This window comes from Denitratimonas tolerans (genome assembly GCF_037203605.1).
Lineage (GTDB): Bacteria > Pseudomonadota > Gammaproteobacteria > Xanthomonadales > Xanthomonadaceae > Denitratimonas > Denitratimonas tolerans.
Window position 1 is genome coordinate 171,351 of the sequence record NZ_JBBDHC010000001.1, and the last position, 114,825, is coordinate 286,175.

95 protein-coding genes and 1 tRNA gene (2 of these 96 running past the window's edge) are annotated in these 114,825 nt (G+C 68.7%); 61 read left to right on the top strand and 35 right to left on the bottom strand.

What is annotated here, in order from left to right:
- Positions 1-679, bottom strand: partial view of a trypsin-like serine peptidase gene (locus WB794_RS00740; RefSeq protein ID WP_337333919.1) — the beginning only. Its footprint begins 2,837 nt before the window's first position; only the first 679 of its 3,516 coding nucleotides appear in the window; it begins with the start codon at positions 677-679; the stop codon falls past the left edge of the window.
- A 113-nt stretch (positions 680-792) separates the two neighbouring features.
- Here WB794_RS00740 and WB794_RS00745 point away from each other — a divergent pair, with 113 nt between their 5' ends.
- The 8 genes from WB794_RS00745 to WB794_RS00780 all read left to right on the top strand — a co-directional run bounded on the left by WB794_RS00745 (position 793) and on the right by WB794_RS00780 (position 7,250).
- Complete coding sequence (locus WB794_RS00745) at positions 793-2,271, top strand: AAA family ATPase (protein ID WP_337333920.1); 1,479 nt, start codon at positions 793-795, stop codon at positions 2,269-2,271.
- Between the two features lie 159 nt (positions 2,272-2,430).
- A tRNA-Ile gene (locus WB794_RS00750) sits at positions 2,431-2,507 on the top strand.
- A gap of 63 nt (positions 2,508-2,570) precedes the next feature.
- Positions 2,571-3,170 carry a hypothetical protein gene (locus WB794_RS13555; protein ID WP_337333921.1) on the top strand — a complete coding sequence of 200 codons (600 nt, stop codon included), beginning with the start codon at positions 2,571-2,573 and terminating at the stop codon, positions 3,168-3,170.
- A 36-nt stretch (positions 3,171-3,206) separates the two neighbouring features.
- Positions 3,207-3,461 carry a type II toxin-antitoxin system Phd/YefM family antitoxin gene (locus tag WB794_RS00760; protein WP_151024704.1) on the top strand — a complete coding sequence of 85 codons (255 nt, stop codon included), beginning with the start codon at positions 3,207-3,209 and terminating at the stop codon, positions 3,459-3,461.
- Positions 3,458-3,886, top strand: coding sequence for a type II toxin-antitoxin system VapC family toxin (locus tag WB794_RS00765; RefSeq protein WP_337333922.1), 429 nt, complete (start codon positions 3,458-3,460; stop codon positions 3,884-3,886). Before WB794_RS00760 ends, WB794_RS00765 begins: the two co-directional genes overlap by 4 nt.
- Positions 3,887-4,114: 228 nt before the next feature.
- A complete protein-coding gene (cutA, locus tag WB794_RS00770) occupies positions 4,115-4,468 on the top strand; it encodes a divalent-cation tolerance protein CutA (RefSeq protein ID WP_337333923.1) in 354 nt (117 codons plus the stop codon).
- On the top strand, positions 4,465-6,657 hold the full coding sequence (locus WB794_RS00775) for a protein-disulfide reductase DsbD family protein (RefSeq protein WP_337333924.1): 2,193 nt from the start codon (positions 4,465-4,467) through the stop codon (positions 6,655-6,657). The genes cutA and WB794_RS00775 overlap by 4 nt, the downstream gene beginning before the upstream one ends.
- Complete coding sequence (locus WB794_RS00780) at positions 6,654-7,250, top strand: TlpA family protein disulfide reductase (RefSeq protein WP_337333925.1); 597 nt, start codon at positions 6,654-6,656, stop codon at positions 7,248-7,250. Before WB794_RS00775 ends, WB794_RS00780 begins: the two co-directional genes overlap by 4 nt.
- A gap of 3 nt (positions 7,251-7,253) precedes the next feature.
- Here the strand turns inward: WB794_RS00780 and WB794_RS00785 are convergent, their stop codons facing one another.
- A complete protein-coding gene (locus tag WB794_RS00785) occupies positions 7,254-8,900 on the bottom strand; it encodes an MFS transporter (RefSeq protein ID WP_337333926.1) in 1,647 nt (548 codons plus the stop codon).
- Between the two features lie 198 nt (positions 8,901-9,098).
- Here WB794_RS00785 and aroQ point away from each other — a divergent pair, with 198 nt between their 5' ends.
- The 18 genes from aroQ to WB794_RS00875 all read left to right on the top strand — a co-directional run bounded on the left by aroQ (position 9,099) and on the right by WB794_RS00875 (position 29,129).
- A complete protein-coding gene (aroQ, locus tag WB794_RS00790) occupies positions 9,099-9,545 on the top strand; it encodes a type II 3-dehydroquinate dehydratase (RefSeq protein WP_337333927.1) in 447 nt (148 codons plus the stop codon).
- Between the two features lie 63 nt (positions 9,546-9,608).
- On the top strand, positions 9,609-10,067 hold the full coding sequence (gene accB / locus WB794_RS00795; RefSeq protein WP_337333928.1) for an acetyl-CoA carboxylase biotin carboxyl carrier protein: 459 nt from the start codon (positions 9,609-9,611) through the stop codon (positions 10,065-10,067).
- A gap of 20 nt (positions 10,068-10,087) precedes the next feature.
- The gene (locus WB794_RS00800; protein WP_337333929.1) at positions 10,088-10,513 is read left to right on the top strand and encodes a four helix bundle protein; all 426 of its coding nucleotides are present in this window, start codon (positions 10,088-10,090) and stop codon (positions 10,511-10,513) included.
- A 4-nt stretch (positions 10,514-10,517) separates the two neighbouring features.
- Positions 10,518-11,885: an acetyl-CoA carboxylase biotin carboxylase subunit gene (accC, locus tag WB794_RS00805; protein ID WP_337333930.1), complete on the top strand. Its 1,368-nt coding sequence runs from the start codon at positions 10,518-10,520 to the stop codon at positions 11,883-11,885.
- Positions 11,886-12,244: 359 nt separating this feature from the next.
- Positions 12,245-13,162, top strand: coding sequence for a 50S ribosomal protein L11 methyltransferase (prmA, locus tag WB794_RS00810; protein ID WP_337333931.1), 918 nt, complete (start codon positions 12,245-12,247; stop codon positions 13,160-13,162).
- A gap of 182 nt (positions 13,163-13,344) precedes the next feature.
- Entirely contained in the window at positions 13,345-14,520 is a 1,176-nt protein-coding gene (locus WB794_RS00815) for a DUF3426 domain-containing protein (protein ID WP_337333932.1), read from the top strand.
- Between the two features lie 109 nt (positions 14,521-14,629).
- Positions 14,630-14,908, top strand: coding sequence for a DNA-binding transcriptional regulator Fis (gene fis / locus WB794_RS00820; RefSeq protein WP_337333933.1), 279 nt, complete (start codon positions 14,630-14,632; stop codon positions 14,906-14,908).
- A gap of 55 nt (positions 14,909-14,963) precedes the next feature.
- Positions 14,964-16,562: a bifunctional phosphoribosylaminoimidazolecarboxamide formyltransferase/IMP cyclohydrolase gene (purH, locus tag WB794_RS00825; protein ID WP_337333934.1), complete on the top strand. Its 1,599-nt coding sequence runs from the start codon at positions 14,964-14,966 to the stop codon at positions 16,560-16,562.
- 92 nt (positions 16,563-16,654) lie between these two features.
- A complete protein-coding gene (locus tag WB794_RS00830) occupies positions 16,655-17,926 on the top strand; it encodes an MFS transporter (RefSeq protein WP_337333935.1) in 1,272 nt (423 codons plus the stop codon).
- A 114-nt stretch (positions 17,927-18,040) separates the two neighbouring features.
- A complete protein-coding gene (locus WB794_RS00835) occupies positions 18,041-19,018 on the top strand; it encodes a PhoH family protein (RefSeq protein WP_337333936.1) in 978 nt (325 codons plus the stop codon).
- The gene (ybeY, locus tag WB794_RS00840; protein ID WP_337333937.1) at positions 19,015-19,497 is read left to right on the top strand and encodes an rRNA maturation RNase YbeY; all 483 of its coding nucleotides are present in this window, start codon (positions 19,015-19,017) and stop codon (positions 19,495-19,497) included. The genes WB794_RS00835 and ybeY overlap by 4 nt, the downstream gene beginning before the upstream one ends.
- A 99-nt stretch (positions 19,498-19,596) precedes the next feature.
- Positions 19,597-20,448: an HlyC/CorC family transporter gene (locus WB794_RS00845; RefSeq protein WP_337333938.1), complete on the top strand. Its 852-nt coding sequence runs from the start codon at positions 19,597-19,599 to the stop codon at positions 20,446-20,448.
- Positions 20,441-21,694, top strand: a complete 1,254-nt coding sequence (locus WB794_RS00850; protein WP_337333939.1) for a lipoprotein N-acyltransferase Lnb domain-containing protein — start codon at positions 20,441-20,443, stop codon at positions 21,692-21,694. Before WB794_RS00845 ends, WB794_RS00850 begins: the two co-directional genes overlap by 8 nt.
- A 228-nt stretch (positions 21,695-21,922) precedes the next feature.
- A complete protein-coding gene (locus tag WB794_RS00855; RefSeq protein WP_337333940.1) occupies positions 21,923-24,760 on the top strand; it encodes a 2-oxoglutarate dehydrogenase E1 component in 2,838 nt (945 codons plus the stop codon).
- 59 nt (positions 24,761-24,819) lie between these two features.
- Positions 24,820-26,007 carry a dihydrolipoyllysine-residue succinyltransferase gene (gene sucB, locus WB794_RS00860; protein WP_337333941.1) on the top strand — a complete coding sequence of 396 codons (1,188 nt, stop codon included), beginning with the start codon at positions 24,820-24,822 and terminating at the stop codon, positions 26,005-26,007.
- 121 nt (positions 26,008-26,128) lie between these two features.
- Positions 26,129-27,553, top strand: coding sequence for a dihydrolipoyl dehydrogenase (gene lpdA, locus WB794_RS00865; protein ID WP_337333942.1), 1,425 nt, complete (start codon positions 26,129-26,131; stop codon positions 27,551-27,553).
- Positions 27,554-27,620: 67 nt separating this feature from the next.
- Positions 27,621-28,628, top strand: coding sequence for an acrylyl-CoA reductase family protein (locus tag WB794_RS00870; RefSeq protein ID WP_337333943.1), 1,008 nt, complete (start codon positions 27,621-27,623; stop codon positions 28,626-28,628).
- Positions 28,629-28,763: 135 nt separating this feature from the next.
- Entirely contained in the window at positions 28,764-29,129 is a 366-nt protein-coding gene (locus tag WB794_RS00875) for a response regulator (RefSeq protein ID WP_337333944.1), read from the top strand.
- Positions 29,130-29,210: 81 nt separating this feature from the next.
- On the opposite strand, the gene mmsB is transcribed toward WB794_RS00875, so the two are convergent.
- The 6 genes from mmsB to purE form a co-directional block, all read right to left on the bottom strand.
- On the bottom strand, positions 29,211-30,113 hold the full coding sequence (mmsB, locus tag WB794_RS00880; protein ID WP_337333945.1) for a 3-hydroxyisobutyrate dehydrogenase: 903 nt from the start codon (positions 30,111-30,113) through the stop codon (positions 29,211-29,213).
- A gap of 134 nt (positions 30,114-30,247) precedes the next feature.
- Positions 30,248-31,411, bottom strand: coding sequence for an enoyl-CoA hydratase/isomerase family protein (locus WB794_RS00885; protein WP_337333946.1), 1,164 nt, complete (start codon positions 31,409-31,411; stop codon positions 30,248-30,250).
- On the bottom strand, positions 31,408-32,562 hold the full coding sequence (locus WB794_RS00890) for an acyl-CoA dehydrogenase family protein (RefSeq protein ID WP_337333947.1): 1,155 nt from the start codon (positions 32,560-32,562) through the stop codon (positions 31,408-31,410). Before WB794_RS00890 ends, WB794_RS00885 begins: the two co-directional genes overlap by 4 nt.
- A 7-nt stretch (positions 32,563-32,569) precedes the next feature.
- Positions 32,570-34,093, bottom strand: a complete 1,524-nt coding sequence (locus WB794_RS00895) for a CoA-acylating methylmalonate-semialdehyde dehydrogenase (protein WP_337333948.1) — start codon at positions 34,091-34,093, stop codon at positions 32,570-32,572.
- A 164-nt stretch (positions 34,094-34,257) separates the two neighbouring features.
- Complete coding sequence (locus tag WB794_RS00900) at positions 34,258-35,424, bottom strand: 5-(carboxyamino)imidazole ribonucleotide synthase (RefSeq protein ID WP_337333949.1); 1,167 nt, start codon at positions 35,422-35,424, stop codon at positions 34,258-34,260.
- Positions 35,421-35,927 carry a 5-(carboxyamino)imidazole ribonucleotide mutase gene (gene purE, locus WB794_RS00905; protein ID WP_337333950.1) on the bottom strand — a complete coding sequence of 169 codons (507 nt, stop codon included), beginning with the start codon at positions 35,925-35,927 and terminating at the stop codon, positions 35,421-35,423. Before purE ends, WB794_RS00900 begins: the two co-directional genes overlap by 4 nt.
- 86 nt (positions 35,928-36,013) lie before the next feature.
- On the opposite strand from purE, the gene WB794_RS00910 reads away from it, so the two are divergent.
- Positions 36,014-36,292, top strand: coding sequence for a Trm112 family protein (locus WB794_RS00910; RefSeq protein ID WP_337333951.1), 279 nt, complete (start codon positions 36,014-36,016; stop codon positions 36,290-36,292).
- Positions 36,289-38,463, top strand: coding sequence for a DUF1631 family protein (locus WB794_RS00915; protein WP_337333952.1), 2,175 nt, complete (start codon positions 36,289-36,291; stop codon positions 38,461-38,463). The genes WB794_RS00910 and WB794_RS00915 overlap by 4 nt, the downstream gene beginning before the upstream one ends.
- 401 nt (positions 38,464-38,864) lie before the next feature.
- Here the strand turns inward: WB794_RS00915 and WB794_RS00920 are convergent, their stop codons facing one another.
- A complete protein-coding gene (locus WB794_RS00920; protein WP_337333953.1) occupies positions 38,865-46,844 on the bottom strand; it encodes a GEVED domain-containing protein in 7,980 nt (2,659 codons plus the stop codon).
- Between the two features lie 677 nt (positions 46,845-47,521).
- Between WB794_RS00920 and purD the strand changes: the two genes are divergently transcribed.
- On the top strand, positions 47,522-48,829 hold the full coding sequence (gene purD, locus WB794_RS00925; protein WP_337333954.1) for a phosphoribosylamine--glycine ligase: 1,308 nt from the start codon (positions 47,522-47,524) through the stop codon (positions 48,827-48,829).
- A 16-nt stretch (positions 48,830-48,845) separates the two neighbouring features.
- Here purD and WB794_RS00930 read toward each other — a convergent pair whose 3' ends face one another.
- From WB794_RS00930 to WB794_RS00940, 3 genes are all read right to left on the bottom strand, one after another.
- Complete coding sequence (locus tag WB794_RS00930) at positions 48,846-49,286, bottom strand: NfeD family protein (RefSeq protein WP_337333955.1); 441 nt, start codon at positions 49,284-49,286, stop codon at positions 48,846-48,848.
- Positions 49,287-49,294: 8 nt separating this feature from the next.
- The gene (locus WB794_RS00935) at positions 49,295-50,311 is read right to left on the bottom strand and encodes an SPFH domain-containing protein (RefSeq protein WP_337333956.1); all 1,017 of its coding nucleotides are present in this window, start codon (positions 50,309-50,311) and stop codon (positions 49,295-49,297) included.
- 94 nt (positions 50,312-50,405) lie between these two features.
- On the bottom strand, positions 50,406-52,187 hold the full coding sequence (locus tag WB794_RS00940) for an ABC transporter ATP-binding protein (protein ID WP_337333957.1): 1,782 nt from the start codon (positions 52,185-52,187) through the stop codon (positions 50,406-50,408).
- A 138-nt stretch (positions 52,188-52,325) separates the two neighbouring features.
- Here WB794_RS00940 and WB794_RS00945 point away from each other — a divergent pair, with 138 nt between their 5' ends.
- Positions 52,326-52,865, top strand: a complete 540-nt coding sequence (locus tag WB794_RS00945; RefSeq protein WP_337334024.1) for a pseudouridine synthase — start codon at positions 52,326-52,328, stop codon at positions 52,863-52,865.
- Between the two features lie 144 nt (positions 52,866-53,009).
- Positions 53,010-54,236 carry an alpha/beta hydrolase family protein gene (locus tag WB794_RS00950; RefSeq protein WP_337333958.1) on the top strand — a complete coding sequence of 409 codons (1,227 nt, stop codon included), beginning with the start codon at positions 53,010-53,012 and terminating at the stop codon, positions 54,234-54,236.
- Positions 54,237-54,256: 20 nt separating this feature from the next.
- Here WB794_RS00950 and WB794_RS00955 read toward each other — a convergent pair whose 3' ends face one another.
- Together WB794_RS00955 and glmS are read right to left on the bottom strand one after the other, a co-directional pair.
- On the bottom strand, positions 54,257-55,675 hold the full coding sequence (locus tag WB794_RS00955) for a DUF3089 domain-containing protein (RefSeq protein ID WP_337333959.1): 1,419 nt from the start codon (positions 55,673-55,675) through the stop codon (positions 54,257-54,259).
- A 191-nt stretch (positions 55,676-55,866) separates the two neighbouring features.
- On the bottom strand, positions 55,867-57,699 hold the full coding sequence (gene glmS / locus WB794_RS00960; protein ID WP_337333960.1) for a glutamine--fructose-6-phosphate transaminase (isomerizing): 1,833 nt from the start codon (positions 57,697-57,699) through the stop codon (positions 55,867-55,869).
- Between the two features lie 193 nt (positions 57,700-57,892).
- On the opposite strand from glmS, the gene WB794_RS00965 reads away from it, so the two are divergent.
- From WB794_RS00965 to WB794_RS01055, 19 genes are all read left to right on the top strand, one after another.
- Positions 57,893-59,173 carry an efflux RND transporter periplasmic adaptor subunit gene (locus WB794_RS00965; RefSeq protein WP_337333961.1) on the top strand — a complete coding sequence of 427 codons (1,281 nt, stop codon included), beginning with the start codon at positions 57,893-57,895 and terminating at the stop codon, positions 59,171-59,173.
- A 3-nt stretch (positions 59,174-59,176) separates the two neighbouring features.
- Positions 59,177-59,869, top strand: a complete 693-nt coding sequence (locus WB794_RS00970; RefSeq protein ID WP_337333962.1) for an ABC transporter ATP-binding protein — start codon at positions 59,177-59,179, stop codon at positions 59,867-59,869.
- Between the two features lie 2 nt (positions 59,870-59,871).
- A complete protein-coding gene (locus WB794_RS00975) occupies positions 59,872-61,194 on the top strand; it encodes an ABC transporter permease (RefSeq protein ID WP_337333963.1) in 1,323 nt (440 codons plus the stop codon).
- A 13-nt stretch (positions 61,195-61,207) separates the two neighbouring features.
- On the top strand, positions 61,208-62,422 hold the full coding sequence (locus tag WB794_RS00980) for an ABC transporter permease (RefSeq protein WP_337333964.1): 1,215 nt from the start codon (positions 61,208-61,210) through the stop codon (positions 62,420-62,422).
- A 17-nt stretch (positions 62,423-62,439) separates the two neighbouring features.
- Entirely contained in the window at positions 62,440-63,738 is a 1,299-nt protein-coding gene (locus WB794_RS00985) for an ABC transporter permease (RefSeq protein ID WP_337333965.1), read from the top strand.
- A gap of 157 nt (positions 63,739-63,895) precedes the next feature.
- Positions 63,896-65,119, top strand: a complete 1,224-nt coding sequence (locus WB794_RS00990; protein WP_337333966.1) for an ABC transporter permease — start codon at positions 63,896-63,898, stop codon at positions 65,117-65,119.
- Between the two features lie 50 nt (positions 65,120-65,169).
- A complete protein-coding gene (locus WB794_RS00995) occupies positions 65,170-65,403 on the top strand; it encodes a type II toxin-antitoxin system Phd/YefM family antitoxin (RefSeq protein WP_337333967.1) in 234 nt (77 codons plus the stop codon).
- A complete protein-coding gene (locus WB794_RS01000) occupies positions 65,400-65,798 on the top strand; it encodes a type II toxin-antitoxin system VapC family toxin (protein WP_337333968.1) in 399 nt (132 codons plus the stop codon). Before WB794_RS00995 ends, WB794_RS01000 begins: the two co-directional genes overlap by 4 nt.
- Positions 65,799-65,800: 2 nt before the next feature.
- Entirely contained in the window at positions 65,801-67,150 is a 1,350-nt protein-coding gene (locus WB794_RS01005; protein ID WP_337333969.1) for a sigma-54-dependent transcriptional regulator, read from the top strand.
- A 20-nt stretch (positions 67,151-67,170) separates the two neighbouring features.
- The gene (locus WB794_RS01010) at positions 67,171-68,469 is read left to right on the top strand and encodes a sensor histidine kinase (protein WP_415926626.1); all 1,299 of its coding nucleotides are present in this window, start codon (positions 67,171-67,173) and stop codon (positions 68,467-68,469) included.
- Positions 68,470-68,631: 162 nt separating this feature from the next.
- Positions 68,632-69,000 carry a hypothetical protein gene (locus WB794_RS01015; RefSeq protein ID WP_337333971.1) on the top strand — a complete coding sequence of 123 codons (369 nt, stop codon included), beginning with the start codon at positions 68,632-68,634 and terminating at the stop codon, positions 68,998-69,000.
- A 43-nt stretch (positions 69,001-69,043) separates the two neighbouring features.
- Positions 69,044-69,841, top strand: a complete 798-nt coding sequence (gene atpB / locus WB794_RS01020; protein WP_337333972.1) for a F0F1 ATP synthase subunit A — start codon at positions 69,044-69,046, stop codon at positions 69,839-69,841.
- Positions 69,842-69,902: 61 nt separating this feature from the next.
- The gene (gene atpE, locus WB794_RS01025; RefSeq protein ID WP_337333973.1) at positions 69,903-70,187 is read left to right on the top strand and encodes a F0F1 ATP synthase subunit C; all 285 of its coding nucleotides are present in this window, start codon (positions 69,903-69,905) and stop codon (positions 70,185-70,187) included.
- Between the two features lie 112 nt (positions 70,188-70,299).
- Positions 70,300-70,770, top strand: a complete 471-nt coding sequence (locus WB794_RS01030) for a F0F1 ATP synthase subunit B (RefSeq protein WP_337333974.1) — start codon at positions 70,300-70,302, stop codon at positions 70,768-70,770.
- A gap of 15 nt (positions 70,771-70,785) precedes the next feature.
- Complete coding sequence (locus WB794_RS01035) at positions 70,786-71,316, top strand: F0F1 ATP synthase subunit delta (protein WP_337333975.1); 531 nt, start codon at positions 70,786-70,788, stop codon at positions 71,314-71,316.
- 54 nt (positions 71,317-71,370) lie between these two features.
- Positions 71,371-72,933 (top strand): F0F1 ATP synthase subunit alpha, encoded by a 1,563-nt coding sequence (gene atpA, locus WB794_RS01040; RefSeq protein WP_337333976.1) that lies wholly within the window; start codon positions 71,371-71,373, stop codon positions 72,931-72,933.
- 131 nt (positions 72,934-73,064) lie between these two features.
- Positions 73,065-73,928: a F0F1 ATP synthase subunit gamma gene (gene atpG, locus WB794_RS01045; protein ID WP_337333977.1), complete on the top strand. Its 864-nt coding sequence runs from the start codon at positions 73,065-73,067 to the stop codon at positions 73,926-73,928.
- Positions 73,929-74,056: 128 nt separating this feature from the next.
- The gene (gene atpD, locus WB794_RS01050; RefSeq protein ID WP_337333978.1) at positions 74,057-75,481 is read left to right on the top strand and encodes a F0F1 ATP synthase subunit beta; all 1,425 of its coding nucleotides are present in this window, start codon (positions 74,057-74,059) and stop codon (positions 75,479-75,481) included.
- Positions 75,482-75,637: 156 nt separating this feature from the next.
- A complete protein-coding gene (locus WB794_RS01055; RefSeq protein WP_337333979.1) occupies positions 75,638-76,060 on the top strand; it encodes a F0F1 ATP synthase subunit epsilon in 423 nt (140 codons plus the stop codon).
- A 101-nt stretch (positions 76,061-76,161) separates the two neighbouring features.
- On the opposite strand, the gene WB794_RS01060 is transcribed toward WB794_RS01055, so the two are convergent.
- Genes WB794_RS01060 through WB794_RS01070 form a run of 3 tightly spaced genes read right to left on the bottom strand, consistent with a single transcriptional unit; the run spans position 76,162 to position 79,549 of the window.
- The gene (locus tag WB794_RS01060) at positions 76,162-77,142 is read right to left on the bottom strand and encodes a glycosyltransferase family 2 protein (protein ID WP_337333980.1); all 981 of its coding nucleotides are present in this window, start codon (positions 77,140-77,142) and stop codon (positions 76,162-76,164) included.
- Positions 77,139-77,525 (bottom strand): GtrA family protein, encoded by a 387-nt coding sequence (locus WB794_RS01065; protein WP_337333981.1) that lies wholly within the window; start codon positions 77,523-77,525, stop codon positions 77,139-77,141. Before WB794_RS01065 ends, WB794_RS01060 begins: the two co-directional genes overlap by 4 nt.
- Positions 77,522-79,549: a hypothetical protein gene (locus WB794_RS01070; protein WP_337333982.1), complete on the bottom strand. Its 2,028-nt coding sequence runs from the start codon at positions 79,547-79,549 to the stop codon at positions 77,522-77,524. Before WB794_RS01070 ends, WB794_RS01065 begins: the two co-directional genes overlap by 4 nt.
- 58 nt (positions 79,550-79,607) lie before the next feature.
- Between WB794_RS01070 and glmU the strand changes: the two genes are divergently transcribed.
- Positions 79,608-80,972, top strand: a complete 1,365-nt coding sequence (gene glmU / locus WB794_RS01075) for a bifunctional UDP-N-acetylglucosamine diphosphorylase/glucosamine-1-phosphate N-acetyltransferase GlmU (protein WP_337333983.1) — start codon at positions 79,608-79,610, stop codon at positions 80,970-80,972.
- Positions 80,973-81,277: 305 nt separating this feature from the next.
- On the opposite strand, the gene WB794_RS01080 is transcribed toward glmU, so the two are convergent.
- The 6 genes from WB794_RS01080 to WB794_RS01105 form a co-directional block, all read right to left on the bottom strand.
- On the bottom strand, positions 81,278-81,664 hold the full coding sequence (locus WB794_RS01080) for a phasin family protein (protein ID WP_337333984.1): 387 nt from the start codon (positions 81,662-81,664) through the stop codon (positions 81,278-81,280).
- A gap of 200 nt (positions 81,665-81,864) precedes the next feature.
- Entirely contained in the window at positions 81,865-82,227 is a 363-nt protein-coding gene (gene queD, locus WB794_RS01085; protein ID WP_337333985.1) for a 6-carboxytetrahydropterin synthase QueD, read from the bottom strand.
- A gap of 6 nt (positions 82,228-82,233) precedes the next feature.
- Positions 82,234-84,561 (bottom strand): S9 family peptidase, encoded by a 2,328-nt coding sequence (locus tag WB794_RS01090; protein WP_415926622.1) that lies wholly within the window; start codon positions 84,559-84,561, stop codon positions 82,234-82,236.
- A 16-nt stretch (positions 84,562-84,577) separates the two neighbouring features.
- Positions 84,578-85,270 (bottom strand): glutathione binding-like protein, encoded by a 693-nt coding sequence (locus tag WB794_RS01095; protein ID WP_337333986.1) that lies wholly within the window; start codon positions 85,268-85,270, stop codon positions 84,578-84,580.
- A 362-nt stretch (positions 85,271-85,632) separates the two neighbouring features.
- On the bottom strand, positions 85,633-87,411 hold the full coding sequence (locus tag WB794_RS01100) for an acyl-CoA dehydrogenase C-terminal domain-containing protein (protein ID WP_337333987.1): 1,779 nt from the start codon (positions 87,409-87,411) through the stop codon (positions 85,633-85,635).
- 283 nt (positions 87,412-87,694) lie between these two features.
- On the bottom strand, positions 87,695-89,470 hold the full coding sequence (locus WB794_RS01105) for a 3-hydroxybutyrate oligomer hydrolase family protein (protein WP_337333988.1): 1,776 nt from the start codon (positions 89,468-89,470) through the stop codon (positions 87,695-87,697).
- Between the two features lie 104 nt (positions 89,471-89,574).
- Here WB794_RS01105 and WB794_RS01110 point away from each other — a divergent pair, with 104 nt between their 5' ends.
- Entirely contained in the window at positions 89,575-90,306 is a 732-nt protein-coding gene (locus tag WB794_RS01110) for a c-type cytochrome (RefSeq protein WP_337333989.1), read from the top strand.
- A complete protein-coding gene (locus WB794_RS01115) occupies positions 90,303-91,607 on the top strand; it encodes a c-type cytochrome (RefSeq protein WP_337333990.1) in 1,305 nt (434 codons plus the stop codon). Before WB794_RS01110 ends, WB794_RS01115 begins: the two co-directional genes overlap by 4 nt.
- Here the strand turns inward: WB794_RS01115 and WB794_RS01120 are convergent, their stop codons facing one another.
- Positions 91,608-92,219 carry a TetR/AcrR family transcriptional regulator gene (locus WB794_RS01120; RefSeq protein WP_337333991.1) on the bottom strand — a complete coding sequence of 204 codons (612 nt, stop codon included), beginning with the start codon at positions 92,217-92,219 and terminating at the stop codon, positions 91,608-91,610. It lies immediately after the preceding gene.
- A gap of 163 nt (positions 92,220-92,382) precedes the next feature.
- Here WB794_RS01120 and WB794_RS01125 point away from each other — a divergent pair, with 163 nt between their 5' ends.
- The 5 genes from WB794_RS01125 to WB794_RS01145 are packed head-to-tail and all read left to right on the top strand — an operon-like array spanning position 92,383 to position 98,845.
- The gene (locus WB794_RS01125; RefSeq protein ID WP_337333992.1) at positions 92,383-93,549 is read left to right on the top strand and encodes an isovaleryl-CoA dehydrogenase; all 1,167 of its coding nucleotides are present in this window, start codon (positions 92,383-92,385) and stop codon (positions 93,547-93,549) included.
- Entirely contained in the window at positions 93,546-95,153 is a 1,608-nt protein-coding gene (locus WB794_RS01130) for a carboxyl transferase domain-containing protein (protein WP_337333993.1), read from the top strand. Before WB794_RS01125 ends, WB794_RS01130 begins: the two co-directional genes overlap by 4 nt.
- A 4-nt stretch (positions 95,154-95,157) precedes the next feature.
- On the top strand, positions 95,158-95,940 hold the full coding sequence (locus tag WB794_RS01135) for an enoyl-CoA hydratase/isomerase family protein (protein WP_337333994.1): 783 nt from the start codon (positions 95,158-95,160) through the stop codon (positions 95,938-95,940).
- Positions 95,937-97,937: an acetyl/propionyl/methylcrotonyl-CoA carboxylase subunit alpha gene (locus tag WB794_RS01140; RefSeq protein ID WP_337333995.1), complete on the top strand. Its 2,001-nt coding sequence runs from the start codon at positions 95,937-95,939 to the stop codon at positions 97,935-97,937. Before WB794_RS01135 ends, WB794_RS01140 begins: the two co-directional genes overlap by 4 nt.
- Positions 97,934-98,845 carry a hydroxymethylglutaryl-CoA lyase gene (locus WB794_RS01145; protein ID WP_337333996.1) on the top strand — a complete coding sequence of 304 codons (912 nt, stop codon included), beginning with the start codon at positions 97,934-97,936 and terminating at the stop codon, positions 98,843-98,845. The genes WB794_RS01140 and WB794_RS01145 overlap by 4 nt, the downstream gene beginning before the upstream one ends.
- A gap of 51 nt (positions 98,846-98,896) precedes the next feature.
- Here the strand turns inward: WB794_RS01145 and WB794_RS01150 are convergent, their stop codons facing one another.
- Entirely contained in the window at positions 98,897-99,178 is a 282-nt protein-coding gene (locus WB794_RS01150) for a hypothetical protein (RefSeq protein ID WP_337333997.1), read from the bottom strand.
- A 262-nt stretch (positions 99,179-99,440) separates the two neighbouring features.
- On the opposite strand from WB794_RS01150, the gene aceF reads away from it, so the two are divergent.
- Positions 99,441-100,760, top strand: a complete 1,320-nt coding sequence (gene aceF / locus WB794_RS01155; protein WP_337333998.1) for a dihydrolipoyllysine-residue acetyltransferase — start codon at positions 99,441-99,443, stop codon at positions 100,758-100,760.
- A 73-nt stretch (positions 100,761-100,833) separates the two neighbouring features.
- Positions 100,834-102,630 carry a dihydrolipoyl dehydrogenase gene (gene lpdA, locus WB794_RS01160; RefSeq protein ID WP_337333999.1) on the top strand — a complete coding sequence of 599 codons (1,797 nt, stop codon included), beginning with the start codon at positions 100,834-100,836 and terminating at the stop codon, positions 102,628-102,630.
- Between the two features lie 75 nt (positions 102,631-102,705).
- Here lpdA (WB794_RS01160) and WB794_RS01165 read toward each other — a convergent pair whose 3' ends face one another.
- Together WB794_RS01165 and WB794_RS01170 are read right to left on the bottom strand one after the other, a co-directional pair.
- Entirely contained in the window at positions 102,706-102,897 is a 192-nt protein-coding gene (locus WB794_RS01165; protein ID WP_337334000.1) for a DUF2061 domain-containing protein, read from the bottom strand.
- 103 nt (positions 102,898-103,000) lie between these two features.
- Positions 103,001-104,386: an FAD-binding oxidoreductase gene (locus WB794_RS01170; protein ID WP_337334026.1), complete on the bottom strand. Its 1,386-nt coding sequence runs from the start codon at positions 104,384-104,386 to the stop codon at positions 103,001-103,003.
- A 91-nt stretch (positions 104,387-104,477) separates the two neighbouring features.
- Between WB794_RS01170 and prpF the strand changes: the two genes are divergently transcribed.
- Positions 104,478-105,683, top strand: coding sequence for a 2-methylaconitate cis-trans isomerase PrpF (gene prpF / locus WB794_RS01175; protein WP_337334001.1), 1,206 nt, complete (start codon positions 104,478-104,480; stop codon positions 105,681-105,683).
- Positions 105,684-105,772: 89 nt separating this feature from the next.
- Here prpF and WB794_RS01180 read toward each other — a convergent pair whose 3' ends face one another.
- The 8 genes from WB794_RS01180 to WB794_RS01215 all read right to left on the bottom strand — a co-directional run.
- Positions 105,773-106,648 (bottom strand): SDR family NAD(P)-dependent oxidoreductase, encoded by an 876-nt coding sequence (locus tag WB794_RS01180; RefSeq protein WP_337334002.1) that lies wholly within the window; start codon positions 106,646-106,648, stop codon positions 105,773-105,775.
- Positions 106,649-106,869: 221 nt separating this feature from the next.
- Positions 106,870-108,288 (bottom strand): tyrosine phenol-lyase, encoded by a 1,419-nt coding sequence (locus WB794_RS01185; RefSeq protein ID WP_337334003.1) that lies wholly within the window; start codon positions 108,286-108,288, stop codon positions 106,870-106,872.
- 190 nt (positions 108,289-108,478) lie between these two features.
- Positions 108,479-109,594, bottom strand: a complete 1,116-nt coding sequence (locus WB794_RS01190) for a TFIIB-type zinc ribbon-containing protein (protein ID WP_337334004.1) — start codon at positions 109,592-109,594, stop codon at positions 108,479-108,481.
- Between the two features lie 231 nt (positions 109,595-109,825).
- Positions 109,826-110,896 carry an SPFH domain-containing protein gene (locus WB794_RS01195; RefSeq protein ID WP_337334005.1) on the bottom strand — a complete coding sequence of 357 codons (1,071 nt, stop codon included), beginning with the start codon at positions 110,894-110,896 and terminating at the stop codon, positions 109,826-109,828.
- Between the two features lie 85 nt (positions 110,897-110,981).
- On the bottom strand, positions 110,982-112,073 hold the full coding sequence (gene zapE, locus WB794_RS01200; protein WP_337334027.1) for a cell division protein ZapE: 1,092 nt from the start codon (positions 112,071-112,073) through the stop codon (positions 110,982-110,984).
- A 23-nt stretch (positions 112,074-112,096) separates the two neighbouring features.
- A complete protein-coding gene (locus WB794_RS01205; RefSeq protein WP_415926623.1) occupies positions 112,097-112,777 on the bottom strand; it encodes an alpha/beta hydrolase in 681 nt (226 codons plus the stop codon).
- 61 nt (positions 112,778-112,838) lie between these two features.
- The gene (locus WB794_RS01210) at positions 112,839-114,629 is read right to left on the bottom strand and encodes an ExeM/NucH family extracellular endonuclease (RefSeq protein ID WP_337334007.1); all 1,791 of its coding nucleotides are present in this window, start codon (positions 114,627-114,629) and stop codon (positions 112,839-112,841) included.
- Between the two features lie 63 nt (positions 114,630-114,692).
- Positions 114,693-114,825, bottom strand: partial view of a c-type cytochrome gene (locus WB794_RS01215; RefSeq protein WP_337334028.1) — the final stretch only. The gene runs 344 nt beyond the window's last position; 133 of the gene's 477 nt are visible here — the last part of the coding sequence; the start codon falls outside the window, past its right edge; its stop codon occupies positions 114,693-114,695.

Consider the following 114,825-nt stretch of genomic DNA (forward strand, 5'->3'; position numbering starts at 1 on the left):
AGGAATAGCCGGCCACCGAGGCGATCTGGTTGCGCCAGGCGTCGCCTTCCGGGCACGCCGTGTCCACGTTGCAGCTGCCCGACTTGGCGCGCGCCGCGGCGAAGGGATCGCGGTAGCCCCAGGACACGCTCCTGAGCGCCAGTTCGAGCGTCGCGCGGCGCGCGGCCGGCAGGGTCAGTTCCAGTACCGCCGCGTCGCTGGCCAGCATGGCGGTATGCAAGACGCCACTGGCCGGGTTGTCGGCATCGGTCAAAAGCGGCAGCGCCACGCTGCCGTCGCGGGCGTGGATCGACAGGCTGGCACCCGGCGGCAGGCGGAAGCGCGAGAAGGCGAACTCCAGGCTGTGCGCGCCCTTGCCGGCCACTTCCAGCCGCCAGGTCAGGCGTCCGTCGGCAGCGCTTTCCCATCGCCCCGGGCCGGTATCGGCGGCCAGATCGAAGCGCGCCGGCAGCACCCGCCCGTAGCGCAGCGGCACGCCGGTCTTGAGATCGTTGACCGCATCCTGGGCCTTGAGCCGCGCCAGGTCGGGCGCGACGAGCAGCAGGCGTTCGCCGCCGGCGTCCAGGTGCGCGGCCTGGGCCGGCGCACGCTGGCCGGATTTTTGCGGCGCGGCGTAAGCGCAGGCCAGCGGCAGGGCCGTGAGCAGCACGGCAGCGAGGGTGGAGCGGAACAGGGACATGCGCGGAATCCAGCCGAGAAGGTCACGACTTGGCAGAATACACCGTCACCGCAGCGTTCTCGCCCCGTGGCGCAGGCGTTCGGCCGTCCCCAACCGATTCCCGTGGAAACCCGATGTTCGATCCCCGCGACCTTGCGGTCCGCATCCGCGCCGGCACCCCGCTGCTCCTGATCGAGACCAACGAGGAGGCGCTGCTGCTGGACGCCTTCCGCCACGTCGTGGCCGAACTGTTCCGGCCGCTGTGGCGCTGGTCGATCACCGAAGGCCTCAAGCGCCTGGACCTGGACGACCCGTTCCTGCCGGCAGCCACCGACTCGAGCGCCGTGCTCGACGTGATGCGGCGCGAGGAAGCGCGCGGCATCTGGCTGCTGCTCGATTTCTCGCCCTACCTGCGCTACGCGATGAGCGTGCGGATGCTGCGCGAGATCGTGCTGGGCCAGGGCGCGTCGAAGCAGACCGTGGTGCTGATCGGCGCGAAGATCGAGCTGCCGCCGGAGCTGGAGCCGCTGGCCACGCGCTTTTCCATGCGCCTGCCCGACGACGCCGCGCTGGCGAAGATGCTGCGCGACGAGGTGTTCGCCTATTCGCGCGAAAACGGCGGGCGGCGGGTGGAAGTGGACGCCGCGGCGCAGCGCGCGGTGCTGCGCCACCTGCGCGGACTGCCGCTGCTCGACGCGCGCCGCATCGCGCGCGACCTGATCTACCACGACGGGCTGATCGGCCCGGGCGACGTCGAGCGCGCGCAGCGCGCACGGTTCGAGCTGCTCGGGCGCGGCGGCGTCATCACGCTGGAGCCGGACGTGGCGCGCATGGACGAAATCGCCGGCCTCGGCCGTCTCAAGCGCTGGGTGGAGCAGCGTCGCCCGGTGTTCGTGGCGGACGTTCCGCCCAAGGGCCTGGACCGCCCGCGCGGCATGCTGCTGCTGGGCGTGCAGGGCGCGGGCAAATCGCTCGCCGCCAAGGCCTGCGCCGGCGGCTTCGGCGTACCCTTGCTGCGGCTGGACTTCGGCGCGCTCTACAACAAGTTCCACGGCGAGACCGAACGCAACCTGCGCCAGGCGCTCGCCACCGCCGAAGCCATGGCGCCGTGCGTACTGTGGTGCGACGAGATCGAGAAGGGCCTGGCCACCTCGGACAGCGACGACGGCGTGTCGCGCCGCGTGCTCGGCACCCTGCTCACCTGGATGAGCGAACGTCGCGCGGCGGTATTCATCGTCGCCACCGCCAACGACGTGCGCCGCCTGCCACCGGAGTTCCTGCGCAAGGGCCGCTTCGACGAAGTGTTCTTCGTCGATCTTCCGGACGATGCCGCACGCCGCGACGCCTTCCGCATCCACCTCGCGCGCCGCGAGCAGGAGATCGGGCGCTTCGATCTGACTGAACTGGCGGCGGCCAGCGACGGGTTTTCCGGGGCCGAGATCGAACAGGCCATCGTCAGCGCGCTCTACGACGCCCACGCCGACGGTGCGAAGCTCACCACCGAACGCATCCACACTGCCCTCGCCCAGACCCGCCCGCTGTCGGTGATCATGGCCGAGCAGGTGCAGTGGCTGCGCGACTGGGCGCGCGAACGCTGCGTCCCGGCGGACTAGCGCACCGGCATCGGCCCGTTCCTGCGACAATGCCCCGTTCACGCGGGCCTATGGCTCAACGGTCAGAGCAGAGGACTCATAATCCACTGATCGAGGTCAGAACGGCGAGACAAAATTGAGCGGGGCGGCCACCCTTCCGCCCCATCAAAAAAGCAAAAAGGGCCTATAGCTCAATTGGTTAGAGCAGCGGACTCATAATCCGTTGGTTGCAGGTTCAAGTCCTGCTGGGCCCACCATCTTTGCTTGCGCTGGCGCGTCGGTACAGTGGCGGTACACGAGCCCTGTTCTGGAGCAACCGAATGGCGACCATCGTCAAGACACCCTCAGGCACGTGGAAAGCGCTCATCCGCAAGACGGGATGGCCGGCCACAGCCAAGACCTTCCGCACCAAACGCGACGCCGAGGATTGGGCGCGGCGCACCGAAGACGAAATGGTGCGCGGCGTCTATATCCAACGTGCGCCGTCCGAGCGCATGACCATCGAGGACGCGCTCAAGCGCTATCTTTCCGAGGTCTCCCCAACCAAGCGCCCGGCATCGGCCGACAGCGACGCGAGACACGCGAAGCCGTTGATGCAGAACCTGGGCAAGTATTCGCTGGCCGCGCTGACACCGGAACTGATCGCCAAGGACACATCTCGAAGGCATCGTCGAGCACTTCCGCTCGGGGCTCAGCAACGGCTTTGCCGAGGCGATGAATGGACGCATCCAGGCGGCCAAGGCGAGAGCGCGAGGCTATGGTACGGACAGGCACCTGCTCACCGTCTCCTACCTGATCTGCTCGAAGCTTCGTCATCTGCCCCGGAACCCATGGCACCACCCGGCTCAGCCGGACCCGGCGTGAAACTCATCCACACGAAACGAGAGAGAGGCCCACTTGCCCTTCGATCAGAATTGTAGTAACGTACCTACTATTATTGATGCTGGAGGTGCTCTATGACCATCACGACCCTATCCAGTCGAGAGTTGAACCAGGACGTGACGCGAGCAAAGAAGGCCACCAAGAGCGGCCCGGTGTTCATCACGGATCGCGGCAAGCCCGCGCACGTGCTGCTCAGCTTCGAGGACTATCAGCGGTTGACAAAGCAGCGGCGCAACATTGCCGACGCGCTGGCGATGCCGGGTGTTGCGGACATCGAGTTCGAGCCACCGCGCGTGACCATTGGAGCCCGGCCGGCTGATCTCTCATGATGTATGTGCTCGATACCAACGTGCTGTCCGAGCTGCGCAAGGTGCGGCTTGGCAAGGCCGATGGGAATGTGGCGGCATGGACGGAAAGCGTCGATGCCGCCGACCTCTTCGTATCGGCCATCACCATCATGGAGTTGGAGCTCGGCGTTCTGTCGATTGAACGCAAAGACACTACCCAGGGGGCCATGCTGCGCGCGTGGCTGGAGCAACACGTACTACCCGAGTTCTCCGGGCGAACGTTGCCTATCGATACCGCTGTGGCGCAGCGCTGCGCTCGACTGCATGTGCCGGACAAGCGCGGCGAGCGTGACGCGCTCATCGCGGCGACGGCGCTGGTGCACGGCATGACGGTGGTAACGCGCAACGTGGCCGATTTCAAGCCTACGGGAGTGACTATCATCAATCCGTGGGAGCCGTCGCCATAACTGCCCACGGGTTCAAGAACGCCTCGGATGGCGGTACTCCAGCGGCACAGAGCTTAGTTTTGCCGACCTTCGCCAAGCTGCGCTAAACTACTGTCGCAGCTTACTTTTTTGTTCTGTAGCTTACGCTCCCCTATGCTTGATTTTCCTAGGCATAGCGCGTTGGCGACGAACTCATAATCCTTTGGTTCCAGGTTCGAGTCCTGGTGGGCCCACCATCCTTCTCACCCCATGACCGCAACCCTCCTGCTTTGCACCTGCCCCGACCTCGCCAGCGCCCGCACGCTGGCGCGATCGCTGGTGGAATCCCGGCTGGCGGCCTGCGTGAGCCTGATTCCGGGCGTGGAATCGATCTATCGCTGGCAGGGGGAGATCGAGTGCTCGGACGAGGTGCAGCTGCTGATCAAGACGCAGGCGGCACGGCTGGACGAGGTGGAACGCCACATCCTTGCGCGCCACCCTTATGAACTCCCGGAGATCCTGGCTGTCCAAGCCGGTTCCGGACTGGACCGCTACCTGGCGTGGATCGACGAGGAAACCTCGCCGCCCGCGGCAGGTGCGGCCGCTGACGACGATTTTCCATGACACGACACCTTCTTCACTTCTGCGCGCTGACGCTGCTGGCGCTCTTCTCCGCCGGCGCGGCGCACGCCTTCGACGAGTCCGACCTGCTGCCGGTCGACGAGGCCTTCGCGCTGGATGCGCGCGCGGGCGATCCGGGCAGCGCGCGCTTCGACTTCACCATCGCCGAGGGCTACTACCTCTACCGGCACCGTTTCTCGGTGCAGGCGCTGGATGACAGCGGTGCCGCCGGCGCACTGGAGGTGCCGCGCGGCACGCCGCATCACGACGAGTTCTTCGGCGATGTGGAAACCTGGCGCAGCGCGGTCAGCGCCACGCTGTCGGGCCTCGATGGCGGCGCACAGCGCTTCCGGGTGAAGTACCAGGGCTGTGCCGATGCCGGCATCTGCTACCCGCCGCAGTCGCGCGAAGTGACGGTGCAGGTTGCCGCGGCGCTGCCCGGGGCCGGCGGTTTCAGCGGCCTGCCGGGCGCGACCGGATCATCGCCGGTGTCTTCCGGGCTTGCCATCGGCGGGCTGGCGAATCCGCTTGCCCCGGCGGCCGATGCGCTGGGTACCGATGCGATGCCGCTGCCGGAGGATCAGGCCTTCCGCTTCGAGGCCATCGCCAACTCGCCGACCGAGCTGCTGCTGCGCTTCACCCCGGCGCCGGGCTACTATCTCTACCGCGACCGCTCCGAATTCCGCCTGCTCGATGCCGATGGCGTGCAGCTTGCCACGCCGCGCTGGCCAACAGGCACGCAGCACCAGGACGAGCACTTCGGCGATGTCATCGTCTACTTCGACCAGATCGAGCTGCCGCTGGGGCTGCGCCGCAGCCGCGCCGACGCCGGCCCGATCACGCTCGAAGCCACCTTCCAGGGCTGCCAGAACGACGGCATCTGCTATCCGCCGATGACGCGGCAGGTGACGCTCGACCTGCCGGCGGCCGCCGCCGACCAACTCGTCTCGCTCGCCGCACCCGATGCAGACGCTTCCGCGCCCTTCGGCGTCGCGCGCTGGCTCAAGGCCCTGCTGTTTGCGCTGGGCGGCGGCCTCATCCTCAACCTGATGCCCTGCGTGCTACCGGTGCTTTCGCTCAAGGCCCTGTCGCTGGCGCAAAGCGGTGAAAGCGCCGGCAAGGCGCGGGCGCATGCGCTCTGGTACACCGCCGGCGTGCTGCTGAGCTTCGCGCTGCTGGGCGCGGCGGCGCTGGCCCTGCGTCATCTCGGGCTGGCGCTGGGCTGGGGCTTCCAGCTGCAGCAGCCGCTGGTCGTGGGTGCGCTGGCCTATCTGATGGCCGCCATCGGCCTGAGCCTTTCGGGCGTGTTCTCGATCGGCTCGGGCTGGGCCGGCCTCGGCCAGAACCTCGCCGGCAAAAGCGGCCCGGCCGGGGATTTCTTCACCGGCGTCCTGGCCGTGGTGGTGGCCAGTCCCTGCACCGCGCCCTTGATGGGCGGCGCGCTGGCGTTCGCCTTCGTGTCGCCCACGGCGGTCGCGATCTCGGTATTCCTGGCGCTGGGTCTGGGACTGGCGCTGCCTTTCCTTGCGATCGGCTTCGTGCCGGCACTGGCGCAGCGCCTGCCCCGCCCCGGCGCGTGGATGGAAACCCTCAAGCAGGTGCTCGCCTTCCCGATGTACCTCACCGCAGTGTGGCTGCTGTGGGTGCTGGGCAAGCAGCACGGCGTGGATGCATCGGCCTACGCGCTGGCCGGCATCGTGGTGCTGGCGCTGGCGCTGTGGCGCTGGGAAAAGTCGCGCTGGGGCGGCAGCGTCGCGGGGCGCGTCGCTGCGGTCGTACTGCTGCTGGTCGCGCTGTGGCCGCTGTGGCGCATCCCGCAGATGGAGCCGCCGGGTGCGGTGGCCGAAACCGGCAATGGCTCGGTGGCCTATTCGGCGCAGACGCTCGATGCCCTGCGCGACGACGGCCGCACCGTTTTCGTCAACATGACCGCCGACTGGTGTGTGACCTGCAAGGCCAATGAAAAGCGCGTTCTGGACAGCGACACCTTCCGCCAGAGCCTTGCGGCGCGCGACGCGGTCTACATGAAGGGCGACTGGACGCGCGTGGATCCGGCCATCACCGCCTTCCTGGAATCCCACGGCGCGGTCGGCGTGCCGCTCTACGTCGTGATCCGTCCGGGGCACGAGGACGTGGTACTGCCGACGGTGCTGACCTTCGACGCGGTGGAAGCCGCCCTGGGCGCACCGTGACGCCCTGGAAACAGGTGCTGCTGGTGGGCGTGCTCGGCCTCGTCGGTGCCATGGCGGGTCTGGGTGCGGCGGCGCTGGCCTTCGGCCCGTCGGTACTGCTGGGCAGCGACGCCGGCCAGTGGGTGGTGCGCCACGTGTTCGGGCAGGGGCCGACGCTGCCGGACGGCCGCGCGGTGATCGGCCCGGGCGAGGCCGTGCCGGCGCTGCCGGTGAGCCGCCTCGATGGCGCGGCGCACAGCCTCGCGGTGCAAGGGCGCCCGATGCTCATCAACTACTGGGCGAGCTGGTGCCCGCCGTGCATCGAGGAAATGCCGCTGCTCGACGCCTTCGCCACCGCGCAGAACCCGGACGGGGTACAGGTGATCGGCATCGCGCTGGACGATCCGGACGCCGCTGCGGATTTCCTCGCCCGCCACCCGGTCGGCTTCCCGGTGTTCCTGGAAGAATCCGGCCCCGGCGACAGCTCGGCGCTGCTGGGCAACGTGCGCGGCGTGCTGCCCTATTCGGTGCTGATCGGTGCCGATGGCCGCCTGCAAAAGCGCAAGATGGGCGCTTTCCGCGAAGGCGATCTGGACAGCTGGGCGGCGGACTGACCCCTACTCGTCGATCGAACGCCCGCGCGTCTCGGGCAGCATGGCGGCACCGACCACGACGGTGAGGATGGCGAAGAACAGCGGGTACCACAGCCCGGCGTCGACGTTCCCGGTAGCCGCAACGAAGGCGAACGCCATGGGCGGCAGCAGGCCGCCGATCCAGCCGTTGGCGGCGTGGTAGGGAATCGACATCGCGGTGTAGCGGATGCGCGCCGGGAACAGTTCGACCATCGCCGCCGCCACCGGCGCGTAGGTCATGGCAGCCAGCAGGCACAGCGTGAACAGCAGGGCGACGATGCCGATGCGGTTCATGGTCGCCGGATCGGCGCGCTCCGGATAGCCGGCGGCGCGAACCGCCTGCATCAGCTGCGCGTCGAAGGCATCGATGCGCCGCGCACGCTCGGCGCGATCCAGCCCGCCGCCCTCGAACGCGTCGATCCGCGTCTCGCCGATCCGCACCTGCCCCAGGCTGCCGGCGGGCATGGCGTGATTTTCGTAGCTGACGTGATGGCGCGCCAGCACGGACTTGGCGATGTCGCAGGAGCTGGTGAAATCCGCCGCCCCCACCGGATTGAACTGGAACGAACAGGTGGCCGGATCGGCGTGCACCTGCACCGGCGTGCTGCGCCGCGCCTGCTCCAGGGCCGGATTGGCGAAGTGCGCCAGGCCGTGGAAGATCGGAAAGTACAGCAGCGCCGCGAGCAGGCAGCCGAGCACGAAAAAGGGCTTGCGCCCGATGCGGTCGGACAGCGCCCCGAACAGCACGTTGAACGGCGTCGCCATCGCCACCGCCAGGCCCAGCATCAGGGTGGCGTCGAGCCCGTCCACCTGCATGGTCTGGGTCAGGAAGTAGAGCGAATAGAAGTGGCTGGTGTACCAGAGCGTGGCCTGACCGGCGATGATGCCGAACATCGCGGCGATGCCGAGCTTCACGTAACGCCACTGGCCGTAAGCCTCGCGCAGCGGTGCCTTGGAGACGCGGCCTTCGGCCCGCATGCGCTGGAACACCGGCGATTCGTCCAGCGACAGCCGCACCCACACCGAAATACCCAGGAGCACGGCCGAGAGCAGGAAGGGCACGCGCCAGCCCCACTGCGCGAAGGCCTCCTCGCCCACCAGCCAGCGCGTTGCGGCAATCACCACCAGCGAGAGCAGCAGGCCGACCCCGGCCATGGTCTGGATCCAGCTGGTGTAGTAGCCGCGCTGTGCGTCCGGCGCATGCTCGGCCACATAGATCGCCGCGCCGCCGTACTCCCCGCCCAGGGCCAGGCCCTGCAGCAGGCGCAGCGCGATCAACAGCACCGGTGCCGCCATGCCGATGCTGTCGTAGGACGGCAGGCAGCCGACCAGCACGGTCGAGGCACCCATCACCACGATGGTGATGAGGAAGGTGCGCTTGCGCCCGCTGCGATCGCCCAGCCGCCCGAACACCACGGCACCGAACGGACGCGCCGCAAAACCGACCGAAAAAGTCAGCAGGGCGAAGATGAAGCCCGCGGTCTCGTTCACCGCCGAGAAGAAGTGGCGGCTGGTGATGGCGGCCAGCGCGCCGTAGAGGAAGAAGTCGTACCACTCGAACAGCGTGCCCAGCGACGAGGCCAGCACCACCTTGCGGTTGCCCGCGTCCATCGCCCAGCCCGACTTCGCCATCCCGGTTTTCCCCTCGGCCGCAACCGTGCAAGGGTACTGCCGTCGCACCGCGCGCGTCAGGGGCGGAGGGGCACGGTTCCGATGGAAATTCAAACAGTCGATTAAATCGCGCAACTTCGTCGATCTTCGGCAAAGTATCTGGACAAGCGCCCGGAGCCTGCACCACACTCGCCGCTTTCCGCCTGCGCCCTACCCTCGATGGCATGTGTCCTGGTCCTGCACGGCCCCAACCTCAACCTGCTCGGCACGCGCGAGCCGGCGGTCTATGGTGCCGCCACGCTGGCGCAGATCGAGGACGATCTGGCGACCCGCGCCGCGGCGCGCGGCCACGCGCTGACGTCCTTCCAGTCCAACGCCGAGCATGAGCTGGTGGATCGCATCCAGGCCGCGCGTGCCGATGGTACCGCGTTCATCCTGATCAACCCCGCCGCCTTCACCCACACCAGCGTGGCGATCCGCGACGCGCTGGCGGCGGTGGCGATCCCGTTCATCGAAGTGCACCTCTCCAATCCGCACCGGCGCGAACCCTTCCGCCACCACAGCTATTTCAGCGATCTGGCGGTGGGCGTGGTGGCCGGATTCGGTGCCGACTCCTACCGCTATGCGCTGGACGCCGCGCTGCAGCGCCTCGCCGTCCCGGCCTGACCGCCGCCGTGCCGCCGGCGGCACCCGGCTTCATCCTTTCCATCTTTCCATTTCGAGCCTCCCATGGACCTGCGAAAAATCAAGAAACTGATCGACCTGCTGGAAGAATCCAACCTCACCGAGATCGAGATTCGCGAGGGCGAGGAGTCGGTCCGGCTGTCGCGCGCCGGCGTTCCTGCCGGCCCGGTGGCCTACGCCGCTCCCGCACTGGCCGCGCCGGCACCGGCGGCTGCCGCGGCCCCGGCAGCCGTGGATGAGCCCGCCGCCAAGGCCAACGCGCTGCCCGAGGGCAACGTGCTGCGATCACCGATGGTCGGCACCTTCTACGCCGCCCCCAGCCCGGACAAGCCGCCCTTCGTCACCGTCGGGCAGGCAGTCAAGCCCGGCGACACCCTGGCCATCATCGAGGCGATGAAGATGTTCAACCCGATCGAAGCCGAAGTCGCCGGCACCATCACCGCCATCCTCGCCAAGGACGGCCAGCCCGTGGAGTTCGACGAGCCGCTGTTTGTGATTGGCTGAGCGGCCGGGATTGGGGATTCGTGATTCGGGATTCGGAACAGCGGCCGCACCAGCGGCTTGATGTCTGGCGCGACGGCATGGCGCTGGTTGAGGCGATCTACCGCCTGTCCGAGGGCTTTCCAGAATCCGAACGCTTCGGCCTGGCGCACCAGATGCGGCGCAGCGCTGTGAGCGTGCCATCCAATATCACCGAGGGCGCGGCGCGACGATCGAGACAGGAATACCTGCGTTTCCTCTCGATTGCGCGAGGCTCCCTGGCCGAGCTGGACACGCAAATGGAGCTGGCGATCCGGCTTGGCTTCCGCCAGCGCAGCGACGCACCGCTCGAGCTGCTGAACCGCTGCTTCGCCCGCCTCAACGCGCTGATCCGCTCCATTGACGCCTCCGCACCCACCCGCACCTCGCCGCGCGCCACCCCGCACGAATCCCTAATCCCGAATCCCTAATCCCATGATCGACAAAATCGTCATCGCCAATCGCGGCGAAATCGCGCTGCGCATCCTGCGCGCGTGCCACTCCCTCGGCATCCGGACCGTGGCGGTGCACTCCACGGTGGACCGCAACCTCAAGCACGTGGCGATGGCCGATGAATCGGTCTGCATCGGCCCGGCGGCCTCGTCCGAGAGCTACCTCAACATCCCGGCGCTGATCGCGGCGGCCGAGGTCACCGACGCGCAGGCCATCCATCCGGGCTACGGCTTCCTGTCGGAGAACGCCGACTTCGCCGAGCGGGTGGAAAGCTCGGGCTTCATCTTCATCGGCCCCAGGGCCGAGACGATCCGCATGATGGGCGACAAGGTCGCCGCGATCCATGCGATGAAGGAGGCCGGCGTGCCCTGCGTGCCGGGCTCGGACGGCCCGCTGGGCGATGACCCGCTCAAGAACACGATGATCGCGCGCGAAATCGGCCTGCCGGTCATCATCAAGGCGGCCGGTGGCGGCGGCGGGCGCGGGATGCGCGTGGTGCACGTGGAAGGCTCGCTGCACAGCGCCATCGCCACCACGAAATCCGAAGCCAAGGCGGCGTTCGGCAACGACATCGTCTACATGGAAAAATTCCTGGAGAACCCGCGCCACATCGAGATCCAGGTGCTGGCCGACGGCCAGGGCAACGCCATCTACCTGGGCGAGCGCGACTGCTCGATGCAGCGTCGCCACCAGAAGGTGGTGGAAGAAGCCCCCGCGCCGGGCATCACGCCCGAGCAGCGCGCGCAGATCGGCGCGGTCTGCGTGGAGGCCTGCAAACGCATCGGCTATCGCGGCGCGGGCACCTTCGAGTTCCTGTTCGAGAACGGGCGCTTCTACTTCATCGAGATGAACACGCGCATCCAGGTCGAGCATCCGGTCACCGAGCGCATCACCGGCATCGACCTGGTCTGCGAGCAGCTGCGGATCGCCGCCGGCCACCCGCTGTCGATCCGCCAGGAAGACATCGAGATCCGCGGCCACGCGATCGAGTGCCGCATCAACGCCGAGGATCCGGACACCTTCATGCCCTGCCCCGGCCTGATCCGCCACTACCACCCACCCGGCGGGCCCGGCGTGCGCGTGGACAGCCACGTCTACGAAGGCTACAGGGTGCCGCCCAACTACGACTCGATGATCGGCAAGCTCATCGTGCACGGTGCCACCCGCGAGCAGGCGATCGCGCGCATGCGCGTGGCGCTCGCGGAAACCGTCATCGACGGCATCAAGACCAACATCCCGCTGCAGCAGCGCATCATGGCCGACCCGGGTTTCCAGCAGGGCGGCATGAACATCCACTACCTGGAAAAGCGCCTGAAAGAGCAGCGCGATGCGGGGATGGGGCTGGGGTGATCCAGGCAACTGCCTGAAGGGCTCCCCGCATCAGCGGCCGTGCCGCGCCCGGAGTCGGGACGGCGTCAGGATGGGATAGCGGCCCGCCAGCACCAGCAGGTCCTTGTCGCCGGTAATCAGATGGTCCGCCGCGCCGGACCGCAGGGCAGCAACACGGACTGGTCGCTCGGGTCGCGCAGCTGATCGTCCCGCACCCCCGATGGCCCCACCACATCGGCCAGGAACATGCATCAGGCGCGGCAGACCACCGCGGCGATCCAAGGCGCGCTTGATCCCCGCCTGGCCGACCAGCAGAATCCCGCGAACCATGCTGCGGTCGCGCAACTCCGGATCATGGGTGATCAACTTCTCGGACTGACATGCCCTGGCTCGAACTCACCCTGCCCTGCACCGAAGCCGAAGAGGCCCGCTACCAGACCGCGCTGGAAGACGTCGGCGCGCTGTCGGTGACGCTGACGGATGCCAACGCCGAGGCCCCCGACGAACAGGCCATCTTCGAACCGGGCGTGGGCGAAACCCCGCTCTGGCGCGAGATGACGCTGACCGCGCTGTTTCCCGTCGATGCCGCGCCCGAGCGCATCCTCGCCGCGCTCGACGCCTTCGATCCCGAACTCGACCTCCACGGCGCCGTCTTCCGCGAGGTGCAGGATCAGGACTGGGAGCGCGCCTGGATGGACCAGTTCCGGCCGATGCGGTTCGGCCGACGCACCTTCATCGTGCCTTGGAACCAGGCGCTGCCGCCCGAGGCGCAGGCGCAAGATGCCGCCGTGGTGCGGCTCGATCCGGGGCTGGCCTTCGGCACCGGCACCCACCCGACCACGGCGCTGTGTCTCGAGTGGCTCGACGGGCTGGAACTAGCCGGCGCGCGCGTGCTGGATTTCGGCTGCGGCTCGGGCATCCTGGCCATTGCCGCGCTCGCGCTGGGTGCGCGCGAGGCGGTGGGCGTGGACAACGACCCGCAGGCCCTCACCGCCACACGCGACAACGCCGAACGCAACGGCGTGGCGCAGCGCCTGGCGGTGCACGCCCCGCAAGACGCCCCGGACGAAACCTACCCGGTCGCGGTGGCCAACATCCTCGCCAGCGCGCTCGACGCGCTCGCGCCGCGGCTGGCCGCGCGGGTGGCTCCGGGCGGACGCATCGCGCTGTCGGGCATCCTCGCCGGGCAGGATGAGGCGCTGCTGGCGCGCTACCGCGAGTGGTTCGACGACCTGCGCGTGGCCACGCGCGAGGACTGGGTGCGGATCGAGGGCGTGCGACGGCAGCCGGGGCGATAACCTCCCGGCGGATCGCTTCATGCCATCGCCTGAATTCCCGAAACCCGCCGCACCCAGGGAGCGCGCCCGCATCCCGCCAGGTTCCGGGATGCCGCCGCCCCGCGCCCTTCTCCGGCCGACGCAATCGCACCCGCACACCGCTTTCGTTGCATCATTGCCCCATGCCTTCGACCGACCACCGCATGTATACCCTTTGCAGCCACTGCCAGACCGCCCAGGAAGTCACCCGCGAAATGCTGGTGCCGACCCGTGGCGAACTGGCGTGCAGCCACTGCGGGCTGTGGTTCGATGCGCTGGAAAGCCTCTCGCGCGATCCCGCGCCCGGGCATCCGATCGCGCGGCGCAAGGCACCGCCGGACGACATCCAGCCCTCGCTCTTCGCCAACCCACCCGAGCAGCCCGCGCCCGCGCAGGAGCGCACCGGGCTTGACGCGCCGCCGCGCCTTCTGATGCCGGCCTCGATTCCGGCTCCGAAGGACCTGCCGATACCGGCTGCGGCACCGCAGCCGCCCGCCGCACCCGGCGACGAACGCAGCGACCCGATCGCCGAGGTGCTGGTGGCCCACGCGGATTTCATCGAACCGGCAGCCGCGCCCGAAGATCCCGTCAGCACGCCGGATGCTGCGCTCGACGAGGTGCCGCAGGCACCGGACGATCCGTTCGCCTGGGCCACCCACGACACCGCGCTGCAGAGTCCCGCATCGGAGAGCGGCACCCCGGACGAGGTCGTCGAAGTCGTCGAGGTGGCCGTGCTCGCGCAGGGCACGCCGTCCGCCGACGTCGCGCGTCACCCGGGCCCGGTGATCGATCTGCGCGACGCGCTGGAAATGACGATCGGCGCGCCTGCGCCCAGCTTCATCCCGAACCTGCCGACGCCGAACACCCGAGCCGGCTCCCGACGCTGGCCGGGGCTCCTTGCCGTGATCGGGCTCCTGCTGCTCCTGGGCATCCAGTCACTGGTGGCGGAACGCGCCGTGCTGGCCGCCGATGCGCGCTGGCGACCGTGGCTCGAGCGCGCCTGCGGCACGCTCGGCTGCACCCTGCCGGCCTGGCGCGAGCCGGCCGCCATGAACATCCTCACCCGCGACGTGCGCCCGCACCCCTCGATGCCCGAGGCGCTCATCATCAGCGCCAGCTTCCGCAACGATGCACGCTGGTCGCAGCCCTGGCCGCGCCTCGACCTGACCCTCTCGGACATCAACGGGCAGCCCATCGCGCGCCGCCGGTTCACGCCGGAGGAATACCTCGGCCACCTGCAGAGCGCGCCGCTGATCCAGCCCGGCCAGAGCGCCAGCATCGCGCTGGAAGTGCGCGATCCCGGCAAGCAGGCGGTGGCATTCGAATTCGGCTTCCTGTGAGGCGGCTCCATCGTCGAACCGGCGCGACCGCCGCCGCGCTCCTGTTACAATGCGTCACTCCCGGCAGGGCGCGCTGATCGCGCCTTGCGCGATATTCCGGAGTCCCTGCGTGAACACCCTCCAGCCCTCGCCCGCGGCCATCGAGCCCGGCAAGGCCGTCTCGGCCACCCTGCGCGACGTCGTTGCGCAATCGGTACGCCGCTACCTGCACGACCTCTGCGACCACCAGGCCGATGACCTGTACGAGGTCGTCCTGCGCGAAATCGAGCCACCGCTGCTGCGCGAGGTGATGCGTCACCACGACGGCAACCAGAGTCGCGCCGCCGCCACGCTCGGCCTCAATCGCGCCACCCTGCGCAAGAAGCTGCGCGCCTACGGCATCGTCTGAACGCCCGCGCCCCGCCGCGGCGGGGCATCCCACGCCCCACGTCGAGACCTGCGACATGACCCTTCCCGATGCCTCGCCCGTCACCGTGCGCCGCGCCCTGCTTTCGGTTTCCGACAAGACCGGCCTGATCGATCTGGCCCGCGCGCTGGCGGCACGCGGCGTCGAACTGCTCTCCACCGGCGGCAGCGCGAAGGCCCTGCGCGACGCCGGCCTGCCGGTGCGCGATGTGGCCGACCTCACCGGCTTCCCGGAGATCATGGACGGGCGGGTCAAGACCCTGCACCCCAAGGTCCACGGCGGCCTGCTCGGCCGGCGCGGCACCGATGATGCGGTGATGGCCGAACACGGCATCGAGGCCATCGACCTGCTGGTGCTCAACCTGTATCCGTTCGAGAGGGTGTCGTCCGATCCGGACGCGCGCTTCGCCGACATCATCGAGAACATCGACATCGGCGGGCCGGCGATGCTGCGCGCCGCCGCCAAGAACTTCGCCCATGTCGCGGTGGCGACCGACCCTGCGCAATACGCCGATCTGCTGGCCGAACTGGACGCCGGCGGCGGCGCGCTCTCGGCGCAGACCCGCTACGCGCTCGCGGTGGCGGCGTTCAACCGCGTGGCGCAGTACGACGCGCGCATCAGCGACGTGCTGTCGGCGATCGCCGCGCCGTCGGACGATGGCGCAAGGCAGCGCGCGCTGTTTCCGGCGCAGGCCAACGGCAGCTTCGTCAAGCTGATGGACCTGCGCTACGGCGAGAACCCGCACCAGCAGGCCGCCTTCTACCGCGACCTGCATCCGGCCCCCGGCAGCCTGGCCACCTTCACCCAGCTGCAGGGAAAGGAACTTTCCTACAACAACATCGCCGACGCGGATGCGGCCTGGGAGTGCGTGCGCCAGTTCGATGCGCCCGCCTGCGTCATCGTCAAGCACGCCAACCCCTGCGGCGTGGCGGTGGCGGCGGATGTTGGTGCGGCCTACGGGCATGCGCATGCCACCGATCCGACCAGCGCCTTCGGCGGCATCCTGGCCTTCAACCGACCGCTCGATGCGACCACGGTGCAGACCATCCTCGATCGCCAGTTTGTCGAGGTGCTGATCGCGCCCGACTACGAACCGGCGGCGCTGGAGGCTTGTGCCAACAAGGCCAACGTGCGCGTGCTGCGCATCCCGCTGGCACCGGCCTCGGCGGGCTTCATCGACTGCAAGCGCGTCGGCTCGGGCCTGCTGATGCAGACCGCCGACGACCGCATCGTCACCCTCGAGGATCTGCGCGTGGTGACCCGGAAGGTGCCCACCGACACGCAGTTCGACGACCTGCTGTTCGCCTGGAAGGTGGCCAGGTTCGTGAAGTCCAACGCCATCGTCTATGCCAGGGACACCCGGACCATCGGCGTGGGCGCGGGCCAGATGAGCCGGGTGTATTCGGCCCGCATCGCCGGCATCAAGGCCATCGACGCGGGGCTGGCTGTGCCCGGCTCGGTGATGGCGTCCGACGCCTTCTTCCCGTTCCGCGACGGGCTGGATTCGGCCGCCGAAGCGGGCATCGCCGCGGTGATCCAGCCCGGCGGCTCGATGCGTGACGCCGAAGTGATCGCCGCCGCCGACGAGCACGGCATCGCGATGGTGTTCACCGGCGTGCGCCACTTCCGCCACTGAACCCGCCGTCGCGCGCGGGCGCCGTCCTCCGGGCACCACCTCGCGCGCGACCGATCTGACAGAATGGCGCTCCTGCCGCATCCACGCCGCCGATGACGCATCCGCCTGCCCGCAATTCCACCCGTCGCGTGCTGATTGCCAGCATGGCGGGCACGACGATCGAGTTCTTCGATTTCTACATCTACGCCACCGCCGCGGTGTTGGTGTTTCCGACGCTGTTCTTTCCGTCCTCCGATCCCACCTCGGCCACGCTGCAGTCGCTGGCGACATTCGCGCTGGCGTTTTTCGCGCGGCCGGTCGGATCGGCGATCTTCGGGCACTTCGGCGACCGCATCGGGCGCAAGGCGACGCTGGTGGCCTCGCTCATGACGATGGGCGTTTCCACCGTTCTCGTCGGGCTGCTGCCAACCTACGCCACGATCGGCGTGGCGGCACCGCTGTTGCTGGCGCTGTGCCGCCTCGGGCAGGGCCTGGGGCTGGGTGGTGAATGGGGCGGCGCGGTGCTGCTGGCCACGGAAAACGCGCCGCCGGGCAAGCGCGCCTGGTACGGCATGTTTCCCCAACTCGGCGCGCCCGTGGGGTTCCTGCTGTCCAGCGGCAGCTTCCTGCTGCTCGCCCATTACCTGACCGAAGCGCAGTTCTTCGCCTGGGGCTGGCGCCTGCCCTTCATCGCCAGCGCGGTGCTGGTCGGCATCGGGCTGTGGGTGCGCCTTCGCATCGAGGAAACCCCGGAGTTCCGCAAGACCCTGGATGCCGATGCGCGCGTGCGCCTGCCGCTCGCCCACGTCGTCACCCGCCACCCGCGCGCGCTGATCACCGGCACCTTCGCGGCGGTGGCGACCTTCGTGCTGTTCTACCTGATGACGGTGTTCACCCTGAGCTGGGGCACGAGCCGGCTCGGCTACTCGCGCGAAGCCTTTCTCGTCATGCAGATGATCGGCGTGCTCTTCTTTGCCTTCACCATCCCCCTCTCGGCGGTCATGGCCGACCGCTGGGGCCGGCGGCGCGTGCTGGTGCTGGCGAGCGCCGCGATCGCGCTGTTCGGCCTCGCCTTCGCGCCGCTGTTTGCCGCCGCCAGCCCGGTGGCGACGGTGGCCTTCCTCGCGCTGGGACTGGCCCTGATGGGCTTCACCTACGGCCCGCTCGGCGCGGCGCTGGCGGAGCTGTTTCCCACGCCGGTGCGCTATACCGGTGCCTCGCTCACCTTCAACCTCGCCGGCATCCTGGGTGCCTCGCTCGCGCCTTACGCCGCCACCTGGCTGGCCTCGCGGTACGGGCTCGGATCGGTGGGCCTGTACCTGGCCGCAGCGGCGGCCGTGTCGCTCGTGGCCTTCCTGGCGACCCGGCGGCTGGCCGCGGAGTGAGCCGGCGCGTCGCGGGAAAGCGGCGGGCGGATTCATCGCGGTGATTGCAGCCGCCGGACGGCGCATCCGGCGCGCCACTGGCCCCCGTCCGCCGCGCGCGGTAGCCTTTCGCGGATGAATACGCCCGCCCAGCGCGATTTCGCACTCCGCCCCGAAGACAACGAGCGTCTGGCCAGCCTGTGCGGCCCGATGGACCAGCATCTGCGCCAGATCGAACTGCGCCTGGGCGTGGAGATCGGCAACCGTGGTTTCGTGTTCCGGGTGATCGGCGGCGAGCGTGCGGTGCAGGTCGCCGAGCAGGCCCTGCATACGCTCTACGAACAGGCCGCGGGCACCTCGCTGCAGTCGCACGATGTCCACCTCGCGCTGCAGGAATCCGGGGCCGAACGCATTGCCCGCGAGGCGTCCGCCGATGCCGCCGACGGCGCACAGGAGGTCGCCATCAAGGTCAAGCGCGGCACCATCCGCGGGCGCGGTGCCAACCAGGTGCGCTATCTCCACGCCATCGCCACCCACGATGTGAACTTCGGCGTCGGCCCGGCCGGCACCGGCAAGACGTTCCTCGCGGTGGCGAGCGCGGTGGATGCGCTCAACCAGTCGCGCGTGCAGCGCCTGATCCTGGTGCGTCCGGCGGTGGAGGCCGGCGAGAAGCTGGGCTTCCTGCCCGGCGACCTGACCCAAAAGGTCGACCCCTACCTGCGCCCGCTGTACGACGCGCTCTACGAGATGCTGGGCGTGGAAAAGGTCGCCCGTCTGATCGAGCGCAACGTGATCGAAGTGGCCCCCTTGGCCTACATGCGCGGACGCACGCTCAACGACGCCTGGGTGATCCTCGACGAAGCCCAGAACACCACGATCGAGCAGATGAAGATGTTCCTGACCCGCATCGGCTTCGGCTCCACCGCGGTCATCACCGGCGACCTGACCCAGACCGATCTTCCGCGCGGGCAGAAGTCCGGCCTGCGCGACGCGGTGGAAGTGCTGCGCGCGGTGGACGGGCTGAGCTTCACCTTCTTCACCTCGCACGATGTGGTGCGCCATCCGCTGGTGGCGCGCATCGTGCGCGCCTACGAGAGCCGGGAGACCGCATGATCCTGCCCGCCGGCGAATCGCTCGAGCTGGAGCTGGGCGTCAGCTACGCCCTGCCGCGCCGCGGCCTGCCGGCGGCGGTGTCGTTCCGGCGCTGGGCCGCAGCGGCCCTGCAGGGCCGCGTCCGGCGCGCGGACCTCGCGCTGCGGCTGGTGGACGAACGCGAAGGCTGCGCGCTGAACCGTCACTACCGCGGCAAGGACTACCCCACCAACGTGCTCAGCTTCCCGGCCGAACTGCCGCCGGGCGTGGCGCTGGAGCTGCCGATCCTGGGCGACCTGGTGCTGTGCGCGCCGGTGGTGGCGCGCGAGGCGCGCGAACAGGGCAAGCCACTGGCCCACCACTACGCCCACCTCACCGTCCACGGCGTGCTGCACCTCCTGGGCTTCGACCACATCGACCCGCGCGAAGCCGAGGCCATGGAGCTGCTGGAGCGCCAGATCCTCGCGCAGCTGGGTATCGCCGATCCGTATCGCGACTAGCCTGTCGCTCCGCGCCGCCCGCGGTGCCACCACCCCGACGCCTTGGCATTTGGGCTAGACTCCCCTTCCCCAGAACTGACGGTCCATACCACCCCCAAGATGCCCGAGGAACCCAGCAGTACCAGCGGCTCGCCGTCGAAATCCTGGCTTGAACGCCTTGGCCAGGCCCTTTCGAGCGAGCCGCGCAACCGCGAAGAGCTGGTCGACGAACTTCGCACCGCCCAGGCCAACGGCCTGCTTTCCGCCGAAACCCTGGCGATGATGGAAGGCGCGATCAGGGTCACCGTGCAGAGCGTGGGGGATGTGATGGTGCCGCGCGCGCAGATGGTGTCGATCGATGTGGAATTGCCGTATCTCGACGTGGTGAAAGTCGCGGTCGAGTCCGGCCATTCGCGCTTTCCCGTGCACGGCGAGGACCGCGACGAGGTGCTGGGCATCCTGCTCGCCAAGGATCTCCTGCGCGCGGTCGCGGAGGGACGCCAGCCCGGAACCCTGCGAGAACTGCTGCGCCCCGCGGTGCTGATCCCCGAGTCCAAGCGCCTGAACGTGCTGCTCAAGGAGTTCCGCCTCACCCGCAACCACATGGCGATCGTGGTCGACGAATACGGCGGCGTGGCCGGGCTGGTGACGATCGAAGACCTGCTCGAACAGATCGTGGGCGAGATCGACGACGAGTACGACGACGAGCCCCATGAGGGCCTGATCGAGGCGCAGGCGGACGGGCGCTATGTGGTCGACGCGCTGACGACGATCGGCGACTTCAACAAGCGCTTCGGTGCCGACTTCGACGACAGCGAATACGACACGCTGGGCGGGATGCTGGCGGCGGCCATCGGCCACCTGCCGGAAACCGGTGAGGAAATCAGCATCGGCCGCTTCGACTTCCGCATCGCGCGCGCCGACGCGCGCCGGGTTCAGGTGCTGCACATGACCGTGCGCGGCGATGCCTGATCGCCTTGTGCCCGGCGCGCCGGGCAGGCGCGCGCCGGCCCTGCCGGGCGTCCTGTTGCTCCTGTGCGGACTCTGGCTGGCCTTCGCTGCCGCCGCGGCTCGCGCGCAGGACGCCGCCGCGCCCCATCTGCCCCGCATCGGCGTGATGACGATGACGCCGGGCACCGAATACTGGGCGCGCTTCGGACACAATGCCGTCGTGGTGGACGATCCCGAACGCGGCCTGCGCATCTCCTACAACTTCGGCTACTTCGACTTCGACCAGCCGGGCTTCTTCACCAACTTCCTGCGCGGAGACATGCGCTACCGGCTGGTGGCGATGACGCTCGAGGACGATCTGCGCGGCTATGCCGCCGAAGGCCGCGGCGCGACGCTGCAGTGGCTCGATCTGGACCCCGACCAGGCCATCGCCGTGCGCGACTACCTGGCCTGGAACGCGCGTCCGGAGAATGCCGAGTATCGCTACGACTACTTTGCCGACAACTGCTCCACGCGCGTGCGCGACGTGCTCGACCGCGCGCTCGGGGGAGAGCTTGCGCGCCAGCTCTCCGGGCGCTCGCACGGGCTGACCTACCGGGTCGAATCGCTGCGCCTGGGGGCCGGCATCCCGTGGATGGCGCTCGGGATGCACGTCGGTCTGGGCCCCTATGCGGACCGGCCGCTGTCGATCTGGGATGAGGCTTTCGTGCCGCGCCGGCTGGCCGATGCGCTGGATCGCGCCACCGGCACCTCCGGCCGGCCGCTGGTGATCGAACGCGTGCCGCTGCTGGAGGATCACCTGGGCCTGGAGCGGCCGGGCGCGCCGGCGCTGCGCACCGCGTTTGCCGCGGCCGGCATCGTGCTGGCGCTGGCGTTCGCCGTCCTGCTGCGCCCCGGCGCGGACCGCGCCGCGCGGCGCGCGGGTGCCGTGCTGGCGGCGGGATTCTGGCTGGCCTGCGGCGTGACCGGGCTGGTGCTGCTCGGGCTGTGGGGCTTCACTGACCACCGCGCGGCGTTCGGCAACGAGAACGTGCTGCTGTTCAACCCGCTGTGCCTGGCGCTGCTGGCCACCGTGCCGACGCTGCTGCGGGGAGAGATGCCGCACCCATGGCTGCGCCGCATCGCCCGCCTCGTGCTGGCCTGCGCGGTGCTGGCACTGTTTCTGCGCTTCCTGCCGTTCCTGGTGCAGAACAACGGCGACTTCATCGCGCTCATCGCACCGATCCACGCGGTGCTGGCGTGGCGGCTGCCGCACGCGCGCGGCTGACATCGCGCGCCGTCCGTACATTCCCCGGGTTTTCCGCAGCGGTGGGAAGGAGCCGGCCCGCGCCGCGCCCGCAACCGCCGGTGAATCTGAACTACGCCTTCAGTCGAATGCTCGATTTCGCGGGGTGGTGGCTATAATCAGCGGCTGCCAGCCTCCCGTTTCACCGGCGGCGCCTTACCTTTCCTCCCCACCAGCAGCGCCGGCATCGCCGGCCCCGGCAAGGCCATCGTGAGCAGTCTCATCCAAGAACTCCAGCAGTCGTCCCAGTTGGCCGGCGGCAACGCCGATTATGTCGAGGGTCTCTACGAGGCCTGGCTTGAAGATCCCGCCTCGGTTTCCGCGCAGTGGCGCCGCTATTTCGAAACCTTCAAGGGCCGCGAGGCCGGTGACGTGCCGCACTCCGAAGTGCTCGCGCGCATCGCGCTGGCCGCGCGCATCGCACCCACGCTCGGCCCCAGTTCGGTGGTGAGCGACACCTATTCCGAAAGCCAGGGCGGCGTGCGCAAGCTCGTCACCGCCTACCGCTCGCGCGGCCACCTGGGTGCCAGCCTCGATCCGCTCGGCATGGCCGAGGAGCCCGGCGCGCCGGACCTCGATCTCCCCTTCCACGGCCTCTCGCCGGCCGATCTCGACGTGGAGTTCACCACCGGCGCGTTCTTCGGTGCCGAGCGCATGCCGCTGCGCGCCCTGCTGTCCGCGCTGCGCGCGACCTACAGCAGCAGCATCGGCGCGGAGTTCATGCACATTTCCGATGCCGTCCAGCGCAACTGGATCTACCGCCGCATGGAGAATGCCGGCGGCAAGTTCGGCTACAGCGCACAGCAGAAGAAGCGCATCCTCGAACGCCTCACCGCGGCCGAGGGGCTGGAGCGCTATCTGCACACCAAGTACGTCGGGCAGAAGCGCTTCTCGCTGGAAGGCGGCGACAGCCTGATCCCGCTGCTGGATGCGGTGGTGGAACGCGCCGGCAGCGCCGGGGTGAAGGAAATGGTCATCGGCATGGCCCACCGCGGCCGCCTCAACGTGCTGGTCAACACCCTCGGCAAGCCGCCGCACAAGCTGTTCGACGAGTTCCTCGGCAAGTTCGACGCGCCCGACTCGCCCGACCACTCGGGCGACGTGAAGTACCACATGGGCTTTTCGTCGGACGTGCAGACCTCGGCCGGCCCGGTCCACCTGGCGCTGGCCTTCAATCCCTCGCACCTTGAAATCGTCAATCCGGTGGTCGCCGGCTCCGTGCGATCGCGCCAGATGCGGCGCGAGGACGCGGCGCGCGAAGAGGCGATGCCGGTGCTCATCCACGGCGAGGCCGCGTTCGCCGGCCAGGGCGTGGTGATGGAAACCCTGCAGATGTCGCAGGCGCGCGGTTTTGCCGTGGGCGGCACCCTGCACGTGGTGATCAACAACCAGGTCGGCTTCACCACCAGCCGCGTGGACGACGCGCGCTCCACCCTGTACAGCACCGACGTGGCGAAGTTCGTCGGCGCGCCGGTGTTCCACGTCAACGGCGACGATCCCGAAGCGGTCGCCTTCGTGGCCCAGCTCGCCTTCGACTACCGCCGTGAATTCAAGCGCGACGTGGTGATCGAACTGGTCTGCTACCGTCGCCACGGCCACAACGAGGCCGACGAGCCGGCCGCGACCCAGCCGCTGATGTACCAGAACATCCGCCAGCGCAAGACCACGCGCGAGCTGTACGCGGAAAAGCTCCAGTCCGCCGGCGTGCTGGCCGCGGGCGAAGCCCAGGCGATGGTCGATGCCTACCGCGACAAGCTCGATCAGGGCGCACTCACCACCGAACTTGCAGCACCCGACGCCAGTATCCACACCGTCGACTGGTCGCCCTTCCTCAAGGGCACGCTGGCCGACGAAACGCCCACCAGCGTGCTGCGCCGCGATCTGGACGAGCTGGCGAAGCGCATCACCACCCTGCCCGCCGACCTCACCCTGCACCCGCGCGTGGCCAAGATCTACCAGGACCGCCAGAAGATGGCCGCCGGCGAGCTGCCGGGCGACTGGGGTTTTGCCGAGAACCTGGCCTATGCCAGCCTGATCCGGGAAGGCTACCGCCTGCGCCTGGTGGGTCAGGACTCCGGGCGCGGCACCTTCTTCCACCGCCACGCCGTGCTGCACGACCAGAACGACGGCCACACCTGGATGCCGCTGGCGCAGCTGGCCGGCAATCCCGAGCACGTCACCATCATCGACTCGCTTTTGAGCGAGGAGGCGGTGATGGCCTACGAGTACGGCTATTCCACTTCCGACCCCAACACGCTCGGCATCTGGGAGGCGCAGTTCGGCGACTTCGCCAACGGTGCCCAGGTGGTGATCGACCAGTTCATCAGTTCGGGCGAGGCCAAGTGGGGCCGCCTGTGCGGCTTGGCGCTGTTCCTGCCGCACGGTTATGAAGGCCAGGGCCCCGAGCACAGCTCGGCGCGCCTGGAGCGCTTCCTGCAGCTGTGCGCGCTCGACAACATGCAGGTCTGCGTGCCCACCACGCCGGCCCAGGCCTTCCACATGATCCGCCGCCAGATGAAGCGCCCCACCCGCAAGCCGCTGGTGGTGATGACGCCCAAGTCGCTGCTGCGCCACAAGCTGGCGGTTTCCTCGCTGGAAGAACTGGCCAACGGCCGCTTCCAGAACCTCATCCCGGACAGCTTCGCCACCGATCGGTCCAAGGTCACGCGCGTCGTCGCCTGCTCGGGCAAGGTCTACTACGACCTGCTGGAAGAAGCCCAGAAGCGCGGCCTGCAGAACGTCGCGCTGGTGCGGGTGGAGCAGCTCTACCCGTTCCCGCGCGAGGCGCTGGTGGCGGAAATCAAGCGCTTCGCCAACGCGACCGACCTGGTCTGGTGCCAGGAAGAGCCGATGAACCAGGGCGCGTGGTACCAGATCCAGCACCACCTGCGCTTCTGCCTGCAGGGCAAGCAGAAGCTCGGCTACGCCGGCCGCGTGCGTTCGCCCGCACCGGCGGCCGGGCAGCACCACACCCACGTGGTCGAGCAGGAGGGCCTGATCGAGGCCGCGCTCGTCGCCCCGCCCAACGGCGATCCCACCCGCGAATGACACCCCGCAGTCTTTCCATCAAACCCACGCCATCCCCGAACACATAAAGGACGTACGCCATGTCCATCGAAGTCAAAGTACCGGTACTGCCGGAATCCGTCTCCGACGCGACCATCGCCAACTGGCGCAAGAAGGTCGGCGAGGCCGTCGCACGCGACGAGAACCTGGTCGATCTGGAAACCGACAAGGTCGTGCTGGAAGTTCCCTCGCCGGTGGATGGCGTGCTCAGGGAAATCCGCTTCGACACCGGCGCAACCGTCACTTCCGAGCAGGTCATCGCGGTGATCGAGCAGGGTGCGGCCGCCCCTGCGCCCGCCAAGGCCGAAGCGCCCGCCGCCGCAGCGCCCGCACCTGCGCCCGCCAAGGCCGCGGCACCGGCCGCCGCCGCTGCGGGCACCGGCACGAGCCAGCTGCCTCCCGGCGCGCGCTTCGCCGCCGAGGTCAATCAGGTCAATCCGGCTGAAGTCGCCGGCACCGGCCGGCGCGGCGCGGTGACCAAGGAAGACATCGTCAACTACGTCAGGAACGCCCCGGTCGGCGGCGGCGCGCGTCCGGAAGAACGCGTGCCGATGACCCGCATCCGCACCCGCATCGCCGAGCGCCTGATGCACTCCAAGAACTCCATCGCGATGCTGACCTCGTTCAACGAGATCAACCTCGGCAAGGTCATGGCGATGCGCAAGGAGATGCAGGAGTCGTTCGAGAAGCAGTACGGCATCAAGCTCGGCTTCATGAGCTTCTTCGCCAAGGCGGCGGCCGAGGCGCTCAAGCGCCACCCCATCGTCAACGCCTCGGTCGACGGCAACGACATCATCTACCATGGCTACGCCGACATCTCCATCGCCGTGTCCACCGAAAAGGGCCTGGTCACGCCGGTGCTGCGCAACGTCGAGCGCATGGGCTTTGCCGACGTCGAGCGCGCCATCGCCGACTACGCCCGCGCGGCGCGCGAGGGCGGCCTGAAGCTGGAAGACCTGCAGGGTGGCACCTTCACCATCACCAACGGCGGCACCTTCGGCTCGCTGTTCTCCACCCCGATCGTGAATCCGCCGCAGAGTGCGATCCTGGGCATGCACGCCATCAAGGAGCGCCCGATCGTCGAAAACGGCCAGGTCGTCATCGCCCCGATGATGTACGTCGCCATCTCCTACGACCACCGCATCATCGACGGCAAGGACGCGGTGCTGTTCCTGGTGGACATCAAGAACCAGCTGGAGAATCCGCACAGGATGCTGCTCGGCCTCTGAGGCCCACAGCATCCGGGAATGGAGAATCGGGAATAAGGAATCGCAAAGGCAAAAGCCGGCGAGACCCTAGCTCTTACGATTCTCCATTCCCGATTCCCCATTCCCATTGAGAGCGAATGCAATGAGCGACCAATTCGACGTCATCGTCATCGGCGGCGGCCCCGCCGGCTATCACGCCGCGATCCGCGCGGCGCAGCTGGGCAAGAAGGTGGCCTGCGTCGACGCGGCGCTGGGCAAGGACGGCAAGCCGGCGCTGGGCGGCACCTGCCTGCGCGTGGGCTGCATCCCGTCCAAGGCGCTGCTCGATTCCAGCCGCCAGTTCTGGAACATGGGCCACCTGTTCGCCCAGCACGGCATCAGCTTCGAGAAGCCGGCGATCGACGTGGCCAGGATGGTCGCGCGCAAGGACGCCATCGTGAAGCAGTTCACCGGCGGCATCGCGGCGCTGTTCAAGGCCAACAAGGTTACCGCGTACCATGGCTTCGGCCAATTGCAGCCGGGCCGCGTGGTGACGGTGAAGCAGCACGATGGCACCACGGTCGAGCTGAAGGCAACGAACGTGATCCTCGCCGCCGGCTCCGACTCGATCGAGCTGCCGTTCGCCAGGTTCGGCGAGCACATCATCGACAACGTCGGCGCGCTCGACCTTCCCGCCGTGCCCAAGCGTCTGGGCGTGATCGGTGCCGGCGTCATCGGCCTGGAACTGGGCAGCGTGTGGAAGCGCCTCGGTGCCGAAGTCACCATCCTCGAGGGCCTGCCCGACTTCCTCGCCGCCGCCGATGCGGAAGTGTCGAAAGTCGCCGCACGCGAATTCAAGAAGCAGGGCCTCGACATCCGACTGGGCTGCAAGGTCTCCAACACCGAGGTCAAGGCCGACGGCGTGCACGTCTCCTACACCGATGCCAAGGGTGCCGCGCAGACCCTGGTGGTCGACAAGCTGCTGGTGGCCGTCGGTCGCCGCGCCGCGACCCGCGGCCTCCTGGCCGAAGGCACCGGCGTCACGCTCAGCGAGCGCGGCCAGATCGTGGTGGATGACCACTGCCATACCGCCGCCGAAGGCGTCTGGGCAGTGGGCGACTGCGTGCGCGGCCCGATGCTGGCGCACAAGGGCTTCGAGGAAGGCATCGCGGTCGCCGAGCTGATCGCGGGGCTGCCCGGCCACGTCAACTACGACACCATCCCGAACGTGATCTACACCGAGCCGGAAGTAGCCTGGGTCGGCAGGACCGAGGAACAGCTCAAGTCCGAAGGCGTTCCCTACAAAGCCGGCAGCTTCCCGTTCGCCGCCGTGGGCCGCGCCGTGGCCATGGCCGAACCGGCCGGCTTCGTGAAGGTGCTGGCGCACGCCGAGACCGACCGCGTGCTGGGCATGCACCTGGTCGGCGCGAACGTGTCCGAACTGGTGCACGAAGGCGTGCTGACCATGGAGTTCTCGGGTGCAGCCGACGACCTCGCGCGCATCTGCCACGCCCACCCGAGCCTGTCCGAAGCCGTGCACGACGCCGCCATGGCGGTGCACAAGCGGGCGATTCACAAGGTGAATTGAGAAAGCCGGGATTCGGGATTGGAAGATCGCCGATCCCGTTTCCTTGGCATCCTCGCGAAAACCGGACATGAGCACACTTCCCGATTCCTTCCCCGCCTTCCGCATCCACGGTGAAACCGGGGACGGCTGGCGCGCGGGGATCGAGGAAGTCGGGCTGGACGAGCTTTCGCCCGGCGAGGTGGTGATCCGGGCGCAGTGGTCGTCGGTGAACTACAAGGACGCGCTGGCCGGAACCGGGGCCGGCAGGATCCTGCGCAAGACCCCCCTGATCGGCGGCATCGATGTCTCGGGCACGGTGGTGTCTTCGGAAAGCCCGGACTTCGCGCCCGGCGACGCGGTGCTGGTGACCGGCTGCGGCCAGTCGGAAACGCGCGACGGCGGCTACGCCGGCTTCGTGCGCGCCGAGGCCGCAAGCGTGATTCCGCTGCCCCGCGGGCTGGACCTGCGCGAGGCGATGATCCTGGGTACGGCCGGGTTCACTGCCGCGCTGGCGCTGCTGCGCATGGAGCGCCTGGGCCAGAATCCCGGACAGGGGCCGATCGTGGTGACCGGTGCCAGCGGCGGCGTCGGAATGCTCGGCATCGACATCCTCACCCGCGCCGGCTACGAGGCCCATGCGATCACCGGCAAGCTCGAACACCTCGATTTCCTGACCGCGCTCGGCGCGCGCCAGGTGATTTCGCGCGACAAGCTCTACTGGGGACAGCGTCCGCTGGAGCCCGCACACTGGGCCGGCGCGCTCGACGGCGTCGGCGGGGAGATGCTCGACGGCCTGACCCGGGTGATCCAGCCACGCGGCAACATCGCCAGCTACGGCATGGCCGGCGGCACCGAGCTGCACACCACGGTGATGCCGTTCATCCTGCGTGCGGTGTCGTTGGTCGGGATATCGGCCTCCACCGCGCCGCGCGCCGACCGCGAAGCCGTATGGTCGCTGCTGGCGGGACCGTGGCGGCCCGCCCACCTGACCGCCATAGCCACGCGGGAAGTGACGCTGGACCAGCTTCCCGGCGTTTTCTCCGATATGCTCGACGGACGCGCCTTCGGGCGAACCTTGGTGCGTCTTCCGGGCTGAGTCCGCCCGGGCATCGGATTGCGTCGCAGTTCCGTCGGGCCATGCTTCAACCCGGGCGGCCAAACGGCTAGAATCGGTGTACAAAACAGGGGGCCACCGCACTTGCGCGGCGGCCAAAGCGATATCGAGGGACCTATGGCACGTGTTCTGATCGTCGACGATTCTCCTTCGCAGCTGATGGGCATGAAGCTCATCATCGAGCGTCTGGGGCACGAAACCATGACCGCCGAGGATGGCGCGCAGGGCGTTGAGGTGGCCAAGCGCGAAATGCCCGACCTGATCCTGATGGACGTGGTCATGCCCAACCTCAACGGCTTCCAGGCGACGCGATCCATCGCCAAGAACGCCGATACGGCGCACATCCCGATCATCCTGGTGACCACCAAGGATCAGGAAACCGACCGCGTCTGGGGCATGCGCCAGGGTGCCAAGGCCTACCTGACCAAGCCGGTCAACGAGGGCGCGCTGATCAAGCTGGTGAAGGAACTGCTTCCCGCCTGATCCCGCTGCCGGGCGGCGTTGCGCCGGCCAGGGAACGCATCCCGGAAAGCCGCGCGTCCCCGACGTGCGGCTTTCCTTCGTTCAGGCCTTGCGAACCAGGTTCACCACGCTGGAAAAATCGAGCGCGCCGCGCCCGGCCTGGCTGTTCATGGAATACAGGTTGCGCGCCAGTTCACCCAGCGGGATCGAGGCACCGGTGCCCAGCGCCGCCTCGGCGGCCAGCCCCAGGTCCTTGAGCATCAGATCGTTGCCGAAGCCGCCTTCGTAACCGCGCGACGCGGGTGCATTGGGCAGCACGCCCGGCCAGGGATTGCAGACTTCGGTGGCCCAGCTGCGGCTGGTGCTCACCGCCATCATCTGCGACAGCGCCGCCGGATCGAGACCGTGCGCCACGCCCAGCGCGATGGCTTCGCCGGTGGCGGCCATGATCACGCCCAGCGCCATGTTGTTGCACAGCTTGGCGACCTGCCCCGCCCCGGCACCGCCCATGTGGAAGATGTTCTTGCCCATGGCCGAAAGCACCGGCCGCGCGCGCTCCAGCGCTTCGGCCTCGCCGCCCACGATGAAGGTCAGCGTCCCGGCCGCGGCCCCCGCGGTGCCGCCGGATACCGGCGCGTCGATCATCGCCAGGCCGCGCGCGGCGGCGGCTTGCGCCACCTTGCGCGCGGACGCCGGCGCGATGGTGCTCGAATCGATCACCAGCGCACCCGCTTCGATCTGCGCCAGCAGCCCGTCCTCGCCCAAGTACAGCCCTTCGACGTGGCGACTGGCAGGCAGCATCGAAACCACGACCTGTGCCCCTTTTACCGCCCCGATGGCGCTGGCGGCCACCTTGGCACCGGCCGCCGCGGCGGCTTCCAGCGCCGCAGGAACCAGATCGAACACCTGCACCGGAAACCCGGCCTTGACCAGGTTGGCGGCCATCGGCCCGCCCATGTGGCCCAGGCCGATGAAGGCGACGATCGGATGCGATGTGGTGGTCATGGCGGTGTTCTCGTCTCTGATGGATGTGATCAAGCCGCGCGGCGTCGGGGGCGCAGCCCCGACCTGCGAACTCCCCCATCCCCCGCGCGGGGAAGAGGGTTGGTAGGTCGGGGCTACGTCCCCGACGTTTTTTCTCAGCGCAACGCCTCGCGCTGCGGATCGTCCTCGCCCAGATCGGCCAGCGGATGGCCGCCGACCGGCCAAGGCGCGGTGAAGAAGGTTTCGATGAAGTCCCCGGCGGTGTCGGCCAGCGTCGCCGGATTCCAGCGCGGAGCCTTGTCCTTGTCGATCAGCAGCGCGCGGATGCCCTCGAAGAAATCGCCGTGCGCCGCGCAGGCGAGTGCTGCGATGAGTTCGAGCCGGAAGATTTCCGCCAGCGACAGGCGGCTGGCGCGGCGCTGGATTTCCCAGGACAGGCGGATCGAGGACGGACAGCCGCGATCCAGCGCCGCCTGCGCCCTCTGCCACCAGGGATCATCGCAGGCGGTTTCGGCGATGGCCGCGACGGCCGCGTCCAGCGAGTGCCCGGCGCAGCTGGCATCGATCTGCGCGCGCAGGCGCTGCAGCGGGCCGGGCGCAAGTCCCTCCAGTGCGAAGTCGCGCAGCAGGGCGTCGAGCCGCGCGGCGTTCACGCCCGCATCCGCGTGCCACTGTGTCGCGGCCAGCGCATCGAGCAGCTCCTCGTAGCGCGCGCCCGCGACGGCGTGGTCGGCAAAGCCGGCGTGGATCGCATCGGCGGCGTCGATGCTGGCTCCGGTGAGCGCGAGAAAGCGCCCGGTCGCACCCGGCGCGCGCGCCAGCATCCAGGTACCGCCGACATCGGGAAACAGCCCGATGCCGATTTCCGGCATCGCCAGGCGCGAAGTTTCGGTCACCACCCGGTGGCTCGCGCCCGCCATCAGGCCGATGCCGCCACCCATGACGATGCCCTGTCCCCAGCACAGGATCGGCTTGGGATAGGCGTGGATGCGGTAGTCGAGGCGGTATTCGCGCTCGAAGAATCCGCGCGCGGCGGAAATCGCCAGCGGGTCCACGCGGGCACCTCCGCCCACGCCCGCTTCGCGCATCCCGGCGTAGAGCGCGTGCAGGTCGCCGCCGGCGCAGAACGCCTTTTCGCCCGCCCCGCGCAGCAGCACCAGCGCGATGCCGGCGTCCGCGGCCCAGGCGTCGAGCCGCGCGGACAGCGCATCGACCATTTCCAGCGACAGTCCGTTGAGCGTCGCCGGCGCATTGAGCGTAGCGATGCCGATGCGGTGCGCGCCGGCGGCGCGCTCCTCGAACAGGGCCGACGCGCTCATCGCAATTCCCGATCCGATCCGAGCAGGCGGCGCGAGACGATCAGGCGCATGACCTCGTTGGTGCCTTCCAGGATGCGGTGCACGCGCAGGTCGCGCAGCAGGCGCTCGAGCGGAAATTCGCGGGTGTAGCCGTAGCCGCCGTGCAACTGCAGCGCGTCGTCCACGAGCGCGAAGCAGGTGTCGGTGGCGAAGCGCTTGGCCATCGCGCACCAGGCGCTGGCGTCGGCACTGCCGGCGTCGAGTTTGGCGGCGGCGCTGTGCACCATCTGGCGCGAGGCCACAAGGTTGGTCGCCATGTCGGCCACGCGGAACTGCAGCGCCTGGAACTCGGCCAGTGCCTTGCCGAACTGGCGGCGTTCGCCCAGGTACCTGCGCGCCTGGTCGAGCGCGGCCTGCGCCCCGCCCAGCGAGCAGGAGGCGATGTTGATGCGGCCGCCGTCCAGGCCCTTCATCGCGACGACGAAACCCTCGCCTTCTTCGCCCAGGCGACTGGCCAGCGGCACGCGCACGTTCTCGAAGGTGATGCCGCAGGTCGGCTGGCTGTGCCAGCCCATCTTTTCTTCCTGACGGCCATAGGTGATGCCGGGCGCGTCGGCTGGCACCGCGAAGGCGCTGATGCCCTTCGGGCCGTCCTGCCCGGTGCGCGCCATCACGACCAGAAGATCGCTGTGGCCGCCACCGGAAATGAAGGCCTTGCTGCCGCTGATGAGATAGCCGTCGCCCTCGCGCACGGCGCGGGTCTTGAGCGAAGCCGCGTCCGAACCCGAACCCGGCTCGGTCAGGCAGTAGGAGCCGAGCTTGCGGCCCGAGGTCAGCGCCTCGCCCCACTCGGCCTTGACCTCGGCCGTGCCCCACTGGCCCAGCATCCAGGTGGCCATGTTGTGGATGGTGAAATAGGCGGCGGTCGACGGGCAGGCCGCGGCCAGCTCCTCGAACACCATCGCGGCCGACAGGCGCGAGACACCCAGGCCGCCGATGTCGGGATTGGCGTAGAGGCCGCAGAAGCCCAGCTCGCCGCCGGCCGCGATCACGTCGCGCGGGAAATGGTGCTCGGCATCCCACTGCGCCGCAAACGGCGCCATGCGCGCCTGCGCGAACTCGCGCGCGGCGTCGCGGAAGGCCTGCTGTTCCTCGTTCAGTTCCAGATCCACGCGCGCCTCACTTCAGCGAAATGGTGGTGTTGACGCCGTGCGCGGCGGTTTCCTCGTCGAACCAGCGCGCGATCACGGTCTTGGTCTGGGTGTAGAAGGCCACGACCTGCTTGCCGTAGGGACCAAGATCGCCGAGCTTGGAGGCGCGCGAGCCGGTAAAAGAAAAGTACGGCACCGGCACCGGGATCGGCAGGTTGATGCCGACCTGGCCGACGTCGATCTCTTCCTGGAACCTGCGCGCGGCCCAGCCGGACTGGGTGAACACCGCGGTACCGTTGCCGTTGGGATTGGCGTTGACCAGCGCGATGGCGTCATCCAGCGTGTCCACTTCGAGGATCACCAGCACCGGCCCGAAGATTTCCTCGTCGTAGATGCGCATCCCCGGCTTCACGCCGGCGAAGATGGTCGGACCGACGAAGTTGCCCTTCTCGAAACCGGGAATGGCCGGGTTGCGCCCGTCGAGCACCAGCCGCGCGCCCTCGTCGACACCCGAGGCGATCATGCCCTCGATGCGCGAACGGGCGGTGCAGGAAATCACCGGGCCGACATCCGTACCGGCCTCGGTACCGGCATTGACCTTGAGCGCCCTGGCCTTTTCCACCAGATCGGGAATCCAGCTGCGCGCCTCGCCCACCAGCACCAGGGTCGAGGCCGCCATGCAGCGCTGGCCGGCGGCACCGAAGGCCGCGCCCACCATGGCATTGAGGGACTGCTCCTTGTTGGCGTCGGGCAGCACCACGGCGTGGTTCTTGGCACCCATCATGCACTGCGCGCGCTTGCCGGCGAGCGCGGCGCGCTGGTAGACGTGCGTGCCCACTTTCGTGGAGCCGACGAAGGAAACGGCCTTGATGTCGGGGTGGTCGCAGATCGCGTTGACCACGTCCGGGCCACCGTGCACCACGTTGAGCACGCCCTTGGGGATGCCGGCTTCCAGCGCCAGTTCGACCAGGCGCATGGTCACCATCGGGTCCTGTTCGGAGGGCTTGAGCACGAAGGTGTTGCCGGTGGCGATCGCCATCGGGAACATCCACAGCGGGATCATCGCGGGGAAGTTGAACGGGGTGATGCCGGCGCACACGCCCAGCGGCTGCAGCAGGGTGTAGGTGTCCACGCCGTTGGCGACGTTGTTGGCCAGTTCGCCCAACTGCAGGTTGCCGATGCCGGCGGCGTGCTCCACCACTTCCAGCCCGCGGAACACGTCGCCCTCGGCATCGGGCAGGGTCTTGCCCTGCTCGGCGGTGAGGATCGCCGCGAGCTCCTGCATGTGTTCGCGGATCAACTGCTGGTACTTGAGGAAGATGCGCGCCCGCGTGCTGATCGGGGTCTTGCGCCAGGTCTTGAAGGCTTCCTTGGCCGCGGCTACCGCCGCATCCACCTCCGCCGTCGTGGCGAAGGGCACGCGCGCCAGCACGTCCTGGGTGGCCGGATTGACGACATCGCGCCATTCGGAGGTGCGGGAATCGACGAACGCGCCGTCGATCAGGAGCTTCACCGTCGGGATGCCGGCGGCGGCCTGGGTTGCAGTGTTCATGGGCGAGTGCCTCTGGAAAGAGATTGGAACGCTGGCGCGGCCCGCTTCGGCGCGCCTGCTGCTGGACAGCACCACCCAGTTTAGCAGCGCGGTTCTGCGCCCCGCACGTCGTGGCGCATCAAGACATGGGCGTATGGATCGCGCCGCGCGCGCCGATGCCGGCGCTATGGCGCGTGGCGCAGTCGCGCCAGCACCGGTGCCACCTGCGCGGCGCGATCCAGCGCGCGCCCGGCGTGCTCCAGGCGATCGGCAAGCTCGGCTGGCGACGACGCGCACAGCGTCGCATGGCCGACCTTGCGCCCGGCGCGCGGTGCCTTGCCGTAGTCGTGCAGGTGCAGGCCCGGCACGGCGAGCGCGGTCCCCGCATCCGGCATCCGGCCGAGGAAGTTCAGCAGGCACGACACCCCGCGCGCGCCGGTATCGCCCAGCGGCCAGCCGAGCACGGCGCGCAGGTGGTTCTCGAACTGCGAGGTGCGCGCGCCTTCGATCGTCCAGTGTCCGGAATTGTGCACGCGCGGAGCCATCTCGTTGGCGAGCAGGCGCTCGCCCGCATCGAACAGCTCCAGTGCGAACACGCCGACGTAGCCGAGCGATTCGGCCAGGCGGCGGGCGTGGCCGATGGCCTCGGCCTCCTGCCCCGGCGAAACCTCGGCCGGCGCCAGGCTGGCCGAGAGCACGCCGTCGACATGCCAGTTCTCGGTGATCGGCCAGGCGGCGAATTCGCCGGACCGCGCCCGCACCGCGACCACGGACAGCTCGCGGCGAAACGGCACGAAAGCTTCGAGGATGAGGCCGACCGACGCTGCCTGATCGCCCAGCGCGGCCCAGGCGGCATCGAGGTCGGCTTCGCCGCGCAGGCGGAACTGGCCCTTGCCGTCGTAGCCGAAGCGACGGGTCTTGAGGATGGCGGGAAGGCCGAGCGAACGCGCGGCGGCGGCTAGCCCGGCGCGATCATCCACCGCCATGAAGCCGGGCGTGGGGATGCCCAGCGCATTGAAGCGGGTTTTTTCCACGAGCCGATCCTGCGCCGTGGCCAGCGCGTCGCGCCCGGGATGCGCGGGCACCCGCGCGGCCAGCAGGTCGAGGCTGGCGGCAGGCACGTTCTCGAAGTCGAAGGTGGCAAGGTCGATGCCGTCGGCGAACCGCGCCAGGGCGTCCGCATCGTCCCAGGCCGCCACGCGCAGCGGTGCGGCCTGCCCGGCACAGGCGTCGGGCGCGGGATCGAGCAGCGCAAAGCGCAGCCCCAGCGGCAGCCCGGCCAGCACCATCATGCGCGCCAGCTGGCCGCCGCCCAGAATGCCGACGGTCGAGGCTGTGCCCGCGTGGGTCATGAGTGCGCCGGATCCGGGTGCGCGCGCACCCGCGCCGTCTGCGCCGCGCGGAACGCATCGAGCGCCTCGCGCACGCGCGCATCGCCTGCGGCCAGAAGCGCGGCGGCGAACAGCGCCGCGTTGACGGCTCCGGCGCGACCGATGGCGAAGGTGGCGACCGGCACGCCGGCCGGCATCTGCACGATGGATAGCAGCGAGTCCATCCCGTTGAGCACCCGCGACTGCACCGGCACGCCGAGCACAGGCAGCGGCGTCAGCGAGGCCAGCATTCCCGGCAGGTGGGCGGCACCGCCGGCTCCCGCGATGATCGCCTTCAGACCGCGCTCACGCGCCGTGCGGGCGTACTCGAACAGGCGCTCGGGCGTGCGATGGGCCGACACCACTTCGCGCTCGAAGGTGATGTCCAGCGCTTCGAGCTGCGCGGCGGCATGGCACATCGTTTCCCAGTCCGAGCGCGAGCCCATCACCAGGCCCACCTGCGCTTGCAGCAACGTCTGGCTCATCCAATTGGTCCGTGGCGAGTCGAGCGCGTATTGTAGTGTCTGCACCGCGCTGACAGAATCCTTGCGCAGTTCCTGGAGTTCCGGCCTTGGCCCTCGACCCCCGACTTGTCGAAATCCTGCGCTGTCCGGCCTCCGGGCAGGCGCTGCGCGAGCTGGACCCGCAGCGGCTGGCCGCAGTGAATCTGGCGATCTCCGCAGGTACGGCGCACCGCGACGACGGCAGCGCCGCGCGCGAGGCACTTCGCGCCGCGCTCATCACGGCGAATGCGGATCGGGTCTATCGCATCAACGAGGGCATCCCGGTCATGCTCGCGAGCGAAGCGCTGATGCTGCCGCCCGGAACCGCGGACGACAGCGCCAGATGACCGCCGCCGACGCTCGCGCCATCCTCCCGACGCGCCTGCGCGAGCAGATCCAGGAGCATCTGGCGCAGCCGCTTCACGATCTGCTGGACGAACTGGACGCGCACCTTTTCGACCTCGCCGGGCGCAGCCGCTCGAGTGCGCAGCAGCAGATCTACTTCGACGCGCTGCGGGTGCTGCGCAGCGAGCGGGTGCAGGTGGAGACCGGCTTCCTCGAAGCGGCCGACATCCTGCTGGTTTCCAGCGACACGGCACCGCAGGCTGGCGTCCAGACCGGACCGCTGCGCCTGGTGGACAAGGACGAGCAGGAAGAGACGATGGCCCTGGAGAGCCTCGTCCAGCGCCTGTCCGAACGCCTGGCGCGCCCGCTGGAGGTGCTGCTGGCCCGGCTGGCCAATCTGTCGGGCGTTGCCGCTCCCGGGAATCCGCAGGACAGTGCGATTTCGCCGCGCGGCCTGAGCCGCCTGTTCCGCGAGGCCATCGAGCCGCTCGAACTCCACATCGAAATCCGCCTGATCACGTTCGGCCTCTTCGGCCAGCACGTCCTGCGCGCCCTTCCGGGCCTCTATTCCCGCCTCAACCGCATTCTGGCCGAGGGCGGCATCCTGCCGGACCTGTCCGAGAGCGAACCTTCGGCGCACCCGCGCGTCACCCGGCCGGCGCGGCGCAGCGCGCGCCACCGCATCCCGGAGCCGGGCGCGCCGCCGGTTCCCGCGTCGCGGCCGGCACCCCGGCCGCCGGGCACCGTGCCGGACGGCAACGACGCGCGCCTGCGCGAACTGCACCGGCTGCTGCGCGCCCGCGCGATGGCGGCCGCCGATGCCGGCACGGATACCCAACAAGCGCAGCCGCTGAGCGTCGGCGCACTTGACGTCGCGCTCGACCGGCTTTGGACCTTCGAAGGCGATCCGCTGACCTTCAAGGCCCACCTGGTCACCTCGGCGCGCCTTGTGAGCGGCCAGGAGGGCGCGGTGCTTTCCAGCGAGCACGAGGACATCATCGACCTCGTCAGCCTGCTGTTCGCGCGCGTGCGCAGCGACCCGAATCTGCCCGGGCCGATGCAGCGCCTGCTGTCGCGCCTGCACGTTCCGTTCCTGCGCACGGCGCTGGCCGATCCGGGGCTGCTCCACGCCGAGAGTCACCCGGCGCGCGAGCTTCTGGACGAGCTGGCGACGGCCGCGATCGGCTGGTGTCCCGCCGCCGACGCCGGCGAAAACCTGATCAAGCAGGTCGCCGTGATCGTCGAGAAGCTCGCCTCGCACCACGCCAGCGGTCAGCCGATCGAATTCGGCGGCGGCATCGATGCGCTGCGCCAGTTCGAGGACGCGCACCGTCGCCGCGCCGACATCGCCGAGCAGCGCGCCATCGAAACGGTGCTCGGGCGCGAGCGCCTCACGCTGGCGCGCAACCGCGTTGCCACCCTGTTCGAGCACGAGCTCGAACGACACGAGCCGATCCCGTGGGTACGCCAGCTGCTGCGCGGGCCGTGGTCCAATCATCTGGCGCTGCTCTGGCTGCGGCAGGGCGAAACCAGCGCGGCGTTTGGCGAGGCGATCGCGTTCGTCGAAGAACTGTTGTGGGCCGATGATCCCAGCGCCTTGCGCACCGACCCGGTCCGCCTCGCCCGCGCGCGCGAGTGCCTGCCCGACCAGCTTCGCCAGGGCCTGACCGGCGTCACGCAGTACGAGAGCGAGATCCAGTCCCTGGTCGCGCGACTGCAGGACTACCTGGACACCCAGATGCGCGGCGACGATGCGCCCGATGTGATGTACGAGGCCGATCCGGGCCTGGCGCAGGCGGACTTCAGCGCGCAGTGGCGCGAATCCCTCACCGATGAGCTTTCCACCCGCCCCGAGCCGGATGCCGACACCCTCGGCCTGGTGCGCTCGCTGCCGGTCGGCACCTGGATCGAGTTCCGCGCCATGCAGGCGGGAGAATTCGAGATGGAACGCGGCAAGCTGTGCTGGACCAGCCCCTACACCGGCCACGGCCTGTTCGTGAACCGCAACGGCGTGCGGCTGCGCGAGTCCTCGCCCGAGGCGCTGGCGATGGACCTGCAGGCCGGCCGCGCGCTGGTCATCGACGACAGCCGGCTGCTGGAGCGGACGCTGCGCAGCCTGGTCGACGAAGTGCAGCACGCCGTGGAACTGCCCGCGCGCATGGGCGAGGGCTGAGCCGGCGCAAGGCCGCGCTTCGGCGACCCGGCACTTTCCGGATTCAACGCAGATCAGGATGGATCCCGGACATCGCTGCGCGATTGCGGGATGACGGCGCGGGCTGCCCTGCCGTCGCGACGCGGCGGGGATCGGTCGTGGCCTGGGGCCATCGCGACGGGTATCCGTCGCGGCATGGTCCGGTCGCGACATGGCCGGCACGGGCCATGGGCCGATTGCGACAGGATTCCGGCGGGATCCGCTGCGCGGGCTCCGTCCTGCTCGAATTCGACCCGGCACCTCGGGCGGCGGCAACGCGACGCGGGTGAGGCCGCCCGCGCTCCGGGCAATTCAGGCTTTCGCACCAAAAAAGAGGCCTCCCGGAAGGGAGGCCTCGAAAGGTGTTGCCTGTCGGGTGCCGATCAGGGAATCGTGATCGCGGCACCGGCGCTGTTGTAGCCGTATTCCAGCACCTGCGCGGGCAGGCCGCCGGGCGAGACGGTCGTCATTCTGATGTAGCCGTAGTTCACCTGGCTGGTGGAGGAGTTGATGAAGGCAAAGCCGAGGTAACCATCGACTCCGCCGACCCAATTCACCAGCTTCAGGGACGCGGCGCTGATGGTGGACGCCGGGCCCACCGTGGCACCGCTGCCGAGCACGGCGAACTCGGTGCCACCGCCATCGACCACGCCGCCCACGCCCGTGAACACGTCGCCGTACCAGTAGACGGACAAGGTACCGTCGCCGTAGTCATACAGATTGACGTTGTCACTGCGACCCGGGTCGTAGGTGCCCCAGAGGCCGGCGGCGAAGTCCATCGTGAGACCGTCGCCATCGCCCAGCGCGACGGGCAGGTTGATCATGCCCGTCACGATGTTCGGATCGACCGGCGGATCATCGCCCTCGAAGCCATCGGAGAAGATCGCCGGCGGCAGCGGGGTCACCGTGAAGGTCACCGGAATCTCGAACTGCGGCGCAGCCAGGTCGTTGGTGTTGACGCACAGCAGGGCCTGGTGGGTTCCCACCGCGAGGCTCGCCGCATTCGCCGTGACCGTGACCGCCACGCTGCCCGGGCCGTTGATGGTGCCGCTCAGCGGCGCCGCCGACAGCCACGAGATGGCGCTCGGCGAACCGCAGCCGGTGCCCGGCGGGCCTGCCGCCACTTCGATCGCGCGGATGAACATCGACTTGTAGTCCGGGAAACCGTCCGCCGTCGCGCCCCAGGCACCGCCGCTGTACGAATAGCCGCCGGCATCGACCGCCGTGGTTTCGTCCGAAGCCAGATACAGCCCGCTGACCGTCTCGGCATTCCACTCCAGGCCGATGTAGACGCTGCCGCTGGCGATGTTCAGCCCCATGCCGGAGATGTCGATCGCTTGGAACGACTGATCCAGTGCGCTGCTGATGTTGTTGGCCGTGGCGCTGACGCGACCCAGCTCAGTACCCGGCGCACCACCGGCACCGTCATCGGCGAACACCACCACCTGCACCGGCGCGCTGGTCAGCCCGGCATTGGTCAGAAGCGAGACGCAGACCGTGCTGTAGCTGGCCGGATACGCGGACGGGGTGAACTTGTCCACGATCTTGGCATCGGTACCCGCGGTCGTATTCCAGCCGTAGCCGTTGTCCGGCGCGCCGTTGCCGTCGTGCACCACCAGGCCCGGCGTGCCGACGTCGCAGAGCGGGTCGTTGGCCAGGATGGCGTTGCCGAGCTGCGGCAGGTCACCGCCGCGGGCGTAGGCACCGATGAGGTCGTCCTGCACCGCGAACGGCAGGGTGCTGCCGAGCTTGGCGGCGCGTGCGGCCAGAGACTCGACCGTGGCGCGCGTCACCGACTCGCCGCGCATCGACTCCGGCGTGCCCTGTGCTTCGGGCAGCGCGCGGGTGATGTTGAAGGTCAGTCGGCCAGGACCCACGTTGCTCACCGTCAGCGTCCCGGTGTCGGACGTGCCGACCTGCGCCGTGAGGCTCAGGGAGATCGGCGACACCTGGGCTTCAGGCTGCGGCAGCGGGTCGTTGTTGACCGTGAGGGTGTAATCCTCGGCCTGGCCGTAACCGGCCGTGTTGCAGGGATCGGCCGCGGTATTGAACTTCTTGATCACGCGCATGCGGGTCGTGCCGAGCGTCGCCGTGGCCGGAACCACGATGCTGCCGGTCGCCTGCTTGCCGTCGGCACCGGTGGAGTTCACCAGGTCGCTGAGGTTGTACATCTCGCCCGCATCGGCGAACGAACCGTTCTGGTTCCAGTCGATGTAGGCGCGCACCTTGGTGGTGTAGTTGCCGCCCGTGTTGCCTTCGACCGCGATGTCGTACAGACCATCCAGCGACACCACGCCGCCGGTCACGGAGAGGAAGTTCTCCAGCGCCGGGCTGCCGCCCACGGTCGGGTCGCTCGGGTTGTCGATGCCGGTGAACACCACGCGGCTGATCGGCTCCACGGCGCTCGGGAAGGCGACGTTGCAGTACGGTGCCGGGAAGATCGCGTCGAAGTTCGCGATCACCGAGCAATCGGCCGTGACCGGAGCCGTGGTGAACACGTTGCCGGCCAGGGTGCCGCCGCAGGTGCCGCCGACGGTGCCGAGCTGGTAGCCGGCACCCGGGGTGAGCGTGAACGCGGTGGTGCCGTTCTCGTCCACGATGACGGCGGTGCTCGGCGAGATCGCGCCGTTGCCGGCACCGACGCTCGGGGTCACCGTGAAGGTGGCACCCACGGGCACGACGTCCAGCGCCACGGGCACGGCCACCATCGGGTTGGCCGGGTCATTGCTTTCCACGCAGATGTTGCCCGCGTAGCTGCCGATGGCCACACCGGTGGAATCGAACGTCATGGTCACCGCCGTGCTGCCGGCAGCCGCGGTGGTGCCGGTCGCCGGGCTGGCGGACAGCCACGGGATGCTCGACAGGTAGGTGCAGGCCGGGGCACCGCCCGCAGGGGTTCCGTTGACCTGGAACGGGTAGTCCTGCGCAGCCATCGAACCGCCATCCGTTGCCGCCACCCAGGCCGTACCGTCCCACTGCAGGGCGTTGGCACCCGGCTTGCCGGTCTGGCCAGACAGCGTCACCGCCGGTGCCCACGGACCGGAAGCCAGCGAGCCGCCGAGCTGCCAGTCGACCCAGTAGGTTCCCTCGGGCAGGATCGCGCCCACGCTGATGTCGACCGACATGATCGGGCGATCGGCGTTGGTGAGGTCCGTATCGAGCGTGCGATAGATGCCGCTGAACGCGGTGGCCGCCAGGCGGTTGGTGGTGGTGTCGCCGAACACGATGTTGCTGCCCGCGGCACCCGGCACACCGTCCCAGATGCGCAGGTTGGCTGCATTCATCGTGGAGGTCGTGGTCGAGCCGGTCTGGTAGGCGAATACGGTGATCGCATCGACCATCCAGCCGCCCGCGGGAACCGCGAAGTCATCCGCGACGCGGAAGCCGCCGGACACGCTGACATTGGAGCCGTAGCCGGTATTGCCCACTGCGGTCTGCAGCGCACTGGCGTCGGCACCGCCCGCGCCTGCACCGGCGTTGGTGGTCAGCGGACCGTTGTCATGCAGTACCGCCTCCGGAGCCTGCGGCAGGAGCAGCTTCACCGCATCGCCCTGCGCCGGCGCGCTGCCGCGCACCGCCGCGCCCACCCGTTCCTGGGCCGCCTGCTGCACGCGCTCCACCACCGGCATGGCCGACAGCGGACGCGGCAGGTTTTCTTCCTTGATCGTCCAGTTCAGGTCGCCGCCACCGCTGTTTCCGATGGTGAGCGTGTCGGTGGTCGTCTGGTTCGTGTTCTGCGAGACGCTGAAGCCCGCCGCCGGGGTGACCCCGATGACCGGATCGGTACCCGCCGCGTTGATCTCGAAGTTGGCCACGACCGTGCAGTCCGCCATCACCGCATCCGTGGTGAAGGTGTTGCCCGCCAGGGTGCCGCCGCAGGTGCCGGTGACATCCAGGATGTGGTAGCCCAGCGCGGGGCTCAGCGTGAACGCCGCCGTGGTGCCCTCGTCCACAAGCTGCGGGGTGTCCGGGGTGATGGTGCCGCTCGGGCTGCCGACGCTCGGGGTGACCGTGTGCCTGGGAATGCCGCCCGGAATGGTGATCGCCGCACCGGTACTGTCGAAGCAGTAGTCGCCGATGACGGCCGGATAGCCGTCCGGGGCCACCGTGGTCATGTGCGCGTAGCCGTAGCAGGCGCTGGCGGTCGAGCAGGCGAACCGGAAGCCGAGATAACCGTCGGCTCCGGCGCGCCAGTTGGTGGCACCCGTGGTGGCAGTGTTGAAGGTCGACGCCGGGCCCACGGTGTCACCCGGGTTCAGCACCAGCCAGGTACCGCCGGTGGTGGCCGATGCGACGCCCGCGTTTCCGGTCGAGGAGTTGGGCCAGAAGAAGGAAAGCTGAGTGGCGCCATACGGGTTGAAGTTCGAGCCCGTGATCGATCCGGTGTCGCTGAAGGTGTTGTCTTCCCAGCGCACATAGGTGCCGTCGAAGGTCTGGGCAACGGAATGGCTCTGCGAGAAGCAGACCAGGCCGCCGGCGGGCGGGGCCACCGTCAGTTCGACCGGCACCTCGACCTGCGGATTCACCGGGTCGTTGCTGTTGACGCACAGGAGGCCGCTGTAGGTGCCGACCGCCAGACCGGTGGAATCGAACGTCACCGTCACCGTGGCGTTGCCGCCGGCGGCAATCGTGCCGCTGCCGGTATCGACGCTGGCCCACGGCAGGATGTCGCCCGCGGTGCAGCCGGAGACCGGCGGCGCGCCGGCGTCGAGCGAGACGTCGTCCACCATGAAATTGGTGACATCCGTCCCGGCGAACGAGGAATCGAACTTCAGGGTGTGCACGGCGTCGTCGGCATAGGCCGAAACGTCGATGACCACCTGAGCGTAGCCCGATGCGTAGGCAGCCACATTGTCGGCCGTCACGCGGAACACCTCGTTGCTGTCGATCAGGACCGCCATGTAATCCGAGGCATCACCGCTCGTGGCCGACACGTTCAGCCAGAAGCTGAGGGTGGCAGGACCGCCCGCGCTGATCGTCAGATCCTGCTGCACGGAGGCCGTCTCGACGGCGGCGATGCCGCCGAGCCAGGTCCACCACGTACCCGTGCGCGGGCCGAGGCCCCCGCCGGTACCGCAGAGCGCGGCGGTGCACAGCGGGCTGCCGAAATTCAGCGAAGCGACCGTCCAGAAGGGATTCGGATCGCCCGCCTCGAAGCCGCCGTCCTGAACGACTTCGGCCATCGGTGCCAGGGCCCAGTCGCGCGGTGCGGGCTGGCGCGGCGTGGCGAGGCGCGGAGACATGCGCTCGGCCGTGCCGGTGCCGGTGCCGCGCGGCAGGCCTTCCTCGATGCCCCAGTTCAGATCGCTGCCGCCGAGGTTCTCGATCAGGAGCGTCTGGGTCGTGGTCTGGTTGGTTTCCTGCGAGGCGCTGAGGCTGGCTGGAGTGACGTCGATGATCGGGTCGCCCGGCACCACGATCGCCTTGAAGTCGGCGATGACGGTGCAGTCCGCGGTGACCGCGGCGGTGGTGTAGACGGACGTGCCGGAATCGAGCGTGCCGCCGCAGGTGCCGCCGACGGCGTCGATCTCGAAGCCCGCATCAGGCGTCAGCGTGAAGGCGGCGGTGTCGCCGTCGTTCACCGTCTGCGCCGTGTTCGGCGAGATCGCGCCCGAAGGCGTGCCGACGCTGGGGGTGACGGTATGCGTGACCGGCGGCGCGCCGCAGGTATTGGCCGGCGAGGCGGAGTTGCGCGGTGCGGGAGTTGCCGTAATGAAGTCGGCCGCGTTGTCGTTGGTGTCGATACAGCCATCGCCGGCGCGGAACGCCGCCAGCGTCGCACTCGTAGCGGGTGCCGCAGCGGTGCCCTCAAAAGCCTCGCCGGTACCGAAGCCAACCAGATCGACGACCTGCGGGTCGCTCGCACACGCGGCCTTCTGACAGGCCAGTGCGGTGGTGACATTGGCCAGCGCGAGATTGCCGTTCGTGCCACCCGGGCTAAAGCTTGTAGAGGTCTGATCAGGCGTCACCGGCATGGGCGCGCCATTGGCACCCGAACCGAGTTGAACCAGGAAATAGCTGTGCGCGCCGATCGTGCCCGTCAGGTTCACCCTGCCGGACCAGTTGGTGCCTGCGGGACTCGCATACTGCACCGACATGCCGGTGAGCGCGACGGCGCTGCTGCCGGGGTTGAACAGCTCGACGTACTTGGCGTTGAAGGTAGCGCCAGTATTGCCGCCGCCGCCATAAATCTGGCTGATGCGCACATGGGTCGAAGCCGGCACCGCCTTGAAGTTGGCGATGACGGTGCAGTCCGCCGTGACCGCTGCGGTCGTGAACGTGCCGCTCGCGAGCGTGCCGCCGCAGGTGCCGCCGACGTTGTCGATCTCGAAGCCCGCGTCGGGCGTCAGCGTGAAGACGATGGCATCGCCGTCGTTCACCGTCTGCGCCGTGTTCGGCGAAATCGCACCCGAGGGCGTGCCGACGCTGGGGGTGACGGTGTGGGTGACGGGAAGCGCCTTGAAGTTGGCGACGACGGTGCAGTCCGCGATGACCGCGGCCGTGGTGTAGACGGAGGTGCCGGCATCGAGCGTGCCGCCGCAGGTGCCGCCGACGTTGTCGATCTCGTAGCCGGTGTCGGCCGCCAGCGTGAAGGTGGCGGTGGCTCCATCGACCACCGTCTGCGCCGTGTTCGGCGAGATCGAGCCCGAAGGCGTGCCAACGCTGGGGGTCACGGTGTGGGTGACGGGTGGCAGCGAGCCGTCACACTCGTATGACGGGGTGTAACTCACGTCCAAGTCGTCGACATCGTAAGTCCGGGCTGCCGTCTGGCCCGTGCCAGAGGTCTGCGACAGGACAAAGTTCTCGACATTGTTGAAGCCCGTGGTTCCACTGCCGTTCGTGGTTTCGTAAATCTGCGTGCCATCCTTGCAGATGCGAACGTTGTCGGTCGCGCGGTCGACAAGCAGCTTGATCTCGAAATACGTATCCAATGGCCAGGTCTCGCCTGTCGGCACATACGACGAAGCAGACCAGTCCACCGTCTGGATGTCGCGAGAGGCGGCACCACTAAAGCGGATACGAGTAGTCACTGCCGCGTTTGCCGGATCCTGCGGCGTAAACTCGAGGTAGGCACCTGCGTCACTGATGCGGATGTTCGCGCTGGCCGAAATGTAGCGCGTGGTTCCCGCCGCGAAGTTCGGAGACAAAGCGAACGCACCGCCAGAGGTCGTGGAGGTCAGACGGTAGTGCTGGGAACCGTTGGCCGGATTGACACTGGAAATGACATTGGCCGTACTGTTTGCGTACCAACTCTGCTGTCCATTGATGGCGCCGATCGTGAACGGCGACTCGAAGCCGGTAGCCACCCCGGTGGAGCCACTGTCATCCCAGCCAAAGAACGTGGCAACAGCGGAAACGCTGCCCTCTGCCGTGGTAAGCGGTCCCGAGGACACCACGGAACTTCCTGCCGTGGCAACGGCCACGCTGGCGCTGACGACACAGCTTGTTCCCGGCGCAAGAGTCGCACCCGTGGCAAGCGTGATCGTGTCACCACCGGATGCTCCGGTCAGCGAGCCTGCGCAGGTCGTCGTGGCATCAGCCGCAAGCGTCATGCCGGCGGGCAGGCTCGTGACGAAGTCCGCTGTTGTCGTTGCCAGGGCATCGGTGGCATTGCTGAGCGTCAGCGTCAGCGTCGTGCTCGCCGGTACCGGTCCAAGTTCAGGCGCGAAATCCGCCGTGAGCAACGGCGGGGCGGGCGGAACACTAGCCAGCGGATCCAAGGTCACGGTGTAGTCTTCAGACTGGCCATAGCCCGCGGTGTTGCATGGCAGAAGGCCGCTGAGTGCCGAGACGTTGTAGCGCGTCATTGCGCGCATGCGCGTCGGACCCAGCGTGGCACCGGCGGGAACGGTGATGTACGCCGTGACTTCCTTGGTGTCGGTACCTGTGGAGTCATTGATGGTACCGATCCAGTAGCCCTCACCGGGATCGGTGAATACGCCGTTCTGGTTCCAGTCGACATAAAGCGCGTGGCCATGTGTAAACGCGCCGCCCGTATTGGACTTCATCGTGACCGCGTACGGGGCACCCGGACGCAGCGTTCCCAACACCGCCGTGAAATCCTCGTGCGCCACGGTGGCATTCGCGGCCGAGGCGTTGTCGATGTCGTTGATCTTCACCAGCGTGATCGGTTCCACGCCGCTGGTGTAGGTGTTCGTGCAGTAGGGCGCAATGGCTGCCGGCGCGTTGGGCGCGGTAGCTGCAAGCGAGTCTTCATGGAACTCGCGCGCCGTCACGGCGGTCGACGTGACCTTGTCGAACGAGGCTCCGGTGTCGCCCGTTGCGGCAAAGGCGGAGCTGCCCGCAATGAGCCCTCCGCCCAGCAGCGCCAGCGCGACGGCTGTCATCAATCTGTTTTTCATGCCATTACTCCCCAAAGAGTCTTCAAGTCCAGGCGGCGTGCGGCTCCGCCGAAGGTGTTGCCATCCGGTAACGAACGTGCGCGACCCCTTCCAGCCCCCCTGATCGACCAGGCTACGCATGGTTCATCCGTGCCGGGGATTCAATCAAGGGACTACCGCGTGTTCACTTGCTAGCGTCAACGCAACGTGCGCTGAACGCACGCTTGCACCCCTGACTATAGGTGGTGGTGGCCAGCGAGACAAGCAGGGCGTCACCCGCCGAAAGCAGGCCATCGAGCGCCTGCCGCACGGCATCCAAAGCCGTTTGCTGCAACGCATCAATTCCTTGTTTATTCGGCATTTTCCGCAGGCATCAAGCATTTGGAGGCAGGCCCGCTCCTGCCGGATGGCGACTTGCGCGCAGATGCAGCACGGGATCGGAGCGGCTTCTTGGCGGCCATTCTTTTCCGACGCACCAGACATCTCAGGCTTCCGTCGGGGGCGTAGGTCGGCCCTACGTGGCCGACGTTATCGTTATGGCGTGCTGAAACCTTCCGTCGGGGGCGTAGCCCCGACCTACAATGGCGGTGCCGAAGTTCAATGGCGGTGCCGAAGTTTCGGCCATGGCGGCACGGGCCGCGACGCGACCTTGGCGGCCATTCCTTTCCGACGCACCAGACATCCAGGGGTTCCAGCGCATGAAAATCCTCGTCATCGGCTCGGGCGGGCGCGAACACGCGCTGGCGTGGAAGCTGGCGCAGTCGCCGCGCGTGGCCGAGGTCATCGTCGCGCCGGGCAACGCCGGCACTGCGACCGAGGCCAAATGCCGTAACGCGGCGGTGAAGGCGACCGATCTCGCCGGCCTGCTCGCGCTGGCGCAGCGCGAAGGCGTGGCGCTGACCGTGGTCGGGCCGGAAGGGCCGCTGGTGGCGGGCGTGGTGGACCGCTTCCGCGCCGCCGGGTTGCGCATCTTCGGGCCGACCGCCGCCGCCGCGCGGCTCGAAGGCAGCAAGGCGTTCGCCAAGGATTTCCTCGCCCGGCACGGGATTCCCACCGCGTTCTACGCCGTGCATACCGACGTGGACGCGGCGCTGGCCTACGTGCGCGCCGCTTCCATCAAGAGCGGGGGCGCACCCATCGTGATCAAGGCCGACGGGCTGGCCGCCGGCAAGGGCGTGATCGTGGCGATGACGCTGGCCGAGGCCGAGGCCGCGGTGCGCGACATGCTTTCCGGCAACGCCTTCGGCGACGCCGGCGCGCGGGTGGTGATCGAGGAGTTCCTCGATGGCGAGGAGGCCAGCTTCATCTCGATGGTGGACGGCAAAACCGCGTTGCCGCTCGCCACCAGCCAGGATCACAAGCGCGTGGGCGACGGCGACACCGGCCCCAACACCGGCGGCATGGGCGCGTATTCGCCCGCGCCGGTGGTCACGCCGGAACTCCACGCGCGGATCATGCGCGCGGTGGTGGAGCCGACCGTGGCCGGCATGGCCGCCGACGGCGTGCCGTTCACCGGCTTCCTCTACGCCGGGCTGATGATCGACGCCAGCGGCGCGCCCAAGGTGATCGAGTTCAACGCGCGCTTCGGCGATCCGGAAACCCAGCCGATCCTGATGCGGCTGGCCTCGGATTTGGTCGACCTTCTCGAGGCGGGCATCGATGGCCGCCTCGACGCCGTGGCGGCGCAGTGGGATCCACGCGCCGCGGTCGGCGTGGTGATGGCCTCGCGGCCCTATCCCGAAGCGCCCGTCACCGGCGAGGTGATTTCAGGTCTGGATGCCGTACCCGCTCAGGCCAAGGCCTTCCACGCCGGCACCGCGCTGGATGCGCAGGGCCGGGTGATCGCCAGCGGCGGGCGGGTGCTGTGCGTCACCGCGCTGGGCGACAGCGTCGCGCAGGCGCAGCAGCGCGCCTACGCGGGCGTGGACGCGATCCACTGGAACAGCGAATTCCACCGCCGCGATATCGGCTGGCGCGCGCTGGCGCGCGAGCGCGGCGAAAGCTGAGCGGCCGCACGGCCGCTCAATCCACCGGCACCACGCGCAGGGTCATGGCCTCAGCGGCGACGACGCGCACGCTGGCACCTTCCGGCAGGTCCGGGCCTTCGACCACCCAGTAGGCGTCATCGGCGTGGACCTGGCCGCGTCCGTTGGCGATGGCCCGCGTGAGCGGCAGGATGCGGCCCACCAGCTGGGCGGAGCGGCGGTTGAGCAGCGGCGCATCGTTGCGCTGCTGGCGACGTCCGCGTGCTTTCCAACCCAGGCCCACCGACAGCATCGCCAGGACGGCGAACAGGATGGCCTGCGCGGTGAGGCTCAGGCTCGGCAGGATCCAGTCGACCAGCGCCATGGCGGCGGCGGCGAAGCCCAGCCACAGCAGGAACGCGCCGGGCAGCACCGCTTCGGCGGCGAACAGCGCCAGCGCCAGGCCGGCCCAGAACCACGGAGACGACACCCAGTCCATGGCTCACCTCAGCCCGCGGCCGGCGGCTGCGGCCGGGCCGGCTGCGGCGGCCTCGGCGCGGGCGGCGGATCGGTGGTGAACACGGCGCGCTGCGGGGCCTTGGCTGCCGGCGGGCGCGGCGGCGCGTCCGGCCCGACCGCGCGGGTCAGCTCCACGATGCCGGCCAGCGAGCCGAGCACGCCGGTGGTTTCCATCGGCAGCAGCAGGGTTTTCTGGTTGGGCGAATGGGCGAAGTCCTTGAGCGCCTCCACGTACTTTTGCGCGACGAAATAGTTGATCGCCTGCAGGTCGCCCTGGGCAATGGCCTCGGACACCATCGTGGTGGCCTTGGCCTCGGCTTCGGCCAGGCGCTCGCGCGCCTCGGCGTCGCGGAAGGCGGCTTCGCGCCGGCCTTCGGCATCCAGCACCACGGCCTGCTTCTCGCCCTCGGCCTTGAGGATGGCGGCGGCGCGGAAGCCTTCGGCATCGAGAATGTTGGCGCGCTTCTCGCGCTCTGCCTTCATCTGCCGCGCCATCGAATCGATCAGGTCGCGCGGCGGCTGGATGTCCTTGATCTCGATGCGGTTGACCTTCACGCCCCAGGGGTGGGTGGCCTGATCGACCACCGCCAGCAGGCGCGAGTTGATCTCGTCGCGCTTGGAGAGCGATTCGTCCAGGTCCATCGCACCCAGCACGGTGCGGATGTTGGTCATGACGAGATTGAGGATGGCGACTTCCAGCTCGGCCACCTCGTAGGCCGCCTTGGCTGCGTCCAGCACCTGGAAGAACACCACGCCATCGACCTTCACCACGGCGTTGTCCTTGGTGATGACGTCCTGACTGGGCACGTCGAGCACCTGCTCCATCATGTTCATCTTGCGGCCGATCGCGTCGATCCACGGGATGATGAAGCCCAGCCCCGGCGACAGCGTGTGGGTGTAGCGGCCGAAGCGCTGCACCGTGTATTCGTAGCCCTGGGGCACCGATTTCACGCCGCGGAAGATCGTGATGACGACAAAGGCCATCAGTATCCAGATGAAGATCATGTGCGTGCCTCCCGACAATGGTGTGGGCATTCTAGACGAGCGGACGCGGCGGCTGTGACGGCTCGCGCCACGCTTCGCCACGTCCGCGCGACGCTCACCCTTCCCCCATCTGCAACCGCCACAGCGCGGCGTAGGTGCCGCCGCGGGCGACGAGCTCGTCGTGGCTGCCCGATTCCACGATGCGACCGGCCTCCATCACGTGGATGGCGTGGGCGTGGCGCACGGTGGAAAGGCGGTGCGCGACGATCAGCGTGGTGCGTTCGCCGGTGAGCGCGCGCAGGGCGGACTGGATCGCGGCCTCGGTTTCGTTGTCGACCGCCGAGGTGGCCTCGTCCAGCACGAGGATGGCCGGATCGCGGTAAAGCGCGCGGGCGATGGCGATGCGCTGGCGCTGGCCACCGGACAGCCGGCTGCCGCGCTCGCCCACGGGGCTGTCGACGCCCTGCGGCAGCGCCGCGATGAATTCCGCCGCCTGCGCCAGCTCGGCGGCGCGCGCGATGCGCGCACGATCGGGTTCGGCATCGCCATAGGCGATGTTGTCGGCGATGCTGGCATCGGTGAGGAAAGGATCCTGCGCCACGTAGCCGATGTGGCGGCGCAGGTGGGCCGGATCGAGTCCGGCGATGTCCACGCCGTCCACGCAGACGCGGCCCGATTCGGGCGCAACAAAACCAAGCAGCAGCCGCAGCAGGCTGCTCTTGCCGCCGCCCGTCGGACCGACCAGGGCCACGGTGTGGCCGGCGGGAATCGCGAGATCCACGCCGTGCAGCACCCGCCGCGCATCGTAGGAAAGCCGCACGTCCGCAAAGCGCACTTCGCCGCGCACCAGCTCGGGCAAGCTGCCACTCGGCAGCGGCGGCAGCGGCGCGTCGATGAGGTCCATCACCCGGTTCACCGAGGCCATGGCGCGCTGGTAGAGGTCGGTCATGTCGGCCAGCCGCGTCAGCGGCCACAGCAGGCGCTGGGTCAGGAACACGAGCGCCGAATAGGCACCGATGCCCAGTTCCCCGGACAGCGCCTTCCAGCCACCGTAGAGCAGCGTCGCCACGAAGCCCGCCAGCACCGCCATGCGGATCACCGGGGTGATGGCGGCGGCGAAGCGGATCGCCTCGGCGTTGCGCGCGCGGTAGGTGTCCGAAACCCCGCGCACGCGCTCGAACTCCTGCGCCTCGGCGGTGTAGGCCTTGATCGTGGCGATGCCGGCGAGGTTGTTGTTGAGCCGATCCGAAACCGCGGCGGCGGCCTCGCGCGCGGCGGCATAGCGCGGCGCGAGCTTCTTCTGGAACCAGAACGCCCCGACCAGGATCAGCGGGATCGGCAGGAAGGCGAGCGCGGCCAGATCCGCGGTCAGCAGGAAGAACACCGTGCCGATCAGGCTGGCCGAAACCGTCACCTGGATCAGGTCGTTGGCCCCGGTGTTGAGGAAGCGCTCGATCTGGTGCACGTCCTCGTTGAGTACCGCCATCAGGCGACCGCTGCGCGCATCGGTGACGAAATCCGGCGGCAGCGCCTGCAGGTGCGAGTACGCCGCCAGCCGCAGCTCGTGCTGCAGGTCCTGCGCCAACCGCCGCCACTTGAGCGCATAGAGGTATTCGAACGTGGACTCGCACAGCCACACCAGCACCGTGATGCCGGTCAGCAGCAGCAGCTGGTGCAGCGGCTCGGCCACGCCCATGCGCGCGAGGAAGGAATCGCGCTGGTTGACGACGATATCCACCGCCACGCCGATCAGCGCCTCGGGCAGTACGTCGAACACCTTGTTGAGCACCGAGTACAGCGACGCCAGCGCGGCATCGCGGCGGTACGGTCGGGCGTAACGGAACAGGCGGCGCAGCGGGTGACGGGCTGCGGGAGCGGAGATGGGCGCGGAAGTCATTGCAGCATTTTCCCACGGCGAGGCGATCGATCTCGACTGCTGTCGCTGGAGGTGGCTTGCCTGCGAATGAGCTTCCGCCAAGCTCTGTCTCGCGCCAAATCCCGCTATCGTGACGCATTGTCTTCTGCCTGCGTGCCGATGCTCATCGCCTTCAACAAGCCCTACGGCGTGCTGTGCCAGTTCACCGACCGCAGCCAGCCGCCGCGCCCCACGCTCGCCGGCTTCGGCCTGCCGCCGGGGGTGTATCCGGCCGGGCGGCTGGACTTCGACTCCGAAGGCCTGCTGCTGCTGACCGACGACGGCGGCCTCGCGCACCGCATCACCGATCCGCGCCATCGCGAGGAAAAGTCCTATCTGGTACAGGTGGAAGGCGAACCGGACGAGGCCGCGCTGGAGGCGCTGCGCGCCGGCGTCGCGCTCAACGACGGCCGCACCCGTCCCGCGCGCGTGCGGCGCGTGGAGGCACCCGGCTGGCTCTGGAAGCGTGATCCACCCGTGCGCTTCCGCAAGAGCGTGCCGGACAGCTTCCTCGAACTAGCCATCAGCGAAGGCCGCAACCGCCAGGTGCGCCGCATGACCGCCGCCGTCGGCCATCCCACCCTGCGGCTGGTGCGCCTCGCCGTCGGCCACCACGCGCTGGACGGCCTCGCGCCGGGGGCGTGGCGGGTGGTCGGATAGGCCCCGAATATCGCGGGGCGTTTGTGCCGCGATGCAGGAACGACCTTGATCGCGACAGGGCGTCTGAGAATGACTTGCGTCAATTTCATGGACGCAGCGGTGCGATAGCGTGGCGCGACCATGAGCGGGAAGGGGAAACGGGATATGGACGAGGCGCTGGAGCGAGGCCGGCTGCGGGTCGCTGGATTCACCAATCCGGAAATGGAGTACCAGCTTCTTCGGCAGCTCGGCGCGATCCGCTACGGCGGCGCGGCGCTGGGCGAATGCCTGGGCCTGGCGCAGCAGATCGAAGACGGCAATCCGCAAAGCTGGGTCGACGCGTTTGCAGCCGCGGCGGCGCGCCAGCAAGCGGACGCGGAGCGGCGCGCGGCGCGCGGGCATGCGATCAGCGCGCGCGACGGTTTGCTGGTGGCCTGCAACAGCTGGCGGGCGGCCGAGTACTACGCCGCCGCCGACGATCCGCGCCATGCGCAGTACGGGTTGGCCAGCCGCGACTGCTTTCTGGCCGCGATGCGCGTCGGTGGGCACCACTGCGAGGAAGTCACCCTGCCCTGCGGCAGCCTCGGCCTGCCGGCCTACTATCTGCTGCCAGCCAAGGTGGGAACCGAACCCGGCAAAACGCTGATGATCATCAGCGGCTACGACGGCACGCTGGAGGAAACCTGGCTCGCCTACGGCCGCGCGGCGCTGGAGCGCGGCTACCGCGTGCTGCTGTTCACCGGGCCGGGCCAGATGGACACGCTGCGCTTTCATCCGGGGCTGGAATTCGCGCCGGACTTCGAGCGCGTCGGCACGCCCGCGGTGGACTACCTTCTGGGCCGCGCGGAAACGGATCGCGCGCGCATCGCGCTGATGGGCATCAGCTTCGGCGGCTATTTCGCCACCCGCATCGCGGTGCACGAGCCGCGCATCCGCGCGCTGATCCCCAATTCCCCGATCCTGGACCTGCACGCCTACATGACCTCGTTCGCGGGCTTCGATCCGGCGCGGATGCCCGATGCCGATGACTTTGGCGTGGCCGATCTCGAGCGGATTCCGGAAGACATCATGCCCGTCCAGACGCGGCTGATGTCGCGCAACCTGATGCTGCGCGTGGGCGGCGGCAGCTTCAAGGCCGCCTACCGGCGGCTGCAGGCATTCCGGATCGGGGACGAGGAGCTGGCCGGCCTGCGCTGCGCCTCGCTGGCGCTGGCGGGCGAAGGCGAGGGGCGCGAGCCGATAGCGCAGTACCGGCGCTTTCTGGCCCGGGTGCCGCGCGCGACCGGGCACCTGTTCGGCAAGGATGAAGGTGCCGAGGGGCACTGCCAATCGGGCAACCTGGCGTTTTCCGCGGCGGTTTCGATGGACTGGCTCAACGAGACCTTTGCCTGACCGGGAAACCGGTCGCTTTCTCAGCGCCCGGCGTCCATCACCACCAGCGCCAGCTCGGCGTGGTCGCTGCCGTGGGCGTTGCTGGCGCTGATTCGCAGCGCAAAAGTACCGGCCTCGTACACGGTGCCGTGGATCACGCCGCGCCGCGCATCCAGCGCCAGCCCCGGCGGCAGCCCCATGACCTCGAAGGACACCACCGGATTCCGGACTGCGATCCGATGGTGCCATGGTCTTCCGACCGGTGCCTGCACGCGCGCGGTCGCGCCGAGCAGCGGCTCGCGTGCGCCGTGGCGCAACCGCCAGGCGTTCAGCCGCAGGCGCGCGTTCTCGCGCAGGTCGAGCCAGAAGAGCGCGATGTCGAAGACGTGGAGGTTGCGCCCGCCGAACACGCCGCCGTCGTCGAAGCATGTCGCCGGCAGCACGCCCGGCGAGACGCGCGTGTAGCCGCCCCGCAGGATGGTCGAGACCTGCTGCGGCAGCAGCGCGGCATAGGTCTCCCGGGTGCCGAACGGCACCGCGCCGCGGTGCCGGCGCGCCGGCGTGCGGGCGCGTCGGGCATCCCAGCTCACCGGATTCATCCCGGCGAGCGGCCCGTCGGGCGGCGCGATCCAGCGCTGCGCGGCGCGACTCCAGTACGCGTTGTCCTGCCGCCACTGCGCAATTTCCTCCGGCTGCGCCCCCTCGCCGAAGGTTTGCCAGATGGCCACGCAGCCCACCTGCGACGGACGCTCGCAGGGCGGCAGGCGGATCAGGTCGTCCCGGAAGAATGCGCGCGGGATCGGCTGCCCGGGCAGGTAGGCGGCGACCAGCAGGTCTTCCATCGGCGTGCCCTGGATCGCCTCCAACAGCAGGCGCTGGGCGTGGTTGGTGCCCTGGCTGTGGCCCACCAGAAAGAAGGGGCGGCCCTGGTTGTAGTGCGTCGCGTAGTGTCGGAACGCGGCCAGCACGTCGGCGTAAGCGAGGTTGAGCGGGGCCTGCTGCGCCTGCGCGTCCAGCGCATAGGTCGACAAGGTGATCTGGCGGTAGCGCGGCGCGTACACTCGCGCCACCGCGTTGAACGGCGTGGCCTGGGTGAGCAGCATCAGTTCGGCCATGTGGTTGGCGTCCGCATCATCCAGCGACGCATTGCGCACGTCTTCGCGCATCGCCGTGGTCGGATGCACATAGAACACGTCGGCCACCGCCTGTGCCTGCAGATCGGAAAACCCCGCGCCGCGCGGCGTCGCCATCGCCGCCGACGGATGATCGGGAAGCGCCAGCCAGTGATCGGCCTGACCGTAGTCCAACGCCGCCCCGATCGGCACGTCGCCGCCCTGCGCGTGCGGCGCAGCACCCAGCCATCCGATCAGGAGCCCCACGGCGCACGCACCGCGCAGGCTGCGAAGCCGCCGGCGCGCGGATCGCGCCATCGTGTTCCATCGCGGATCGGGAAGCGTCATCGCGGTCTCCTCGGGCAGGAAGGGTGCGGAACCCCGCGGCGGACGTGGCGATCCCGGCACCGCCAGCTTAGGTGCCAGCCCGCGTCGCGCATAGCGCCGGCTGCCGCGCGGGCTTCGGCCCGGCGTCGGGCCACACCGCTTGCGGCCTTGCGGATCCTGGCCGCAGGTCCGGCAACCCGCCGCCGCAGCGCTTATTCCACCGTCACGCTCTTGGCCAGATTGCGCGGCTTGTCGACGTCGGTGCCGCGCGCCAGGGCGGTGTGATAGGCAAGCAGCTGCACCGGGATCGCGTGCACGATGGGAGACAGGATCCCGACGTGGCGCGGGGTGCGGATGACGTGCACGCCTTCGGACTGGGTGAAGCTGCTGTCGGCGTCGGCGAAGACGAACATCTCGCCGCCGCGCGCGCGCACTTCCTGGATGTTGGATTTCACCTTTTCCAGGAGCGCGTCGTTGGGCGCGATGACGACCACCGGCATGGCCTCGTCCACCAGCGCCAGCGGGCCATGCTTGAGCTCGCCGGCGGGGTAGCCTTCGGCGTGGATGTAGGAAATTTCCTTGAGCTTCAACGCGCCTTCCAGCGCGATCGGATAGTGCGTGCCGCGGCCGAGGAACAGGGCGTGCTGGCGCGGCGCGAATTTTTCCGCCCACGACGCCACCTGCGGCTCCAGGTTGAGCGCGTGCTGCACGCTGCCGGGCAGATGCCGCAGGTCATCGAGCAGCGCCGCTTCGCGTTCGGCATCGACCTGCCCGCGCAGTTTTCCGAGCGTGACCGCCAGCGCGAACAGCGCCACCAGCTGCGTGGTGAAGGCCTTGGTGGACGCCACGCCGATTTCCGCACCGGCACGGGTGTGGAACACCAGCCGGCTGGCGCGCGGGATGGCGCTCTCGGGCACGTTGCAGATCGACAGGGTCTTGTCCTGTCCCTGCGCCTTGGCGTATTTGAGCGCCTCCATCGTGTCCAGGGTTTCGCCGGACTGGGAGATGGTGACGATGAGCTGTTTCGGGTTCGCCACCACGCGGCGATAGCGGTATTCGCTGGCGATGTCGACGGCGCAGGGAAGACCGGCGAGCGCTTCGATCCAGTAGCGCGCGGTCAGGCCGGCGTAATAGCTGGTGCCGCAGGCCAGAACCTGCACCGAGTCCACGTCGGCGAGAAGCCGCGCGGCGTCCGCTCCGAACAGCACCGCGTCGAACCCGCCGGCATCGACGATGCCCTCCACGGTGTCGCCGATGGCGCGCGGCTGCTCGTGGATCTCCTTCTGCATGAAGTGGCGGTACGGGCCCAGCTCGAGCGAGGCGAGCGAGACATCGGAGACGTGCACCTCGCGCGTGACGGGCGCATCGTCGGCATCGAACACCCGCACCGCATCGCAGCTCAGCTCGGCGGTGTCGCCCTCCTCCAGGAAGATCACCCGGCGGGTGGCGGAAACGATCGCGGAAACGTCGGAAGCGACGAAGTTCTCGCCGTCGCCCAGGCCGACCAGCAGGGGACAGCCCACGCGCGCGGCCACCAGGGTGAAAGGATCGCGCCGGTCGATCACCGCCAGCGCGTAGGCACCGTGCAGCTCCTTCACCGCCTGCTGCAAGGCGCCGATCAGGCTGGCGCCCCGCGCGCGGTGGTGGTGGATGAGGTGGGCGATGACTTCGGTATCGGTCTGCGATTCGAACCGGTAGCCAAGCGCGATCAGGCGCTCGCGCTGCGCCTCGTGGTTCTCGATGATGCCGTTGTGCACCAGCGCCAGCTCGCCATGGCTGATGTGCGGGTGCGCGTTGGATTCGGTGACGCCGCCGTGCGTGGCCCAGCGGGTGTGGCCGATGCCGAGGTGGGCGATCAGCCCTTCGGCCAGCGCAGCGGCTTCCATCTCGGCCACGCGCCCGGTGCGGCGCACGCGGTGCACGTCCTCGTTGGCGATCACCGCGATGCCGGCCGAATCATAGCCACGGTATTCCAGCCGCTTGAGGCCATCGACCAGCAGGGGAACGACGTCACGATGGGCGATGGCGCCGACGATTCCACACATGGAGCTTCTCAAGGGCGGGACGGGGCGGGAAGTATCGCATGCACCCCGTCCGGGGATTGTGGCAAACGTCCGGCCGGACAGGGCGGACAGCGGGCGGGATATAAAAAACACTGCAAAAACAAATGGCTGCGGCGGATAAATGGTTGGCATGCATCCTGCCTTATGAACAGGAGTATCCCGATCCGAGCCCTCCATGATCCGTGACACTTCCGCCCAAGACAGCCTGCGCAGCCCGCTCGACATCCGCCGCCGCACGCGTCGCCGCTGGCTGATCCTCGCCGCTGCGGGCCTTGCCTTCGTGCTGGCGCTGGCATGGCTGGTGTCGGGCTGGTCGACTGGTGGCCGTTCGGTTGATGCCTCGCGTCTGCGCATCGCCACCGTCACCCGCGGCGATCTGGTGCGCGACTTGTCGGCCGAGGCGCGTGTCATCACCGCCAACAGCCCCACCCTGTACGCCATCGCCGGCGGCACCGTGCGCCTGGACGTGGTCGCCGGCGACGCCGTAAGTGCGGGACAGACACTGGCCAGCATCGACAGCCCGGAACTGCGCAGCCGGCTGGTGCAGGAGGAATCCACCCTGGCCAGCCTGGAAGGCGAATCGCGCCGCGCCGGCCTGGATGCACGGCTGGCCCGCTTCGAGGCGCGCAAGCTGCTCGACCAGGCCCGGGTGGAACAGACCGCCGCCCAGCGCGACCTGGAGCGCATGCAGCGCGCCTTCGACCTGGGCGCGCTGCCGCGCAACGATCTGGATCGCGCCCGCGACAACCTGCGCAAGGCCGAGATCGGCGTCGCCGCCGCGCGCGAAAGCCACGAGTTGCAGTTGCAGGGCACAAAGATCGATGCCGAGAACAAGCGTCTGCTGGCGATCCGCCAGAAGGCCGTGGTCGATGAGCTGCAACGCCAGGTCGACGCCCTGGCCTTGCGCGCGCCCTTCGACGGACAGGTCGGCCAGGTGCAGGTGGCACAGGGTGCCAACGTCGCCATCCACGCACCGATCCTGAGCGTGGTGGATCTGTCGGAATTCGAGGTGGAAGTGCGCGTGCCCGAAAGTTTCGCGCGTGACCTTGCCATCGGCATTCCCGCCGAAGTGCGCGGCAACGCCGCGATGTACACCGCGAGCGTGGCGGCGGTATCACCCGAAGTGGTCAATGGCGAAGTGACCGCACGGCTGCGCTTCGACGAGGGCGAACAGCCGCCCGGCCTGCGCCAGAACCAGCGCCTTTCCGCCCGCATCGTGCTGGACCGTCGCGATGACATCCTGCGGATCGAGCGCGGCCCCTTCCTGGAACAGGGTGGTGGCCGCTATGCCTGGGTGGTCGAGGGCAGCAGCGCGGTGCGCCGCCCGATCCAGCTCGGCGTGGCCGGGCTCGATGCGGTGGAAGTGATATCCGGTTTGGAGGCCGGCGACCGGGTGGTGATTTCCGGTGCCGACCGCTTCGACAACGCGGACAGGGTCCGCATCACGGGAGACTGAGCCATGCTCAACATGCAAGACGTCAGCAAGATCTATCGCACCGAACTGGTCGAAACCCACGCCCTGCGCGCGCTCGACCTCGTCGTGAAGGAAGGCGAGTTCGTCGCCGTCACCGGCCCGTCCGGTTCGGGCAAGACGACCTTCCTCAACATCGCCGGCCTGCTGGAGGAGTTCACCAGCGGCAGCTACGTGCTCGATGGCGTGGACGTCAAAGGTCTCGACGACAACGCCCGCTCGAAGCTGCGCAACCGCAAGATCGGCTTCATCTTCCAGAGCTTCAACCTGATCCCCGACCTCAACCTGTTCGACAATGTCGACGTGCCGCTGCGCTATCGCGGCATGGGCGCGGCCGAGCGCCGCCAACGCATCGAAAAGGCGCTGACCGACGTGGGCCTGGGCTCGCGCATGAAGCACTACCCGGCGGAACTGTCCGGCGGCCAGCAGCAGCGCGCCGCCATCGCCCGCGCCCTGGCCGGCGACCCGCGCCTGCTGCTGGCGGACGAGCCCACCGGCAACCTCGATTCGCAAATGGCCCGCAGCGTGATGGAGCTGCTGGAGGACATCAACGCGCGCGGCACCACCATCGTGATGGTCACCCACGACGCCGAACTGGCTGCCCGCGCCCAGCGCAACGTGCATATCGTCGATGGCATGGCGACCGACCTGCAGCGTGGTTCGGTGCTGGCCTCGGCCTGACCATGTTTGCCTACTACCTCAAACTCGCCCTGCGCAGTCTGCGTCGTCACCCGGTGTTGACCGTGTTGATGGTGCTGTCGATTGCCGTGGGCATCGGCGCGGCGATGACCACGCTGACGGTGATGCACCTGCTTTCCGGCGATCCGCTGCCGGGCCGCAGCCAGCATATCTTCTACCCGCAGGTGGACGCGCTTTCGACCGATCGCGCACGACGCCAGCCGCCGGACATGCTCGATTACACCTCCGCGATGGACTTGTGGCGCGCCCAACGCGCCGACCGCCAGGCCCTGGTGAACGACAGCCGGATCAAGTTGCAGGCACCGGATACCGGGCATCCGTCGCTGATGACGACGATGCTGTCCACCCACGCCGACTTCTTCCCGATGTTTGCCGTGCCCTTCGCCTTCGGGGGTGCCTGGACGGCCGAGGATGACGAGCGTCATGCGCGAGTCGCGGTGATTTCGGCGGATCTCAACGAAAAACTCTTCGGCGGCGACAACAGCGTCGGGCGAACGCTGCGCATCCGCGATGCCGAGGTCCGCATCGTCGGTGTGCTCGCACCGTGGCGGCCCTCGCCGCAATTCCACACCCTGGCCGGTGGCAACTTTTCGCAGGGCGATACCGCCAGCTTCTACGACACGCCGGAGGATGTGATGGTGCCGTTCCAGACGGGGCTGGAAATCAACGACGGCCACTTTGCCCAGTTCACCTGCAATGCCCTGCCGGCCACGCCCGGTAGCCTGCAGAACACCGATTGCGTGTGGTTGCAGTTGTGGGTGGAACTGGACAGTAACGCGAAAGTGGCCGATTACCGCCGTTTCGTCACCGACTACGCCGCGCAGCAAAAGGCGCTGGGGCGCATGCCGTTTCCGGAGAACGCCCGTCTGTTGTCGCTGATGGAATGGCTGGACTACAACCGGGTGGTGCCACGCGACGTGCGCCTGCAAAGCTGGTTGGCGCTGGCCTTCCTGCTGGTTTGCCTGTTCAACACGGTCGGCCTGCTGCTGGCGAAGTTCATGCGCCGTGGCGGTGAAATCGGCGTGCGTCGTGCGCTGGGTGCATCGAGGCGTTCGATCTTCGCCCAATGCCTGACCGAGGCGGGATTGACCGGAGTGATCGGCGGCGCGTTCGGACTGTTGCTGACCCTGCTCGGTCTTTGGGCGGTGCGCCGCCAGCCGGTGGAGTACGCCGACCTGATACACCTGGACATGCCGATGTTTGTGGCCACCTTCGCGCTTGCGCTGGCCGCCAGTGGGATCGCCGGGCTGTTCCCCGCCTTGCGTGCCAGCCGCATCGCGCCGGCCATGCAACTGAAAACACTCTGAGCGGAGCCGATACATGGACATCAAGCCGATCATCTCCGCACTGCGTCGCCACCGTGTCGCCGCGGCACTGATCACGCTGGAAATCGCGTTGGCCTGCGCGGTGCTGTGCAATGCGTTCTTCCTGATCAACAATCGCCAGGAACTGATGCGCATCGTCAGCGGAGTGGATGAAAGTGCCACCGGCGTGATCGCGTTGAGTGGTTGCGAGGGTTGCGGCAACGCCGACTTCAATGCGCGTGTGCTCGGCGCACTGCGTGCGATTCCCGGACTGCGTGCCGCCGGCACCGCAAACAGCACCCCGTTCGGCCCGCGTGCCGGCTACATGGGTGCCAGCCTCGACCGCGAGCAACAGCACTGGGCTGGCGTGCTGCACTTCTATCTGTTCGATGCCGCGGCGATCGAGGCGCTCGACCTGCATCCGGTGCAGGGCAGCCCCTTTGCTTCCGACGACTTCCAGCCCGTCGAGAACTTCATACCGACCGAGGCTCCGGTGTGGGTCACGCGTGCCTTGGCCGAGCATCTGTGGCCAGGGGAGAACCCGCTGGGCAGGGAATTGTGGAGCGGCGGGCATTTCCGTGTGACCGGCGTGGTGGAAAACTTCGCGGTCACCTCCCCGGGGCGCAGCGAAGAGGGTGTGGCCGGCGCGCAATGGTCGGTGATCGTGCCGGTGCGCGACGATGCACAATCGGGCAGCTACGTGCTGCGCGCCGATGCGCTCGACCTGCCCCGGGTGATGCAGGCCGCGCGCGAAGCGGTGGCGCGGGCCGTGCCCGAAGCGGTGCTTGACCTGCAGCAGAGCCGGGAACTGTCGGAGCTGCGTGAACACTATTTCCGCAGTGACCGCGCGATGGCCTGGCTGTTGATCGGCGTGATCGCCGCAATGCTGCTGGTCACCGCGCTGGGCATCGTCGGCCTGGCCAGCTTCTGGGTGCAGCAGCGCACTCGCCAGATCGGCGTGCGGCGCGCGCTCGGTGCCACGCGCAGCGACATCCTGCGCTATTTCCAGACGGAGAATTTCCTGCTCGCCGGCATGGGCATCGCGCTCGGCATGGCATTGGCCTATGGCGGCAATCTGCTGCTGATGCGCCACTTCGAACTGGCGCGGCTGCCGCTGGCCTACCTTCCGGCCGGTGCCTGCTTGTTGTGGCTCATCGGCCAGGTCGCCGTGCTCGGCCCTGCCCTGCGTGCCGCCGCCATTCCCCCCGCCACCGCCACCCGCAGCGCCTGAAAATCCGAGGAGCCGAAATGTTTGCCTATTACCTTCGTCTGGCCCTGCGCAGCTTCCGCCGCAACAAGGCGCTGACCGCGCTGATGGTGCTGGCGATCGCGCTGGGCATCGGCGCGACGATGACCACGTTGACGGTGTTCCATGTGCTGTCGGGTGACCCGATTCCGCAAAAGAGCGGGCGCTTGTTCTACGTGCAGCTCGATCCGCAGACCCGCGAGGGTTACCGGCCTGGCGAAGAGCCGGAATGGCAACTGACCCGCTACGACGCGGAGGAGCTGTTGCGCCAGAAGCGTGCGCCGCGCCAGGCGCTGATGACCGGTGGTGGCGGCATCGTGGAGCCGCGCGATACGGGCCTCAAGCCGTTCAGCGTCGGGGCACGCTATGCCTCCGCGGATTTTTTCCCGATGTTCGACACGCCGTTCCTCCATGGCTCGGGCTGGACCGCTGCCGAGGATGTGAGCCATGCGCGGGTGGCGGTGATCAGTCGCGCGCTGAATGAAAAACTGTTTGGCGAAAGCAGTGGCGTGGGCCGGGAGGTCCGGTTCGACGGGAACGCGCTGCATGTGGTCGGCGTGCTCGACGCCTGGAGCCCGCAGCCATTGTTCTACGACCTGTTCGGTTACGACCGCCAGGAGGACGTTTTCATCCCCTTTTCCACCTCGCGCGACCTGAAACTGGACCGCCGCGGGACGATGAACTGTTTCGGCCGCGAGATCGTCAACGACCAGACCGCTTTGAACGTGCCCTGCGCATGGATCCAGTATTGGGTGGAGCTGGATTCGCCGGCCGACGCGCCTGCGTTCAAGGCCTATCTGGACAACTACTCCGAGCAGCAGCGCGCCGCCGGCCGGTTCGAGCGCCCGGCCAACACCCGCCTGCGCGATGTGATGGCGTGGTTGGACTATCGCGGCGTGGTGCCTGGCGACGTGCGGCTGCAGATGTGGCTGGCCTTCGGTTTCCTGCTGGTGTGTCTGGTCAACACGGTGGGTCTGCTGCTGGCCAAGTTCCTGCGCCGCAGTGGCGAGATCGGCGTGCGTCGCGCGCTGGGTGCCAGCCGCGCGGAGATCTTCCGGCAATGCCTGGTCGAGGCCGGAGCCATTGGTCTGGCCGGTGGCGTGCTGGGCCTGCTGCTGGCGTTGGGCGGCCTGTGGGTGGTGCGCCAACGGCCTGCCGACTACGCCTCGCTGGCGCATCTGGATGGCTCGATGCTGCTGCTGACGTTCGCGCTGGCGCTCATCGCCAGCCTGCTGGCTGGCGTGTTGCCGGCGTGGCGTGCGATGCAGGTGCCGCCTGCCCTGCAACTGAAATCCCAGTAGGTCGGGGCTGCGCCTCCGTCGCTTCCACTGGCCGAGGCACGCCCCGACACACCAAAGATCGATGCAGTGTCGCCAATGTTTTCGAACGTCCGCGCCCTTCCAAGCCATCGGGCGCACAGCCCCGATCCACGGCTCTCGACATACCACTGAGGTCACCATGGAAATCCGTCCCATCCTGTCCACCTTGCGCCGCCACAAGACCGCGGCCGGCCTGATCGTGCTGGAGATCGCGCTGAGCTGCGCGATCTTGTGCAACGCGCTGTTCATCGTCGGCGAGCGCCTGGATGTGCTGAATCTGCGCAGCGGTGTGGATGATGCACTGCTGGTGGAGATCGGTTTGAGCGGCGTCGGGCAGCAAGCCGATGCCGACGCCCGCAGCGCCGAGGACCTGGCCGTGCTGCGCGCCATTTCCGGCGTCGAGTCCGTGGCCATCATCAACCAGTTGCCGTTCCAGAGTGGCAGCTGGAACAGCTCGCTCGCGCTCACCGCCGAGCAGGAGATCCCGACGCTCAACGCGGCCCAGTACATGGTGGGCGAGGGCGCATTGGAGACGCTGGGCCTGGATCTGGTCGCCGGCCGGGACTTCGAGGCCGGCGAATACATGAGCAGCGACGTGCTGAGCAACGTGGAGGACGTCCAGGGGCTCACCTCGTCCGTGATCCTGAGCAAGGCGGCTGCCGACAGGCTGTTCCCCGAGGGTGGCGCGGTCGGCAAGACCGTGTACATGGCCAATATCCCGCTGACCATCGTCGGTGTGGTCGACACCCTGCTGCGCCCAAACCTGATGGACAACAACCGGACCCAGTCGATGATCTTTCCGATCCGCATGAACTTCAACAATGGCGGTCGCTACGTGATCCGCGTGGCCGATCCGTCGCGTCGCGCCGAGGTGCTGGACCAGGCGCTGGCCGCGCTGGACGACAATGATCCCAACCGACTGGTCTGGCGCCAGCGCAGTTTCGAGGAAAGCCGCGCGCGGTACTTCGCCAACGACCGCGACATGATCGGCCTGTTGCTGCTGGTCAGCGCACTGCTGCTGTTCATCACCGCGCTGGGCATCGTCGGGCTGACCAGTTTCTGGGTGGGCCAGCGTACCCGCCAGATCGGCATCCGCCGCGCGCTGGGTGCCACGCGCGGGCAGGTGCTGCGCTATTTCCAGGTGGAGAATTTCCTGCTTGCCGGCAGCGGCATCGCGCTCGGGCTTGGCCTGGCGTTCGGGCTCAACCAGTGGCTGATGGCGCATTACGAGCTGGCGCGCCTGCCGCTGGCCTACCTGCCATTGGGCGCGCTGACGCTTTGGCTGCTGGGTCAGATCGCCGTGTTCGGGCCGGCGCGGCGCGCCGCCAGCGTGCCGCCGGCCATCGCCACCCGCAGCGCGTAAATGCGGATGTGCTATATTATGACCATGGTCGCATGGTCATGGTTATTCCTATGGAAACCCATATCTCAAAATCGCAATTCAAGGCCCGGGCGCTGGAGTACTTCCGCCAGGTGGAAGCCGATGGCAAGCCCATCGTCGTGACCGACCACGGCAAGCCGACGCTGGAAATCCGCCCTTACCAGCCGCGTGATCGCGATCCGCTGAGCCTCCTGCGCGGCACCCTGCTGCGCTACGAGGCACCCACCGAGCCGGTGGCGGCGGACGAATGGGAGGCGCTGGGTTGATCGTCCTGGATACCCATGCGTTGCTGTGGTGGGTTGCAGGCGAACACGCCGCGCTCTCACCCACTGCGCTGCGGGCCATCGAAGCCGAGCGCGAGGGCGGTCGCATTGCCGTTTCCTCGATCAGTGCATGGGAGCTGGCGACGCTGGTCGCGCGCGGACGTGTGGCGCTGTCCGTCGATGTCGGCCAATGGCTGGAGCTGGTCGGGCAGATCGAGGCCGTGGAGTTCGTGCCGGTGGACAACACCATCGCGATCCAGAGCGTGGAATTGCCCGGTGACTTCCACAAGGACCCTGCCGATCGTCTGATCGTGGCTACCGCGCGCGTGCTCGACGCGCCGCTGGTCACCGCCGACGAAAAGATCCACGCCTACCCGCATCTGCGCACGATTTGGTAACCATGCCCACCATCCTCGTCATCGACGACAATCCTGCCGTCATCACCGCGCTGGAGACGCTGTTCTCCCTGCACGACATCCGGACGCTGGGCGCCGATTCGCCCGAGGCGGGATTGGAAGCGCTGCGCGGCGATGGCGTGGATCTGGTGATCCAGGACATGAACTTCCGCGCCGATACCACCTCCGGCGAGGAGGGCGTGGCCCTGTTCCGGCAGATTCGCGTGCGGCACCCCGATATGCCGGTGATTCTGCTGACGGCGTGGACGCATCTGGAATCCGCGGTCGATCTGGTCAAGGCCGGTGCCGCGGATTACCTGGGCAAGCCCTGGGACGACGCTCGGCTGCTGGCCAGCATCAACAACCTTCTGGAACTGGCTGAAACCCGGCACGCGCTGGACCAGCGTCGCGCCGAGGAGCAGCGTCGCCGCTCGACCCTGGCCGACGGCCACGCGCTGTGCGGATTCGTGTACGAGGACGGTGCCACCGAGGCGGTGCTCCAGCTGGCATTGCAGGTGGCGCGTTCGGATCTGCCGGTCTTGGTCACCGGCCCCAATGGCAGCGGCAAGGAAAAGATCGCCGAAATCCTGCACGCCAACTCGGCGGTGAAGAACGGACCATTCGTGGCAGTGAACTGTGGCGCACTGCCGCACGAGCTGATCGAGGCCGAGTTGTTTGGCGCAGAACCCGGGGCGTATACCGGTGCCGGCACCAAGGCGCGGGCCGGCAAGTTCGAGGCGGCCGATGGCGGCACCCTGTTCCTGGACGAAATCGGCACCTTGCCGCTGGCCGGGCAGGTGAAGCTGTTGCGGGTGCTGGAAACCGGGCGCTTCCAGCGCCTGGGTGGCAATCAGGAGCGCAGCGTGAAGGTGCGCGTGGTCAGCGCCACCAATGCCGATCTGTCCGCGATGATCGCCGATGGCCGCTTCCGCGAGGATCTCTATTACCGGCTAAATGGCATCGAGCTGCAGCTGCCGCCGCTGACGCAGCGCCGGCGCGACATCCTGCCGCTGGCACGGCATTTCCTGCCTCCAGGCAAAAGCCTTTCCGAGGCCGCGGCGCGCGCCCTGATGACCCATTCCTGGCCCGGCAACGTGCGCGAGTTGCGCAACGTGATGCAGCGCGCGGCGCTGCTTTCGGCAGGCACCATCGACGTGGCCGCATTGGGCCTGCCTGCGGCTTCGCCGGCCCCGGCAGGCGTGGATGCGCCGGCAGCGGCCGAGCCGGATCGAACCATGATCGAGGCCGCACTGGAGCGCAACGGAGGGGTGCTGGCGCAGGCGGCGGCGGAACTGGGTCTCTCACGCCAGGCCCTGTACCGGCGCCTGGAACGCTACGGCATCGCGCGCGATTAGCCATGGGCCGCCTGCGCAGCATGGGCCTGAACGCCCGCGTGATTGTGGTGGCACTGGCCGCAGCGATGGCGGCGGTGTTGACGACCCTGCTGTTCACGCGCTGGTTGCCGCCGTGGTTGGCGGCATTGTCGGGCATGGCCGTGGCCATCATCGTGGCGACTGCGCTGGCCTGGCAGGTGCTAGGCGGGATGCGTGCATTGTTCCGCGCCCTGGCCGGCACGGTGGCGGCCTATCGCGATGGCGACTTCAGCTTCGGCATCCACTGGGATGGCGCGGCCGATCTGGCCGAACTGGTCGGTGCGCACAATGCCCTGGGCGATGTGCTGCGCGATCAGCGCCAGGCTCTGGTACAGCGCGAACTGCTGCTCGATACCGTGTTGCAGAACACCCCGGTCGCGATGCTGCTGCTCGATCCATCGCGCCACGTCGTGCTGGGCAATCTCGCCGCGCGCCGCCTGCTGGGTGAGGGGCGGCGGCTGGAGGGGCGCAGCTTCGATGCCGTGCTCGATGGCCTGGATCCTGCGGTACGCGAGGCATTGTCCCGTCGCACGGATGGCCTGTTCACCGTGGGGCGGGCGGAAGCCGAGGAGATCTACCATCTGGCGCGCCGCAACTTCCTGCTCAATGGCCGGGCGCACGAGCTGGTGATGCTGCGCCAGCTCACCGCCGAGCTGCGCCGCCAGGAGGTGCAAACCTGGAAGAAGGTCATCCGCGTCATCAGCCATGAGCTGAACAACTCGTTGGCACCCATCGCCTCGCTGGCGCACTCGGGCGCCGAACTGCTGCGCCGCGGGCAGTACCAGCGTCTGCCGCTGGCGCTGGCCACCATCGAAGAGCGTTCCCGCCACCTGGAGGGCTTCATCCACGGCTACGCGCGCTTCGCCAAGCTGCCCGCACCGCAGGCCGTCGAGCTGGCGTGGCGCCCATTCATCGACCGGCTCGCCTCCCAGGCCACCTTCGAAATCGAACTGGAGCCGGAGGACGGCCGCGCCTGTTTCGATGCCGCACAGCTGGAGCAGGCCCTGCTCAACCTGTTGAAGAACGCGCACGAGTCCGGCTCGGCGGAATCCGAGGTGCGGCTGACGGTGCGGCGCGTGCCGCAGGGCTGGCGCATCGAGGTGCGTGATCGCGGTGACGGGATGAGCGAGGCGGTGCTCGCCAATGCCCTGCTGCCTTTTTATTCCACCAAACGCCAGGGCACCGGCCTGGGCCTGGCGCTGGCGCGCGAGATCATCGAGGCTCACGGAGGGCGCATCGGCCTGGGCAACCGCGCCGGTGGCGGCTTGTGCGTGAGCCTGCTGCTGCCCGACACGATGTGACCCTGGCACGCGGCGGTCCGGCACGGGGCGACAGCCGACCCAACAGGCAATGCTGCACCGCGTCATGGTTGTCCACGGCGCGGATCGCCTGCTATACTTGATGGGCTTGGCAGGACGTTTCCGCGCCGTTTGCGGCACGTCTCCCCGAACCGGAAGGCAACCGTGCTCAACTCCGTGACCCATGGCCGACGGCAGGCCCACAAGGCGCTGATCGTCCAACTGGTTGCGGTGGCTGCAACCGCATTGGCCCTCTTGGCCGCCAGCCCGGCGCATGCGCTGGCGGCGGCCCTGGGTGGCGGCGCGCTCGCGCTGGGAGGCTGGCTGTCGGCGTGGGTGGCCCTGAGTGGCGAGACACCGGCCGCGGCCGGGCTCGCGCTGGGGCGCCTGGTGACGGGGCTTGTGCTCAAGTGGGCGGTGCTGATCGCGGCGCTCCTGCTTGGGCTGGCGGTATGGAAACTGCCCCCTGCGGCTCTGGTCACCGGCGTCATCGTCGCGCTTGTGGCGCAAATCCTCGCGATGCTGCGGCGCTGAGCGGCTTCCCTCTACAACTCCATCGGTTTTCAGGGTCCAACACATGACGGTCGAGGCGGAACTCACTCCGGCAAGTTACATCGGGCACCATCTCCAGTACCTTGAAAAGCAGGTTGGCGAGGGCTCGTTCTGGACGCTGCATCTGGACACCCTGATCACCTCCGGCCTGCTTGGCCTGCTGATGGTGTTGGCTTTCTGGCTGGCCACGCGCAAGGCGACCTCCGGGGTTCCAGGCAAATGGCAGGCCTTCGTCGAGATCATGCTCGAGTTCGCCGACCGCCAGGCGCGCGACATCTACCACGGCAAGAGCAAGCTGGTCACGCCCATCGCGATCACGCTGTTCTTCTGGATCCTCCTGCTCAACGCCACCAAGTTCATCCCGGCCGACTTCATCGCCAAGCCGCTGGAGCTGCTCGGCGTTCCCTACTGGAAGCCGGTGCCCACCGCCGACGTGAACGCCACGCTCGGGCTGTCGATCAGCGTGTTCTTCCTGACCCTGTTCTTCGCGCTCAAGTCCAAGGGCGTGGGCGGGCTCACCAAGGAATTCCTGACCGCGCCGTTCGGCAAGTGGATGGTGCCGTTCAACCTCATCCTCAACATCGTCGAGTGGCTCTCCAAGCCGGTGTCGCTGGCGATGCGTCTTTTCGGCAACATGTTCGGCGGCGAGATCGTCTTCCTGCTGATCTGGGTACTGGGCGGCGCGGGCATCCTCGGGATGCTCGGCGGCGCCACCTTCGGCCTGGGCTGGATGATCTTCCACATCCTCGTGGTGCCGCTGCAGGCCTTCATCTTCATGATGCTGTCGATCGTCTACCTCAGCCTGGCCGAAGACAGCCACTGACGTTGTTGCTTTACCCGATTTTCCTTTCCTCAACCCTCAGCTATCCGTTTCGGAGTACACCATGGAAACTTTGACCGCCCTCGCTAACCTCCAGGCCTGGTCCGTTCTGGGCATCGGCATCATGATCGGCTTGAGCGCGCTGGGCGCCGGCCTGGGTCTGGCCATCATGGCCGGCAAGTTCCTCGAGTCTTCCGCCCGCCAGCCCGAGCTGATCCCGGTGCTGCAGGTCCGCATGTTCATCACCGCCGGCCTGATCGACGCCCCGTTCATCATCTCGGCCGCGGTCGGCCTGCTGTTCGCCTTTGCCAGCCCGTTCCTGAGCGCGCTGCAGGCCTACATCGGCTGATCGACGCCGGCCCGGGCGCGCGCCGATCTCCCGATCCGCGCGCCTGCCGGGCCGACCGGATCCCTTCCGGCACCGTTGCCGGAAGCACCCCGACCCCAGGCAGAGCGTACCCATGAACCTCAATCTGACCCTGATTGCCCAGGCGCTGGCCTTCGCCAGCCTGATCTGGCTGATCGCACGCTTCATCTGGCCGCCCCTGCTCAACGCGATCGAGGAACGCCAGAAGAAGATCGCCGAGGGCCTGGCCGCCGCGGACAAGAGCCAGGAAAGCCTGGCCCAGGCCGAAGCGCAGATTTCCGAACTGCTGCGCGAGGCGCGCACCAAGGCCAACCAGATCATCGACCAGGCCAACGCCCGCGCCAACCAGCTCATCGAGCAGGCAAAGCACGAGGCGATCGCCGAGGCCGAGCAGCAGAAGACGCTGGCGCAGGCCGAGATCCAGTCGGCCACGTTCCGCGCCAAGGAAGAGCTGCGCCGCCAGGTGGCCGACCTCGCAGTGGCCGGTGCCGAGAAGCTGATTTCACGCCAGATCGACGGCAGCGCCCAGAAGGCCCTGCTCGACGAACTCGCCGCCCAGCTTTGATTCCGGAGCCTTGCGATGAGCACCACCCTCACCCTCGCACGCCCCTACGCCCGCGCCGCGTTTTCGCTGGCGCGTGACAAGGGCCGCCTGCCGGACTGGTCCGCACAGCTCGGCCTGGCCGCCGCGATCGCCGCCGATGACGCGGTCCGCCCGCTGCTGGCCAGTCCCGGCATGACCGCCGACGCCGCCCTCGCCCTGCTTGCGCCGCCGCAGGGCGACGACGCCGATTTCCTGCAGTTCCTGCGCGTGCTGGTGGCCAACGGCCGCCTTCCGCTCCTGCCCGAGATCGCGCTGCTGTTCGAGCAGGCCCGCGCCGAGGCGGAAAAGGTGGTGAAGGTGAAGGTCACCTCGGCCGCGGCCATGGGTGCCGACGAGGTCGCCTCGCTCAGCGTTGCGCTGCGCCGCCGCTTCGGCAGTGAGATCGCACTGAGCCATACGGTCGACGCCAGCCTGATCGGCGGAGCGATCATCGACGCCGGCGACGTGGTGATCGATGGATCGGTGCGCGGCAAGCTGGACCGCCTGCGCACCGCGCTCGCGCAGTGACGATTTCTTCTTGAACCATTGCCGGCTTCCGCGCCGGACACCAGGGACACTTCCATGCAAACCCAGCTCAACCCGTCTGAAATCAGCGAACTGATCAAGCATCGCATCGAGAAGGCCAAGCTTTCCGCGGAAGCCCGCAACGAAGGCGCGGTGACCTCGGTAGCCGACGGCATCGTGCGCATCTACGGCCTGGCCGACGTGATGCAGGGCGAAATGATCGAACTGCCGGCCGCCGCCGAAGGCCAGCCCAGCTACGCGCTGGCGCTGAACCTGGAGCGCGACTCGGTCGGTGCCGTGGTGCTGGGCGACTACGAGCACCTGCGCGAAGGCGACGTGGCCAAGACCACCGGCCAGATCCTCTCGGTACCGATCGGCCCCGAGCTCCTCGGCCGCGTCGTGAACGCGCTGGGCGAGCCGATCGACGGCAAGGGCCCGATCACCACCCAGCTCACCGCGCCGGTCGAACGCGTGGCGCCGGGCGTGATCTGGCGCAAGTCGGTCGATCAGCCGGTGCAGACCGGCTACAAGTCGGTCGACTCGATGATCCCGATCGGCCGCGGCCAGCGCGAGCTGATCATCGGCGACCGCCAGACCGGCAAGACCGCGCTCGCGATCGACGCGGTGATCAACCAGAAGGGCACCGGCGTCAAGTGCGTGTACGTGGCCATCGGCCAGAAGGCCTCGACGGTGGCCAACATCGTGCGCCGCCTGGAAGAAAACGGCGCGCTGGCGCATACCATCGTGGTCGCCGCCACCGCCTCCGAGTCGGCCGCCATGCAGTACATCAGCGCCTACTCGGGCTGCACCATGGGCGAGTACTTCATGGACCGCGGCCAGGACGCCCTGATCGTCTATGACGACCTCTCCAAGCAGGCCGTGGCCTACCGCCAGATCTCGCTGCTGCTGCGCCGTCCGCCGGGCCGCGAAGCCTATCCGGGCGACGTGTTCTACCTGCACTCGCGCCTGCTCGAGCGCGCCGCGCGCGTTTCGACCGCCTACGTCGAAAAATTCACCAACGGCGAGGTCACCGGCAAGACCGGCTCGCTCACCGCGCTGCCGATCATCGAAACTCAGGCCGGCGACGTGTCCGCGTTCGTGCCGACCAACGTGATTTCGATCACCGACGGCCAGATCTTCCTGGAAACCGACCTGTTCAACGCCGGCATCCGCCCGGCCGTGAACGCCGGCATCTCGGTGTCGCGCGTCGGCGGTGCGGCCCAGACCAAGATCATGAAGAAGCTCTCCGGCGGCATCCGCATCGCGCTGGCGCAATACCGCGAGCTGGCGGCCTTCGCCCAGTTCGCCTCGGATCTCGACGAAGCCACCCGCAAGCAGCTCGAGCGCGGCCAGCGCGTCACCGAACTGATGAAGCAGAAGCAGTACGCACCGATGTCGGTGTCGCAGCAGTCGCTGTCGATCTACGCGGTCGACAAGGGCTACATGGACGATGTGCCCGTCGCCAGGATCGACGCGTTCGAGGCCGGCCTCCAGGCCCACTTCGCCAACACCGCCGGCGAGATGATGGACACCATCAACCGCACCGGCGACTGGAACAACGACATCGAAGCCGCGTTCAAGAAGGGCATCGAAGAGTTCAAGGCTACCGGCTCTTACTGAGCCGGCGGGATTGGAAATTAGGGATTAGGGATCAGGGATTCGCAGGAGCAGGGTTCGGCAAGCGGAGGCGCACGGCGCTCTTTCCGATCCCGGATCCCCGATCCCGAATCCCGGCGAGCGGAGCGAGCCCAATGGCTGGTGGACGGGAAATCAAAACCAAAATCAAGAGCGTGCAGAACACCCGCAAGGTGACGCGCGCGCTGGAGATGGTTTCGGCATCGAAGATCCGCAAGGCGCAGGATCGGATGAAGGCCTCGCGCCCCTATGCGCGCGCGATGCGGCAGGTGATCGGCCATCTGGCCCGCGCCAACACCGATTACGTGCACCCCTTCCTGGCCGAGCGCGACGAGGTCAAGCGGGTCGGCTACATCGTCATCTCTTCCGACCGCGGCCTGGCCGGCGGCCTCAACAACAACCTCTTCCGCAAGACCGTCACCGAGCTGCGCGGCTGGCAGGAAAAGGGCGTCGAGGCCGATCTGGTCACCATCGGCCAGAAGGCCTCGGTGTTCTTCCGCCGGGTCAAGGTCGACATGGTCGGCAGCGTCACCCACATCGGCGACGTGCCGCGCCTGGAGCCCCTGATCGGCGTCATCAAGGTGATGCTCGATGCGTACAGCGAAGGCCGCCTGGACCGGGTCTACATCGTCTACAACGACTTCGTGAACACGATGGTGCAGCGCGCCGCGTTCGACCAGCTGCTGCCGCTGCCGGCGTCGGAAACCGATGTGGTCAAGCACGACTGGGACTACATCTACGAACCCGACCCGGCCACCGTTCTCGATCACGTCATCAACCGCTACATCGAGTCGCTGGTCTATCACGCCGTGCTGGAAAACGTCGCCTCCGAACACGCCGCGCGCATGGTCGCGATGAAGGCCGCGAGCGACAACGCCAGCAAGCTGATCGACACCCTCAACCTCGTCTACAACAAGGCCCGCCAGGCCGCGATCACCCAGGAAATCTCGGAGATCGTGGGTGGGGCCGCGGCCGTTTAAGTGCGCTAATCCCTGAGCGCGAAGATCAAAAAGCGGCCATCCATGGCCGCACTTCCAACCAAAAGCACGCGACCTGCAAGGGCGCGACAGACGAAACCAGGATCAAAGTTACCTCCGGAGCAGCAACCATGAGCCAGGGCAAGATTGTTCAGATCATCGGCGCCGTCGTCGACGTCGAGTTTCCGCGCGAGAGCGTGCCGAAGGTGTACGACGCGCTGAAGGTCGACGGTACCGCGATCACGCTGGAGGTGCAGCAGCAGCTCGGTGACGGCGTCGTGCGCACCATCGCGCTCGGCTCCACCGACGGCCTCAAGCGCAACCTCGTGGCCAGCAACACCGGCAGCGCGATTTCGGTACCCGTCGGCACCGGCACCCTGGGCCGCATCCTGGACGTGCTGGGCAACGCCATCGACGAGGCCGGCCCGGTCAAGGCCGACGCGCACTGGGAAATCCACCGCTCGGCCCCGTCCTACGAGGACCAGTCCGCGGCCAACGAACTGCTGGAAACCGGCATCAAGGTCATCGACCTGATGTGCCCGTTCGCCAAGGGCGGCAAGGTCGGCCTGTTCGGCGGTGCCGGCGTCGGCAAGACGGTCAACATGATGGAGCTGATCAACAACATCGCCAAGGCGCATTCGGGCCTGTCGGTGTTCGCCGGCGTGGGCGAGCGCACCCGCGAGGGCAACGACTTCTACCACGAGATGATCGAATCGGGCGTCGTCAACCAGGAGAAGCCGGAGGAATCCAAGGTGGCGATGGTGTACGGCCAGATGAACGAGCCGCCCGGCAACCGCCTGCGCGTGGCGCTGACCGGCCTGACCATGGCCGAGTACTTCCGCGACACCAAGGACGCCAAGACCGGCAAGGGCAAGGACGTTCTGCTGTTCATCGACAACATCTACCGCTACACCCTGGCCGGCACGGAGGTTTCCGCGCTGCTGGGCCGCATGCCCTCCGCGGTGGGCTACCAGCCGACGCTGGCCGAGGAAATGGGCGTGCTGCAGGAGCGCATCACCTCCACCAAGACCGGCTCGATCACCTCGATTCAGGCCGTGTACGTGCCTGCCGACGACCTCACCGACCCTTCGCCCGCCACCACCTTCGCGCACCTCGACGCGACCGTCGTGCTCTCGCGCCAGATCGCCTCGCTGGGCATCTACCCGGCCGTGGATCCGCTGGACTCCACCAGTCGCCAGCTCGATCCCAACGTGATCGGCAACGAGCACTACGAGACCGCGCGCCGCGTGCAGGCCACGCTGCAGAAGTACAAGGAACTCAAGGACATCATCGCGATCCTGGGCATGGACGAGCTCTCCGAAGACGACAAGCTGGCGGTGTCGCGCGCGCGCAAGATCGAGCGCTTCTTCAGCCAGCCCTTCCACGTCGCCGAGGTCTTCACCGGCTCGCCCGGAAAGTACGTTTCGCTGAAGGACACCATCCGCGGCTTCAAGGGCATCGTCGACGGCGAGTACGACCACCTGCCCGAGCAGGCGTTCTACATGGTCGGCACCATCGAAGACGTGGTGGAAAAGGCCAAGAAGATTGCGGCTTAAGCCGCAATCTTCCGGGATTAGGGATTAGAGATTCGGGATTCGTAGAAGCGGGTTTTCGCAGTGATTTGAGGTGGGGAAATGGTGTGGAGCAGCGCGCTCTTGCCAATCCCCAATCCCCAATCCCGAATCCCGTTCCGAGCCACGCGAGGAACCACCATGGCAAGCTTCCGTTGTGACATCGTCAGCGCCGAAAGCGAGATCTTCCAGGGCGAGGCCACGCTGGTCGTCGCCACCGGCGAGGTTGGCGAGCTCGGCATCGCGGCACGCCACACGCCGCTCATCACGCGCCTGAAGCCGGGCAAGGTCGTGGTCACGCGACCCGACGGCGAGCGCCTGGACTTCGCCGTGTCCGGCGGCATTCTGGAGGTTCAGCCGGACGTGGTGACGGTACTGGCCGACACCGCCATCCGCGCCGAGGAAATCGACGAGGCGGCGGTGCGCAAGGCCAAGGAAGAGGCCGAGCGCGTGCTGGCCGGGCGCGGCGAGGCGATGGATCTGTCCGAGGCGCAGGCCAAGCTGGCCGAGTCGCTGGCCCAGCTCCAGGCGCTGGAGCGGCTGCGCAAGAACCTCAAGCACTGAGCGCCTCGCGCGCCGTCCATCGCATCGAAAGCGCCGGCTCCGTGCCGGCGTTTTCGTTTCAGGCGCAGACACGCGGGAACCCCCGCGCGCCCTTGCCTGCCTCACCGTCCTTCGCGCGCCTTCAGGCGCGGATGGACCGGCATCCGTGGCTCCGCGTTGACGTCGAAGTTGAGCCAGGACAGCAGCATCTGGCTGCCCAGGATGATCGGCAGGGCCGCGAGCATGACCGTGCCCGCGGTCGCGGGCGTGCCGCTTCGCACCGACTCGACCCACTGCAGGGCACCATAGCCGGCGCCCCACGCCCACAGTGCGGTACCCAGAACCAGCTCGACGCTGGCGAGCGAAAAGCCGCGCACGAAGTAGTCGTACAGCACCCGCCGCGCGGTGTTGCGCGCGTGCCCGAGGAGAAAAGGACCGATCACCCGCAGCGGGCGCAGGCTGGAAGGTTCGCCTTCATAGCGCGCCTCCATCGGGACATCGGCCACCACCGCGCCCAGCGCATTGAGGTGGTAGAGCAGATCGGACTCGAAGAAATAGCGCCGCGCCACGCGCTCCAGCTCCAGCTCGCCCGCCAGCTCGCGCCGGATCGCGGTGTAGCCGTTGGTGGGATCGGCAACCTGCCAGTAGCCGCTAGACAGCTTGGTCAGGAACGACAGCACCGCGTTTCCCGCCAGGCGAACCCAGGGCATCTGCCGCACGAAGCCGATGCGGTGGAAGCGGTTGCCCTTGGCGTAATCCGCCAGGCCTGCCAGCAGGGGCGCAGCAAAGCGCGGCAGCAGCGCCGGATCCATCTGTCCGTCGCCGTCGATCTTGACGATGACTTCGGCGGGCGTGTCCAGCGCCGCCCGGTATCCAGTCATCACCGCGCCACCCACGCCCTGGTTCAGCGCGTGGCGCAGCACCTGGACGCGCGGATCGCGGCAGTTTTCCTCAATCCAGCCGCCGCTGCCCTCGGGGCAGGCATCGTCCACCGCGAAGATCCAGCCCACCTCGGGGCCGATGGCCGCGATCACGTCCAGCACCTGTTCCCGCACCCGGAAACAGGGAATGACGACGGCAATGCGAGCGGGCAATGTATTCATGCGGCGCGGTAGACCCAGTGGCGGGAAATGAAGAAGCTTGCGACGGCCAGCGCGGCTTCCACGACGGGCTTGGCGATCCAGGCCGCCTGCAGGCTGAGGTTCGACGCGATGGCGGCCAGGCCGAGCGTGCTCGCCGCGGTCAGCAGCAGCCACGCCGCGAGAAAGCGAACCAGCGCCGCACGCCCCAGGCGCGATCCGGGCCCGCCGAAGGTGAAGCGGCCGTTGAGCCAGAAGCCGAGCATGGCACCGCAGACGCGGCCGATCACGTTCGCCAGCCCCAGCGCCAAGCCGGCGCGACTGAGTCCGATCGTGACGGCGGAATCGAGCACGAGCTGGACGCCGCCCATCAGCAGAAACAGCGGCACCTGGCGCAGGATGCTCACCTGCCCGCCTCCTCGGCTTCGGGCATCCGCCACCACTCGGCCGGGCCGACCGCGGAAAACCGCCGCGCGCCGGCCTGTTCGAGCGCACGCAGGCGCACTGCGCGCGTGGAATTGCGCCGCACGATCACGTCGCTGGCCCCCTCGTCGCGCAGCAGCGCGACCCAGGCGCTGCCGTCGGGCACCTCGTCGGCGAGCCGGGCGGCACGCCGGAGGTCCGGGTCGTACCAGACCGTGGTGCGCCCGCGACTGCCGGCTTCGGCGAAATAGGGGTTCGCATCGTCGAGAAAAACCACGGTGCCGGACGGCGCCCCCGCCTTTCGCAGCTGGCGCATCAGCACCCGCTCCGGCACGTAGGTCTCGAACACCGGCCGATCCGCACCAAGACGCGCAACGCTCAGCCGCACCGCGCCCTCGCGCATCATCCACTGGGCGCTCGCCTGGAACGCCAGATTCGCCGCGCAGACCAGTACCACCACCGCCGCACCCAGGCGCGGCTGCCACCGCATCGCGGCGATTGCCGCCACCACCGTCACCAGCACCATGCCCGGAAAGGCGTAGCGCAGGTATTGCAGGGCCAGCAGCGGGACGAACAGCAGCGCGAGCGAAAGGCCCATCGCCAGCCGCGCGCCGGGCCGCACCAGTGCGAGAGCCACCGCGCCCGCCAGCGCCAGCACCGCAAAGCCGGCCGACCCCGCATGGCTCTCGTTGAAGTCGTGCGTGCGAAAGGTCATGTCCCACAGCAGCGTCGGCCCGAATCCCGTCGCCCAGCGCGCGTCGAGCATGTTCTCGGGTTTGAAATAGGGCGAATGGAACCAGCCGTTGAACAGCGGCAGGAACGGATTGCCCGCAATCACCAGCGCATAGGTATAGCTCGACCCGGCCACCAGCGCGAAGAGGAGCGCGAGCGCCGCGATGCGGCGCGCAGGGGGCCAGGGAAAACGCACCAGTGCGATGAGCAGCAGCAAGGCCGCGAGCACCGCCGCGGTCAGTTTCAGCGCGGCCAAGCCCGCCGCCAGCAGGACCACGGCCAGCCAGCCGGGCCAATCCAGCGTGCGGCGCTCCACCACCAGCGCCAGCAGCCAGGCCAGAAGCGCCGTGGTCGGAAGCTCGGTGTGCATGCTGCCCATGAGGGTGGCGGTCAGCGGGAAGCTGCAAAACAACGCGATCGCGAGCCAGCGAACCCGGGCCGGCGCATTCAGCGCCCGTCCCAGGCGCCACAGCCCGCCCGCCGCGATCGCAAGCCACATCGCGTTGACCGGCCCGCGCGCTTCCGCCCTGCCGATGAGCTGCGCCATCGCGTGCACCACGTCCGAGGCCCAGGGTGCCAGCGCCCAGACCTGCGTCGAGGGATCGAGCAGGTAGCGGCCCTCCAGCTGGAGCTGCCAGGGCAGGCGCAGGTGGTAGGCGAGATCGTCGAACTGCAGGGTCGGAAGCCACGCCCCCGTGCTGGCCAGGCCCAGGACCAGCACGGCGAAGGCCGCCGACGCCGGCGCTTCCCGGGTCGCCCGCAACCACGCCCCGCCAAGCCGGCGGAGCGAACGCATGATCGTCCTGCGTCGAAAGAAGATCGCCGCCAGGGCCAGGCCCAGATACAGCAGGCCCCAGTGCAGCGGCAGCGGCAGCAGCCATCCGACCGCACCCGCGATCACCACCAGCCCGAGCGCGAGCTGGAGCCCTGCCGCTTCGCGCGAGCCGATTGCGCTGCCGAGCGCCAGCGCCGCGCCAGCGAGGATCAGGGTCGCGAGCGTCGGAAGCGGCCCCGCGAAGAGCACCAGGCCCAGGCCCCAGAACGCGGCCAGCGCACCGGCCAGTGAGACGCCGAACAGGCATCGCGCGAGCCAGGCGCAGGCCAGCGCCACGGCCGCAATGCCGAGGCCCTCCAGCGCGCGCATCGACGGAAGCTGCTCCCACATCCGGTAGTGCACCACGCCGCCGGCAAGAAGCAGTGGGCCAAGCCACAGGAGACCGCTGCCGGCAATCGTTGAAAAGCGCGGCGAAGCCCGGCGCAGAGAATCGGATTCCATCGCGCATATGCTACACGGCCGCCCGCCGATAGAATCCGGTGCAGGAACGGGAGGATGCATGAACAACGCGCTCAACGTGGTTATACTCGCCGCCGGGGAAGGCAAGCGCATGCGCTCGTCGCGGCCCAAGGTGCTGCAGCCGATCGCCGCGCGCCCGATGCTGGCGCACGTGATCGACGCCGCGCGCGCTCTCTCGCCTGCCGCCATCCACATCGTCCACGGGCACGAAGGTGCGGCGGTCCGCGCCGCCTTTGCCGATGACGCCGACCTGCGCTGGGTGGAACAGGCGCAGCGGCTGGGCACCGGGCACGCCGTGGCCCAGGCCATGCCCGGCATCGGCGACGACGCCCGCGTGCTGGTGCTCTATGGCGATGTGCCGCTGCTGCGCGCCGAAACGCTGTCCCGCCTTCTCACGGCGCAAGGCGCACTGGCCGTACTGGTGGCCGAACTGGATGACCCGACCGGCTATGGCCGCATCGTGCGCGACGCCGAGGGCCGCGTCGCCGCCATCGTCGAGGAGCGCGACGCGGATGCGGACCAGAAGCACATCCGCACCGTCAACACCGGTCTGGTCGCCGCCGATGCCGCCGCGCTGCGGCGCTGGCTGGCGGCACTGTCCAACCACAACGCCCAGGGCGAGTACTACCTCACCGACATCTTTGCGATGGCGGCATCCGCATTCACGCCCGCGTGCATGGTGCAGGTGTCCGACGCGCAGGAGATCGAGGGTGCCAACGATCTGTGGCAGCTCGCCCGGCTCGAACGCGCCTTCCAGCTTCGCGCCGCGCGCGCGCTGTGCGAACGGGGCGTGCGCCTGGCCGATCCGGCGCGCCTGGAGCAGCGCGGCACGGTGCGCGTCGGGCGCGAGGTCGAAATCGATATCGACGTGGTGCTCGAAGGCCGGGTGGAACTGGGCGACGGCGTGCGCATCGGTCCTTTCACCCGCCTGCGCGACGTGACGCTCGGGCCGGGCACGCAGGTCAAGGCGCACTGCGACCTGGAAGGCGTGGTGTGCGCGGCGAACGCGCAGATCGGCCCCTACGCGCGCCTGCGCCCGGGCACGGAGCTGGCCGACGGCGCGCACGTGGGCAACTTCGTGGAGCTCAAGAACACGCGACTGGGCCCGGGCAGCAAGGCCAATCACCTGAGCTATCTGGGCGACGCCCTCGTCGGCGCGCGGGTCAACATCGGCGCGGGCACCATCACCTGCAACTACGACGGGGTGAACAAGTCGCAGACCACCATCGGCGACGACGCCTTCATCGGCTCCAACAGCGCGCTGGTGGCACCGGTGGAGGTGGGCGAAGGGGCTACCCTGGGTGCCGGCACCGTGCTCACCAAACCCGCCCCGGCCAACCACCTCACCGTGGCCCGCGCCCGCCAGACCACCATCGAAGGCTGGCAGCGGCCGAAGAAGCGCTGAGGGCCCCGATGCTGCGATGCAGGAGCGACCTTGGTCGCGATGGGAATGCCCGCCAGCCGGTGCCGCTTCGCAATGCACCCGACGCCTTTATCGCGGGCAAGCCCGCTCCTGCCGGGCCGCGCTGATCTCGATGTTGCAATGGATGCAGGAGCGCCCTTGGTCGCGGCCGGGATGCCCGGCCTGCTGCATCCGGAGCCCGGGCAAAAAAAAACCGGCAAGGCCAAAGCCTCGCCGGTTGGAAAGCGTCGCCGCAAAATCGAGGGAGGGAGGGCGGCGACGCGCTTGCGGGGTGGTGCGGCTGCGGATCAGGCAGCGGCCTTGGCAGCCTTGCTGGCGGCCTTGGTCACGGTCTCGCTCGCGGTCTGGAACTCGGCGCGGAACAGCTGGCCGATGGCCTCGGAGGTCTTGAGTGCCTGGCCCAGCACTTCCTGGCTGGTGGAATAGAGCTGCTCGGACGAATTCTTCACCAGGGCAACGCTCTTGGGCCAAATGTCCTTGGCGCCTTCCAGGTCGGCCACGTCGCCGGCCTCGGACAGGAACTCGACCGACGACTTCAGGCCGGCCTCGGCGGACTTGAGCTGCAGGTTGACGATGCGCTCGAAGCCCTCGAACGCCAGGGTGTTGGCCTGCAGCGCCGACTGGGCGAACTGGCGGGCCACGGAAGCAAACGGGAGAGTGAACTGCGTGGACATGTTCGAAATCCTCTGGGAGTGGCGGATGGTGGGCATAGCCTAGCGCACAATTTTGTGCAGTGCAACATCCAACAGCAAGAAGTCGCTTAATCCACGCCTGTTTTACAGGCAGATGATTGTTATTGCAGGATTTTTTACAGGCCCCCGAAGAATGCCGCAGCGCACTAAATGGCGCGCGGAGCCGCGATCCCGGCTCCGCGCTACGCCGCCGGGCCGCTGTAGACGCAGCCCGAGGTACAGGTCTCGTGGATCACCACGCGCGAGAGCGGCGGCAGGGTCGGCTTGAGCTGATCCCAGATCCAGCGCGCGAGGTTCTCGCTGGTGGGGTTTTCCAGCCCCGGCACCTCGTTGAGGTAGTGGTGATCGAGCCGGTCGAACACCGGCTGGAAGGCGCGCTTGATGTCCGAGAAGTCCATCACCCACCCGGTCTGCGGCCCGGGTTCGCCACTCACGTGCAGTTCGATCAGGAAGGAGTGGCCGTGCAGGCGCGCGCACTTGTGGCCCTCGGGCACGTTGGGCAGCCGGTGCGCGGCCTCGATGTGGAAGCGTTTGAAAATGTCCATGGCCGATCAGCCCTCCGGGCTCAGGCAGTGCGCAAAGAACGCCTCGGTAAGACGCATGCGGTGCAGGCTGTTGTGGCGCTCAAGGCCGTGCTTGGCACCGGGATAGGTCATCAGGTCGAACTGGATGCCGCGCTTTTGCAGCTCGCCCATGAGCTGGGTGCTGTGGGTGAACAGCACGTTGTCGTCGGCCATGCCGTGTACCAGCAGCAGGCGCGAGCGCAGCCCGTCGAGGTGGGCGAACACGCGCGAATCGGCATAGCCTTCCGGGTTGTTGCCGGGAAGATCCATGTAGCGCTCGGTGTAGTGGGTGTCATAGAGCGCCCAGTCGGTGACCGGCGCACCGGCTGCGCCGCAGGCGTAGGTCTCGGAGGCCTTGGCCAGCAGCATCAGGGTCATGTAGCCGCCGTTCGACCAGCCGAACACGCCGATGCGCGCGCCGTCCACGCCCGGCTGCCGCGCCAGCCAGCGCGCGCCCATCACCTGGTCTTCCACTTCCACCGCGCCCTGATGGCGAAACAGCGCGCCGCCGAACTTGGCGCCGCGCCGCGGGGTACCGCGGTTGTCGAGGCTGAAGACCACATAGCCCTGCTGGGCCAGATACTGCGCGAACAGGGCATCTCCGCGCGCGGGCCAGGTTCGCAGCACGGTCTGCGTCGCCGGGCCGCCGTAGACGTAGACGATCGCCGGGTACTTCTTCGCCGGATCGAAATCGGGCGGCGTGATCAGGCTGTAGTGCAGCGTACTGCCGTCCGCCGCCGCCAGGGTGCCGAATTCGGGCGCGCGGTGCGCGGCAAGGTACGGTGCATAGGGATGCGAGGGTTCGGCCGGGTCGTTGCGCAGGAGCATGGCGAGGCGCTTGCCGCCGGCCTCGTGCAGGGTGCTTTGCGGCGGCTGGGTCGGGCTGGAGTAGCTGTCGACGTAGACCTTGGCGTTCTTGCTGAAGCTCACCGTGTGGAAGCCCGCCTCTTGTGTCAGGCGCGTCAGCTCGCCGCCCGCGAGCGGCACCGCGTAGGCGTGCGATTGGGTGGGAGACTCGCGCGTGCCGCCGACGTAGGCCAGCCCCGCCTTTTCGTCCACGCCCAGAAGGCTGTCCACCACCCAGTCGCCCGCGGTGAGCGCGGTCGCCTCGCCCTGCGCATCCACCAGATAGAGGTGCTGGAAACCCGAGCGTTCGCTCATCCAGAGGAATCGACCGTCCTTGAGGAAACGCAGCCCGTTGTGCAGCGGCACCCAGGTCGCGCTGGTTTCGGTCACGAGGGTGCGCTGCGCACCGCTCGCAAGATCGACTTCGATCAGGTCCAGCCGGCGCTGGTCGCGGCTCTGGCGCTGGAAGGTCAGATGCCCGGCATCGCGCCAATCGACCCGCGCCAGATAGATGTCGCGCTCCGGCCCCAGATCGATCCTCTGCGGCGCAGGCGCGCCCATGCGCTCCTGCACGCGCACCCGGCGCGGGCCGTCCGAGGTTTCGATGGCATGGGCGACAGTGCCGGGCGGCGTGAGGAACTCCGCCGGGCGGGTGACAAAGAGATCGATCAGGACGTTTGGATCGCCCGCCGCCGGATAGCGCTGCTCGACGACCTCGGTGCGGTCGGGGTAAACCTCGTGGCGCTTCTGCACCGGCACCGGGGTCTCGTCGATGCGTGCGTAAGCGATGGCACTGTCGTCCGGGGCCCACCAGTAGCCGGTATGGCGATCCATTTCCTCGTCGGCCACGAACTCGGCCACGCCGCTGCCGATCACTTCCGAACCGTCGGCGGTGAGCTGCACTTCGCGCCCGCTCTCGATCTCCACCACCCACAGGTTGCGCCCGCGCACGAAGCTGACCCAGCGCCCTCGCGGCGACACCCTCGGATCGGTGGCGAAGCCCTCTCCCGATGTGAGCTTGCGCACCGCCTTCCCGGCCTTCGCGCCAAGGTCGTAGAGGTACAGCTCGCCGCCCAGCGGAAACAGCAGGCGGCGCGAGTCCGGTGCCCACTGGTAGGCCACGATGCCCGAGTAGGCAGCGATGCGCTGGCGCTCGCGCCGCGCCTTTTCCTCGTCGGAAAGCATCTCGGTGCCGGGCAGCACGTCGCTGGCGGCCACCAGACGTCGGGTCTGGCCGCTGGCAATGTCGTACTCCCACAGGTCGAGGCGATAGCCGTCGGCCTCGCCGCCGCGCAGGAAGGTGACGCGGCTGCCGTCGGGCGCGATCTTCGGCTGCATCAGCGAGGGGCCGGCCAGCGGCACGTCGCCGGCGATCGCTTCGAGCGTGAGCTTTTGCACGGCGACAGCGGCGGTGGCAGCGGGAACGGTCATGGCAAGCAGAAAAACGGCAAGGTATCGGGCGAAAGGCATCGGGGCGTCTCCGGCATCAGGAGGCAGGCGCGGTGCCGCCGAACAGGACGGCGCGCTGGGCGTCATCCAGCGGCGTGCGTTCGATCTTCCCGTCCCAGGCATAGGCACGCTGCACCGCCGGGCGCGCCGCGATGGCGTCAAACCAGCGCTGCACCTGCGGATAGTCGCCAAGATCCACCTTCTGCTGCGCATGCGATGCGATCCACGGGTGGCAGGCCAGGTCGGCGATGGAAAGGCCGTCGCCCACGATGAACCGGCGATCCTTCAGACGCGCATCGAGCACCCCGTACAGGCGCCGGGTTTCGCGCTCGTAGCGTTCGATGGCGTAGGGAATCTTCTGCGTCGCGTAGGTACCGAAGTGGTGGTTCTGCCCCAGCATCGGCCCCAGCCCGCCGACCTGCCAGAACAGCCATTCCAGCACCTCGATCCGCGCGCGCGGATCGGCGGGGATGAGCTTGCCGGTCTTCTCCGCCAGGTACAGCAGGATCGCGCCCGACTCGAACACCGACACCGGCGCGCCGCCGTCGGCCGGCGCGCGGTCGACGATGGCCGGCATCTTGTTGTTGGGCGAGATCGCGAGGAACTCCGGCTTGAACTGGTCGCCGCGCCCGATGTCCACCGGGAACACGGTGTAGGGCAGCCCCGCTTCTTCGAGGAACAGGGTGATCTTGTGCCCATTGGGCGTGGGCCAGTAGTGAAGATCGATCATGGCGCGCTCCGGCAGCGGCGAGGGAAGACTCCACTGTACTTGCTCGCGCGACGCGCGGCTTGTGCGAAAAGTCCCCGCTCGCCTGCACAATCGCCGCAGGTCGACCCTACGCGGCCGACGGACGCGTACTCGGAGAAAGCCGTCGCCTCGTTCCTGCCGTCCATGCGTCGGGGCCGTGGCCCCGACCTGTGATGTCCGCCCATCGCATCGCGGCCAAGGCCGCTCCCACAACGCAGATTCGCAAGCTTTTGTGGAAGCACGGGCCTGCCCGCGATCCAGACGTCCTTGGAACCGTCGGGGACGTGACCCCGACCTACCCGCATCGCCGCAGGTCGTAGCTCAGCACGGCCGACGGGTTGAAATCAGAACCGCTCCTCCGGGAACTCCGCAATGGCGCTGGCACCCGCGAGCACCTGCTCGCGCAGGCCGGCGACGCGGGTCAGCAGGTGGTCGGCGTAGAAGCGCGCGGTCTTGAGCTTGGCGGTATTGAAGCCCGCATCGCCCTCGCCGGCATCGAGCCGGCGTCGCGCCACGCTGGCCATGCGCGCCATTTGCCAGCCACCGCAGGTCAGACCGGAGAGTACGAGAAAGGGCACCGAGCCGGCGTGCACCGCGATCGGATCCTTCGCGTAATTCTGCACCACCCAGGCCGCGCTGGCTTCGAAGGCTTCCAGCGCGGACGCCAGGCGCGCGCGGATCGCGGTCAGATCCGGGTCGCGTTCGTCCAGCGCATCGACGGCGGCGCGAATCTGCGCGGCAATGGCCGCGGCGGCGGCACCGCCGTCGCGCGCGGTCTTGCGGCCGATCAGGTCGTTGGCCTGGATCGCGGTGGTGCCTTCATAGATCGCGGTGATGCGCGCGTCGCGCAGGTGCTGGGCGGCACCGGTTTCCTCGATGAAGCCCATGCCGCCGTGTACCTGCACCCCAAGACTGGTGACTTCATTCGCCGCTTCAGTGGCCCAGCCCTTGTGGATCGGCACCAGGAATTCGGCCAGCGCCTGCGCCTCCTTGTTGCCGGCACGGCCGTGATCGAGCAGGGACGCGAGCGTCATCGAGAGCGCGCGGTTGGCTTCGGTGATGGCGCGCATGGTCAGCAGCATGCGGCGCACGTCGGGCTGGCGCGCGATCGGCGCGGTCGGTCCGCGCGGGTTGGAAATGTCGCGCCCCTGCAGGCGCTCGTGCGCGTAGGCGGCGGCCTGCTGGTAGGCGCGCTCGCCGATGGCGATGCCCTGCACGCCGACCGCATAGCGGGCCTCGTTCATCATGATGAACATGTACTCGAGACCGCGGTTGGCCTCGCCCACGAGGTAGCCGATGGCCCCGTCCTTTTCGCCGAAGTTGAGCACCGCGGTGGGGCTGGCGTGGATGCCGAGCTTGTGTTCGAGCGAGGCGCAGCGCACGTCGTTGCGCGCGCCGAGCGAACCGTCGGGATTGACCAGGAACTTGGGCACCACGAACAGCGAAATGCCCTTCACGCCCTCGGGCGCATCGGGCAGGCGCGCCAGCACCAGGTGCACGATGTTTTCGGTCATGTCGTGCTCGCCCCAGGTGATGAAAATCTTCTGCCCGCTGACGCGGTAGTGATCGCCTTCGGGCACGGCGCGGGTGCGCACCAGGGAAAGATCCGAGCCGGCCTGCGGCTCGGTGAGGTTCATGGTGCCGGTCCAGCTGCCGTCGATCATCTTCGGCAGATAGGTCTTCCTGAGGTGATCCGAGCCCACCAGCACCAGCGCCGAGACCGCGCCGGCGGTCAGCATCGGGCACAGCGAGAACGACAGGTTGGCCGACATCACCATTTCCGACACCGGACTGGAAACGATGTTGGGCAAACCCTGGCCGCCCCACTCGACCGGAAACGGCAGCGCGTTCCAGCCCGATTCGCAATACTGGGCGTAGGCGTCGCGGAAGCCCGGCGCGCTGGTGACCTCGCCGTCCTTCCAGCGGCTGCCCTTGATGTCGCCTTCGCGGTTGAGCGGCGCGAGTACCTGGGCGGAAAACTTGCCGGCCTCTTCCAGCACCGCGTCGATCAGCTCGCGGCTGGTGTCCGCATGGCCCGGCAGCGCCTGGACGGCGGGCACGTCGATCAGGCTGTCGAGCACGAAGCGCAGGTCGTCGAGCGGCGGGGTGAAGGCGGTGCTCATGGCGGAAACTCCGTCGGCAAAATAGACTGGCATCGTAAACAGTACGGCGCAGTATGGCGAGCAGATGCTCTAAAACCGGAGCTGCGCCTGTGCTCCACGCCTCGTACCGCAAGAATGCGCGCTGCCGTCGCTCGCGCGAAGGCGCGGGCCCGGCGACTTTTTCCAGGTATTCAGCACCGCGGCGAAATCGCCTCCGGCTGTTCCGCCCTGCGAGAAACCCGCGTAGGGCGGAGCCCGCGCAGCGGTTTCCGCCGGTCCCGGATGCATGCCTTCGAGGGCCGGGTCAGTGCGGTGCCTCTCCCGGCAACGGCACGCGCGGATCATCCAGGTGCACCATCACAGCGTCCAGCGCGGCATGGACCTTGGGCAGCAGCGGCACGAAGCGCCGGCCGTAGTCGGGAAAGGCCAGAAACGCGTCGAAGTGCTGCGCATCGGGCACGATCCACAGCGGCACCTCGCGCCCTGCGGCGCGTGCCATCTCGACGTAGGGCCGGCTGCTGAAGGCCAGCGGGATCAGGCCGTCGTCGCGGCCGTGCACCACGATCACCGGCAGCCCCGCGCGCGGCGGTGAGGCGCGGGTTTCTTCGACCCCCGCAGAGACGCGCTCGCTCGCCACGTGATCGCGCCACAGCATGTTCAGGCAGCCGATTCCCGGCAGATCCGGATCCTCGTCTGCACGGCCGGGATCGATCAGGGCGATGCCGTTGCCCGGCGGAATGCCCGAGCCGTCGCTCCACCACAGCGCGCGCTCTTCCGCGGAGGCCGCGCGCGGCGCGCCGGCCGGGCCGAGCGGTGCCCAGGAAAACCCGCAGGGATGTTCGCCCGGCGCATGGCGACCGTAGGCCGAGGCGTAGGTCGCCGCCACCGCGCGCCACAGGTCGAAGCCGGTGGAAATTGCACCGCTGCGCAGGGCGTGGTCGTCGAAGCCGTAGCGCTTGAGCGTCGCCAGCGCCTCGCGCGCCTGCACGTCGAGATCGCCGCGCGGCAGCATGTCGTTGTCCGCGTAGCTCTTGCAGCGCGCCGCGCCCGCTGCGCGCAGGGCGTCCGGGCTGGGCGGCTGCGGCCAGTCCTCGATCGCCAGGAGCGCGCAAGGCATCAGCACCGCGGCGAGCGTGGCGTAGTCGTAGAGCGACCGCGCGCCCTCGGCACGCGCGTAGACATTGGGTTCGCCCGCGACCACGGCGTCGATCAGGCCGTCCTCGACTTCGGCCGCGCGCAGCACCGCGCCGCCGCCGTTGGAAATGCCCACCGCGATCACCCGCACGTGGCCGGCATCCATGCGATGGCCCGGGAATTGCCCGGCCAGCACCTCAAGTCCGTAGCGCACGGCCTGGCGCACGTGCCGGCCCCAATCGGCCTCCGGATTGTCCATGGAATGGGCGTGCTTGAAGGCGATGCCGCGCGGTTCGAGCGAGACCTCGGCATCCGGCGCGAACGCCAGCTCCTCGCCCGCCTCGACGCGGCCAACGGTGCCGTCGAGGCGGACGCCCAGCCCGGCATCCAGGTCGAAGTAATCCGTCCCCGCGCCCTTGTCGGTGTAGGCCACCGCGCAGCCGCGCGGCAGCGCCCACGGCCCGGCCACGGCGATCGCGCCGTAGACCCCGCGCGAGCCCGATGCCGGTGCCACCACCAGACAGGGATGCGCCGGATCGAAGGCGTCCGGCAACTGCAGCAGCACGCGGTGCGGCTGGCGCGCACCGTCCAGCCGCGCCAGCGCCGCGAACTCGCGCCCCGGCACCGAAGGCAGCGAATCGCCGGCACCGCCGCCCGGACGCAGGTCGGCGATGCCGCGCCAGTTCGACCAGATGGCGCGACGGCGAAGCTCTTCAGGCGAGGGCGACGCCGGATTTTCGACCGCGGGCGGCGTCATGGCGCGCAGGCCGTCGATTCCCAGGCCCGCCGTGAGCAGGTCGTCCGCGCCGCGGTGGATACTCTGGCGGATCGGCCCGAAGGTGCGGTCGGCGGTATTGGTGGCTGAAGTCATCGGCGTGGCCGCGCAGCCGGCCAGGCCCAAGGCCGTGGCCGCCGCGATCAGGAGTCGGGAAAGGGATGGATTCATGGCCCAAACATACCGCCGCATCCTCGGCGACGCACTCGGACCTTGGTGCGATGCGGCCCGGTTCCGACTGGCACGGGGATATGTCCGGCCGTTAGGCTTTGCGCATGAAAATCGCCTGTCTATTCACCGCGCTCGCACTGATGGCGCTGACCGCTCCCGCCGCCGCCATGCCCGATCTGGACGACGACGCCATGGCCGAGCGCCTGGCGGCCTGCGCCGCCTGCCACGGTGCCCGCGGCGAAGGCGTGCCCGGCTCGGAGTACTACCCACACCTGGCCGGCAAGCCGGCCGGCTATCTATTCGCGCAGATGCAGGGCTTCCGCGACGGACGCCGCCACTATCCGCAGATGATCTATCTGATGCGCAACTGGGACGACGCATGGCTGGCGCGCATCGCGAGCTTCTTCGCCGCCCAGCCGATGGTCGCGCTGCAGCACGCGGCACCGGCCGCACAGAGCGACGCCGACCGCGCGCGCGCCGAACGCCTCGTGCATGAAGGCGATCCGGCGCGGGATCTTCCGCCCTGTGCCAGCTGCCACGGGCCGCAGCTGCAGGGGCGCGAGCCGGGCGTGCCGGCGCTGGCCGGACTTCCCACCGACTACCTCATCGCCCAGCTCGGCGGCTGGATGACCGGATCGCGCCACTCGATCGCGCCCGACTGCATGGCGCAGGTGGTTTCGCGCCTGGATCCGACCGAGGTGCGGCGTGTGGCGACCTTCGTCGCCGGGCTGATTCCCGAGCCGGAGACGACAGCGCTGGAGGCCAGCGCCGAGCCGCTGCCGCTCGACTGCGGCGGTGCCACGCATTTCGATCCGGCGCGCGGGGTGCAGCCGTGAGCGCCGCGAAGGGCCCGAGCCTGCCCACTCTGCTGATGGCGTTCGGATTCCCGCTTTTCATGCTGGCAGCCGTGGTCACGGGCTTTCTCATCGCCGCGCAGGGCGGGCCGGGCGCACTTTCGCCGCCCGGCGGGGATTCGTCATCCGTGGCCACGGATGACGAAACGCTTGCGCGCGGCGAATACCTGGCGCGGATCGGCGACTGCGTGGCCTGCCACACCGCACGCGGCGGCGAACCGCTGGCCGGCGGTCGCGCTTTCGCCACGCCGTGGGGCACGCTGTATTCGAGCAACCTGACCGCCGATGCGGAACACGGCATCGGCGGCTGGTCGGCCGGGCAGTTCCGCCACGCGCTGGCGCACGGGGTCGGCCGCAGCGGCCTGCTCTATCCGGCCTTTCCGTTCGAGAGCTTCCAGCACCTGACGGCCGCCGATGCCGACGCGATGTTCGCCTGGCTGCGCAGCCAGCCCGCAGTGGCCACGTCGCCGCCGGAGAACACCCTCAGCGGCGTCCCGGGCTGGCGTCCGGCGCTGATCGGCTGGCGCATGCTCTTTTTCCGCCCCTGGGAGCTGCTGCCCGATCCGGCGCGCGGCGAGCGCTGGAACCGCGGCCGCTATCTGGCCGAAGGCATCGCGCACTGCACGATGTGCCACGGCGCGCGCAACGCCTTCGGTGCGATGGACCGCTCGCGCCGCTTCGTTGGCGGACGCATTTTCGGGCAGGGCTGGGTCGCGCCACCGCTCGACGGCCAATCGCTCGCCCACTGGAGCGTCGATGACCTGGCCGGCTATCTGCGCACCGGCGTGGCACCGCAGGCCGGCGCATTCGGCCCGATGGCCGAAGTGGTGGGCGCGAGCCTGCAATACCTCACGCCTGACGATGCCCGCGCCATCGCCGAATACATCCTCAGCCTGCCGCCGCTGCCGCAGCGCCCGGCCCCGCCCGCGCCGCCGGCACGCGACGGGATCGGCCCGGCCAGCACCGCGCTCTACCAAAAGCACTGCGCCGATTGCCACGGCCGCGACGGACGCGGCCGCGAGCGCGTGTTCCCGCCGCTCGACGGCAACCCGCAGGTCGTGGCGAACGATCCGGTGAACCTGATCCGGGTCACGCTGTTCGGTGCCGCGGCACCGACCACCGCGGGCAATCCGGCCCCCCACTCGATGCCGCCCTTCACCGATCGCGTGTCCGAGGAGGAACTCCTCACCCTCATCAACCACGTGCGCGGCAGCTGGAGCAACGATGCCGGCGCGATCCGGCTCCACCAGCTGCGGGCCGCACGGGCGCTGCCGCTGGAGTGATCAGGCCGCCGCCGACACCGCGCGCGTGCAGAAGTCGCAGATCGCGCGCACCAGGCGCTCCTTGTCGCGCAGGGTCTTGCGGCTCGGGCCGATCGGGCCGACCAGGGCCTCGGTAAAGGCACCCACGATGCAGGCCGCGCCGGCATCGAGGTCCTGCCTGGGGAACTCGCCGCTGGCCACGCCGCGCTTGAGCACGGCCTTGAACACGTCGCCGAACCGCTTGCGCCCGCGGATGCGTTCGGCGTCCACTTCCGGTTCGGCCGGCTCGGCGATGAAGGCCCAGGCGAGGTTGGGGCCGGTCAGGGCGCGCCGCACGAAGGACGCCACCGCGGCTTCGAGCTGCGCGCGCGCGCCGGTTTGCACCGCGATCACATCACGCAGGATCTCGATCTCATGGTCCACGGCCTCGGTGAGCACCTCCACGAACAGCTCGGCCTTGGATGGGAAGTAGCGGTAGATGGTGCCGGTGGACACCTCCGCCTGCGCCGCCACCGCCGCGATCTGCGCATTGCGGAAGCCGCCTTCGGCGATCAGCCGCCGCGTCGCGCGCAGGATGCGCTCGCGGTTGCCGGCAAGGCGCTCTTCCATCAGGCGGGTGCGGCGGTAGGCCATCGGCATTCCGGGATCAGGTTCGGGGGCATTCTACGGGAGCGCGACTTCGCCCCGCGTTCCGTCGCACGAAAAAATGAATTACGATTCATTTCATTGGGCGGCGCGGGACAGGCGGCGCCTGTCCACACATCCGGGCGGCCGGGCGGCCGCGGGGAGGATTCAGATGTCGCACACTGCATTCGACTTTGATCTTGGCGAAACCATCGACGCCCTGCGCGGGGCGGTGCGTGATTTCGCGCAGGCGCGCATCGCGCCGCTGGCCGAGGAAACCGACCGCAGCAACCAGTTCCCCAATGCGCTGTGGCGCGAGCTGGGCGACATGGGCCTGCTGGGCCTGACGGTGGACGAGGAGTACGGCGGCACCAACCTGGGCTACCTCGCCCACGTCGTGGCGATGGAGGAAATCTCGCGCGCCTCGGCCTCGATCGGCCTGTCCTACGGCGCGCATTCCAACCTCTGCGTGAACCAGCTGCGCAAGAACGGCAGCCCCGTGCAGAAGGCGAAGTACCTGCCGAAGCTTGTTTCCGGCGAACACGTCGGCGCGCTCGCCATGAGCGAGCCGGGCGCGGGGTCGGACGTGGTGTCGATGCGCCTTCGCGCCGAGCGCCGCGGCGATGCGTTCGTGCTCAACGGCAACAAGATGTGGATCACCAACGGCCCCGACGCCGACACCCTCGTGGTCTACGCCAAGACCGACGTCGCGGCCGGCTCCAAGGGCATCACCGCCTTCCTCGTGGAGAAGGGCTTCAAGGGTTTTTCCACCGCGCAGAAGCTCGACAAGCTCGGCATGCGCGGCTCCAACACCTGCGAACTGGTGTTCCAGGATTGCGAGGTGCCGGCGGAGAACGTGCTGGGCGAGGTGAACAAGGGCGTGCGGGTGCTGATGTCGGGGCTGGACTTCGAGCGCCTGGTGCTTTCGGGCGGGCCGCTCGGGATCATGGCGGCCTGCCTGGACGTCGCCCTGCCCTATTCGCGCGAACGCAAGCAGTTCGGCCGCTCCATCGCCGAGTTCCAGCTGATCCAGGGCAAGCTCGCCGACATGTACGTGGGCTTCAACGCCTGCCGCGCCTATGTCTATGCCGTCGCCCGCGCCTGCGACCGCGGCCAGACCACGCGCAAGGACGCCGCCGGTGCGATTCTCTACGCCGCCGAGAAGGCCACCTGGATGGCCGGCCAGACCATCCAGATCCTGGGCGGCAACGGCTACATCAACGACTACCCCGCCGGCCGCCTGTGGCGCGACGCCAAGCTCTACGAAATCGGCGCAGGCACCAGCGAGATCCGCCGCATGCTGATCGGCCGAGAGCTGTTCCAGGAGGGCCCGCGATGACGGCGCTCACGTCCGCGCTGAATGCGGGCAGCGAAACCTTTCGCGCCAACGCCGCGGCGATGCGCGCCCAGACCGATGCGCTGGCCGAACTGGTGGCGAAGATCGCGCAGGGCGGCGGCGAAAAGGCGCGTGCGCGCCACGTCGGGCGCGGCAAACTGCTGGTGCGCGATCGCATCGACGCCCTGCTCGACCCGGGTTCGCCGTTCCTGGAAATCGCCCCGCTCGCCGGCCACGCGCTGTACGAGGACGCCGTACCCTGCGCGGGGCTGGTGGCCGGCATTGGCCGCATCGAGGGCGTGGAATGCGTGATCGTGGCCAACGACGCCACGGTCAAGGGCGGCACCTACTATCCGATCACGGTGAAAAAGCACCTGCGCGCGCAGGAAATCGCCGAACAGAACCGCCTGCCCTGCGTGTATCTGGTCGATTCCGGCGGCGCCTTCCTGCCGCTGCAGGACGAGGTGTTTCCCGACCGCGACCACTTCGGCCGCATCTTCTACAACCAGGCCACGCTTTCGGCGCAGGGCATCCCGCAGATCGCCTGCGTGATGGGCTCGTGCACCGCCGGCGGCGCCTATGTGCCGGCGATGAGCGATGAAACCGTCATCGTGAAGGAGCAGGGCACGATCTTCCTCGGCGGCCCGCCGCTGGTGAAGGCCGCCACGGGCGAGGACGTGAGCGCGGAAGATCTCGGCGGTGCCGACGTGCATACCCGCATTTCCGGCGTGGCCGACCACTTCGCCCGGGACGACCGCCACGCGCTGGCGCAGGTGCGCCGCATCGTCGCCAACCTCAACTGGGAAAAGCGCGGGCGACTCGCCGTGCGCGAGCCCGAGGCGCCGCTGTATCCGGCAGAAGATCTTTACGGCGTGATCCCGGCCGACACCCGCAAGCCCTTCGACGTGCGCGAGGTGATCGCGCGCCTCGTCGACGGCTCGCGCCTCGACGAGTTCAAGGCCCGCTACGGCACCACGCTCGTGACCGGCTTTGCGCACCTGCACGGCTACCCGGTCGGGATCGTCGCCAACAACGGCATCCTGTTCTCCGAATCCGCGCTCAAGGGCGCGCACTTCGTCGAACTGTGCGCCAAACGCGGCATCCCGCTGGTGTTCTTGCAGAACATCACCGGATTCATGGTGGGGCGCAAATACGAGAACGGCGGCATCGCGCGCGACGGCGCGAAGATGGTGATGGCGGTGGCTTGCGCGAAGGTGCCCAAGTTCACCGTGGTGATCGGCGGCAGCTTCGGTGCCGGCAACTACGGCATGTGCGGGCGCGCCTATTCGCCGCGCTTTTTGTGGATGTGGCCCAACGCGCGCATCGGCGTGATGGGCGGCGAGCAGGCCGCGAGCGTGCTGGCGCGGGTGCGGCGCGACGGCATCGAGGCCAAGGGCGGAGCCTGGCCGCAGGCCGAGGAAGACGCCTTCAAGACGCCGATCCGCGAGAAATTCGAGCACCAGAGCCACCCGTTCTATGCCAGCGCGCGGCTCTGGGACGATGGCGTGATCGATCCGGCCAAAACCCGCGAGACGCTCGCCCTCGCCCTCTCGGCCGCGCTCAACGCGCCGCTGGAATCAACCGACTTCGGCATTTTCAGGATGTAGTGCGATGACCCATGAACTGGTCCAGATCGAACGCGCCGGCAGCGTTGCCACGCTCTGGCTCAACCGGCCCGACAAGCACAACGCCTTCGACGAGCACCTGATCGCCGCGATCACCGAGGGCCTGCGCGCGCTGGGCGACGACGCCACCGTGCGCGTCGTGGTGCTGGCCGGGCGCGGCAAGAGTTTTTCCGCCGGTGGCGATCTCGACTGGATGCGGCGCGCTGCCGGCTTCGGCTTCGAGCAGAACCTGGCCGACGCCAACGCGCTGGCGACGATGCTGCGCACCCTGGCCGAACTTCCGAAACCCACGATCGCGCGGGTGCACGGCGCGGCCCTGGGCGGCGGCATGGGCCTGGCCTGCGCCTGCGACATCGCGGTCGCGAGCGAGGCGGCAGTGTTCGCCACATCGGAAGTGCGCTTCGGCCTGATCCCGGCCACCATCGGGCCGTATGTACTGCGCGCCATCGGCGCACGCCAGTGCCGGCGCTACTTCCAGAGCGCCGAGCGCATCGACGCCACCCGCGCGCTGCAGATCGGACTGGTGCATGAGGTCGTCGGCGCGGCCGCGCTCGACCCGAAGATCGCGGAAATCACCGCTTCACTGGCGGTCGGCGGCCCGCAGGCCCAGGCCCGCGCCAAGCGCTTCATCGCCGAGTTGTCCGATCGCCCCATCGATGCCGCGCTGGTGGCCGCAACCGCCGACGCCATCGCCCGCATTCGCGCCACCGACGAGGCGCGCGAAGGGCTGGCGGCATTCCTTGAAAAGCGCAAGGCAAGCTGGGCATGAGCAGAAAACCCTTCCACACTGTCCTGATCGCCAACCGCGGCGAGATCGCCTGTCGCGTGATCGCCACCTGCCGCCGGCTCGGAATCCGCACCGTCGCGGTGTATTCCGAAGCGGATGCGAAGGCGCGCCACGTGCGGCTGGCCGACGTGACCGTGCCCATCGGCCCCGCACCGGCGCGCGAGAGCTATCTGGTGGTGGAGAAGATCCTCGATGCCGCGAAAAAAACCGGTGCGCAGGCGATCCATCCGGGCTACGGATTCCTTTCCGAGAACGCGGCGTTTGCGCGCGCCTGCGCGCAGGCCGGCGTGGTCTTCATCGGCCCGCCGGCCGAGGCCATCGAGGCCATGGGCAGCAAGAGCGCAGCCAAGGCGCTGATGCAGACCGCCGGCGTGCCGCTCACGCCCGGCTACCACGGCGACAGGCAGGAGGCGGATTTCCTGCACGCGCAGGCTGACGCCATCGGCTATCCGGTGCTGATCAAGGCCAGCGCCGGCGGCGGCGGCAAGGGCATGCGTCGGGTGGATCGCAGCGAGGATTTCGCGGCCGCGCTCGAATCCTGCCGGCGCGAGGCGGCGGCGGCGTTCGGCAGCGACCGGGTGCTGGTGGAAAAGTACGTGCTGCGCCCGCGCCACATCGAAGTGCAGGTGTTCGCAGACGCGCACGGCGGCGTGGTGCACCTCAACGAGCGCGACTGCTCGGTGCAGCGCCGCTTCCAGAAGGTGCTGGAAGAGGCCCCCGCGCCGGGCATGACGCCCGCACGCCGCGCCGCGATGGGCCGGGCTGCCGTCGATGCCGCGCGCGCAGTCGGCTACGTCGGTGCCGGCACGGTGGAATTCATCACCTCGCAAGATGGCGAGTTCTATTTCATGGAAATGAACACGCGCCTGCAGGTCGAGCATCCGGTGACCGAGATGATCACCGGGTTGGACCTGGTCGAATGGCAGCTGCGCGTGGCGGCCGGCGAACCGCTGCCGCTTGCGCAGGCGGCCATCGGCATCCACGGCCACGCGATCGAGGCGCGCATCTACGCCGAAGACCCTGAGCGCGGCTTCCTGCCCTCCATCGGCACCGCGCGCCTGTTCGATCTGCCGTCGGGCGAAGGCATGCGGGTGGACACCGGCGTGGACGAAGGCGACGCCATAACGCCCTGGTACGACCCGATGCTGGCCAAGCTGATCGTGCACGGTGCCGACCGCGAGGAAGCGCTGGCGCGCCTGCGAACGGCGCTGGCCCATACCGCCGTGGCGGGGCTTTCCACCAACGCGCACTTTCTGCAGCGCCTCGTCGCGCCGGGAGGTGCCTTCGCCCGCGCCGATCTCGACACCGGGCTGATCGAGCGCGAACATGATGCGCTGTTCGCCCCGCTGCCGCTGGCCGCACCGCGCCAGGTGGCGCTGCTGGGGTTTGCCCTGCTCGCCGGTGAAGAGCCGCGCGTACTTCCGACCGATCCGCACTCGCCCTGGGCCACGCGCAGGGGCTGGCGGCTGGGGCATGACGCCCCGCGCGCGCTGCGCTGGCAGGGCAAGACCGGCCTGCGCGAAGCGCTTGCGCGCCGCGAAGGCGATGGCTGGCGCTTCGAGGTGGACGGCGACACGTTCCGCATCAGCGGAGTCTTCGACGGCACCCGCCTTGCGCTGCGCGTCAACGGCGAACGCGTCGAGGCCACGGCTCGCTGCATCGGCGGCACCTGGCACCTGTTCGACGGCGGCCCACCCTGCGCCCTCGCGCTGGAAGACCCGCTTGCCGGAAGCGAAGCCGACGCCGGCCACGGCGGCGGCCTCACCGCGCCGATGCCCGGCCGCGTGATCGCGCTCCTCGCCCGCCCCGGCGCGGTGGACGCCGGCGCGCCGCTGCTGGTGATGGAGGCGATGAAGATGGAACACACCCTCACCGCACCCGCCGCCGGCACCCTCGACGGCTTCCTGGTTGCGATGGGCGACCAGGTGGAGGAAGGTGCGGCGCTGGTGGAGTTCACCGCGATGGAGGCGCAGGCATGAGCGCGAGCGATTTCGTCCGCATCGTCGAGGTCGGCCCGCGCGACGGGCTGCAGAACGAGGCCGCCGAGGTTTCCACGGCCACCAAGATCGCCCTGATCGACCGGCTCTCGGCCTGCGGTTTTCCCGTGGTCGAAGCGACCAGCTTCGTCAGCCCCAGGTGGGTGCCGCAGATGGCCGATGCCGCCGCAGTACTGGGCGGCATCGCCCGGCGCGACGGCGCGCTCTATCCGGTGCTGGTGCCCAACGAGAAGGGTCTGGAGCGCGCGCTGGCGGCCGGGGTGCGCGAGATCGCGGTGTTCACCGCGGCATCGGACGCCTTCAACCGGCGCAACATCAACTGCGACATCGACGAATCCCTGCGCCGCCTCGCTCCCGTGGTCGCACGCGCGGTGGCCGATGGTCTGTGGGTACGCGGCTACATCTCCACCGTGCTGGGCTGCCCCTACCAGGGCCGGGTGCCGGTCAACGACGTGGTGCGCGTGGTCAAGGCGCTCGATGCGATGGGCTGTGCGGAAATATCGCTTGGCGACACCATCGGCGTCGGCACCGCGAAGAAGGCGCGCGCCATGCTGGAAGCCTGCGCCACCGAAGTGCCGATGGCGCGCCTTGCGGTGCACTTCCACGATACCTACGGGCAGGCGCTCGCCAACGTCTACGCCTGCCTCGAGGCCGGCGTGCGCGTGGTGGATGCCTCGGTCGCCGGCCTGGGCGGCTGCCCCTATGCGCAGGGTGCCAGCGGCAATCTCGCCAGCGAGGATCTCGTGTACCAGCTGCACGGGCTGGGCATGAACACCGGCGTGGAGCTCGACGCCCTGTGCGACACCGCGCGCTGGATCAACGCCGAACTTTCCCGCGAGCCGGCCAGCAAGCTGGCGCGCATCGCCAACGAACGGCGCTTCGCGGGCTGATCGCGCCTGCATCGCCGGCTCGCGCCGAATGGTGCGAACCGCCGATGCAGGTCACTGCGGAGTGCCGGTGCCCAGCAGGCGCGGTGCCGCCGGAAGCGTCAGCGACCAGCGCAGGCGCAGCGCGACGCGCTCGCGCCGTTCGCTTTCATTCGGGCTGTCCGCCTGCGAGACCACGGCCTCATCCGACGGCGCATCGCACGGTGTCACCTGGATCATCGGACTGGACACACCCCGTGCGACGGTCTGGATCGGCTGTCCGGTCATCGCCAGCGCCCCCAGGGCGATCACCGGAACGGCGAAACGCATGGCGAGGCGGAGAGTCAGGTGGTTCATGGCAGTGTCCTTGGTTCGTGCAATTCCATATCGGCATGAGCAAGCCCCATGCCAAGCTCCCACCCCCGTGAAATCAGGCCTTTGGCACTCACGGCCTCCGTCCGGACGTCCGGCTTCCCGGAGACTTCGTCCGCCGCCGGACGGTCGAGCGGCGGCGGGCAGGGGTTGGAATCCTCTCTGACGGAGGAAGGTTCCCGTCGTGACATTGGCATCGCGGGCGTACTGGCATCAAAATGGATGCTTGGCTGCGCGAGGGAAGAACATGAGCCTGAAAGAAGCACGCGTTCCCGACATCGGGGACCATTCGGACGTTCCGGTGATCGAACTGCTGGTATCGCCTGGCGATACCGTGAGCAAGGATCAGGGTCTGGTCACGCTGGAATCGGCCAAGGCCACGATGGAAGTGCCCTCGCCGTTCGCCGGCGTGGTCAAGGAGGTGAAGGTCAAGCTGGGCGACAGCGTGTCCGAAGGCGCGGTGGTGGCCATCATCGAAGCGGCCGACGAGGCACCCGCGGCGGTACCGAAGGCGGCCGCCGCGGCGGCACCCGAGCCGACTGCACCAGCGCCCGCCGCTCCCGCGCCTGCGGCATCCGCTCCTGCCGTGCAGCGGGCCGCGGAAACCGCCGCGCCGCGCAGCCCGCCCGTCAGCTTCGACGCCGATGCCGTGCTCCCCTCGAAGGTGCCCTACGCCACCCCGGCGGTGCGCCTGTTCGCGCGCGAGCTGGGCGTGGACCTCGCGCAGGTGCAGGGGCGTGGTCGAGATGGCCGCATCCTGCGTCAGGACGTACAGGATTTCGTCAAGGCGGCGATGACCGGCGGTGTCGTCGCTGCCGGCGGCGCGCCCGCGGGTGGTGGCCTGAACCTCCTGCCCTGGCCGAAGGTGGATTTCGCGAAGTTCGGCGAGGTCGAGGTCGAGCCGCTGTCGCGCATCAAGAAGATTTCCGGCGCGAACCTCGCGCGCAACTGGGCAATGATCCCGCACGTGACCCAGTTCGAGCAGGCCGACATCACCGAGATGGAGGCATTCCGCAAGAAGCTGGGTGAAGAGAACAAGGATCTGCGCATCACCCCGCTGGTGTTCCAGATCAAGGCGGTGGTGTCCGCGCTCAAGCAGTTCCCGCAGTTCAACGCCTCGCTCGACGGCGACAACCTCGTCCTCAAGAAGTATTTCCACATCGGCATCGCGGTGGACACGCCCAACGGTCTGGTGGTGCCGGTGCTGCGCGACTGCGACCAGAAGGGCTTCCTGCAGCTGGCGGCGGAGCTGGGTGCGATCAGCAAGAAGGCGCGCGACGGCAAGCTCGGCCCGGCCGACATGAGCGGCGGCTGCTTTTCCATCTCCTCGCTCGGCGGCATCGGTGGCACCAGCTTCACGCCCATCATCAACGCGCCGGAAGTGGCGATCCTGGGCGTGTCGAAGGCCGCGATGCAGCCGGTGTGGAATGGCGAAAAGTTCAAGCCGCGGCTGATGCTGCCGCTGTCGCTGTCCTACGACCATCGCGTGATCGACGGTGCCGCCGCCGCCCGCTTCACCAGTTTCCTGGCCAGCCAGCTCGCCGACATCCGCCGCCTGCTGCTCTGATCGGCATTGCCCTGCGCGCGGCGCGCTGCCGCGCGCCCGCACACACGAAACACGCTAATTTTCAGGAGGCCCCATGGCACGCATCGAGATCGCAGTCCCGGACATTGGCGACCACGCCGGCGTGCCGGTGATCGAGCTGCTGGTCGCCCCCGGCGACAGCGTCGGCAAGGACCAGGGGCTGGTCACGCTGGAATCTGCCAAGGCCACCATGGAAGTGCCCTCGCCCGAGGCCGGCACCGTGGTCGAGCTTCGGGTGAAGCTGGGTGACACGGTTTCCGAAGGCGCGGTGATCGCGGTGCTGGAAACCGCCGCCGCCGCCGCGCCGCCGGCCGCACCGGCGTCCAAGCCGCCGGTAACACCTTCCCATCGCGCACCCGCCGAACCCTCCGCGCCCGCACCCAAGCCCGCCGCTGCCGCCGGCAAAAGCGGCGGCGCGCCGGCCGACATCGAGTGCGCGCTGGTGGTGCTGGGTGCCGGCCCAGGCGGCTACACCGCCGCCTTCCGCGCCGCCGACCTCGGCATGGACGTGGTGCTGATCGAACGCTACGCCACGCTCGGCGGCGTCTGCCTCAACGTCGGCTGCATTCCCTCCAAAGCGCTGCTGCACGCCGCCAGCGTGATCGACCACGCCGCACACGGTGCCGAGCTGGGCATCAGCTTCGCGCCACCGAAGATCGACGTGGACGCGCTGCGCGGCTACAAGGAAAAGGTCGTCGGCCAGCTCACCCGCGGCCTGGCCGGCATGGCCAAACAGCGCAAGGTGCGCGTGGAACAGGGCACCGGCCGCTTCGTTTCGCCCAACGAGATCGAGATTTCAGGCGCGGACGGAAGCACCCGGCTGCTGCGCTTCGCGCAGGCGATCATCGCGGCCGGCTCGCAGGCGGTGAAGCTGCCGATGTTCCCCTGGGACGACCCGCGCATCATGGATTCCACCGATGCCCTCGCCCTGGCCGACGTTCCGAAGCGGCTGCTGGTCGTGGGCGGCGGCATCATCGGTCTGGAAATGGCGACGGTGTACCGCGCGCTGGGAAGCGAAGTGACCGTGGTCGAGTTCATGGACCAGCTCATGCCGGGTGCCGACAGGGATCTGGTCAAGCCGCTGGCCGCGCGCCTCAAGGCGCAGGGCGTTGCTGTCCACCTCAAGACCAGAGCAGCCACCGTCAAGGTCACGAAGAAGGCCGTCACCGTCGGCTTCCAGGCCGCGAGCGAAGGCGGGAAGTCGACGCTGGAGTCGGGCGACTACGACCGCGTGCTGGTCGCCGTCGGCCGCGCGCCGAACGGCGCGAAGATCGATGCCGAAGCCGCCGGCGTCGAGGTGACCGAGCGCGGCTTCATCGCGGTGGACCGGCAGATGCGCACCAACGTGCCGCACATCTTCGCCATCGGCGACATCGTCGGGAACCCGATGCTGGCGCACAAGGCCAGCCACGAGGCCAAGCTCGCGGCCGAAGTCGCGGCTGGCGAGAAGCGCGAGTGGGTTGCCCGCGTGATTCCCTCGGTGGCCTACACCGATCCGGAAATCGCCTGGGTCGGCGTCACCGAAACCGAGGCCCGCGCCAAGGGCCTCAAGGTCGGCGTGGGCACGTTCCCCTGGGCCGCATCGGGCCGGGCCATCGGCATCGGCCGCACCGAAGGTACCACCAAGCTCCTGTTCGACGAGGAAACCCGGCGCGTCATCGGCGGCGGCATCGTCGGCCCCAACGCCGGCGAGCTGATCGGCGAGATCGCGCTCGCCATCGAGATGGGTGCCGAAGCCGCCGACATCGCCGCCACCATCCACCCGCACCCGACCCTCAACGAATCGGTGGCGATGGCGGCGGAGATGTACGAAGGCACCATCACCGACCTGATTGCACCGAAGAAGAAGTAGAGTCGCGCGCCGCTCCGGAACGAATCCGCGCCGGATTACGGCGCGTGGCCGAAACGGGCATGCCCGACCGTACGCTCACGCCACCACCGCATGGCGGCGCGCCTCGATGCGCTTCCATACCTTCTCGTGGAGATGGAACACCACGGTGTTGCAGGCCGGCTCGACCAGGGCAATGGTGCCGCCGATCAGCCAGCTGCCGGTCACCAGCCAGCCGACCGTGAGGGCAACGCTGAAATGCAGGATGGCGAAGCTTGCGGTCTTGGCCATGGCGGCACCTTGTTGATGCGAATGATTCTCATCATCGCACCAAACAGGGCAAAGTCAAGCCCCGGTCCGGCCCGGCCGCGAAACCCCGCTCGCGCGCCGTCGATCACGCCGCCGGCAGCACCTTGCCCGGATTGAGAATGCCGTCGGGATCGAGCGCCGCCTTCACCGCGCGCATGGCCGCCAGCGTCGGCACATCGAAGGCGCGGGTCATGTAGTCGCGCTTGGCGGTGCCAATGCCGTGTTCGCCCGAAAGCGTGCCACCCAGCGCCAGCACGAGGTCGAAGAGCTGCGGCAGCGCGGCCTGCGCGCGGGCGCTTTCGTCGGCATCGTCGGGGTGATAGAGGATATTGACGTGCAGGTTGCCGTTGCCGGCGTGGCCAAAGCTGACGATGGGAAGCCGCGCCCGCTGCGCCAGCGCCTCCACCCCGGCCACCAGGGTCGGGATGCGCGAGACGGGAACGACCACGTCCTCGTTGATCTTGCCCGGCGCGATGGAGCGCAGCGCGGGCGAGAGCGCGCGGCGTGCGGCCCAGAGCCGGTCGCGCGCGAGGCCGTCGAGCGCCACGTCGAGCGAAAGCAGCCCGTCGCCTTCGGCCGCCGCGCCCAGGGCCGTCAGCGCGAGCGGCAGAGTGTCCTCATCGCCGTCGGCTTCGATCATCAGCATCGCGCCGGCCTCGGGCAGGTCGCTGCCATTGCGGCGCAACAGGTTGATCGCGCGCGCGTCGATGAATTCCAGCATCGCCGGCCCCTGCGGCTGGCGCATCAGGCGCGAGACGGCATCCGCCGCCGCACCCGCATCCCGATAGAAGGCGCGCAGGGTGGCCTGCTGCGCGGGCCGCGGAACAAGGCGCAGGGTGGCTTCCACGATCAGCGCCAGCGTGCCCTCGCTGCCCACGATGAGGCGCGTGAGGTCGAAGCCGGTGGAGTTCTTGGTCCACGGCCCGCCGCAGCGCACGATCTCACCCGCGCCCGTCACCGCGACCAGGCCCAGCACGCTGTCGCGCGTGGCGCCGTATTTGACCGCGCGCGGTCCGCCTGCATTGGTCGCCAGGTTGCCGCCCACGGTGCAGCGCTCGAAGCTGGAAGGATCGGGCGGCCAGAACAGTCCGTGCGGTGCCAGCGCCTGCTGCAGGTCGCCGTTGATGACGCCCGGCTCCACCACCGCCACGCGATCGTCAGGCGAAATCGAAACGATCCGCGCCATCCGTGCGAACGACACGACGACCCCGCCGTCGAACGGCACCGCGCCCGCCGCCGTTCCGGTGCCCGCGCCGCGCGCCACGATCGGCACCCGCAGCGCCCGGCACGCGCGCACCATGGCGGCAACCTGCGCCGCGTCCTGCGGCAGCGCCACCGCATCGGGCATCGCCCACTGGCGCGAATCGTCCTCGCCGTGCGCGCGCCGCACGGCTTCGTCCGTGCGCCAGCCGGCCGGCCCCAGCAGGGCGGAAAGTTCGGCGGCAAGGGAAGACGGCAGGTCGCGCGGCATGGGGCCATTGTAGGGCGCGGCCGGCACCGCATCGCCCATCGCGCCGCGCGATGGCAAGATGACGCGCCCCGCACTTCCCGAGAGCCGTTCCATGAGTCCTGCCCCGCAGCTCCGCATTCCCGCCACCTACATGCGCGGCGGCACGTCCAAGGGCGTGTTCTTTCGGCTGGAAGACCTGCCCGAAGCCTGCCGCACGCCAGGGCGCGCGCGCGATCGGCTGTTCCAGCGCGTGATCGGCTCACCCGATCCCTACGGCAAGCAGACCGACGGCATGGGCGGCGCGACCTCGTCCACCAGCAAGTGCGTGATCGTCTCGCCCGCGACCGTGCCGGGGCACGACGTCGACTATCTCTACGGCCAGGTCAGCATCGACGCGGACTTCGTGGACTGGTCGGGCAACTGCGGCAACCTCTCCACCGCGGCGGGCGCGTTCGCGATCCACGCCGGCTACGTCGATGCGGCGAAGATTCCGCAGGACGGCACCTGCAAGGTGCGGATCTGGCAGGCCAACATCGGCAAGACCATCGTCGCGCACGTCCCGATCAGCGGCGGGCAGGTGCAGGAAAGCGGCGATTTCGCGCTGGACGGGGTGACCTTCCCCGCCGCCGAGATCGTGCTGGAATTCCTCGATCCGGCCGACGAGGGCGAAGCCGGCGGCGCGATGTTCCCCACGGGAAACCTGGTCGATCTGCTGGACGTGCCGGGCGTCGGCCGGCTGCCCGCGACGCTGATCACCGCGGGCATTCCGACGGTGTTCGTGAACGCGACCGACATCGGTTTCGACGGCACCGAGCTGCAGCCTGCGATCAACGAGGATCGCGCCGCGCTGGCGAAGCTGGAGGCGATCCGCGTCGCGGGGGCGCTGCGCATGGGCCTCATCCGCACGTCCGAGGAAGCCGCCACGCGCCAGCACACGCCCAAGGTCGCCTTCGTGGCACCGGCGAAGGACTATGTCGCCAGCAGCGGCAGGAAAATCGCCGCCTCGGACATCGACCTCAACGTGCGCGCAGTGTCGATGGGCAAGCTGCACCACGCCATGATGGGCACCGCCTCGGTCGCCATCGCCACGGCGGCGGCGGTGCCGGGCACCCTCGTCAACCTCGCCGCCGGCGGCGGCGCGCGCGATGCGGTGCGCTTCGGGCACCCCTCGGGCACGCTGCGCGTGGGAGCTTCCGCGGCGGAAGTGGACGGCCGGTGGACCGTGACCCGCGCGGTGATGAGCCGCAGCGCGCGCATCCTGATGGAAGGCGCGGTGCGGGTTCCGGTGGAACAGGTTCAGGCAGTGTCGGGGGCGTAGCCCCGACCTGCGAGCCGCCTCCGTAGCCATGCGCGCCGCCGCGCGTGGCGCACCGCCGCAGGTCGGCCCTACGTGGCCGACGGCGCGCTTCAGGCTTCCAGCGGGAATCCGGCCTTGCGCAGCTCGTGGCGGGCCTGGTCGAAGCCGGTGGCGGGAACGAAGGCATCGCCGCGGTCGGCCAGTTCGTCCCAGCGCGCGAGGATCTGCTCGGCGGTGGCCGCTTCGCCCAGCGCGATGCCCTGGGTCAGGGCGATATAGGCCAGCTCGTAGCCGCCGGCACCGGCGCTGAGGATGGCGCGGTTGGGCGCGTTTTCGCTGACCAGGGCCAGCACCGCGGGGCTGACCAGCTCGGGCTTGAACTGCGCGAGCTGATGCGCCGGCAGGATGCCTTCCATCATCCGGGTGGCGCCGGTCGGGGCCAGGCAGTTGACGCGTACATTGTTCTTCTCGCCTTCGATGCCCAGGGTCTGCATCAGGCCGACCAGGCCCATCTTGGCGGCGGCGTAGTTGGCCTGGCCGAAGTTGCCGTAGAGGCCGCTGCAGGAGGTGGTCATCACGATGCGGCCGTAGTTTTGCGCGCGCATGGCATTCCAGACTGCCTTGGTGCAGGTGGCCGACCCCATCAGGTGCACGTCGACGACGAGGCGGAAGTCGGCCAGCTCCATCTTGGCGAAGCTCTTGTCGCGCAGGATGCCGGCGTTGTTGACGAGGATGTCGATCCGGCCCCAGTCGGCGAGCACCTCGTCGACCATCGCCTGCACCGCGTCGACATCGGTGACCGAGCATTTCGCGGCGCGCGCCTGCCAGCCGGCCGCGTGGATTTCATCGACCACCGCATTGGCGGAATCGCCCATGTCGTTCACCACGACGCGCGCGCCGCGGCTGGCCAGCAGCAGCGCGTGGGAGCGGCCCAGGCCGCCGCCGGCGCCGGTCACGATGGCTGTACGCCCGGTCAGATCGATCATCCGTCCATCTCCTTCAGGAAAGCCTGGCCGCGGTGCGACACCGCGCATGATGCACTGCCGCAGATTGTTGCAGTGCGGAACTTGCGAATGATAGGACCAGCCGAAGAACATTTCCTGCCTGCAAGCGTGGCGCAGCGCACAGTTGCGGGGACGCGCGCGGCGCGCCGGCGGCAGTTCACCGCGCGCCCGGACAAGCCGGGCGCGCGGCGACTCCGGGATTCTCAGCCCGGCAGGCGCTCGAAGCGCGCCTGGAAGAAGCGCAGGTACTTGGGCTCGTACACCATCCTCAGGCCGCGGGTGGATTCGCGCGCCTCGTACACCGCCTTGAGCGACTCGGCCACGACATCCATGTGCGCTTGCGTATAGACGCGGCGCGGGATGGTCAGGCGCGTCAGCTCCAGCTTCGGACGGTGATGGTCGCCGGTGACCTGGTCGCGGCCGGCCGAGACGATGCCGCGCTCCATCGCGCGGATGCCCGAATCCAGGTACAGCTCGGCCGCCAGGGTCTGGGCCGGGAACTGATCCTGTTCTAACTGGGGATAGAAGGCCCGGGCATCCAGGAAGATGGCGTGGCCGCCAACCGGCTTCATGAAGGGAATGCCCCACTGGTCGAGCAGGTCGCCCAGGTAGCGCACCTGGCCGATGCGCGAGCGCATGTAGTCCACGTTCACCGATTCCTCGATGCCGATGGCCATGGCTTCCATATCGCGCCCGGCCATGCCGCCGTAGGTGTGCAGGCCTTCGTAGACCACCACCAGGTTGCGGGCTTCCTCGAACAGTTCCCGGTCGTTGGTCGCCAGCCAGCCGCCGATGTTGACCAGATGATCCTTCTTGCCCGACATGGTGGCACCGTCGGAATAGGAGCAGAACTCGCGCAGGATCTCGGCCAGGGACTTGTCGGAATAGCCTTCCTCGCGCTCCTGGATGAAGAGGGCGTTCTCCACCGCGCGGGTGGCATCGAGGTAGATCTTGATGCCGTATCTGGCGGTCAGCTCGCGCACGGCGCGAGCGTTGGCCATCGATACCGGCTGGCCGCCGGCCATGTTCACCGTCACGGCCAAGCAGACGTAGGGAATCTTGTCGGCTCCAACCTGGTCGATCAGACGCTGCAGCTTGTCGAGGTCGATGTTGCCCTTGAACGGATGCAGGGATGCGGTGTCGTGGGCCTCGTCGATGATGACGTCGTGGAAGGTGGCCCCGGCATGCTCCTGATGGAAGCGGGTCGTGGTGAAGTACATGTTGCCCGGCACGTGGTCGCCGAGACGGATCGCCGCCTGGCTCAGCAGGTTCTCCGCGCCGCGGCCCTGGTGGGTCGGCACCACATACTTGTAGCCGTAGTAGGTCTGGATCGCCGTCTCCAGGTGGTAGAAGTTGCGGCTGCCGGCGTAGGCTTCGTCGCCCAGCATCATGCCCGCCCACTGGCGGTCGCTCATGGCCGAGGTGCCGCTGTCGGTAAGCAGATCGATATAGACGTCTTCCGAGCGCAGCAGGAAGGTGTTGTAGCCGGCCTCCTCCAGCGCCTTCTGGCGCTCTTCGCGCGTGGTGACGGTGAGCGGCTCCACCATCTTGATCTTCCACGGCTCGGCCCACGAGCGGCGGCCGAACTGCTGGCCCATGGTCCTTGAAACCGGCTGATTCATTGCTGCGTCTCCCTGGATTTGATCGGACATGCGGCGCACCGCGCGGCGCGCGCAGGATAGGCGCGCCGCGCGCGCGCGCCTTGATCCAGGGCAAGAAACGGCCAATTGGTTTCGGATGAAACCAATTGGCCGGACAACGAACGGGCGTTCTGAAAGCCGCCTGCCGGATGCGCCGGAGCAATCGTCCGGGCTACTGGCCCTGCCCGTAGGCCAGCACGAGGATCAGGACCACGAGCGCCGCGAGCACCGCCAGGGTGATCTTGATCCAGCTCAGAGGATGCCTGCCGGCGATCTTGCCGGTGTAGCCGTTGGCCACGATCTGGAAGGTGCGCGAGCCGTAGGTGTAGTTGACCAGCCACACCGGCACCAGGATGTGCTTGAAGGTGCGCCCGCGGTACTGGCTTTGCACCTGCAGGTTGCGCTGGGTGTCGCCGGGCACCTGCGCCGCGCACAGCGCGCGGGTCTTGGACTCCATCTGCGTCATGTTGAGATCGGCGGCGCGGCGCAGGTCGAGCTGGTAGCGCTCCACCGTCCAGCCACGCACGAACTCCGGCGCGTAGGCGACGAGGTTTGAAGTCGTGGGAAACGGCGCGATCTGGCCCAGCAGCCCTTCGCCCACGCCCACGGTGCCGGGCACCAGCTCGTCGTCGAAGAAGTGCGTCAGGCCGCCGGCCGCCGGCTCCCAGCGCACCTTGCGCACCTGGCGCGTCTGCCGCTGGCCGTTCTGCGTATGGGTTTCGGTGACGTAGTAGTAATGCCCGGCCTCGGCGGTCCACGTCGCGGAAACGTGCGCATCGAAGGTCCAGTACGGCAGGTAGACGCCGTGCAGGGTGTCGGTGAGCGCGCGCGATTTGAGCTTGTTGGGCGCGAACCAGCGGCTGCTGTACCAGCGCCGGATGGCGTCGCGCACCTGCCCGTCGCTGACCTTGAACGGCAGCAGGCTCTCGGGCGTGATGGCATCGCCCTGATCCTCGTGCGGCACGATGGACGGCGAACCGCAGAACTCGCAGCGCTGCGCCGCGCGCGTGCCGACGAAGACCGAGATCGCGTGGCAGCTCTGGCACTTGACCTCGTAACGCTCCGCGCCCCAGCCGCGCCCGGCCCTGGGCTCGTCCAGCGCCTGGATCAGATCGCGCTCGTGGATTTGCGCGCCGGCGCCATCCTCCTGCGCCGGCGACCACGGGGCGGTGGTGCCGCAGTAGGGGCACACCAGCGCCTGCCGGGCGGCGTTCCACTCCAGATCACCGCCGCACTCCGGGCACGGATGCTTGCCTATGGCGACACGGGTGGGAGCGGATTCGGACATGGCGGGACCACTGGCTGATCCGTCATCCGTCACTCCGGCCTTGGGCGGAGTGACGGATGATGGTGGGAGACGTTTACGAAACAGGAACGTGCAGGACACCTTCCGCGTTGCCCTGATCTCGCCATGCGGCGACGGGGAGGGAAGTGTGCGCCGAAGATGAAGCGGAGGCCGATGGCGGAAAAACCGTCGGCCCGCCGATCGCCGCCGCCGCATGCGGCGGCGAACCGACCATCACTCGCCGTGCAGGAAGGCCTCCAGCGCGCTTTTCGCGATGCGGGTGGCGTTGCCGATCTTGCGCGCCTTCAGCTCGCCGGATTCGATCGAGGCCATCACGTCCTCTACCGAGACACCCAGCGCCTGTGCGGCCTGTTCGGGAGTGAGCACGTCGAGCCCGCCCGCAGCGGCGGGCGCTGCGGCAACCGGTGCCTGCGGTGCCGCGGGTGGCTGCGCGCCGCCGGTCATGCCCTTCATCATTTCCTGCGCGATGCCGAAACCTACCGCCATCTGCGCCGGAACCGCGCCCGCGCTGTCGCCGCCCTGCCCCATGCTGGCCCCCATCTGGTACTTCACGTACTCGTTGAGGTTGCCGATCACGCCCATGGAGGAGCGCGCATCGATGGCCTTTTCCACCTCCGGCGGCACCGAGACGTTCTCGACGACGAAGGCGGTGATTTCCAGGCCGTACTTGTCGCGCACCGCGGGGTTGATGATCGGCAGCAGCGCTTCGCCCATTTCCGAGTAGCGCTGGGCGACGTCGAGCGCCGGGATCTTCGCGGTGGCGAGCGCCTCGGAGAAGATGCTGACGATGCGCGAGCGCATGGTGTCGGCGAACTCGTCGAGGCGGAAGTTCTGGTCGGTGCCGGCGACCTCCTTCAGGAACTTCGGCGGATCGACGATGCGGAAATCATAGGTGCCGAAGGCGCGCAGGCGCACCACGCCGAAGTCGGCGTCGCGCATCATCACCGGGTTCGAGGTGCCCCACTTGTTGCCGGTGAACAGGCGCGTGTTGAGATAGTAGACGTCGCACTTGAACGGCGATTCGAAGCCGTGCTTCCAGCCGTAGATGCGCGACAGGATCGGGATGTTCTGGGTGGAAAGCGTGTGCTTGCCCGGCCCGAACAGGTCTGCGAACTGCCCGGTGGCGACGAACTGCACCATCTGCGATTCGCGCACGATGAGCTGCGCGCCGTTCTTGATGTTCTTGTCGTCGTCGGGCCAGCGATAGGAGAGCGTGTCGCGCGAGTCATCGGTCCACTCGATGATCTCGATCAGTTCGCCCTTGATGAAATCGAAGATGCCCATGACTGCTCCGGGAAAGGGGAGGGTCGATCTTACCGAGATTCGCCGGCTCCCCGCCACGGGCGAGGCTGGGCGGTCGCGCGTGGCCTTACGGCGCGTGCTGCTGCGCCAGATATTCCTCGGACTGCATCTCGATCAGACGGCTCACGGTGCGCTCGAACTCGCGCGCGACGCGGCGGCCGGCGTAGAGCCCGGCAGGTGCCGCGGCGGCCGAGGCCACCAGCACCACGCCGCGATCGTAGAGCTCGTCGACCAGCAGCACGAAGCGGTAGGCGGGGTCTTCGCTGCTGCGGTCGAACGTCGGGATGCCGGAAACGATGACGGTGTGGAAGCGGCGCGCGATGTCGATGTAGTCGGCCACCGCGCGCGGGCCGTCGCACAGCGCGGCGAAGTCGAACCAGACCACGCCGTCGGCCACCTCGCGCACCGCGATCGGGCGTCCGTTCACTTCCAGCGCGCCGCGCTCTTCGTCGACGGCGGCGTGGCGCGCCAGCCGCGAAAAGACCGCCGCAAGCGCGGCTTCGGCGGCATCGCCCGGCGGCGTCTGCCAGACGCTGGCGCGGGTCAGCGCGCGCAGCCGGTAATCGAGCGGGCTGTGCAGCTCGTACACCCGACAGTGGGCCTGGAGTTCGATGATGGCGGGCAGGAATCTGGCGCGCTGCAGGCCGCCCTTGTAGAGGTTTTCCGGCGCGGTGTTGGAGGTGGTGACGACGGTCACGCCGCGCGAAAAAAGCTGATCGAGCAGGCGCGCCAGCAGCATCGCATCGCCGATGTCGAGCACGAAGAATTCGTCCAGGCACAGCACGCGGAACTCCCGCGCACAGTCGGCCGCCACCTGCACCAGCGGGTCGGCGTGTTCGCCCAGGGCGCGGATGCGCGCGTGGATTTCGCCCATGAAGCGGTGGTAGTGGACGCGCCGCTTGGGCACGCCGCCCAGGTGCGAGTAGAACAGGTCCATCAGGAAGGTCTTGCCGCGCCCGACGCCGCCCCACAGGTACAGGCCGCGCACCGGTGTCTCGCGGCGCAGGCGGCGCGCCAGTTTCGCCAGGGTGCCGGCCTCCTCGCGCGCGCGAAGCTCGTCGTGGATGCGATCCAGCTCGCCCAGCACCTCGCGCTGCACCGGATCGGCCTGCCACAGCCCCGCCGCCACGCCGGCCTCGTAGGCGGCGCTGGGCCGCATCGGGGTCTGGTCGAGCGGCGGGCTCACGCGACCGCGGGCGGCAGGTTGGCGCGCACGCCGTTCTTCACCACGCCGCGCAGGTCCATCATGCGGCGGTGGAAGAAATGGCTGGCCTCGGGCATCCGCACCAGCGCGGGCGGGTCTTCCATCGCCTCGATCCAGTCGTAGACCGCCTTCGGCTCGACCACCTCGTCATCCTCGCCCTGGATCACCAGCCACGGGCAGGGCGGCGCGATGGCGGCGGAGAAATCCCAGCGGCCCACGGGCGGCGCGACCGAGATCATCTGCTTCACCGGCAGGTGGCGCGCGCCCAGAAGGGCGACATAGCTGCCGAAGGAGAAGCCGGCCAGCCAGAGCGCATCGCCCGGACGGGTGCGGCCCACCCATTCGGCCACCGCCAGAAGATCCAGGGTTTCTCCGCGCCCTTCGTCGTACTCGCCCGCCGACTCGCCAACGCCGCGGAAGTTGAAGCGCACCGTGGTCAGGCCCAGCTCGCGCAGGCTGCGCGCGACCATGGTCACCACCTTGTTGTGCATGGTGCCGCCGTGCAGCGGATGCGGGTGGCAGACGACGGCAACGCCGCGCCGCGCGCACTCCGGCTCGGGATGTTCGACGATCACCTCCAGCACGCCGGCCGGACCGGGCAGGTGCAGCGAAGCGTCGGCGTCGGGGAAGGCTTCGAGGGGCGTGTTCACGACACCCATCCGGAAAAGGGAAAGGCTTGCATGATACCGGGGTCGCCGGGGCGATCACACGGCGCGCGGGCTACCGCCCCATGTCCAGCACCAGCACCAGCGGATCGTGGTCGGAAGAGCGGTACGGATCGGGTGCGTACCAGGCCTTGTCGCGGTTGCGGGTCTGGAAATCGAAGGCTTCCGATTCGTCGGCATTGATGTGCCACTCCACCGCCGCGCGCAGGCGCTCGTGCAGGCCGGCGGACAGCAGGGCGTGGTCGAGCCGGCCGCTGAACCCGCGATAGTTGAAGCTGTAGGGGCGCGCCTCGCCTACCGGATCGAAGACATCGCGCCAGCCGGCCTCGATCAGCGCGCGAACCGGATCCTCGCGCCCATAGCTGTTGAGATCGCCCAGGATCACGGTGCCGTGCGACGCCTGGCCGGTGGGATCGGCCTTGAGCCAGGCATCGAGCGCGCGCGCGGCGGCCACGCGCGAGGCGTTCCAGCAGGACTGGCCGTCGCGCTGGTCGGCATCGTCCGCCTCGGCCTCGGTGCACCCTTTTGATTTGAAGTGGTTGGCCACCACCACCAGGCGCGCACCGCCCTGGCGCAGCTCGAAGGCCTGCGCCAGCGGTGCCCGATGGCGCTCGGAAAAGGCACCTTCGACGGTTGCTGCGGCCGCGCCCAGCGGCGCGACACGGCCCTCGCGGTAGATCATCGCCACGCGGATCACGTCCATGCCCGGCCCCTGGCCGGCATCGACCAGGCGATAGCCGCCCTCGGGCCACTGCGCGTTCAGCGCCGCCACCAGCTGGGCCAGGCTGCTGCTGCGGCCGAAACCGTCGTTTTCCACCTCCATCAGCGCCGCGATGTCCGGCCGGATGCCGAGGATCGCCGCGACCAGCTTGTCGCGCTGGCGGTTCATCTCGCCGATGCCGGCGGCACCGCGCGGGGTGGGAAATCCGTGCCCCTTCCCATCACCGTTGAACCAGTTGAACAGGTTGAAGCTCGCCACGCGCAGGCCGTCGGGCAGCTCCGGCGCGGGCGGGCGCGGTGCCTGCTCGATGCGCTCGAGCGCTTCGGTGAGCTGGAGACGCCAGCCCCAGGCGTGCTGCAGGATGCCCTCGGCACCGTGCACGATGCTGCCGCTGCGCAGCGGTGCCTGCGCCGAAAGCGGCTCGGGCAGGTACCACAGGCTCCTGGGATATTCGACGCTGCGATTGTCGTCGAGCACCAGCCGACGGCGCGCGTTGTCCGCGTCCACCGTCTGGGTACCGCTGCCGGGCGCATGGCGCTCGGTGGGGGTGAACAGGCGCGGGCCGAAGCTTGTGACCAGTTCGCCGTAGCGCAGCAAGCCGTCGTTGCCGCTCACCGTCAGCGGCACGTCGATGCGCAGCCACATGCCTTCCAGCCGTTCCCAGTCTTCGGTGCGCGCCGGGGCCTGGGTGATCGTGGTGACGGGTGCCGCACCGCGCCCGAGCACTTCCACCGCGCTGGCCTGGATCGTGGTCTGCGATCCACCGCCGGCGGCGACTTCCGCCACCGTGCCCGAGACCCTGACGCGCTCGCCGCGGCGCACCTTGGGCGTGCTGCCGCGCGGCCAGGCCACGAAAATGCCGTCCGAAGTCGCCGGATCGCCGTCGTCCTCGCCGACGGCATCCTGCATGAAGAAGCCGTCCATGCCCGACACGAAGTTGCCGGTGACCACACCCTGCACCTCGACCCGCTGGTCGAGGTACGGGCTGATCGCTTCCGCACCCTGAATCCGCCCGATGGGCAGGGATTCGGTTGCCGTCCCGGTCTCGGAGCCGTCCGACACCGCCGCACCACATCCCGCCAGCGCAACGGCCACCAAGACCCCGCAGATCATCCGGCCCGTCATGACGACTCCTCTACAGACGACAACGCCGCCCGAAGGCGGCGCTGCCGGGCGAATGCGCCAAGCTTACTTCAGGTTGTCGATCATCCAGCGCACCGCGGCCTCGGCCTGCGCATCCGACAGGGCCGGATTGCCGCCGCGCGCGGGCATCAGGCCGGCGCTGCCGGTAAAGCCGTCGATCGAGTGCCGGATCAGCGTG

What these genes read in the sequence shown, in the direction of transcription:
- WB794_RS00745 (WP_337333920.1), top strand. Translation starts at nt 793, where the DNA reads ATGTTCGATCCCCGCGACCTTGCGGTCCGCATCCGCGCCGGCACCCCG.
- WB794_RS13555 (WP_337333921.1), top strand. Translation starts at nt 2,571, where the DNA reads ATGGCGACCATCGTCAAGACACCCTCAGGCACGTGGAAAGCGCTCATC.
- WB794_RS00760 (WP_151024704.1), top strand. Translation starts at nt 3,207, where the DNA reads ATGACCATCACGACCCTATCCAGTCGAGAGTTGAACCAGGACGTGACG.
- WB794_RS00765 (WP_337333922.1), top strand. Translation starts at nt 3,458, where the DNA reads ATGATGTATGTGCTCGATACCAACGTGCTGTCCGAGCTGCGCAAGGTG.
- cutA (WP_337333923.1), top strand. Translation starts at nt 4,115, where the DNA reads ATGACCGCAACCCTCCTGCTTTGCACCTGCCCCGACCTCGCCAGCGCC.
- WB794_RS00775 (WP_337333924.1), top strand. Translation starts at nt 4,465, where the DNA reads ATGACACGACACCTTCTTCACTTCTGCGCGCTGACGCTGCTGGCGCTC.
- WB794_RS00785 (WP_337333926.1), bottom strand. Translation starts at nt 8,900, where the DNA reads ATGGCGAAGTCGGGCTGGGCGATGGACGCGGGCAACCGCAAGGTGGTG.
- aroQ (WP_337333927.1), top strand. Translation starts at nt 9,099, where the DNA reads ATGGCATGTGTCCTGGTCCTGCACGGCCCCAACCTCAACCTGCTCGGC.
- accB (WP_337333928.1), top strand. Translation starts at nt 9,609, where the DNA reads ATGGACCTGCGAAAAATCAAGAAACTGATCGACCTGCTGGAAGAATCC.
- accC (WP_337333930.1), top strand. Translation starts at nt 10,518, where the DNA reads ATGATCGACAAAATCGTCATCGCCAATCGCGGCGAAATCGCGCTGCGC.
- prmA (WP_337333931.1), top strand. Translation starts at nt 12,245, where the DNA reads ATGCCCTGGCTCGAACTCACCCTGCCCTGCACCGAAGCCGAAGAGGCC.
- WB794_RS00815 (WP_337333932.1), top strand. Translation starts at nt 13,345, where the DNA reads ATGTATACCCTTTGCAGCCACTGCCAGACCGCCCAGGAAGTCACCCGC.
- purH (WP_337333934.1), top strand. Translation starts at nt 14,964, where the DNA reads ATGACCCTTCCCGATGCCTCGCCCGTCACCGTGCGCCGCGCCCTGCTT.
- WB794_RS00830 (WP_337333935.1), top strand. Translation starts at nt 16,655, where the DNA reads ATGACGCATCCGCCTGCCCGCAATTCCACCCGTCGCGTGCTGATTGCC.
- WB794_RS00835 (WP_337333936.1), top strand. Translation starts at nt 18,041, where the DNA reads ATGAATACGCCCGCCCAGCGCGATTTCGCACTCCGCCCCGAAGACAAC.
- ybeY (WP_337333937.1), top strand. Translation starts at nt 19,015, where the DNA reads ATGATCCTGCCCGCCGGCGAATCGCTCGAGCTGGAGCTGGGCGTCAGC.
- WB794_RS00845 (WP_337333938.1), top strand. Translation starts at nt 19,597, where the DNA reads ATGCCCGAGGAACCCAGCAGTACCAGCGGCTCGCCGTCGAAATCCTGG.
- WB794_RS00850 (WP_337333939.1), top strand. Translation starts at nt 20,441, where the DNA reads ATGCCTGATCGCCTTGTGCCCGGCGCGCCGGGCAGGCGCGCGCCGGCC.
- sucB (WP_337333941.1), top strand. Translation starts at nt 24,820, where the DNA reads ATGTCCATCGAAGTCAAAGTACCGGTACTGCCGGAATCCGTCTCCGAC.
- lpdA (WP_337333942.1), top strand. Translation starts at nt 26,129, where the DNA reads ATGAGCGACCAATTCGACGTCATCGTCATCGGCGGCGGCCCCGCCGGC.
- WB794_RS00870 (WP_337333943.1), top strand. Translation starts at nt 27,621, where the DNA reads ATGAGCACACTTCCCGATTCCTTCCCCGCCTTCCGCATCCACGGTGAA.
- WB794_RS00875 (WP_337333944.1), top strand. Translation starts at nt 28,764, where the DNA reads ATGGCACGTGTTCTGATCGTCGACGATTCTCCTTCGCAGCTGATGGGC.
- mmsB (WP_337333945.1), bottom strand. Translation starts at nt 30,113, where the DNA reads ATGACCACCACATCGCATCCGATCGTCGCCTTCATCGGCCTGGGCCAC.
- WB794_RS00885 (WP_337333946.1), bottom strand. Translation starts at nt 31,411, where the DNA reads ATGAGCGCGTCGGCCCTGTTCGAGGAGCGCGCCGCCGGCGCGCACCGC.
- WB794_RS00895 (WP_337333948.1), bottom strand. Translation starts at nt 34,093, where the DNA reads ATGAACACTGCAACCCAGGCCGCCGCCGGCATCCCGACGGTGAAGCTC.
- WB794_RS00900 (WP_337333949.1), bottom strand. Translation starts at nt 35,424, where the DNA reads ATGACCCACGCGGGCACAGCCTCGACCGTCGGCATTCTGGGCGGCGGC.
- purE (WP_337333950.1), bottom strand. Translation starts at nt 35,927, where the DNA reads ATGAGCCAGACGTTGCTGCAAGCGCAGGTGGGCCTGGTGATGGGCTCG.
- WB794_RS00915 (WP_337333952.1), top strand. Translation starts at nt 36,289, where the DNA reads ATGACCGCCGCCGACGCTCGCGCCATCCTCCCGACGCGCCTGCGCGAG.
- WB794_RS00920 (WP_337333953.1), bottom strand. Translation starts at nt 46,844, where the DNA reads ATGAAAAACAGATTGATGACAGCCGTCGCGCTGGCGCTGCTGGGCGGA.
- purD (WP_337333954.1), top strand. Translation starts at nt 47,522, where the DNA reads ATGAAAATCCTCGTCATCGGCTCGGGCGGGCGCGAACACGCGCTGGCG.
- WB794_RS00930 (WP_337333955.1), bottom strand. Translation starts at nt 49,286, where the DNA reads ATGGACTGGGTGTCGTCTCCGTGGTTCTGGGCCGGCCTGGCGCTGGCG.
- WB794_RS00935 (WP_337333956.1), bottom strand. Translation starts at nt 50,311, where the DNA reads ATGATCTTCATCTGGATACTGATGGCCTTTGTCGTCATCACGATCTTC.
- WB794_RS00940 (WP_337333957.1), bottom strand. Translation starts at nt 52,187, where the DNA reads ATGACTTCCGCGCCCATCTCCGCTCCCGCAGCCCGTCACCCGCTGCGC.
- WB794_RS00945 (WP_337334024.1), top strand. Translation starts at nt 52,326, where the DNA reads ATGCTCATCGCCTTCAACAAGCCCTACGGCGTGCTGTGCCAGTTCACC.
- WB794_RS00950 (WP_337333958.1), top strand. Translation starts at nt 53,010, where the DNA reads ATGGACGAGGCGCTGGAGCGAGGCCGGCTGCGGGTCGCTGGATTCACC.
- WB794_RS00955 (WP_337333959.1), bottom strand. Translation starts at nt 55,675, where the DNA reads ATGACGCTTCCCGATCCGCGATGGAACACGATGGCGCGATCCGCGCGC.
- glmS (WP_337333960.1), bottom strand. Translation starts at nt 57,699, where the DNA reads ATGTGTGGAATCGTCGGCGCCATCGCCCATCGTGACGTCGTTCCCCTG.
- WB794_RS00965 (WP_337333961.1), top strand. Translation starts at nt 57,893, where the DNA reads ATGATCCGTGACACTTCCGCCCAAGACAGCCTGCGCAGCCCGCTCGAC.
- WB794_RS00970 (WP_337333962.1), top strand. Translation starts at nt 59,177, where the DNA reads ATGCTCAACATGCAAGACGTCAGCAAGATCTATCGCACCGAACTGGTC.
- WB794_RS00975 (WP_337333963.1), top strand. Translation starts at nt 59,872, where the DNA reads ATGTTTGCCTACTACCTCAAACTCGCCCTGCGCAGTCTGCGTCGTCAC.
- WB794_RS00980 (WP_337333964.1), top strand. Translation starts at nt 61,208, where the DNA reads ATGGACATCAAGCCGATCATCTCCGCACTGCGTCGCCACCGTGTCGCC.
- WB794_RS00985 (WP_337333965.1), top strand. Translation starts at nt 62,440, where the DNA reads ATGTTTGCCTATTACCTTCGTCTGGCCCTGCGCAGCTTCCGCCGCAAC.
- WB794_RS00990 (WP_337333966.1), top strand. Translation starts at nt 63,896, where the DNA reads ATGGAAATCCGTCCCATCCTGTCCACCTTGCGCCGCCACAAGACCGCG.
- WB794_RS00995 (WP_337333967.1), top strand. Translation starts at nt 65,170, where the DNA reads ATGGAAACCCATATCTCAAAATCGCAATTCAAGGCCCGGGCGCTGGAG.
- WB794_RS01005 (WP_337333969.1), top strand. Translation starts at nt 65,801, where the DNA reads ATGCCCACCATCCTCGTCATCGACGACAATCCTGCCGTCATCACCGCG.
- WB794_RS01010 (WP_415926626.1), top strand. Translation starts at nt 67,171, where the DNA reads ATGGGCCTGAACGCCCGCGTGATTGTGGTGGCACTGGCCGCAGCGATG.
- atpB (WP_337333972.1), top strand. Translation starts at nt 69,044, where the DNA reads ATGACGGTCGAGGCGGAACTCACTCCGGCAAGTTACATCGGGCACCAT.
- atpE (WP_337333973.1), top strand. Translation starts at nt 69,903, where the DNA reads ATGGAAACTTTGACCGCCCTCGCTAACCTCCAGGCCTGGTCCGTTCTG.
- WB794_RS01030 (WP_337333974.1), top strand. Translation starts at nt 70,300, where the DNA reads ATGAACCTCAATCTGACCCTGATTGCCCAGGCGCTGGCCTTCGCCAGC.
- WB794_RS01035 (WP_337333975.1), top strand. Translation starts at nt 70,786, where the DNA reads ATGAGCACCACCCTCACCCTCGCACGCCCCTACGCCCGCGCCGCGTTT.
- atpA (WP_337333976.1), top strand. Translation starts at nt 71,371, where the DNA reads ATGCAAACCCAGCTCAACCCGTCTGAAATCAGCGAACTGATCAAGCAT.
- atpG (WP_337333977.1), top strand. Translation starts at nt 73,065, where the DNA reads ATGGCTGGTGGACGGGAAATCAAAACCAAAATCAAGAGCGTGCAGAAC.
- atpD (WP_337333978.1), top strand. Translation starts at nt 74,057, where the DNA reads ATGAGCCAGGGCAAGATTGTTCAGATCATCGGCGCCGTCGTCGACGTC.
- WB794_RS01055 (WP_337333979.1), top strand. Translation starts at nt 75,638, where the DNA reads ATGGCAAGCTTCCGTTGTGACATCGTCAGCGCCGAAAGCGAGATCTTC.
- WB794_RS01060 (WP_337333980.1), bottom strand. Translation starts at nt 77,142, where the DNA reads ATGAATACATTGCCCGCTCGCATTGCCGTCGTCATTCCCTGTTTCCGG.
- WB794_RS01070 (WP_337333982.1), bottom strand. Translation starts at nt 79,549, where the DNA reads ATGGAATCCGATTCTCTGCGCCGGGCTTCGCCGCGCTTTTCAACGATT.
- glmU (WP_337333983.1), top strand. Translation starts at nt 79,608, where the DNA reads ATGAACAACGCGCTCAACGTGGTTATACTCGCCGCCGGGGAAGGCAAG.
- WB794_RS01080 (WP_337333984.1), bottom strand. Translation starts at nt 81,664, where the DNA reads ATGTCCACGCAGTTCACTCTCCCGTTTGCTTCCGTGGCCCGCCAGTTC.
- queD (WP_337333985.1), bottom strand. Translation starts at nt 82,227, where the DNA reads ATGGACATTTTCAAACGCTTCCACATCGAGGCCGCGCACCGGCTGCCC.
- WB794_RS01090 (WP_415926622.1), bottom strand. Translation starts at nt 84,561, where the DNA reads ATGCCTTTCGCCCGATACCTTGCCGTTTTTCTGCTTGCCATGACCGTT.
- WB794_RS01095 (WP_337333986.1), bottom strand. Translation starts at nt 85,270, where the DNA reads ATGATCGATCTTCACTACTGGCCCACGCCCAATGGGCACAAGATCACC.
- WB794_RS01100 (WP_337333987.1), bottom strand. Translation starts at nt 87,411, where the DNA reads ATGAGCACCGCCTTCACCCCGCCGCTCGACGACCTGCGCTTCGTGCTC.
- WB794_RS01105 (WP_337333988.1), bottom strand. Translation starts at nt 89,470, where the DNA reads ATGAATCCATCCCTTTCCCGACTCCTGATCGCGGCGGCCACGGCCTTG.
- WB794_RS01110 (WP_337333989.1), top strand. Translation starts at nt 89,575, where the DNA reads ATGAAAATCGCCTGTCTATTCACCGCGCTCGCACTGATGGCGCTGACC.
- WB794_RS01120 (WP_337333991.1), bottom strand. Translation starts at nt 92,219, where the DNA reads ATGGCCTACCGCCGCACCCGCCTGATGGAAGAGCGCCTTGCCGGCAAC.
- WB794_RS01125 (WP_337333992.1), top strand. Translation starts at nt 92,383, where the DNA reads ATGTCGCACACTGCATTCGACTTTGATCTTGGCGAAACCATCGACGCC.
- WB794_RS01130 (WP_337333993.1), top strand. Translation starts at nt 93,546, where the DNA reads ATGACGGCGCTCACGTCCGCGCTGAATGCGGGCAGCGAAACCTTTCGC.
- WB794_RS01135 (WP_337333994.1), top strand. Translation starts at nt 95,158, where the DNA reads ATGACCCATGAACTGGTCCAGATCGAACGCGCCGGCAGCGTTGCCACG.
- WB794_RS01140 (WP_337333995.1), top strand. Translation starts at nt 95,937, where the DNA reads ATGAGCAGAAAACCCTTCCACACTGTCCTGATCGCCAACCGCGGCGAG.
- WB794_RS01145 (WP_337333996.1), top strand. Translation starts at nt 97,934, where the DNA reads ATGAGCGCGAGCGATTTCGTCCGCATCGTCGAGGTCGGCCCGCGCGAC.
- WB794_RS01150 (WP_337333997.1), bottom strand. Translation starts at nt 99,178, where the DNA reads ATGAACCACCTGACTCTCCGCCTCGCCATGCGTTTCGCCGTTCCGGTG.
- aceF (WP_337333998.1), top strand. Translation starts at nt 99,441, where the DNA reads ATGAGCCTGAAAGAAGCACGCGTTCCCGACATCGGGGACCATTCGGAC.
- lpdA (WP_337333999.1), top strand. Translation starts at nt 100,834, where the DNA reads ATGGCACGCATCGAGATCGCAGTCCCGGACATTGGCGACCACGCCGGC.
- WB794_RS01165 (WP_337334000.1), bottom strand. Translation starts at nt 102,897, where the DNA reads ATGGCCAAGACCGCAAGCTTCGCCATCCTGCATTTCAGCGTTGCCCTC.
- WB794_RS01170 (WP_337334026.1), bottom strand. Translation starts at nt 104,386, where the DNA reads ATGCCGCGCGACCTGCCGTCTTCCCTTGCCGCCGAACTTTCCGCCCTG.
- prpF (WP_337334001.1), top strand. Translation starts at nt 104,478, where the DNA reads ATGAGTCCTGCCCCGCAGCTCCGCATTCCCGCCACCTACATGCGCGGC.
- WB794_RS01180 (WP_337334002.1), bottom strand. Translation starts at nt 106,648, where the DNA reads ATGATCGATCTGACCGGGCGTACAGCCATCGTGACCGGCGCCGGCGGC.
- WB794_RS01185 (WP_337334003.1), bottom strand. Translation starts at nt 108,288, where the DNA reads ATGAATCAGCCGGTTTCAAGGACCATGGGCCAGCAGTTCGGCCGCCGC.
- WB794_RS01190 (WP_337334004.1), bottom strand. Translation starts at nt 109,594, where the DNA reads ATGTCCGAATCCGCTCCCACCCGTGTCGCCATAGGCAAGCATCCGTGC.
- WB794_RS01195 (WP_337334005.1), bottom strand. Translation starts at nt 110,896, where the DNA reads ATGGGCATCTTCGATTTCATCAAGGGCGAACTGATCGAGATCATCGAG.
- zapE (WP_337334027.1), bottom strand. Translation starts at nt 112,073, where the DNA reads ATGCGGCCCAGCGCCGCCTACGAGGCCGGCGTGGCGGCGGGGCTGTGG.
- WB794_RS01205 (WP_415926623.1), bottom strand. Translation starts at nt 112,777, where the DNA reads ATGGGTGTCGTGAACACGCCCCTCGAAGCCTTCCCCGACGCCGACGCT.
- WB794_RS01210 (WP_337334007.1), bottom strand. Translation starts at nt 114,629, where the DNA reads ATGACGGGCCGGATGATCTGCGGGGTCTTGGTGGCCGTTGCGCTGGCG.